The 102,118-nt window shown below is 68.1% G+C and carries 128 protein-coding genes, 4 tRNA genes and 1 pseudogene; 45 read left to right on the forward strand and 88 right to left on the reverse strand.

The window, feature by feature from the left end:
* A partial coding sequence (locus tag ARC20_RS01490; protein WP_057643257.1) for a c-type cytochrome occupies positions 1 to 290 on the forward strand: 290 nt, incomplete at its 5' end.
* A gap of 8 nt (positions 291 to 298) precedes the next feature.
* Complete coding sequence (locus ARC20_RS01495) at positions 299 to 760, forward strand: c-type cytochrome (RefSeq protein ID WP_057643260.1); 462 nt, start codon at positions 299 to 301, stop codon at positions 758 to 760.
* A gap of 63 nt (positions 761 to 823) precedes the next feature.
* Here ARC20_RS01495 and ARC20_RS01500 read toward each other — a convergent pair whose 3' ends face one another.
* Together ARC20_RS01500 and ARC20_RS01505 are read right to left on the reverse strand one after the other, a co-directional pair.
* Entirely contained in the window at positions 824 to 2,641 is a 1,818-nt protein-coding gene (locus ARC20_RS01500; protein ID WP_057643263.1) for a hypothetical protein, read from the reverse strand.
* An 18-nt stretch (positions 2,642 to 2,659) separates the two neighbouring features.
* Positions 2,660 to 3,256, reverse strand: coding sequence for an NfuA family Fe-S biogenesis protein (locus tag ARC20_RS01505; RefSeq protein ID WP_057643266.1), 597 nt, complete (start codon positions 3,254 to 3,256; stop codon positions 2,660 to 2,662).
* Positions 3,257 to 3,343: 87 nt separating this feature from the next.
* On the opposite strand from ARC20_RS01505, the gene ARC20_RS01510 reads away from it, so the two are divergent.
* Both ARC20_RS01510 and ARC20_RS01515 read left to right on the forward strand, forming a co-directional pair.
* On the forward strand, positions 3,344 to 3,694 hold the full coding sequence (locus tag ARC20_RS01510) for a 4a-hydroxytetrahydrobiopterin dehydratase (RefSeq protein WP_057643578.1): 351 nt from the start codon (positions 3,344 to 3,346) through the stop codon (positions 3,692 to 3,694).
* A 2-nt stretch (positions 3,695 to 3,696) separates the two neighbouring features.
* Entirely contained in the window at positions 3,697 to 4,116 is a 420-nt protein-coding gene (locus tag ARC20_RS01515; RefSeq protein ID WP_057643268.1) for an energy transducer TonB, read from the forward strand.
* Between the two features lie 58 nt (positions 4,117 to 4,174).
* Here ARC20_RS01515 and ARC20_RS01520 read toward each other — a convergent pair whose 3' ends face one another.
* Together ARC20_RS01520 and ARC20_RS01525 are read right to left on the reverse strand one after the other, a co-directional pair.
* On the reverse strand, positions 4,175 to 4,789 hold the full coding sequence (locus ARC20_RS01520) for a hypothetical protein (RefSeq protein ID WP_057643272.1): 615 nt from the start codon (positions 4,787 to 4,789) through the stop codon (positions 4,175 to 4,177).
* 138 nt (positions 4,790 to 4,927) lie between these two features.
* The gene (locus tag ARC20_RS01525) at positions 4,928 to 7,030 is read right to left on the reverse strand and encodes a pyrroloquinoline quinone-dependent dehydrogenase (protein WP_081417979.1); all 2,103 of its coding nucleotides are present in this window, start codon (positions 7,028 to 7,030) and stop codon (positions 4,928 to 4,930) included.
* Positions 7,031 to 7,200: 170 nt separating this feature from the next.
* Between ARC20_RS01525 and zupT the strand changes: the two genes are divergently transcribed.
* Positions 7,201 to 8,010 (forward strand): zinc transporter ZupT, encoded by an 810-nt coding sequence (gene zupT / locus ARC20_RS01530; RefSeq protein WP_057643274.1) that lies wholly within the window; start codon positions 7,201 to 7,203, stop codon positions 8,008 to 8,010.
* A gap of 9 nt (positions 8,011 to 8,019) precedes the next feature.
* Here zupT and ARC20_RS01535 read toward each other — a convergent pair whose 3' ends face one another.
* Entirely contained in the window at positions 8,020 to 8,943 is a 924-nt protein-coding gene (locus ARC20_RS01535) for an RluA family pseudouridine synthase (protein WP_057643582.1), read from the reverse strand.
* A 727-nt stretch (positions 8,944 to 9,670) separates the two neighbouring features.
* On the opposite strand from ARC20_RS01535, the gene ARC20_RS01540 reads away from it, so the two are divergent.
* A complete protein-coding gene (locus tag ARC20_RS01540; protein ID WP_081417980.1) occupies positions 9,671 to 12,781 on the forward strand; it encodes an Rne/Rng family ribonuclease in 3,111 nt (1,036 codons plus the stop codon).
* A gap of 97 nt (positions 12,782 to 12,878) precedes the next feature.
* Here ARC20_RS01540 and ARC20_RS01545 read toward each other — a convergent pair whose 3' ends face one another.
* The 3 genes from ARC20_RS01545 to ARC20_RS01555 form a co-directional block, all read right to left on the reverse strand.
* A complete protein-coding gene (locus ARC20_RS01545; protein ID WP_057643282.1) occupies positions 12,879 to 13,526 on the reverse strand; it encodes a response regulator in 648 nt (215 codons plus the stop codon).
* A gap of 223 nt (positions 13,527 to 13,749) precedes the next feature.
* The gene (locus tag ARC20_RS01550) at positions 13,750 to 14,496 is read right to left on the reverse strand and encodes a sulfurtransferase (RefSeq protein ID WP_057643284.1); all 747 of its coding nucleotides are present in this window, start codon (positions 14,494 to 14,496) and stop codon (positions 13,750 to 13,752) included.
* A 36-nt stretch (positions 14,497 to 14,532) separates the two neighbouring features.
* On the reverse strand, positions 14,533 to 14,898 hold the full coding sequence (locus tag ARC20_RS01555; RefSeq protein WP_057643286.1) for a DUF6164 family protein: 366 nt from the start codon (positions 14,896 to 14,898) through the stop codon (positions 14,533 to 14,535).
* 58 nt (positions 14,899 to 14,956) lie between these two features.
* Here ARC20_RS01555 and ARC20_RS18705 point away from each other — a divergent pair, with 58 nt between their 5' ends.
* The gene (locus ARC20_RS18705; RefSeq protein WP_057643289.1) at positions 14,957 to 15,397 is read left to right on the forward strand and encodes an FKBP-type peptidyl-prolyl cis-trans isomerase; all 441 of its coding nucleotides are present in this window, start codon (positions 14,957 to 14,959) and stop codon (positions 15,395 to 15,397) included.
* Complete coding sequence (locus tag ARC20_RS01565; protein WP_057643292.1) at positions 15,394 to 16,623, forward strand: TIGR03862 family flavoprotein; 1,230 nt, start codon at positions 15,394 to 15,396, stop codon at positions 16,621 to 16,623. Before ARC20_RS18705 ends, ARC20_RS01565 begins: the two co-directional genes overlap by 4 nt.
* 12 nt (positions 16,624 to 16,635) lie before the next feature.
* On the opposite strand, the gene ARC20_RS01570 is transcribed toward ARC20_RS01565, so the two are convergent.
* The 3 genes from ARC20_RS01570 to ARC20_RS01580 all read right to left on the reverse strand — a co-directional run bounded on the left by ARC20_RS01570 (position 16,636) and on the right by ARC20_RS01580 (position 20,391).
* Positions 16,636 to 18,258, reverse strand: a complete 1,623-nt coding sequence (locus tag ARC20_RS01570; RefSeq protein ID WP_057643296.1) for an FMN-binding glutamate synthase family protein — start codon at positions 18,256 to 18,258, stop codon at positions 16,636 to 16,638.
* Positions 18,259 to 18,297: 39 nt separating this feature from the next.
* The gene (locus tag ARC20_RS01575; protein WP_057643585.1) at positions 18,298 to 19,590 is read right to left on the reverse strand and encodes a nucleotide sugar dehydrogenase; all 1,293 of its coding nucleotides are present in this window, start codon (positions 19,588 to 19,590) and stop codon (positions 18,298 to 18,300) included.
* A gap of 498 nt (positions 19,591 to 20,088) precedes the next feature.
* Entirely contained in the window at positions 20,089 to 20,391 is a 303-nt protein-coding gene (locus ARC20_RS01580) for a helix-turn-helix domain-containing protein (RefSeq protein WP_057643299.1), read from the reverse strand.
* 174 nt (positions 20,392 to 20,565) lie between these two features.
* Between ARC20_RS01580 and ARC20_RS01585 the strand changes: the two genes are divergently transcribed.
* Positions 20,566 to 20,844, forward strand: coding sequence for a hypothetical protein (locus tag ARC20_RS01585; protein ID WP_057643302.1), 279 nt, complete (start codon positions 20,566 to 20,568; stop codon positions 20,842 to 20,844).
* A 21-nt stretch (positions 20,845 to 20,865) separates the two neighbouring features.
* On the opposite strand, the gene hemN is transcribed toward ARC20_RS01585, so the two are convergent.
* The 11 genes from hemN to ARC20_RS01640 all read right to left on the reverse strand — a co-directional run bounded on the left by hemN (position 20,866) and on the right by ARC20_RS01640 (position 28,082).
* A complete protein-coding gene (gene hemN, locus ARC20_RS01590) occupies positions 20,866 to 22,269 on the reverse strand; it encodes an oxygen-independent coproporphyrinogen III oxidase (protein ID WP_057643588.1) in 1,404 nt (467 codons plus the stop codon).
* 330 nt (positions 22,270 to 22,599) lie between these two features.
* Positions 22,600 to 23,283 carry an HNH endonuclease family protein gene (locus ARC20_RS18120; protein WP_146165801.1) on the reverse strand — a complete coding sequence of 228 codons (684 nt, stop codon included), beginning with the start codon at positions 23,281 to 23,283 and terminating at the stop codon, positions 22,600 to 22,602.
* 8 nt (positions 23,284 to 23,291) lie between these two features.
* A complete protein-coding gene (locus ARC20_RS01600; protein ID WP_057643307.1) occupies positions 23,292 to 23,786 on the reverse strand; it encodes a hypothetical protein in 495 nt (164 codons plus the stop codon).
* Between the two features lie 5 nt (positions 23,787 to 23,791).
* Positions 23,792 to 24,604 (reverse strand): TIGR04255 family protein, encoded by an 813-nt coding sequence (locus tag ARC20_RS17825; protein ID WP_146165802.1) that lies wholly within the window; start codon positions 24,602 to 24,604, stop codon positions 23,792 to 23,794.
* A gap of 331 nt (positions 24,605 to 24,935) precedes the next feature.
* Complete coding sequence (locus ARC20_RS01610) at positions 24,936 to 25,253, reverse strand: hypothetical protein (protein ID WP_057643313.1); 318 nt, start codon at positions 25,251 to 25,253, stop codon at positions 24,936 to 24,938.
* Between the two features lie 470 nt (positions 25,254 to 25,723).
* On the reverse strand, positions 25,724 to 25,930 hold the full coding sequence (locus tag ARC20_RS18710) for a hypothetical protein (protein WP_237642482.1): 207 nt from the start codon (positions 25,928 to 25,930) through the stop codon (positions 25,724 to 25,726).
* Between the two features lie 28 nt (positions 25,931 to 25,958).
* Positions 25,959 to 26,219, reverse strand: a complete 261-nt coding sequence (locus ARC20_RS01620; protein ID WP_057643319.1) for a hypothetical protein — start codon at positions 26,217 to 26,219, stop codon at positions 25,959 to 25,961.
* 36 nt (positions 26,220 to 26,255) lie between these two features.
* Positions 26,256 to 26,513, reverse strand: coding sequence for a hypothetical protein (locus tag ARC20_RS01625; protein WP_057643321.1), 258 nt, complete (start codon positions 26,511 to 26,513; stop codon positions 26,256 to 26,258).
* A gap of 40 nt (positions 26,514 to 26,553) precedes the next feature.
* A complete protein-coding gene (locus ARC20_RS01630; protein ID WP_057643324.1) occupies positions 26,554 to 26,829 on the reverse strand; it encodes a hypothetical protein in 276 nt (91 codons plus the stop codon).
* Between the two features lie 89 nt (positions 26,830 to 26,918).
* Positions 26,919 to 27,851, reverse strand: a complete 933-nt coding sequence (locus ARC20_RS01635) for an SOS response-associated peptidase family protein (protein WP_057643327.1) — start codon at positions 27,849 to 27,851, stop codon at positions 26,919 to 26,921.
* Positions 27,852 to 27,854: 3 nt separating this feature from the next.
* The gene (locus ARC20_RS01640) at positions 27,855 to 28,082 is read right to left on the reverse strand and encodes a hypothetical protein (RefSeq protein WP_057643330.1); all 228 of its coding nucleotides are present in this window, start codon (positions 28,080 to 28,082) and stop codon (positions 27,855 to 27,857) included.
* A 383-nt stretch (positions 28,083 to 28,465) separates the two neighbouring features.
* Between ARC20_RS01640 and ARC20_RS01645 the strand changes: the two genes are divergently transcribed.
* Positions 28,466 to 28,744 (forward strand): hypothetical protein, encoded by a 279-nt coding sequence (locus ARC20_RS01645; protein ID WP_057643333.1) that lies wholly within the window; start codon positions 28,466 to 28,468, stop codon positions 28,742 to 28,744.
* Here ARC20_RS01645 and ARC20_RS01650 read toward each other — a convergent pair.
* The 23 genes from ARC20_RS01650 to ARC20_RS17830 all read right to left on the reverse strand — a co-directional run bounded on the left by ARC20_RS01650 (position 28,741) and on the right by ARC20_RS17830 (position 51,819).
* Positions 28,741 to 29,100 (reverse strand): hypothetical protein, encoded by a 360-nt coding sequence (locus ARC20_RS01650; protein WP_057643335.1) that lies wholly within the window; start codon positions 29,098 to 29,100, stop codon positions 28,741 to 28,743. The two genes, ARC20_RS01645 and ARC20_RS01650, sit on opposite strands and share 4 nt — an antisense overlap.
* A gap of 9 nt (positions 29,101 to 29,109) precedes the next feature.
* Positions 29,110 to 29,736: a hypothetical protein gene (locus tag ARC20_RS01655; RefSeq protein WP_146165803.1), complete on the reverse strand. Its 627-nt coding sequence runs from the start codon at positions 29,734 to 29,736 to the stop codon at positions 29,110 to 29,112.
* Between the two features lie 41 nt (positions 29,737 to 29,777).
* Complete coding sequence (locus ARC20_RS18125; RefSeq protein ID WP_057645974.1) at positions 29,778 to 30,062, reverse strand: hypothetical protein; 285 nt, start codon at positions 30,060 to 30,062, stop codon at positions 29,778 to 29,780.
* The gene (locus ARC20_RS01660) at positions 30,062 to 36,202 is read right to left on the reverse strand and encodes a host specificity factor TipJ family phage tail protein (RefSeq protein WP_161809452.1); all 6,141 of its coding nucleotides are present in this window, start codon (positions 36,200 to 36,202) and stop codon (positions 30,062 to 30,064) included. The genes ARC20_RS18125 and ARC20_RS01660 overlap by 1 nt, the downstream gene beginning before the upstream one ends.
* On the reverse strand, positions 36,202 to 36,597 hold the full coding sequence (locus ARC20_RS01665; protein ID WP_057643343.1) for a C40 family peptidase: 396 nt from the start codon (positions 36,595 to 36,597) through the stop codon (positions 36,202 to 36,204). Before ARC20_RS01665 ends, ARC20_RS01660 begins: the two co-directional genes overlap by 1 nt.
* Before the next feature lie 2 nt (positions 36,598 to 36,599).
* Positions 36,600 to 37,064 carry a DUF1833 family protein gene (locus ARC20_RS01670; protein ID WP_057643346.1) on the reverse strand — a complete coding sequence of 155 codons (465 nt, stop codon included), beginning with the start codon at positions 37,062 to 37,064 and terminating at the stop codon, positions 36,600 to 36,602.
* Entirely contained in the window at positions 37,061 to 37,420 is a 360-nt protein-coding gene (locus ARC20_RS01675; protein ID WP_057643348.1) for a hypothetical protein, read from the reverse strand. Before ARC20_RS01675 ends, ARC20_RS01670 begins: the two co-directional genes overlap by 4 nt.
* Complete coding sequence (locus tag ARC20_RS01680; RefSeq protein WP_057643350.1) at positions 37,420 to 40,746, reverse strand: phage tail tape measure protein; 3,327 nt, start codon at positions 40,744 to 40,746, stop codon at positions 37,420 to 37,422. The genes ARC20_RS01675 and ARC20_RS01680 overlap by 1 nt, the downstream gene beginning before the upstream one ends.
* Positions 40,747 to 41,064: a phage tail assembly chaperone gene (locus ARC20_RS01685; RefSeq protein WP_057643353.1), complete on the reverse strand. Its 318-nt coding sequence runs from the start codon at positions 41,062 to 41,064 to the stop codon at positions 40,747 to 40,749.
* Positions 41,065 to 41,092: 28 nt separating this feature from the next.
* Positions 41,093 to 41,488, reverse strand: a complete 396-nt coding sequence (locus ARC20_RS01690; RefSeq protein ID WP_057643356.1) for a hypothetical protein — start codon at positions 41,486 to 41,488, stop codon at positions 41,093 to 41,095.
* 100 nt (positions 41,489 to 41,588) lie between these two features.
* On the reverse strand, positions 41,589 to 42,056 hold the full coding sequence (locus ARC20_RS01695; RefSeq protein ID WP_057643364.1) for a hypothetical protein: 468 nt from the start codon (positions 42,054 to 42,056) through the stop codon (positions 41,589 to 41,591).
* A 76-nt stretch (positions 42,057 to 42,132) separates the two neighbouring features.
* On the reverse strand, positions 42,133 to 42,534 hold the full coding sequence (locus tag ARC20_RS01700) for a phage tail terminator-like protein (RefSeq protein WP_057643367.1): 402 nt from the start codon (positions 42,532 to 42,534) through the stop codon (positions 42,133 to 42,135).
* Positions 42,531 to 42,956, reverse strand: a complete 426-nt coding sequence (locus ARC20_RS01705; protein ID WP_057643370.1) for a hypothetical protein — start codon at positions 42,954 to 42,956, stop codon at positions 42,531 to 42,533. The genes ARC20_RS01700 and ARC20_RS01705 overlap by 4 nt, the downstream gene beginning before the upstream one ends.
* Positions 42,937 to 44,028: a phage minor head protein gene (locus ARC20_RS01710; RefSeq protein WP_057643372.1), complete on the reverse strand. Its 1,092-nt coding sequence runs from the start codon at positions 44,026 to 44,028 to the stop codon at positions 42,937 to 42,939. The genes ARC20_RS01705 and ARC20_RS01710 overlap by 20 nt, the downstream gene beginning before the upstream one ends.
* Positions 44,028 to 44,384, reverse strand: coding sequence for a hypothetical protein (locus tag ARC20_RS01715; RefSeq protein ID WP_057643376.1), 357 nt, complete (start codon positions 44,382 to 44,384; stop codon positions 44,028 to 44,030). Before ARC20_RS01715 ends, ARC20_RS01710 begins: the two co-directional genes overlap by 1 nt.
* Positions 44,381 to 44,896, reverse strand: a complete 516-nt coding sequence (locus ARC20_RS01720) for a DnaT-like ssDNA-binding protein (RefSeq protein ID WP_057643378.1) — start codon at positions 44,894 to 44,896, stop codon at positions 44,381 to 44,383. The genes ARC20_RS01715 and ARC20_RS01720 overlap by 4 nt, the downstream gene beginning before the upstream one ends.
* A gap of 3 nt (positions 44,897 to 44,899) precedes the next feature.
* The gene (locus ARC20_RS01725) at positions 44,900 to 45,409 is read right to left on the reverse strand and encodes a hypothetical protein (RefSeq protein ID WP_057643381.1); all 510 of its coding nucleotides are present in this window, start codon (positions 45,407 to 45,409) and stop codon (positions 44,900 to 44,902) included.
* 46 nt (positions 45,410 to 45,455) lie between these two features.
* Positions 45,456 to 46,385 (reverse strand): DUF2184 domain-containing protein, encoded by a 930-nt coding sequence (locus tag ARC20_RS01730; RefSeq protein ID WP_057643385.1) that lies wholly within the window; start codon positions 46,383 to 46,385, stop codon positions 45,456 to 45,458.
* A 12-nt stretch (positions 46,386 to 46,397) separates the two neighbouring features.
* A complete protein-coding gene (locus ARC20_RS01735) occupies positions 46,398 to 46,865 on the reverse strand; it encodes a structural cement protein Gp24 (RefSeq protein ID WP_057643388.1) in 468 nt (155 codons plus the stop codon).
* A gap of 3 nt (positions 46,866 to 46,868) precedes the next feature.
* Positions 46,869 to 47,996: a DUF2213 domain-containing protein gene (locus ARC20_RS01740; RefSeq protein WP_057643391.1), complete on the reverse strand. Its 1,128-nt coding sequence runs from the start codon at positions 47,994 to 47,996 to the stop codon at positions 46,869 to 46,871.
* Positions 47,997 to 48,000: 4 nt separating this feature from the next.
* Complete coding sequence (locus ARC20_RS01745) at positions 48,001 to 49,809, reverse strand: anti-CBASS protein Acb1 family protein (protein WP_057643395.1); 1,809 nt, start codon at positions 49,807 to 49,809, stop codon at positions 48,001 to 48,003.
* The gene (gene terL, locus ARC20_RS01750) at positions 49,809 to 51,377 is read right to left on the reverse strand and encodes a phage terminase large subunit (RefSeq protein ID WP_181360124.1); all 1,569 of its coding nucleotides are present in this window, start codon (positions 51,375 to 51,377) and stop codon (positions 49,809 to 49,811) included. Before terL ends, ARC20_RS01745 begins: the two co-directional genes overlap by 1 nt.
* Positions 51,292 to 51,819: a terminase small subunit gene (locus ARC20_RS17830; RefSeq protein ID WP_081417983.1), complete on the reverse strand. Its 528-nt coding sequence runs from the start codon at positions 51,817 to 51,819 to the stop codon at positions 51,292 to 51,294. The genes terL and ARC20_RS17830 overlap by 86 nt, the downstream gene beginning before the upstream one ends.
* Positions 51,820 to 51,910: 91 nt before the next feature.
* On the opposite strand from ARC20_RS17830, the gene ARC20_RS01760 reads away from it, so the two are divergent.
* Entirely contained in the window at positions 51,911 to 52,594 is a 684-nt protein-coding gene (locus tag ARC20_RS01760) for a trypsin-like peptidase domain-containing protein (protein ID WP_057643399.1), read from the forward strand.
* 28 nt (positions 52,595 to 52,622) lie between these two features.
* Here the strand turns inward: ARC20_RS01760 and ARC20_RS01765 are convergent, their stop codons facing one another.
* The 8 genes from ARC20_RS01765 to ARC20_RS01790 form a co-directional block, all read right to left on the reverse strand.
* On the reverse strand, positions 52,623 to 52,814 hold the full coding sequence (locus ARC20_RS01765; protein WP_057643402.1) for a hypothetical protein: 192 nt from the start codon (positions 52,812 to 52,814) through the stop codon (positions 52,623 to 52,625).
* Positions 52,811 to 53,287, reverse strand: coding sequence for a hypothetical protein (locus ARC20_RS01770; RefSeq protein ID WP_057643404.1), 477 nt, complete (start codon positions 53,285 to 53,287; stop codon positions 52,811 to 52,813). Before ARC20_RS01770 ends, ARC20_RS01765 begins: the two co-directional genes overlap by 4 nt.
* 3 nt (positions 53,288 to 53,290) lie before the next feature.
* The gene (locus ARC20_RS01775; protein WP_057643407.1) at positions 53,291 to 53,512 is read right to left on the reverse strand and encodes a hypothetical protein; all 222 of its coding nucleotides are present in this window, start codon (positions 53,510 to 53,512) and stop codon (positions 53,291 to 53,293) included.
* Entirely contained in the window at positions 53,509 to 53,832 is a 324-nt protein-coding gene (locus tag ARC20_RS01780; protein ID WP_057643408.1) for a hypothetical protein, read from the reverse strand. The genes ARC20_RS01775 and ARC20_RS01780 overlap by 4 nt, the downstream gene beginning before the upstream one ends.
* Positions 53,829 to 54,362 (reverse strand): glycoside hydrolase family 19 protein, encoded by a 534-nt coding sequence (locus ARC20_RS01785; RefSeq protein ID WP_202595420.1) that lies wholly within the window; start codon positions 54,360 to 54,362, stop codon positions 53,829 to 53,831. Before ARC20_RS01785 ends, ARC20_RS01780 begins: the two co-directional genes overlap by 4 nt.
* Before the next feature lie 161 nt (positions 54,363 to 54,523).
* Positions 54,524 to 55,132, reverse strand: coding sequence for a hypothetical protein (locus ARC20_RS18715; protein WP_237642483.1), 609 nt, complete (start codon positions 55,130 to 55,132; stop codon positions 54,524 to 54,526).
* Between the two features lie 153 nt (positions 55,133 to 55,285).
* Positions 55,286 to 55,597, reverse strand: a complete 312-nt coding sequence (locus ARC20_RS18130) for a hypothetical protein (RefSeq protein ID WP_146165804.1) — start codon at positions 55,595 to 55,597, stop codon at positions 55,286 to 55,288.
* 347 nt (positions 55,598 to 55,944) lie between these two features.
* The gene (locus ARC20_RS01790; protein ID WP_057643412.1) at positions 55,945 to 56,523 is read right to left on the reverse strand and encodes a hypothetical protein; all 579 of its coding nucleotides are present in this window, start codon (positions 56,521 to 56,523) and stop codon (positions 55,945 to 55,947) included.
* Positions 56,524 to 56,567: 44 nt separating this feature from the next.
* On the opposite strand from ARC20_RS01790, the gene ARC20_RS18135 reads away from it, so the two are divergent.
* Positions 56,568 to 56,762: a hypothetical protein gene (locus ARC20_RS18135; protein ID WP_146165805.1), complete on the forward strand. Its 195-nt coding sequence runs from the start codon at positions 56,568 to 56,570 to the stop codon at positions 56,760 to 56,762.
* Here the strand turns inward: ARC20_RS18135 and ARC20_RS01800 are convergent.
* From ARC20_RS01800 to ARC20_RS01810, 4 genes are read right to left on the reverse strand one after another with little or no spacing between them, the layout of a single operon-like run.
* The gene (locus ARC20_RS01800) at positions 56,735 to 57,256 is read right to left on the reverse strand and encodes a RuvC family protein (RefSeq protein ID WP_057643417.1); all 522 of its coding nucleotides are present in this window, start codon (positions 57,254 to 57,256) and stop codon (positions 56,735 to 56,737) included. The genes ARC20_RS18135 and ARC20_RS01800 overlap by 28 nt on opposite strands.
* Positions 57,253 to 57,474 carry a hypothetical protein gene (locus ARC20_RS01805; RefSeq protein ID WP_057643420.1) on the reverse strand — a complete coding sequence of 74 codons (222 nt, stop codon included), beginning with the start codon at positions 57,472 to 57,474 and terminating at the stop codon, positions 57,253 to 57,255. Before ARC20_RS01805 ends, ARC20_RS01800 begins: the two co-directional genes overlap by 4 nt.
* The gene (locus tag ARC20_RS18460) at positions 57,471 to 57,644 is read right to left on the reverse strand and encodes a hypothetical protein (RefSeq protein ID WP_161809453.1); all 174 of its coding nucleotides are present in this window, start codon (positions 57,642 to 57,644) and stop codon (positions 57,471 to 57,473) included. Before ARC20_RS18460 ends, ARC20_RS01805 begins: the two co-directional genes overlap by 4 nt.
* A complete protein-coding gene (locus tag ARC20_RS01810; RefSeq protein ID WP_057643425.1) occupies positions 57,641 to 58,009 on the reverse strand; it encodes a Ref family recombination enhancement nuclease in 369 nt (122 codons plus the stop codon). The genes ARC20_RS18460 and ARC20_RS01810 overlap by 4 nt, the downstream gene beginning before the upstream one ends.
* Positions 58,010 to 58,038: 29 nt before the next feature.
* Between ARC20_RS01810 and ARC20_RS01815 the strand changes: the two genes are divergently transcribed.
* The gene (locus ARC20_RS01815) at positions 58,039 to 58,599 is read left to right on the forward strand and encodes a hypothetical protein (protein WP_057643428.1); all 561 of its coding nucleotides are present in this window, start codon (positions 58,039 to 58,041) and stop codon (positions 58,597 to 58,599) included.
* Here ARC20_RS01815 and ARC20_RS01820 read toward each other — a convergent pair.
* The 5 genes and pseudogenes from ARC20_RS01820 to ARC20_RS17835 form a co-directional block, all read right to left on the reverse strand.
* Entirely contained in the window at positions 58,596 to 59,237 is a 642-nt protein-coding gene (locus ARC20_RS01820; RefSeq protein ID WP_057643432.1) for a hypothetical protein, read from the reverse strand. The genes ARC20_RS01815 and ARC20_RS01820 overlap by 4 nt on opposite strands.
* Before the next feature lie 119 nt (positions 59,238 to 59,356).
* Positions 59,357 to 60,718: pseudogene (gene dnaB / locus ARC20_RS01825) on the reverse strand (replicative DNA helicase); the annotation flags it as partial.
* Positions 60,715 to 61,719, reverse strand: a complete 1,005-nt coding sequence (locus ARC20_RS18600; RefSeq protein ID WP_057643434.1) for a hypothetical protein — start codon at positions 61,717 to 61,719, stop codon at positions 60,715 to 60,717. The gene ARC20_RS18600 and the pseudogene dnaB, both read right to left, overlap by 4 nt.
* Positions 61,716 to 61,913, reverse strand: coding sequence for a hypothetical protein (locus tag ARC20_RS01835; RefSeq protein WP_057643437.1), 198 nt, complete (start codon positions 61,911 to 61,913; stop codon positions 61,716 to 61,718). The genes ARC20_RS18600 and ARC20_RS01835 overlap by 4 nt, the downstream gene beginning before the upstream one ends.
* Positions 61,910 to 62,359 (reverse strand): phage regulatory CII family protein, encoded by a 450-nt coding sequence (locus tag ARC20_RS17835; RefSeq protein ID WP_081417987.1) that lies wholly within the window; start codon positions 62,357 to 62,359, stop codon positions 61,910 to 61,912. The genes ARC20_RS01835 and ARC20_RS17835 overlap by 4 nt, the downstream gene beginning before the upstream one ends.
* Before the next feature lie 54 nt (positions 62,360 to 62,413).
* On the opposite strand from ARC20_RS17835, the gene ARC20_RS18465 reads away from it, so the two are divergent.
* Together ARC20_RS18465 and ARC20_RS18145 are read left to right on the forward strand one after the other, a co-directional pair.
* Entirely contained in the window at positions 62,414 to 62,554 is a 141-nt protein-coding gene (locus ARC20_RS18465) for a hypothetical protein (RefSeq protein ID WP_161809454.1), read from the forward strand.
* Between the two features lie 77 nt (positions 62,555 to 62,631).
* A complete protein-coding gene (locus ARC20_RS18145; protein WP_146165806.1) occupies positions 62,632 to 63,126 on the forward strand; it encodes a hypothetical protein in 495 nt (164 codons plus the stop codon).
* 4 nt (positions 63,127 to 63,130) lie between these two features.
* On the opposite strand, the gene ARC20_RS01850 is transcribed toward ARC20_RS18145, so the two are convergent.
* On the reverse strand, positions 63,131 to 63,331 hold the full coding sequence (locus ARC20_RS01850) for a helix-turn-helix domain-containing protein (RefSeq protein WP_057643443.1): 201 nt from the start codon (positions 63,329 to 63,331) through the stop codon (positions 63,131 to 63,133).
* A gap of 104 nt (positions 63,332 to 63,435) precedes the next feature.
* Here ARC20_RS01850 and ARC20_RS01855 point away from each other — a divergent pair, with 104 nt between their 5' ends.
* From ARC20_RS01855 to ARC20_RS01920, 15 genes are all read left to right on the forward strand, one after another.
* Positions 63,436 to 63,843: a transcriptional regulator gene (locus ARC20_RS01855; RefSeq protein WP_057643448.1), complete on the forward strand. Its 408-nt coding sequence runs from the start codon at positions 63,436 to 63,438 to the stop codon at positions 63,841 to 63,843.
* The gene (locus tag ARC20_RS01860; RefSeq protein WP_057643451.1) at positions 63,843 to 64,160 is read left to right on the forward strand and encodes a hypothetical protein; all 318 of its coding nucleotides are present in this window, start codon (positions 63,843 to 63,845) and stop codon (positions 64,158 to 64,160) included. Before ARC20_RS01855 ends, ARC20_RS01860 begins: the two co-directional genes overlap by 1 nt.
* A gap of 35 nt (positions 64,161 to 64,195) precedes the next feature.
* Positions 64,196 to 64,630: a zinc-ribbon domain-containing protein gene (locus tag ARC20_RS18925; protein WP_108143344.1), complete on the forward strand. Its 435-nt coding sequence runs from the start codon at positions 64,196 to 64,198 to the stop codon at positions 64,628 to 64,630.
* 172 nt (positions 64,631 to 64,802) lie between these two features.
* Positions 64,803 to 65,135: a hypothetical protein gene (locus tag ARC20_RS01870; RefSeq protein ID WP_057643456.1), complete on the forward strand. Its 333-nt coding sequence runs from the start codon at positions 64,803 to 64,805 to the stop codon at positions 65,133 to 65,135.
* Positions 65,132 to 65,260 carry a hypothetical protein gene (locus ARC20_RS18830; protein WP_272914577.1) on the forward strand — a complete coding sequence of 43 codons (129 nt, stop codon included), beginning with the start codon at positions 65,132 to 65,134 and terminating at the stop codon, positions 65,258 to 65,260. The genes ARC20_RS01870 and ARC20_RS18830 overlap by 4 nt, the downstream gene beginning before the upstream one ends.
* Entirely contained in the window at positions 65,257 to 65,493 is a 237-nt protein-coding gene (locus ARC20_RS01875; protein WP_057643459.1) for a hypothetical protein, read from the forward strand. Before ARC20_RS18830 ends, ARC20_RS01875 begins: the two co-directional genes overlap by 4 nt.
* Positions 65,490 to 65,681 carry a hypothetical protein gene (locus ARC20_RS01880; RefSeq protein WP_057643462.1) on the forward strand — a complete coding sequence of 64 codons (192 nt, stop codon included), beginning with the start codon at positions 65,490 to 65,492 and terminating at the stop codon, positions 65,679 to 65,681. The genes ARC20_RS01875 and ARC20_RS01880 overlap by 4 nt, the downstream gene beginning before the upstream one ends.
* Positions 65,678 to 65,905 carry a hypothetical protein gene (locus tag ARC20_RS01885; protein ID WP_057643465.1) on the forward strand — a complete coding sequence of 76 codons (228 nt, stop codon included), beginning with the start codon at positions 65,678 to 65,680 and terminating at the stop codon, positions 65,903 to 65,905. The genes ARC20_RS01880 and ARC20_RS01885 overlap by 4 nt, the downstream gene beginning before the upstream one ends.
* A gap of 41 nt (positions 65,906 to 65,946) precedes the next feature.
* Entirely contained in the window at positions 65,947 to 66,543 is a 597-nt protein-coding gene (locus tag ARC20_RS01890) for a hypothetical protein (protein WP_057643467.1), read from the forward strand.
* A complete protein-coding gene (locus ARC20_RS01895) occupies positions 66,540 to 66,821 on the forward strand; it encodes a KTSC domain-containing protein (protein ID WP_057643469.1) in 282 nt (93 codons plus the stop codon). Before ARC20_RS01890 ends, ARC20_RS01895 begins: the two co-directional genes overlap by 4 nt.
* Positions 66,822 to 66,977: 156 nt before the next feature.
* The gene (locus tag ARC20_RS01900) at positions 66,978 to 67,997 is read left to right on the forward strand and encodes a hypothetical protein (protein WP_146165808.1); all 1,020 of its coding nucleotides are present in this window, start codon (positions 66,978 to 66,980) and stop codon (positions 67,995 to 67,997) included.
* The gene (locus ARC20_RS01905) at positions 67,994 to 69,718 is read left to right on the forward strand and encodes a YqaJ viral recombinase family protein (RefSeq protein WP_057643472.1); all 1,725 of its coding nucleotides are present in this window, start codon (positions 67,994 to 67,996) and stop codon (positions 69,716 to 69,718) included. The genes ARC20_RS01900 and ARC20_RS01905 overlap by 4 nt, the downstream gene beginning before the upstream one ends.
* Complete coding sequence (locus ARC20_RS01910; protein ID WP_057643475.1) at positions 69,718 to 69,942, forward strand: hypothetical protein; 225 nt, start codon at positions 69,718 to 69,720, stop codon at positions 69,940 to 69,942. Before ARC20_RS01905 ends, ARC20_RS01910 begins: the two co-directional genes overlap by 1 nt.
* Complete coding sequence (locus ARC20_RS01915; protein WP_057643478.1) at positions 69,939 to 70,178, forward strand: hypothetical protein; 240 nt, start codon at positions 69,939 to 69,941, stop codon at positions 70,176 to 70,178. The genes ARC20_RS01910 and ARC20_RS01915 overlap by 4 nt, the downstream gene beginning before the upstream one ends.
* On the forward strand, positions 70,175 to 70,432 hold the full coding sequence (locus ARC20_RS01920) for a hypothetical protein (RefSeq protein WP_057643481.1): 258 nt from the start codon (positions 70,175 to 70,177) through the stop codon (positions 70,430 to 70,432). Before ARC20_RS01915 ends, ARC20_RS01920 begins: the two co-directional genes overlap by 4 nt.
* Positions 70,433 to 70,437: 5 nt before the next feature.
* Here the strand turns inward: ARC20_RS01920 and ARC20_RS18155 are convergent, their stop codons facing one another.
* Positions 70,438 to 71,148, reverse strand: a complete 711-nt coding sequence (locus ARC20_RS18155) for a hypothetical protein (protein ID WP_146165809.1) — start codon at positions 71,146 to 71,148, stop codon at positions 70,438 to 70,440.
* Between the two features lie 32 nt (positions 71,149 to 71,180).
* On the opposite strand from ARC20_RS18155, the gene ARC20_RS18470 reads away from it, so the two are divergent.
* From ARC20_RS18470 to ARC20_RS18475, 3 genes are read left to right on the forward strand one after another with little or no spacing between them, the layout of a single operon-like run.
* Positions 71,181 to 71,336 carry a hypothetical protein gene (locus ARC20_RS18470; RefSeq protein ID WP_161809455.1) on the forward strand — a complete coding sequence of 52 codons (156 nt, stop codon included), beginning with the start codon at positions 71,181 to 71,183 and terminating at the stop codon, positions 71,334 to 71,336.
* Positions 71,336 to 71,527, forward strand: coding sequence for a hypothetical protein (locus tag ARC20_RS01930; RefSeq protein ID WP_057643487.1), 192 nt, complete (start codon positions 71,336 to 71,338; stop codon positions 71,525 to 71,527). Before ARC20_RS18470 ends, ARC20_RS01930 begins: the two co-directional genes overlap by 1 nt.
* The gene (locus ARC20_RS18475) at positions 71,524 to 71,694 is read left to right on the forward strand and encodes a hypothetical protein (protein ID WP_161809456.1); all 171 of its coding nucleotides are present in this window, start codon (positions 71,524 to 71,526) and stop codon (positions 71,692 to 71,694) included. The genes ARC20_RS01930 and ARC20_RS18475 overlap by 4 nt, the downstream gene beginning before the upstream one ends.
* 2 nt (positions 71,695 to 71,696) lie before the next feature.
* Here ARC20_RS18475 and ARC20_RS01935 read toward each other — a convergent pair whose 3' ends face one another.
* Entirely contained in the window at positions 71,697 to 71,954 is a 258-nt protein-coding gene (locus ARC20_RS01935; protein WP_146165810.1) for a hypothetical protein, read from the reverse strand.
* Positions 71,955 to 72,007: 53 nt separating this feature from the next.
* Between ARC20_RS01935 and ARC20_RS01940 the strand changes: the two genes are divergently transcribed.
* Genes ARC20_RS01940 through ARC20_RS01960 form a run of 5 tightly spaced genes read left to right on the forward strand, consistent with a single transcriptional unit; the run spans position 72,008 to position 74,449 of the window.
* The gene (locus tag ARC20_RS01940) at positions 72,008 to 72,637 is read left to right on the forward strand and encodes a hypothetical protein (protein ID WP_057643491.1); all 630 of its coding nucleotides are present in this window, start codon (positions 72,008 to 72,010) and stop codon (positions 72,635 to 72,637) included.
* On the forward strand, positions 72,637 to 72,873 hold the full coding sequence (locus ARC20_RS01945) for a hypothetical protein (RefSeq protein ID WP_057643493.1): 237 nt from the start codon (positions 72,637 to 72,639) through the stop codon (positions 72,871 to 72,873). Before ARC20_RS01940 ends, ARC20_RS01945 begins: the two co-directional genes overlap by 1 nt.
* Positions 72,866 to 73,243, forward strand: coding sequence for a hypothetical protein (locus tag ARC20_RS18720; RefSeq protein WP_237642484.1), 378 nt, complete (start codon positions 72,866 to 72,868; stop codon positions 73,241 to 73,243). The genes ARC20_RS01945 and ARC20_RS18720 overlap by 8 nt, the downstream gene beginning before the upstream one ends.
* Positions 73,215 to 73,424 carry a DUF4224 domain-containing protein gene (locus ARC20_RS01955; RefSeq protein ID WP_057643495.1) on the forward strand — a complete coding sequence of 70 codons (210 nt, stop codon included), beginning with the start codon at positions 73,215 to 73,217 and terminating at the stop codon, positions 73,422 to 73,424. The genes ARC20_RS18720 and ARC20_RS01955 overlap by 29 nt, the downstream gene beginning before the upstream one ends.
* A complete protein-coding gene (locus ARC20_RS01960; protein WP_057643498.1) occupies positions 73,424 to 74,449 on the forward strand; it encodes a site-specific integrase in 1,026 nt (341 codons plus the stop codon). Before ARC20_RS01955 ends, ARC20_RS01960 begins: the two co-directional genes overlap by 1 nt.
* A gap of 71 nt (positions 74,450 to 74,520) precedes the next feature.
* Here the strand turns inward: ARC20_RS01960 and ARC20_RS01965 are convergent.
* The 11 genes from ARC20_RS01965 to msbA form a co-directional block, all read right to left on the reverse strand.
* Positions 74,521 to 74,594, reverse strand: a tRNA-Cys gene (locus ARC20_RS01965).
* Between the two features lie 80 nt (positions 74,595 to 74,674).
* Positions 74,675 to 74,750 (reverse strand) — tRNA-Gly (locus ARC20_RS01970).
* A gap of 93 nt (positions 74,751 to 74,843) precedes the next feature.
* Positions 74,844 to 74,917: transfer RNA gene (locus tag ARC20_RS01975), tRNA-Cys, on the reverse strand.
* Positions 74,918 to 74,992: 75 nt separating this feature from the next.
* Positions 74,993 to 75,068 (reverse strand) — tRNA-Gly (locus tag ARC20_RS01980).
* A 36-nt stretch (positions 75,069 to 75,104) separates the two neighbouring features.
* The gene (pgsA, locus tag ARC20_RS01985; protein WP_057643501.1) at positions 75,105 to 75,740 is read right to left on the reverse strand and encodes a CDP-diacylglycerol--glycerol-3-phosphate 3-phosphatidyltransferase; all 636 of its coding nucleotides are present in this window, start codon (positions 75,738 to 75,740) and stop codon (positions 75,105 to 75,107) included.
* Between the two features lie 9 nt (positions 75,741 to 75,749).
* Entirely contained in the window at positions 75,750 to 77,597 is a 1,848-nt protein-coding gene (gene uvrC, locus ARC20_RS01990; RefSeq protein ID WP_057643504.1) for an excinuclease ABC subunit UvrC, read from the reverse strand.
* A complete protein-coding gene (locus ARC20_RS01995) occupies positions 77,594 to 79,012 on the reverse strand; it encodes a redoxin domain-containing protein (protein WP_057643507.1) in 1,419 nt (472 codons plus the stop codon). The genes uvrC and ARC20_RS01995 overlap by 4 nt, the downstream gene beginning before the upstream one ends.
* On the reverse strand, positions 79,009 to 79,497 hold the full coding sequence (locus ARC20_RS02000) for a low molecular weight protein-tyrosine-phosphatase (RefSeq protein WP_057643510.1): 489 nt from the start codon (positions 79,495 to 79,497) through the stop codon (positions 79,009 to 79,011). Before ARC20_RS02000 ends, ARC20_RS01995 begins: the two co-directional genes overlap by 4 nt.
* Entirely contained in the window at positions 79,494 to 80,255 is a 762-nt protein-coding gene (gene kdsB / locus ARC20_RS02005; protein ID WP_161809458.1) for a 3-deoxy-manno-octulosonate cytidylyltransferase, read from the reverse strand. Before kdsB ends, ARC20_RS02000 begins: the two co-directional genes overlap by 4 nt.
* A 51-nt stretch (positions 80,256 to 80,306) precedes the next feature.
* A complete protein-coding gene (lpxK, locus tag ARC20_RS02010; protein ID WP_057643518.1) occupies positions 80,307 to 81,326 on the reverse strand; it encodes a tetraacyldisaccharide 4'-kinase in 1,020 nt (339 codons plus the stop codon).
* Entirely contained in the window at positions 81,323 to 83,074 is a 1,752-nt protein-coding gene (gene msbA, locus ARC20_RS02015; protein WP_081417988.1) for a lipid A export permease/ATP-binding protein MsbA, read from the reverse strand. Before msbA ends, lpxK begins: the two co-directional genes overlap by 4 nt.
* Before the next feature lie 227 nt (positions 83,075 to 83,301).
* Here msbA and ARC20_RS18480 point away from each other — a divergent pair, with 227 nt between their 5' ends.
* Entirely contained in the window at positions 83,302 to 83,475 is a 174-nt protein-coding gene (locus tag ARC20_RS18480; RefSeq protein ID WP_161809457.1) for a hypothetical protein, read from the forward strand.
* 49 nt (positions 83,476 to 83,524) lie between these two features.
* On the opposite strand, the gene ARC20_RS02020 is transcribed toward ARC20_RS18480, so the two are convergent.
* The 11 genes from ARC20_RS02020 to ARC20_RS17850 all read right to left on the reverse strand — a co-directional run bounded on the left by ARC20_RS02020 (position 83,525) and on the right by ARC20_RS17850 (position 93,735).
* Positions 83,525 to 83,959: an ExbD/TolR family protein gene (locus ARC20_RS02020; RefSeq protein WP_057643524.1), complete on the reverse strand. Its 435-nt coding sequence runs from the start codon at positions 83,957 to 83,959 to the stop codon at positions 83,525 to 83,527.
* A 4-nt stretch (positions 83,960 to 83,963) separates the two neighbouring features.
* On the reverse strand, positions 83,964 to 84,647 hold the full coding sequence (locus ARC20_RS02025; protein ID WP_057643527.1) for a MotA/TolQ/ExbB proton channel family protein: 684 nt from the start codon (positions 84,645 to 84,647) through the stop codon (positions 83,964 to 83,966).
* Positions 84,538 to 87,087 carry a DNA internalization-related competence protein ComEC/Rec2 gene (locus tag ARC20_RS02030; RefSeq protein ID WP_057643530.1) on the reverse strand — a complete coding sequence of 850 codons (2,550 nt, stop codon included), beginning with the start codon at positions 87,085 to 87,087 and terminating at the stop codon, positions 84,538 to 84,540. The genes ARC20_RS02025 and ARC20_RS02030 overlap by 110 nt, the downstream gene beginning before the upstream one ends.
* Positions 87,088 to 87,328: 241 nt before the next feature.
* Positions 87,329 to 88,045, reverse strand: a complete 717-nt coding sequence (gene lolD / locus ARC20_RS02035) for a lipoprotein-releasing ABC transporter ATP-binding protein LolD (RefSeq protein WP_057643533.1) — start codon at positions 88,043 to 88,045, stop codon at positions 87,329 to 87,331.
* Positions 88,038 to 89,279, reverse strand: coding sequence for a lipoprotein-releasing ABC transporter permease subunit (locus ARC20_RS02040; RefSeq protein ID WP_057643535.1), 1,242 nt, complete (start codon positions 89,277 to 89,279; stop codon positions 88,038 to 88,040). The genes lolD and ARC20_RS02040 overlap by 8 nt, the downstream gene beginning before the upstream one ends.
* A gap of 426 nt (positions 89,280 to 89,705) precedes the next feature.
* Positions 89,706 to 89,954 (reverse strand): FAD assembly factor SdhE, encoded by a 249-nt coding sequence (locus tag ARC20_RS02045; RefSeq protein WP_057643539.1) that lies wholly within the window; start codon positions 89,952 to 89,954, stop codon positions 89,706 to 89,708.
* 114 nt (positions 89,955 to 90,068) lie between these two features.
* Complete coding sequence (locus ARC20_RS02050; RefSeq protein WP_057643542.1) at positions 90,069 to 90,851, reverse strand: succinate dehydrogenase iron-sulfur subunit; 783 nt, start codon at positions 90,849 to 90,851, stop codon at positions 90,069 to 90,071.
* Positions 90,852 to 90,940: 89 nt separating this feature from the next.
* Entirely contained in the window at positions 90,941 to 92,731 is a 1,791-nt protein-coding gene (gene sdhA / locus ARC20_RS02055; RefSeq protein WP_057643544.1) for a succinate dehydrogenase flavoprotein subunit, read from the reverse strand.
* A gap of 6 nt (positions 92,732 to 92,737) precedes the next feature.
* Positions 92,738 to 93,121, reverse strand: coding sequence for a succinate dehydrogenase, hydrophobic membrane anchor protein (gene sdhD, locus ARC20_RS02060; protein WP_057643546.1), 384 nt, complete (start codon positions 93,119 to 93,121; stop codon positions 92,738 to 92,740).
* Positions 93,118 to 93,513 carry a succinate dehydrogenase, cytochrome b556 subunit gene (sdhC, locus tag ARC20_RS02065; protein ID WP_057643549.1) on the reverse strand — a complete coding sequence of 132 codons (396 nt, stop codon included), beginning with the start codon at positions 93,511 to 93,513 and terminating at the stop codon, positions 93,118 to 93,120. Before sdhC ends, sdhD begins: the two co-directional genes overlap by 4 nt.
* A gap of 54 nt (positions 93,514 to 93,567) precedes the next feature.
* Positions 93,568 to 93,735 carry a DUF1674 domain-containing protein gene (locus ARC20_RS17850; protein ID WP_081417990.1) on the reverse strand — a complete coding sequence of 56 codons (168 nt, stop codon included), beginning with the start codon at positions 93,733 to 93,735 and terminating at the stop codon, positions 93,568 to 93,570.
* A 39-nt stretch (positions 93,736 to 93,774) separates the two neighbouring features.
* Between ARC20_RS17850 and ygfZ the strand changes: the two genes are divergently transcribed.
* Complete coding sequence (ygfZ, locus tag ARC20_RS02070; RefSeq protein ID WP_057643553.1) at positions 93,775 to 94,629, forward strand: CAF17-like 4Fe-4S cluster assembly/insertion protein YgfZ; 855 nt, start codon at positions 93,775 to 93,777, stop codon at positions 94,627 to 94,629.
* Positions 94,630 to 94,647: 18 nt separating this feature from the next.
* On the opposite strand, the gene ARC20_RS02075 is transcribed toward ygfZ, so the two are convergent.
* The gene (locus ARC20_RS02075; RefSeq protein WP_057643556.1) at positions 94,648 to 95,712 is read right to left on the reverse strand and encodes an ABC transporter ATP-binding protein; all 1,065 of its coding nucleotides are present in this window, start codon (positions 95,710 to 95,712) and stop codon (positions 94,648 to 94,650) included.
* 441 nt (positions 95,713 to 96,153) lie between these two features.
* Here ARC20_RS02075 and zwf point away from each other — a divergent pair, with 441 nt between their 5' ends.
* The 5 genes from zwf (at position 96,154) to eda (ending at position 102,007) form a co-directional block, all read left to right on the forward strand.
* Positions 96,154 to 97,581 carry a glucose-6-phosphate dehydrogenase gene (gene zwf / locus ARC20_RS02080; RefSeq protein WP_057643560.1) on the forward strand — a complete coding sequence of 476 codons (1,428 nt, stop codon included), beginning with the start codon at positions 96,154 to 96,156 and terminating at the stop codon, positions 97,579 to 97,581.
* The gene (gene glk, locus ARC20_RS02085) at positions 97,578 to 98,582 is read left to right on the forward strand and encodes a glucokinase (RefSeq protein ID WP_057643565.1); all 1,005 of its coding nucleotides are present in this window, start codon (positions 97,578 to 97,580) and stop codon (positions 98,580 to 98,582) included. The genes zwf and glk overlap by 4 nt, the downstream gene beginning before the upstream one ends.
* On the forward strand, positions 98,579 to 99,295 hold the full coding sequence (gene pgl / locus ARC20_RS02090) for a 6-phosphogluconolactonase (protein ID WP_057643568.1): 717 nt from the start codon (positions 98,579 to 98,581) through the stop codon (positions 99,293 to 99,295). The genes glk and pgl overlap by 4 nt, the downstream gene beginning before the upstream one ends.
* 99 nt (positions 99,296 to 99,394) lie before the next feature.
* Positions 99,395 to 101,311 carry a phosphogluconate dehydratase gene (edd, locus tag ARC20_RS02095; RefSeq protein ID WP_057643572.1) on the forward strand — a complete coding sequence of 639 codons (1,917 nt, stop codon included), beginning with the start codon at positions 99,395 to 99,397 and terminating at the stop codon, positions 101,309 to 101,311.
* Between the two features lie 36 nt (positions 101,312 to 101,347).
* Entirely contained in the window at positions 101,348 to 102,007 is a 660-nt protein-coding gene (gene eda / locus ARC20_RS02100) for a bifunctional 4-hydroxy-2-oxoglutarate aldolase/2-dehydro-3-deoxy-phosphogluconate aldolase (protein ID WP_057643575.1), read from the forward strand.
* Positions 102,008 to 102,118 lie beyond the last annotated feature (111 nt).

Below are 102,118 nucleotides of genomic sequence, written 5' to 3' on the forward strand. Positions count from 1 at the left end.
CCGCCGCGCCGGCGCCCGCCCCCGGTCCGGACGGCCTTACCGGCCAACCCGACAAGGGCAAGATCCTCACCTACACGTGCCAGGGCTGCCACGGCATCCCCGGTTACAAGAACGCCTACCCGAGCTTCAGGGTGCCGAAGATCGGCGGGCAGTCGTCGAAATACCTGACCCAGGCCCTGGTCGAGTACCGGGAAGGCAAGCGCAAGCATCCGACGATGCAGGCGCAGGCCCAGAGCTTCACGGACCAGGACATCGCCGACATCTCCGCCTTCCTTTCCACCCTCAAGTAGGCGCGCCCATGTCGACAGCCAAGAACGCCCCGCGTTTCGCCATCGTCCTGCTTGCCGCCCTGGCCGCTGCCGCGTGCAGCCAGTCGCAGGTGGAATCCACCGAGAAATCGGCCGGTGATCCCGGCCACGCCAGCGGCGAGCATGGGTCCAGCTCGTCGGCGGGCCTGCCGGCCGGCCGCGTCGAGGCCGGCGACAAGCTCGCCCATGCCAAGGGCAAGGCCACCGGCCAGAGCTGCATCGATTGCCACGGCCCGGACGGCAATACGCCGATCGACGCGACCTACCCGAAGCTGGGCGGCCAGTACGGCGACTACCTCGCCCATGCGCTGCAGGCGTATCGCTCCGGCGACCGCCAGCACCCGCTGATGTCGCCGCAGGCGGCCAACCTCAGCGACCAGGACATCGCCGACCTGGCGGCGTACTTCGGTTCGCGCGCCTCGCAGCTGAAGGACCTCAAGAACGCGCATTGAGTGGGCGCATGAAACGCGGCGCGTGATCCATCGCGCGCCGCGTTTCCCGTTCGCCGCGCGCTTTCAGCGCACGCTGCCGTTGTTTTCCTGCAGTTCCTTCTTGAACGGGATATCCGGCGGCGGTCGCGCCTCGGCCGGCTGGTCCTGCATGTTCGGATTGGTCAAGCCACATCCGCCGCCGAACTGCAGCAGCGACACCACGCACTTGATCTTCGTGTTGGTGCCGGGAATCGGAATCTCGATCTGCTTCACGCCGCTGCGCACCCAATCGGCCAGCAGCGACTGGTTTGGCACCCAGTACTGGTCGAACGAGGTCGGCGTGTAGTCGTACGGCGGGCGCTTGAGCCAGGTGCCGGCATCGGCGAGACGTTCGCGGCTCCAGCCGTCGGTGTCGCTGCCGGGCGCGCCGCGCGGGGTTTCGCCCGCACCCTGGCCTTCGCTTGGTACGCGCAGGCTGCCGTCGCGGTTGTACAGGCCATTGCCCTGCGCGCCGGCCGCATCCTCGCCGGCGCGTTGCTGGTGACCCACGCTCCAGTCGTCGCCGGCGGCCTGGGTATCCCAGCCCCCGCTGCGTTCGGCCGCGCGCGGGCCGCTGCCACCGGTGGCGGCGGGATTGCCGGCGGGACGATCGCTCGCATTGCGGCCGTTGCCGGTACGCGCCTGTGCGTTGCCGTTGCCCTGCGTGGGCGTCGGGGCGGCGGCGTTGCCGTTCGCCGCGTTCGACGGGGAAGCAGTGGTGCTGGAAGACGTGGCATCGCGCCCGTTGTCGGCAGTGGCGGACGAAGGCGCGGGCGCGGCGGCCGGTGTCGGGTTTGGCGCGGCGGGCGCGTCGGCGACGCCGGGCAGTTCGATTTGCCGCACCTGCACGTCCGGCGCGCGCACCTGCGGCACGGGCACGTCGCGCGGCGGCGTCTGCGGCAGCGTGACCTGCGGCGTATCCACCGACACCACCTCGCGCTCGCGCACCTGCGGCGTGGCCGGTCGCACGCTCGGCGCATCCACCTCGCGCACCCGCGGCGCGACCAGCGCCGGGCGGTCGGCCACCACGACCTGGCGCTCGCGCACCCGCACCGGCGGCGGCGTCACTTCGCGCGGCGACGGTATCGACAGTTCCACCGGCTGCGGCGGCGGCAAGGTGAAATCGGTGGTGGTGACCGGGGTTTCGGTGACCTGCAACGGCTGGTCGGCGATGACCGGCTCCGGCAGGCGCGGCGTGGGCAGCGTCATCGGCGGCGCGGTCAGCGGTTCGCTGGCCGGCTCGCTGTCGTTGGCATCGGTGCTGGCCTGTGGCGGCGCAGGCGGCGGCGGCACGGCAGCCGCCGGCGCGGCGCTGGCACGCGCGGCGGCCTGCGCCCGCTGCGCGCGTTGCGCCGCGGTGGCCTGGCGGGCCGGGGCGGGCGAAGCGGCGCCGCCGGCGTCCGGTTCACCCGGGCCGCCGCCGGTTTCGGCCGGCGAACCGCGCCCGATCATCTCCAGCTTGACGCGCCCTTCCTCGCCGCCTTCGTCCGACGGTTGCGCCAGGCGCACCACCGCCACCCAGAGCAGCAGGATGAAGAACGCCAGGTGGATGAGGAAGCTGGCCAGCATCGCGAGCCAGTGGTACGGGCGCTCGTCGCGCGGACGCGGCTCCCAGTGCTGCCACCACAGGCGGCGGAACGCCTGCCACTTCGACAGCGGCGGCAGCACGCCCGAAGAAGCACGCGGCGGCCGCTGCGCCACCAGTTCGGCCACCGCCGCCGACGGATACGCCACCGAGGCGATCACGTCGCGCGTGCGCACCCAATGGCCCCACGCGAACGGCAAACCGGAACGCCGATCCAGCAACGGTCCCACCGGCTGGCGCGCCAGCAGGACGTCGATGAGGTCGGCGGCTTTCGTCACCGGCGCGGCGCGGTCAGGTCAGGCCGCGTCGCGCGGGATGTAGGGCGCATCACCCGTGGCGTGGTCGGTGGCGTCGCGCACCGCGGTCACACCGGGCACGCGGCCCATCAGGGTCTTCTCGATGCCCTGCTTGAGGGTCACGTCGGCCATGCCGCAGCCGTGGCAGCCGCCGCCGAAGCGCAGCAGCACCACGCCATCGCCGGACACTTCCTGCACCGCCACCCGCCCGCCATGCGAGGCGAGCTGCGGGTTGATCTCGTTCTCCACCACCCAGCGCACGCGCTCGACCAGCGAGGCGGCATCGCCCGGGGCCTCGCCCTTGATCTTGGGCGCCTTGATGGTGAGTTGCTGGTTGCCGGTGGCCTGGGTGACGTAGTCGATCTCGGCGCCGTCGAGCCACTGCACGCTGTCGGCGGCGATATAGAGGGTGAAGCCATCGCAGTCCACGGCCCATTCGTCGCCGGCCAGGTCGGCCGGTTCGGCGAACTCCAGGCGCGCGTCGGCACGCGGCGTGCCGGGCTCCATGGCGCTCAGGCGCACGCCCATGCCAGGCACGCCCTCGCGTTCGATCAGGCGGCGGAAGTGGCCCTGCGCTTTATCGGATATCTGGATCATGTGGTTATTCTACCCCTGTAGCGCCAGCGCCTTATGCAATCCCTGCACGCGTCGCCCGGCATCTTCCGTTACCGCGAGGACTTCCCCATGACAGACCTGATTCCCCTCCAGCGGGCCCATTGCCTGCCGCGCAAGGGCACCGAGCACAAGCTGGGCGAAGCGCGGCTGGCGGAACTGCTGCCCCAGGTCCCCGGCTGGGAACTGGCCGAAGGCGGCAGCGCCCTGACCCGTACCTTCCCCTTCGACAACTACTACGAAACCATGGCCTTCGTGAACGCGTTGGCATGGATCGCCCACGGCGAAGACCACCACCCCGATCTCGGCGTGCACTACAACCGCGCCGTGGTCCGTTTTTCCACCCATGATGTCGGCGGCCTGAGCGAGAACGACTTCATCTGCGCGGCCAAGGCCTCCGCCCTCGTCGACCCAGGAGTGTGACGATGCACCAGACCCACCGGTTCGCCTTGCCCGCGCTCGCCGCGCTGGCCCTTGCCGCCTGCGGCAAATCCGAGGCGCCCGCCGCGCCGGCCGTCGCGCCGACCGAGCTGGCCGCCATCGAGACCCCGCCGCCGGCCTACCCGATCGAGCTGGCCTGCGCCGGCGCCGGTGGCCAGACGGTGCTGAAGGTGACCGTCGGCCCCGAAGGCACGCCGACCGAGGTCGCGCTGGTCAAGAGCAGCGGCCAGACCCAGCTGGACCAGTTGGCGCAGGAGAAGGTGCGCGAATGGAAGTTCCGCGCCGCCACGCGCAACGGCCAGCCGGTGGCGCAGACCATCCAGGTGCCGGTGGACTTCAAGCCGCCGGTGCCCAAGCCGGACGAGTGCTTCGCCATCGAGGAGCGCGCCAAGCGCGGCGGTTGAGCCGGTCGTCCGGTCGTTTCGCCCCCCGAAGCCCGGCCACCCTGCCGGGCTTCGTATTTCAGGCCGCGGCCAGGCGCGTGCGCTTCAAGGTTTCGTAGTCGCGATCGACGATCAGCTCGCCGTCTTCCGGCAGATCTCGCATCTCGCGCTTGCCGAACGGCGGGGCGACCAGTTCCGGTTCCAGCACCTGGCCGCGACAGACGATATCCACGACATAACCGGCCTGGCGATGCCGCAGCACCTCGAATTCCCTGCAGGGGAAACTGCGCTGCTGCTCAGGCTCGCCGTCGTCGGCCTCCAGCGGCTCGAAGTCGTACAGATACTGGCCGCCGAGGTACAGCACGCGGCCATCATCCAGCTCAATGAAATAGTGCGACCCCTCGTCTTCAAATTCGGCGACCGCGAAGGCGCGCTTGGCCTGGAAAGCTTCCCGCTGAAGCAGACCTTGTGCATGGAGGTCGGCGATGAACACTGCATGCGACTGCCGGCGCAACTGCGGGCGCAAGCCGCTGCGGTTGAACAGGAACAACGACAACCCGCTGGCGGCCAGCATCGCGAGCGCGGGCACCCCCTTCGCCCACCACGGCCATGGCGAGGCCAGCTGGCTGTCGATCAGTACGGCTGCGGTGCCACCGCAGGCGAACACGAATAACGCCGCCAGCACTACACGCATCGCCTCCTCCTCCTTGAGTCCCTGTGCGCACCGCTGCCGGCGCGGCGTACCTGCGCGCCCGTATCGGCAGGCGTCGCGCGCCGACTCTATAGTGATTCCGGCAACCGTGCCTACGGGAGGAAAGAACGTGCGCTCACCTCAGCGCGCCACCCGCCGGCGTGCGCGCCGGCGCCACAACGCGCGCACGCCCCAGGCGATCAAGCCGAGCACGCTGAGCGCGGCCAGCGCCAGCACGGTCATGCGCACCGCCGTGCCGTGCTGGAAGACGACCTCCTTGCCCTGCCCGTCCAGCGTGTAGGCGATGACGTAATCGCCCATCGGGCCGAGCCCCTCGCGCCCGCCGGCGGCGATCACCACGTACTGGCGGCCGTCCACCGCGTACACCGACGGCGTGGCCTGGCCGCCGGCCGGCAGCTTGGCGTCCCACAGCGTCTTGCCGGTGGCCGTGTCCAGCGCGCGCAGCCGCGCATCGCCCGAGCCGCCGAAGAAGGTGACGCCGCCCGCGGTGGCGGTCGCCCCGCCGAGGACCGGCAGGCCGGCTTCCAGCGGCAGCCACGGCAGGGTTTCTTCCAGCGTGCCGATCGGGCGTTCCCAGGCCACCCGCCGCGTGCGCAGGTCCACGGCGACCATCCGCCCCCATGGCGGCGCGATGCACGGCGTGCCCTTGGCCGACTTCAGCACCCCGCGGCGCATGCCGTACGCAGTGCCGTCCATGCTGTTGAATTCCTGGTCGGGGTACTGGTCGCGGTCGTCCCAGTCGAACTGTTCGCGCGGAATCAGCGCCACCTGCATCGGCAGGTCGCTCACCGGCAGGATCGCCAGCTGGCGCTGCGGGTCGATCGCGATGCCGCCCCAGTTCACGCCGCCCGCCCAGCCCGGCAGCGCGATCGTGCCGCGCACGCTGGGCGGGGTGAAGATTCCTTCCGAACGCAGCCTGGCGATCTGCGCCGCGCAGTCCCGGCGCTCGCCCGGCGTCGGGCCCCACGCCTCGGCCGGCGTCACCGGGGTCATGCGCGACAGGCGCAGCGCGGGTTCGGGCATCGGCTGCGTGGGCGAGGCGTGTTCGCCAGGCACGTCGGAGGCCGGTACCGGTACCTCGCTGATCGGAAACACCGGCGCGCCGGTGCGGCGGTCGAAGGCGAACAGGAAGCCGGTCTTGGTCGCCTGCAGGACGGCCTCGCGCGGGCCCTGCCCGGTCTGCACCGTGGCCAGCGCCGGCTGCGAGGCCAGGTCGTAATCCCACAGGTCGTGGTGCACCAGCTGCTGCGCCCAGACGCGGCGGCCGGTGTGCAGGTCGAGCGCGACCAGCGAGTTGGCATCGCGGTTGTCGCCGAGGCGTTCGCCGCCGAAGTAGTCCGGGCTGGCCGAGCCGGTCGGCACGTAGACCAGGCCCAGTGCCGGATCCACCGACAGCGGCGCCCAGGCATTCGCCGCGCCGACCGTGGCGGCCTGCGCCGGCACCCAGCCCTGCGCGGCGGCCTGCGCCGGGTCACGCGGCACCGGATCCCAGCGCCACAGTTCGCGCCCGTCGCGCACGTCGTAGCCGCGCACCACGCCCTGTTCCAGCGCGCTGGCGCGGTTGTCGCCGATGGAGCTGCCCACCACCAGCACCCCGTCGGCGATCACCGGCGGCGAGGTCACCGCATAGTTCTGCCAGCGCGCATCGGGTTTCGACTGGATGTCGACGCCCTGCCGCAGGTCGACCTGCCCGCCGCCGCCGAACTGCGCGCAGGGCCGGCCATCGGCCGCATCCAGCGCGATGAGCCGGGCATCCAGCGTGCCGTAGAGGATGCGCTCGCGGCAGGACGCCCCCGCCGGCGCCTGTTCGTCGCGCCAGAAACTCACCCCGCGCGAGGCCGGGTCGCTGTAGGCATGGCTGCGCGAGACCTTCGCATCGTGCGACCACAGCTCGCGCCCGCTCGCCGCATCCAGCGCGAAGGCGATCCCAGTGCCGGTGTTGAGGTACATGCGGCCGTCGATGACCAGCGGGTTGGCCTCGAAGCGGCGCCGCTCCGGATCCGGCAGCCCGGCGCCCAGCTCACCGGTGCGGAACGACCAGGCGATGCGCAGGCGGTGGACGTTGTCCGAGGTGATCTGCGCGAGCGGCGAGTACTGGCCGCCGCCAGGCGCGCCGGCGTAGTGCGCCCAGTCGCCGGCCGCGCGGGCGTCCTTCGCGCCGCTGCTGCCGGCGAACGCGCATGCGACGACGGCACCGAGCGCGCCGATCCTGAGCCTGTCCATCCATTCCTCCTTGTCATGCCTGCCGCGCAGTGTGGCCAGGCGCAGGCAGCCTGCGGGCCGCGATGTGACGAAACGCGGGCTGGCAGGGACGAAACGCGGCCGCCCGGGGCCGGCGCACGCGATGCAGTTGGCCTTGCCCTTCCTTCACCCGTGCCGGGCATACTCGCCCCGTGTCGACCCTCTTCCCCGCTTCCGTACTGATCGCCCTGGCGGTCACGCTCGCCGCCGGCCTGGCCACCGGGCTTGGCAGCCTGATGGTGATCTTCTCGCGGCGCCCGGACCCGCGCCTGCTCGCCTTCGGCCTGGCCTTCGCCGGCGGGGCGATGGTCTATGTCTCGCTGACCGAGATCCTCGGCAAATCGGTGGACGCGTTCTCCCAGGCCTACGGCACGCAATGGGGCTTCGCCGCCGGCACCGCCGCCTTCCTCGGCGGCATGCTGCTCATCGTGCTGATCGACCACTTCGTGCCCAACCCGCACGACGGCCTGAGCGTGGACGACCCGGCCTTCCGCGAGCACAACCGCGCCTACATCAAGCGCGTGGGCCTGCTCACCGCCGTGGCGATCACCGCGCACAACTTCCCCGAAGGCCTGGCGACGTTCTTCGCCACGCTGGACAACCCCTCCGTGGGCATGCCGCTGGCGCTGGCCATCGCCATCCACAACATCCCCGAGGGCATCGCCATCGCGGTGCCGGTGTACTTCGCCACGCATCGCAAGGACTACGCCTTCGCCGCCAGCCTGGCCTCGGGCCTGGCCGAGCCGGTCGGCGCGCTGATCGGCTACCTGCTGCTCTCGCGGTTCCTCAGCCCACCGGTGTTCGGGGCGGTGTTCGGAATGATCGCCGGCATCATGGTGTTCCTGGCGCTGGACGAACTGCTGCCGGCGGCCAAGCGCTACGCCAAGGGGCACGAGACCGTGTACGGCCTCGTCGGCGGCATGGCGACGCTGGCCATCAGCCTGGTGCTGTTCAAGTGGTGAGCGCGCCGCTCAGCCGAGGCGTTCGAGCACTTCGGCCAGTTCCGGCGCCAGCGGCGCGTTGAGCACGTAGGGCGTCTGCCCGCCGTCGAGCGCGAATTCCAGCGAGGCCGCGTGCAGGAACAGCCGGCGCAGGCCCACCTGGTCGCGCAGCCGCTTGTTGACCGCTTCCTCGCCGTACTTGTCGTCGCCGGCCACCGGGTGCCCCAGGTGCTGCGCATGCACGCGGATCTGGTGGGTGCGGCCGGTCTCGATGCGCACCTCGCAGTACGAATGCCCGCCGCGCCGTTCCAGCACGCGGAAGTGGCTCAGCGACGGCTTGCCTTCCGGGCGCACCTGCACGTGGCGTTCGCCGCCCTGGCGCAGGCCGACATGCAGCGGGGCGTCCACCGTCATCACGCCATCCGGCAGGCGGCCCACCAGCAAGGTGAGGTAGCGCTTGGCGATGCCGCGGCCCTCCTCGCTGTCGCCTTCGCGCATCAGGGCCTGCAGTTCGGTCAGCGCCGAGCGCTTCTTGGCGATGATCAGCAGGCCGGAGGTATCGCGGTCCAGGCGGTGGACCAGTTCCAGCGTCTGGCCCGGGCGCAGCGCGCGCAGGGTCTCGATGGCACCGAAGCTGATGCCGCTGCCGCCGTGGCTGGCCACCCCGGACGGCTTGTTCAGGGCGAGCAGCCGGGCGTCCTCGAACACGATGGCCGCCTCCAGGCGCGCCATGTAGGCGGCCGGCGGCATCGCCTTCTCGCCCTCCTCGGCCACGCGCAGCGGCGGCACGCGCACTTCGTCGCCCGCCTCCAGCTTGCGCTCGGCCTTGGCGCGGCCGCCGTTCACGCGCACCTGCCCGCTGCGCACCAGCTTGTAGACCAGGCTGCGCGGCGCGCCCTTGAGTTGGCCGAGCAGGAAGTTGTCCAGGCGCTGGCCGGCGCGATCTTCCGACACCGCGAGCGTGCGGGCCTGGGCCCGTTCGGCAGGCGCGGCCGGCGACTCGACCGCGGGGGCCGCCGGCGGGGCGACCTTCGCGGGACGGCGCTCACCGCCCGGCGCGGGACGTGCCATTGCGCCGGGGCGACGGTCTTCGGCCGGGCCGCGCGCCGGCCGCGGGGCGGCCGGCGCCGGGCGCTGGCTACCGCGTGCTTCGCGTTCGGCCACCGGCTTGGCGGCGGCCTTGGCTGCCTGCACCGCGCGCAGGGTGCGCGCCGGCTTCTTCGCGGCAGGACGGGCGGGCTTGCGGCCGGGCCGCGGGGGTTGGGGGTCGGTCATTCCGGCTGTTTATTCTGTTACACTCGGCGGGCGAGATAAGGGTTTGATTTCGTTGGAAGTCGCAGGGCCGAAAGCCCGGCTTCCGACGATTCCGGCACAGTGCGCGGCCACCGCCCCCGGGGCGGCCATGTTAGCGGCTCGCCGGCCTGCCCCGCCATCGCCGGGTACCTGGGTACCCGCGCTGAACATGCCCCGTGCGACGCCCCAGCCTGCTGGACGCGGCCGCCGGTTCCATAGCAACTAGAACGTAAAACACATAGAGAGCGCTCCCGCGGCCTGCCGTGGTGTCGTAGCGCTGGAAAGCCCAGCCATCCCCGCCCGCGCCCGGCGCGAGGGGGCGGCGAACCGATCCAGAGGCGAAACGCCATGGCGTTCCGCGCGGTAGCAGCGCGCGAGGAACGCAACAATGAAGCGAATGCTGATCAACGCCACGCAGGCGGAAGAACTGCGCGTGGCGATCGTGGACGGCCAGACCCTGTACGACATCGACATCGAACAGCCGTCCAAGGAACAGAAGAAGTCCAACATCTACAAGGGCCGCATCACCCGGCTCGAGCCGTCGCTGGAAGCGGCCTTCGTCGACTACGGCGCCGAACGCCATGGCTTCCTGCCGCTGAAGGAAATCTCCCGCGATTACTTCCAGGCCGGCGTGGACCACCACAAGGCCGGCCTGCGCGAACTGCTGCGCGAAGGCCAGGAGATCGTGGTGCAGGTCGACAAGGAAGAGCGTGGCAACAAGGGCGCCGCCCTGACCACGTTCATTTCGCTGGCCGGCCGCTACATGGTGCTGATGCCGAACTCGCCGTCCGCCGGTGGCGTCTCGCGCCGCATCGAGGGCGAGGACCGCGCCGCGCTGAAGGACGCGCTGGACAAGCTCAACATCCCCGACGACATGGGCGTGATCATCCGCACCGCCGGCGTGGGCCGCGACGCGGAAGAGCTGCAGTGGGACCTGGACTACCTGCTGCAGACCTGGAAGGCCATCGCCGAGGCGGCGCTGACCAAGCCGGGCCCGTTCCTGATCTACCAGGAATCGCGGCTGATCATCCGTGCCCTGCGCGACTACCTGCGCGCGGACATCGGCGAGATCCTGGTCGACACCGACGAGCTCTACGCCGACGCGCGCGAGTTCATGCAGCAGGTGATGCCGCAGAGCCTGCGCAAGCTCAAGCACTACAAGGACGACATCCCGCTGTTCAACCGCTTCCAGATCGAATCGCAGATCGAAGGCGCGTATGAGCGCAATGTCCGCCTGCCCTCCGGCGGTTCGATCGTGGTCGACCAGACCGAGGCGCTGACCGCCATCGACGTGAACTCCTCGCGCGCCACCAAGGGCAGCGACATCGAGGAGACCGCGTTCCAGACCAACCTGGAAGCGGCCGAGGAAGTGGCCCGCCAGCTGCGCCTGCGCGACCTGGGCGGCCTGGTGGTGATCGACTTCATCGACATGTCCTCGTCCAAGCACCAGCGCGAGGTCGAGAACCGCCTGCAGAACGCGCTGAAGTACGACCGCGCGCGCGTCCAGCTCGGCCGCATCTCGCGCTTCGGCCTGATGGAAATGAGCCGCCAGCGCCTGCGCCCGAGCCTGGGCGAGTCCAGCCAGATCGTCTGCCCGCGCTGCGATGGCCATGGCCGCATGCGCAGCGTCGAATCGCTGTCGCTGTCGATCATCCGCGTTGCCGAAGAGCACGCGATGAAGGAGAACACCGGGCAGGTGCTGGTGCAGGCCCCGGTGGAGATCGCCAACTTCCTGCTCAACGAGAAGCGCTCGGCGCTGCGTGAGATCGAAACGCGCCATGACGCGCCGATCATCATCGTCGCCGACGAACAGCTGCACACCCCGCACTACGAGGTCACGCGCCTGCGCGAGAACGAGCTGGGCGAGGAAAGCGGCAAGCCGAGCTACCAGCGCGGTACCCCGCGCAAGCTGCCGGTGCACGCGCTGACCAAGGCGCAGCTCAACATCCCGGCGATGCCGGCGGTGACTTCGATCAAGCCGAGCCAGCCGGCGCCGGTACGCGACGAACCCGTCGAGCCGGTCGCGGCCCCCGCTCCGGTGGCGGCCCCCGTGGCCGCGCCGGCAGCCACCGGCGTGGTCGGCTGGCTGAAGCGCATCTTCGGCACCGCCGAAGCCGCGCCGACCGCCGCACCGGCCCAGCGTCCGCGCCAGGGCCAGGGCGGTGACGGCAACCGCAACGGCGGCAACCGCAATGACCGGGGCGACCGCAATGCGCGTCGCGACGGCCGCGGCGGCAACCAGAACCGGGGTGGCGGCAACAAGGACGCGCGTCGCGAGGAGCGCCGCCAGGACGAACGCCGCCAGGGTGGCAACGGCCAGCCGCAGCAACAGCCGCAGCAGGGCCAGGCCAAGCAGCCGCAGCAGCAGCCGCAGGGTGGCCAGCAGAAGCAGAAGCAGCCCAAGCCGCAGAACGCCGGCCAGAACCCGAACGCCCAGCAGCAGCCGCAGCAGCCCAAGCAGGCCGCGCAGCAGCCGCAGCGTGCGCCGGCCCCGCAGCAGGACAAGCCCAAGCCCGCGCCGCGCGCCGAAGAGGCGGTGAACCCCGCCATCGTGCCGGCCGTCGCGGCCGCCGCGAGCGCGGTGACCGTGGCCACGCCGGCCCCGGTGGCCGCCGAGCCGGTTGTCGCGACGCCCAAGCCGTTCGAGGCGGCACCGGTCAACGAGGCGCCGTCCACCGACGTGCCGGTCGAAGCCGGCAGCGACGAGATCGGCGCCGACGCCCCGGCCTCGGGTGAAGAAGGCACCGGCGAAGGCGGCAGCCGTCGTCGTCGTGGCCGTCGCGGTGGTCGTCGTCGTCGTCGCGGCGGTGCCGCCGGTGGCGAGAACGCCGAGGGCATGAATGACGCCGGCGAAGGCGACGAGCACGAGGGCGACAACGAGATCGACGCCGACCTGACCGAAGGCGCCGAGCCGGTGGAAGCCAGCCGCCAGCCGGAGTTCGAGTTCGACGACGAAGTCGCGCCCGCGCCGAAGCCGCGTCCGCAGGCCGATGCCAAGCCGGCGGCGGCTGCCACCGCGGCGGCAGCCGTGGTCGCCGCCCCGACGGTGGTCGATGCGCCGAAGGCCGATGCCGCGCCGGTGGTCATGCCGGTCGAGGCGATCGCCGCCCCGGCCCCGGCGGAAGTGCCGGCCCCGGTGGTCGAGACTCCGGCCGAGCCGAAGCCGTACATGCCGGTGCAGACGACCCTGCTCGACGTGCTGGCGCCGGTCGAAGCCGAGCCCGCCCCGAGCGCGCCGGCTCCGGTGGTGGAAGCGGCTCCGGTCGCTGCCGCGCCCCAGGCCGAGGCCGTCGTCGAAACGGCGCCGGTCGTCGTCGAGCCGACGCCTGCCCCGGTCGCGCCGGTCGAAGGTTCCACCGATGCCGCCGCGCAGGCCGCCACTGCGGAAGCTTCGACGGAAGCCGCCACGCCTGCCGAGCCGGCCGCCCCGGCGTCGGAAGCGGTGGAAGAAGATGTCGAGCAGGCACGCGAGGAAACCCCGCGCCCGCCGGCCGTCTGATTCGGCACCGTGCAGTTGAAAAAGAAAGCGGCCTTCGGGCCGCTTTCTTTTTGGATGAGGTTTGACGGAATGCGCGGCCCGGCCGCGCGCGAAACCTTCAGACCGTGCGCGTGGGATCCAGCAAGCCGTACTGGTTGGCCAGGCGCGCGAGCGCGATGCTGTCCTGGATGCCAATCTTCTCGAACAGCCGCGCCTTGTGCGTGTTGATGGTCTTGGCGCTCAAGCTGAGGCGCTTGGCGATGTCTTCCTGGCGCAGGCCCTGCGTGAGCAGCAGCGCGACTTCCAGTTCGCGCGGCGACAGCAGGTCGAACGGCGAGGCGCCGCCTTCCAGGTTCGACAGCGCCATGTTCTGCGCGATGCTCGTGCCCAGGTAGCGGCGACCCAGCGCCACTTCGCGGATCGCGCGCAGCAGCTCGTGCGCGTCCCCGCCCTTGCCGACGTAACCGGATGCGCCCGCTTCGAGCAGACGCTTGGGCAGCGGCCCGTCTTCCAGCACCGACACGATGATCACCCGCGTGCCGTGGTCGCCCTTGACGATGCGCTCGGTGATCTCCAGCCCACTGACGCCAGGCAGGTGCAGGTCGCACAGCACGATGTCCGGACGCAGCTGGCGGATGAGCGGCAGCGCGGCCTCGCCGCTGTCGGCTTCGCCCACGACCTCGATGTCCACCTCTTTGGACAGGATCATCTTCATGCCGGTTCGCACCAGCGCATGGTCGTCGACCAGAAAAACCTTGATGGTCATCCCTGCGTCATTCCCGCTGTAAGCCAACAATTCAGCGTAGACCCCTCGATGGGGCCTAGCAAGCTGAAACCCAGTGTGGTGCATTGGCGGGCCGTGGGGAAGCCATCCACTGCGGCGGGCCCGTGAACCGGAACGCCCGCCACATCTCCATCATTTCATGCTGTCCGGGCTGGCGCGCTCAGGAATAGCCCGGTAGGGGGATCGGACTAGGCCGCGATCTGGCTCAGGCAGCCGCGTCGTCGTGCAGCGGTTGCAGCTGCGGGTCCAGCGCCACGCGCTCGTCGAAGACGAAGCAGCGGCCGTCGTAGCCCTCGCCGCCCACCGCCTCGAAGTAGCCCAGGATGCCGCCATCGAGCTGCAGCACGTTGTCCATGCCATCCGACTGCATCCACAGCGTGGCCTTCTCGCAGCGGATGCCGCCGGTGCAGAAGCTCACCACGGTGGCGTCGGCGAGCGCGGCGCGATGCGGCGACAGCGCGTCGGGCAATTCGGTGAAGCGGGTGATCGGCAAGGTCAGCGCGCCGGCGAAGGTGCCGTAGGCCACTTCCTGTTCGTTGCGCGTGTCCAGCATCACCACGCGGCGGCCCTGGTCGTCGTGGCCATCGCGCAGCCACTGCCGCAACACGGCCGGGGCCACCGTGGGCGCACGCGGGGCGTCCAGCGGCGAGGCGTCTTCGCGGCGGAAGCTGATGATCTCGGCCTTCTGCTTCACCTTGAGCCGCGCGAACGGCATCGCCTGGCTGTGGCTGTACTTGATGTGCAGCGACTGCAGGCGCGCGTCGGCACGCAGCCAGGCATAGAACGCCTCGATGTCCGCCGCCTGCCCGGCCAGGAACAGGTTGATGCCCTCCCCCGCCACCAGCACGCTGCCCTTCAGGGCCAGCGCCTGCGCGCGCTCGTGCACGGCCTCGGCCAGGGCGGCCGGGTCGGCGATCTCGACGAAGTGGTAGGCGGCGGTGTTGACGATCATCGCGTCATTCTACCCGCTGCCACGGGCCGGCCCGGTTCAGCGCGACAGCAGCAGGAACGGCAACAGCACCAGCGCGGCCACCGCCACCATGCCCAGCAGGGTGACGATCACGAACAGCGGCCGCGTGCGCAGCAGCGAGCCGAAGGTCTCGCCGCTGCCGTCGGCCAGTTCGGCGGCGCGGCGTGCGCGCGCGGTCTCGCCGCGCCGTTGCTGGTAGGCATCCAGCAGCGCCTTCACGCGCGGATGTTCGGCGCCGTCGCGCAGCCAGATGCCACCGGCGGAAATGCCCCACAGGCTCGGACGGGTCTCGTAGTAGTCGACCTTCGCCTCGTCCAGCAGGGCACGCACCTCGTCGGCTTCATCGTCGGGAACGTTGCGCAGGTTGAGCAGCAGCTTGGCCATGCGCGAATGATACCGGGCGGGCGATGCGATAATCGGTGTTTTCCCCCGATACGCCACCATGTCCCTGCCGCGCACCTGCCTGCTGTTCCTGCTCGCCCTGGCCCCGGCCGCCTGCACCCCGCCCGGCCCGCCGCCAGGGGGCACGATTGCCGCGTTCCAGGCGCTGGACACGCAGCCGGGCACCGGCGCGCTTGCGCAGGCGGGCGATCGCGTCAGCGTGCACTACACCGGCTGGCTGTACGACGAGCGCAAGGCGGACAAGCACGGGCCGAAGTTCGACAGCTCGCTGGACCGCGCCGAGCCCTTCACCTTCGCGCTCGGCGCCGGACAGGTCATCCGCGGCTGGGACGAAGGCGTGGCCGGCATGCGCGAAGGCGGCCACCGCACGCTGATGATCCCGCCCGACTACGGCTACGGCGACCGAGGCGCCGGCAGCGTGATCCCGCCGGGCGCCTCGCTGGTGTTCGAGGTCGAACTGCTGAAGGTGCAGCCGAAGTGAGCGCGCCGCGCCTGGCGGTGATCGGCGGCGGACCGGCCGGCCTGATGGCCGCCGAGGTCGCCTGCCGCGCCGGCGTGTCGGTGGACGTGTACGAGGCCAAGGGCTCGGTCGGTCGCAAGTTCCTCATTGCCGGCAAGGGCGGGCTCAACCTCACCCATTCCGATCCGTTCGAGGTCTTCGTCTCGCGCTACCGCGAACGCGCCGACGCCGTCGCCGGCTGGCTGCGCGATTTCGACGCCGACGCCCTGCGCGAGTGGGCACGCGCGCAGGGCGTGGACACCTACGTGGGCACCTCCGGCCGCGTGTTCCCGCTGGACCGCAAGGCCGCGCCGCTGTTGCGCGGCTGGGTGCGCCGGCTGAAGGAAGAAGGCGTGCGCTTCCACGTACAACACCGCTGGCTCGGCTGGGACGGCGATGCACTGCGCTTCGCCACGCCCGACGGCGAGCAGCACGTGCAGGCCGACGCCACCGTGCTGGCGATGGGCGGCGGCAGCTGGCCCGAACTCGGCTCCGACGGTGCGTGGGTCGCGCCGCTGGCCGCGCGCGGCGTGGACGTCGCGCCGCTGCAACCGGCCAACTGCGGTTTCGACGTGGCCTGGACGCCCTACTTCGCCGAACGCCACGCCGGCGCGCCGCTCAAGCCGGTGGTCGCACACTGGACCGACGTGCACGGCCACGCCCACGCGATGCAAGGCGAATGCGTGGCCAGCGCCAACGGCATCGAGGGCAGCCTGGTGTATGCGATGTCGGCCGACCTGCGCGATCAGATCACCCGCGAGGGCGAAGCCACGCTGTACCTGGACCTGGTGCCCGGCCGCGACGAGGACCGCCTGCGCAGTGAGCTGGCGCGCCCGCGCAACGGCCGCAGCCTCAGCGAACACCTGCGCCGCCAGGCCGGCGTGAGTGGCGTCAAGGCCGCGCTGCTGCACGAAGTGCTTGGCAAGACGATCACCGCCGATGCCGCCACGCTGGCCGCCACGCTCAAGCGGCTGCCGCTGAAACTGCTGCGCCCGCGCCCCATCGACGAGGCGATCAGCAGCGCGGGCGGCGTGCGCCTGGAAGCGCTCGACGACCATCTGATGCTGCGCGAACTACCCGGCGTGTTCTGCGCCGGCGAAATGCTCGACTGGGAAGCCCCGACCGGCGGCTACCTGCTCACCGCCTGCTTCGCCAGTGGCCTGCGCGCCGGGCGCGGCGCGGTCGATTGGCTGCGCGCCCGCGCCTGAGCGCGCGGGCTTTCAGCGTGATTTGCTGTCGCGCAGCGCCTTGATGCGCGCCGGCGGCTGGAACGAATCGGCACGCGCGTCGGCCCAGAAATCGTGGAAGACCGCATGGTCGGGCACCTGCCGCAGCAGCTCGCCCGGTTCCAGGTAGCGAAACAGCGAGGCCAGCGAACGGATCTCCACCGCCGACACGCGGCGCAGGATGTGCTCGGGGCCCAGCTGCGAGGGATCATTGAGGCCCGCCGCGGCCAGCAGCTCGCGCAACGCGCGCAGCGTGTTCTCGTGATAGTGGTGCACGCGCGTGGCCTTGTCGGCCAGGTCCAGGTGCTTCCAGCGACGCGGGTCCTGCGTGGCCACGCCGGTGGGGCAGCGGTCGGTGTGGCAGCTCAGCGACTGGATGCAGCCCAGCGCGAACATGTAGCCACGCCCGGCGTTGCACCAGTCCGCGCCCATCGCGATGGTCTTGGCGATCTCGAAGGCGCTGGTGATCTTGCCGGCCGCGCCGAGCTTGATGCGATCGCGCAGGTCCAGGCCCACGAGGGTGTTGTGCACCAGCCGCAGCGCCTCGTGCATCGGCACGCCCACGTGGTCGACGAACTCCGCCGGCGCCGCGCCCGTGCCGCCCTCGGCGCCATCGACGACGATGAAATCCGGCAGCAGCCCGGTTTCCTGCATCGCCTTGGCGATGCCGAACCATTCCCACGGATGGCCCAGCGCCAGCTTGAAGCCGGTCGGCTTGCCGCCGGACAACTCGCGCAGGCGGGCCACGAACTGCAGCAGTTCGATCGGCGTGGAAAACGCCGAATGCGCGGCCGGCGACACGCAGTCGATGCCCATCGGCACGCCGCGCGTGGCGGCGATCTCGGCGCTCACCTTCGCCGCGGGCAGCACGCCGCCGTGGCCAGGCTTGGCACCCTGCGAGAGCTTCACCTCGATCATCTTGACCTGCGGGTCGGCGGCATTGGCGGCGAAACGCTCGGGGTCGAAACGCCCGGCGTCATCGCGGCAACCGAAGTAGCCGGACCCGATCTCCCACACCAGGTCGCCGCCGCGTTCGCGGTGGTAAGGCGAGATCGAGCCCTCGCCGGTGTCGTGGTAGAAGTTGCCGCGCCGCGCGCCTTCGTTGAGCGCGCGGATCGCGTTGGCCGACAACGCGCCGAAGCTCATCGCCGAGATGTTGAACACGCTGGCCGAATACGGCTGGCGGCTCTGCGCGCCGATGAGCACGCGGAAATCGTGCGAATCGATCTTCGCCGGCGCCACCGAGTGGTTGATCCACTCGTAGTCCACGCGGTACGTGCTGTGCAGCGTGCCGAACGGCACCACGTCCATCTGGTTCTTGGCGCGCTGGTACACCAGCGCCCGCTGCTGGCGCGAGAACGGCACCTCGTCCAGGTCGCTCTGCACGAAATACTGGCGAATCTCCGGGCCGATCGATTCCAGCCCGAAACGGAAATGCGCCAGCACCGGGTAATTGCGCCGCAGCGTGCTGCGCGCCTGCAGCATGTCCCACACGCCGATCACGCACAGCACCGCGAAGATCACCACGCCCCAGTCCCAGGCGATCCAGTAGCGCGCCAGCGCCACGGACACGACCAGCATCAACAGGCAGAACGCGAAGGCCAGGTAGCGGTACATCGGTGCCTCTCTCGGGAAAGTGCGGCCGCTGGCCGAAGGCTAGAGCCGGTCGGTGACGGCCTCGCGGGGCCACGCCGACTTGACGTCGTACACCACGGCCTGCGGACGGCCGAGCGCGGCGATGTCGGCGGCACTGTACCCCCGGTACTGCGCATGCGCGACCGCCAGCACCACGGCATCGTACTGGCCTGCCTGCGGCGCATCGCACAGGGTGATGCCGCCGTGTTCGCGCGCTTCGCGCGGGTCGGCCCAAGGGTCGCAGGCATCGACCTGCGCGCCGAGCGCCTGCAGCCCGCGCACCAGTTCCAGTGCGCGGCTGTTGCGCAGGTCCGGGCAGTTTTCCTTGAACGTCACGCCCAGCACCAGCACGCGCGCACCGGCGATGGGCCGGCCCTGCGCACCGAGCAACGCGGCCACGCGCGAGGACACGTGCTGTTCGACGCGGTTGTTCACCTGCCGCGCGGTGTGGATCAAATCCGGGTGGTAGCCCACGCTCTCGGACTTGTGCAGCAGGTAATACGGATCCACGCCGATGCAGTGCCCGCCTACCAGCCCGGGCCGGAACGGCAGGAAATTCCACTTGGTGCCAGCCGCTTCGAGCACGTCCAGCGTGTCGATGCCGAGCCGGTCGAAGATCAATGCCAGTTCGTTGACCAGCGCGATGTTGACGTCGCGCTGGATGTTCTCCACCACCTTGGCCGCCTCGGCCACGCGAATGGACGGCGCGCGCCAGGTGCCGGCGGTGATGATGCCGCGGTACAGCGCATCCACGACCTCGGCGGTTTCCGGGGTGGAGCCGGCGGTGACCTTGCGGATATCCGGCAGGCGGCGCTGGCGGTCGCCCGGGTTGATCCGCTCCGGGCTGTAGCCGCAGTGGAAATCCTGGTTGAAGCGCAGGCCCGAGCCCTGCTCCAGCAACGGCACGCAGACTTCCTCGGTGGTGCCGGGGTAGACGGTGGATTCGTAGATCACCAGGTCGCCGGGCTTGAGCGCGGCGGCGATCAGCGCGGTGGCCGAACGCAGCGGGCCGAGGTCGGGCTGCTCGGCCTCGTCGATGGGCGTGGGCACGGTGACGATGAACACCTGCGCGCTGGCCAGGTCGGCCGGCGCGTCGCTGTAGTGCAGCCGGGTGGCCTGGGCGAGTTCCTCGGCCGGCACTTCCAGCGTGCTGTCCTCGCCCGTCCGCAGCCGCGCGATGCGCTGCGCGTCGATATCGAAGCCGAGCGTGTCGCGGTGGCTGCCGAACGCCACCGCGAGCGGCAGGCCGACGTATCCCAGGCCGATGATGGCGATGCGCGCGGTGGCGGGATCAGGCAGGGCGGCAGCGGGCATGCGGTTCCTTTCGGCGAGCGGGCGCGCCAGGCGCAGGCGGCGCGCGGCCGGCAGCATAACCCAGCGCCCGTGATTCACAAGCTGCGCGCGATCAGGCACGCTATCGTGCCGGTTCGCACCGGCAGGCAACACCACGCCCGAGTGGTGAAACTGGTAGACACAAGGGACTTGGACAATTTGAGCCTTCGGGGGGAAACGCCCGAAGTGGCACCCGTCAAAGTCGGCGAACGCCCTGGACGCCCCGCGTCCGCGCCAACGCCGAGCCAAGCCCGGCCCCTCGCCGGGAAGGTGTAGAGAGCAGACGGCGGGCACCTACGGCCGCAGGGCTACGGTGAAGGCGTGCTCCAGACCACGAACGGCGTGCACGCGCGCCGGCGGCGAAAGCCGAAGTGGCACGAAAATCCCTCGCCGAAAGGCATGCCGGTTCGATCCCGGCCTCGGGCACCAACACACACCGCCACGCCGCCCCGGTCCCCGGGGCGGCGTGGCGTGCTCGCCTTACAGGATGGCCTTCAGGCCCTTGTCGGCAATCACGTTCAGCAGCTTCAGCGCCGGGCCGGCCGGGCGCGTTTCGCCCTGCTCCCACTTGCGCACGGTCGAGGCCGTGGTGTGCAGGTGGTGGGCGAACACCGGCTGGCTGAAACGCAGGCCCTCGCGCAGCCGCTTGATGTCGATGGCGCTGAAATCGCGCACCGGCGGCGGGCAGACGGCTTCGAATTCACGCATGGTGACCTTGTCGATCGCCCCTGCCTCGTACAGCGCCGCGATGTCATGCCGCAGCGATTCGGTCAATTTGCTCACGTTCCACCTCGGTTGGAGAGTTCGGTACTTCTGCCGGTGTTGCCACATTCATCACTCGAATTGCGGTTAGAGTCGGCGCGAGGGATCGACGGCACACGCACAGGGACGGCAGGTTTCGCGCCCCCGCGCCATCGCGCGCGGGATCGCCCGCACCCTTGCTGCACTGGATCGTCCATGGACTCATCGCAACTGGCTTCCCTCGTCGACGCCATGTCCGCGCTCGCCGCCCGCCTGGACGCGGTGACCTGGGTCACCGGCGCCCTGCTTGAAACCCATCCCGACCCGAACGCCGTGCTCGAGGCCTGGCGCCGGCGCATGCCCGATGCGACCGACAGCGGCTTCGAGATCCCGGAGGCCGCCGCGCTGTACCGGGCGAAGTTCCAGCAGGAACTGGCCGAGTGGTCCGAGACCCTGGCTTCGATCGCCCGCGAACACGCCCGCGCGCCGCGCTGAAGCTTCCGGGCGGCCCATCGCTCAGATCGCCCGCGAGAAGCCGCCGGCCGGACGCGGCTGGCGCAGGTAACGGTCGAAGCACATCGCGATCAGGCGCAGCAGCGGGCGGCCCCGTTCGGTGGCGCGCACGTGGCCGGCATCGGCTTCCACCAGGCCGTCGGCGCGCAGCGGGTCCAGCGCTTGCAGCTCCTGGGCGAAATACTGTGCGAAATCGATGCCGTGTCGTTCGCCGATCTGTCGCGTGTCCACTTCGCCCTGGCACATCAGCGACTGGATCAGGTCGCCCCGGATCACGTCGTCGCGCGACATCGCCAGCCCGCGCCAGACCGGCACGCGGCCCTGGTCGATGGACGCTTCCCACGCCGGCAGCTCGCGCGGATTCTGCGCGTAGGTGCCGCCCACCCGGCTGATCGCGCTCACGCCCAGGCCAAGCAGGTCGGTCGCCGCGTGCGTGGTGTAGCCCATGAAGTTGCGGTGCAGGCCGCCCTCGCGTTGCGCGCGCGCGAGCTCGTCGTCGGGCAGCGCGAAGTGGTCCATGCCGATGTATTGGTAGCCGGCGGCGGTCAGCCGCTCCACCGCCAGGCCCAGCAGCGCCAGGCGCATCTCGGCATCGGGCAGGTCTTCGTCGTGGATGCGGCGCTGCGCGCGGAACATCGACGGCAGGTGCGCGTAGCCGTAGATCGCGAAACGGTTCGGCCGCGCTTCCAGCACGCGGTCCAGCGTGTCGCCGAAGCCTGCGAGCGTCTGCTTCGGCAGGCCGTAGACGAGGTCCACGTTGACCGAGCGCATGCCATGCGTACGACAAGCCTCGATCAGCGCCAGCGTCTCGCGCGCGTTCTGCACGCGGTTGATGGCCTTCTGCACGGTGGGATCGAAATCCTGGATGCCGAGGCTGGCGCGGGTGAAGCCGAGCTGCGCCAGATCCCCCAGTTCGGCGGGGGCCAGCGTGCGCGGGTCCAGCTCGATGGAGAAATCGCGCGAGGGTTCGCTGCTGAAATGGAAATGGTGGCGCAGGCCGCGCAGCAGTTCTCCGATGAGATCGGGGCTGAGGAAATTCGGCGTGCCGCCGCCGAAATGCAGCTGCACCACTTCGCGCTTGCCGGCGAGCAGCGGCGCGATGAGGCTGGCCTCGCGCAACACCCGCGCGACATACGCCACGCCGCGGCTGCGGTCGCGGGTGATGACGCGGTTGCAGCCGCAGTAGAAGCACGGGCTGCTGCAGAACGGCACGTGGATATACAGCGACAGCGGACCCGCCGGCGCCTGTTCGATCGCCTCGCGCAGCTGCGGCCAGCCGAAGCCGTCATGGAACTGCGGCGCGGTGGGGTACGAGGTATAGCGAGGGCCCGGACGGTCGTAGCGGCGCAGCAGCTCCGCATCGAAGTGCCAGCGGGGGATGACGTGGGCTTGGGCGGTCGTCTGCATGGCGCGCAGCATCGCCGGGTATACCCGTGCCGTCCTTGATCAGGATCAATGCCCGGCCCGGGCGGATCGCGGACCCCGGAAACGACAAAACCCGCCATGGGCGGGCTTTGTATGGAGGCCTGGGTCGGAATTGAACCGGCGTACGCGGATTTGCAGTCCGGACGGGAATCGAGCTGGGACAAGCCTTTCGGCTGGCAGCTCGTTCCGCAAATGGTCGCGCGACGTGCCTCGAAGAGCCTTGCGGCGCAAGGGGCGCCAGTCGATTGCGGAACGCCTTCGGGAAACGATCCCTAGGCGCGCCGCCCCTCCGGTAGTCCCCGGTCGCCGGGTTCAAGGAGCGAACATCGGGAGCCCGCCCTTTGAGGCAGGGATAGCCTCAAGTGGCTTCGTACCCAACAACTCTTGGAGATAGGATCGATTCGTCTCCTGCTGCGACTCGATGAGCAGCATCACCTTTTCGTAGCGATCGCGATCAATCTCCCCACGCCGCAGCTTCGTCTTTGCCTTTGTTACACGCGACGAAAGCCGGATTTCCTCTTCCGTACACAGCTTGATCGCATGCATGGTGGTTCGGCGAAACTCAACCATGCCCCGATCATTCAAATGCAGATAGTCACGAGTGTATTCGCCCCAAGGAGACATCGCCTTGACTTCGCCAGTAGCCTTGTCGAAGACAATATGCGCTGCCATCTCATGATCGCAGGGGTTTGGAATATACGGCCCAGATTTTTCGTCATCCGGCCAATAGTTCCCCTTCCACGAGTTGCAAGCGGCGCAGCAGTAGAAGAGGTTAAAGTAGTCGTTGGTGAGGGCCGTAAAGCGCGGATTTGCCTTTGGCCGATAGTGATCAACCGCGTAGATGCTGCTCGGCCCACGAGTGTCGGGAAATCTGCAATAGACACAAAGACGGGAAAATTCCGTCTGCAGAAAGCGCTTATAGCTCTGATAGCGCTTAAAGCGCCTCGGGCGCAACTTTCGAGTGAGCTTAGTCTTGGGATAGAGAAAGACGGACACGCGCGCCCTCAGGCATCGAGCAACAAATCAATCTCGGCTAGCACAGCTTTGGAACGCTCAAGCGACCCTATCACTTCCTCCAGACGAGCCACCTGTGAAGGATGGACGCGGGGTGCCAATGACTCCATCCGCCTATTGAGTATTTCTAGACGGGCCAGAGTCTCGACTGAGGAATCGGCTCGCGCCAACTTCATCGTAAGCAAAGCGGCGCGCTGACTGGCAACTACAGAAGTGATTCGTTCTTTCGCCTCAACCTGCCTTTTCACGATCGCGCCCACAGCCTCGATCATTTGGGTCTCAACGCGCTCAACGGCCTCTTTCGCCACCACGTTAGTCCGCGTGCCCGTAGCAGCGTAGCGTGTCACCGTGCTTGGCTCACTACGCTCCTCGGAGATGAATGACGTGAAATGGCGGCGAGGCTCATGCGGAGTGGTCACCGCTGGGGGGAACATTACCGAATGAGGAATACTTGCGTAGTCGACCGCGTGCTGTTGGTAATCCATACCGATCAACCTCCTCGCAGATACGAGCGGGCATCCTCGCCCAGGCTCCAGTCAAAAATGTTAAACGCTAGTTCGTGGAGAGAATCGAGACACTTCAGCGTATCCCCAAGCGCAATGCCCTGGGCGTACGCGTCAATGTCAATTACGTACTCAGGCTTCAATCGATCTTCGACTTGACGAAGCTGCAGCTGGTGCTGGAAGTTGAACCCTCTACCGTCCTCGTTCATCGCAGAAATGCGGCCTCCGAAATCGGTCAAGCCCTGCACGCCCGCGCTATGCAAAGGACCGACGATTGCAGAATTCAGCCACGCCCCATTGATGGGATCTTCTGGATGAGAAATCAAGTTAACAAATCGCAACCCAACACGAGTCCAAGAATCGGCATCAACCATTTCGCTCGCTGCGGCTACGACTTCTTCTACCCGTGCACGAAGATCCGCGTAAGTCGTGTATTTAGTACCTTCAACCTGAAGTGCGTTGGGCCGCAGTGCAATGGCCCAAGCCGTGTTAAGTGATCGAAGCACATGAAAATGTGAAGTACTGCCCTGAACACCAGGAGCGAAGCTTACTTCGTTGCCCAGCTCGAGCGTCGGATAGCTTTTGCGCAGAGCCTTCACGAAAGCGTGAGGAGGCACTCGGTTCCCCAGTTCCAATAACGTGGGAAACCTGAGCTCGCAGACAATCGACTTCAAGAACCCTAGCTTGTAAGCGTCAACGTTCGGCGACTGGTAGCCGAATAGCACGTCTGCCGTGACCTGGGCCATAGGATTGTGTGGGGTGCGGAAACGGCGGCAGTTTGCCAGCTTTCGTTGCAACACGCACGTCTCAGTACCGGGCGAGACTACAACCGAACTGGTCCGCTAGTTCCAGCCCCTTGGCCGTCTGACCTCGTAGATCGCCCCGCGAGTGAAGTACCACTCCTCCGGCGCGCCGCCTGGCAATGCCCCTGGCGGCTCGTGGCGATGTGCGCGGCCTGATAGCCGTTGGGGCCAAGGATACGCAGTGGCCCGACGACGATCTTGCCGGCCACCGCCGGGTTCACCAGCACCACGGTGTCGCCGTTCTGCAGGCGCACCGACTCGTCCGGCACCTGGCCGTTGAGCAGGATCGGGGGGTCTCGTCGTGGTCCGTCATGCCTGCCTCCCCGTCTCAGCGACGCCGCCGGCGCCGATGGGTCGTCTGGACCTCGATGCCCATCCGGCGTTCCTCTGGAAGCGCGTAGCCCAGGCCACGGTACTGCTCCCGGATCCGCTCCTCCCATCGCACGGCCCAGCTCTCCAGGAAGCGGACAGACTCGTCACGGCTCGGCAGGAACTCGAAGCGGAGGTTGGTCGTCCCGTCGTTCCTGGAGACGCGGCAGCCCCGGCCCTCCGGCAGTTCCACGATCAGGCCGATCCCACGGCCGTCGAGATCGAGGTGTAGGTCGGAGCCCCATGGGCGCCATTGGAATCCAACTGGTAGCGACATGCCCCTAACCTACCCTGCCGCGTTTCACAGTCTGCGACTGGCCGGAACCTGAGCGTTGGCCCCTGCCCGTCGATACCATGTGACCTGTGAAGCCCGACGAATCGTCCACGACCTCGCAACGGTCCTTTCACCGCGCCTGATGAGAATCACCCCGACTATTTCTGGAGGCGATATGAGCGGGGCGAACGCTGTTGTAGTGAATGTGGAGTCGGTCATCTCGGCGTGGGGCGCCCGGCATGCGACCAGCCCCTATTCGCACCTGGACTTCCAGCGTGACGTCGTGCCCTCCTTGAAGGCGGCCTGCGACGCATACCTCGCGTGCCATGGGGACCGGGAATGCATGCAGCTGCGCTATGACGCGCGGATGTCAGTGAGCGTTGGCCGACGCGCCTCACCCGAGCAAACTGCTGGAATTGCCGAGGCATGCTGGGCTGAACTGCAACGCGGTCGCTGAGGCCGTCTTTGCCAACTCAGGTCCAATGGAGCGGCGCGATCCCTTCGGGCATCAGGCCCGCTTGGTCCAGGTGCCATAAAGCGTATTGCCAGATGTAGATCCCGTCCGCCGCTCGGCAGTGTTCGGCGACGCTACCAACGCGTTCCCGGAACCACCCGTAGTCGAACTCGTCGGCCTCGGAAGTACCGCCGGCAGGAAGGTCGCGGCACAGCTGATCGATCAAAGCAGTGGCAGTCGCCCGATCCATCGCATCACCCGTGCCTGCCAGCTTCCGCCTCCAAAGTCCCGGCCCATAGCCTTAGCTGCTCATGGAATAGCGCCCGGTACTGCTCGTTGGCAATTTCGAACCCGCTGTCGGCAGCGTCTACGGCCCGCTCGCGCCATGCGGCCAATACCTGATCGGGATGCGGGTGGGAACGCAACAGCGCACCTGAGACCCACGTCAGTGCGTCCACCCGAGCTGCGAGGCCCATCAGCGCTTTCGCATAGGCGTCCGCGTCATGTTCAGCCATGAGATTTCCCTCAGCGGCCAGTTCTGCAGCAGGAGGCTACTCCTGCCCGCGGCGAGTGGCGAGGGTGTCCAAGGTCATCGTCCAAGCGGCCAATTCCTCGAGGTACGCCTGCCGATAGTCAAATCCCTGCCCGACCATGCCCCCGGCGCGTTCAACGGCGCGCCTGGCATGCCAGCTGGCCTTGACCTGACCGAGGCTGGAGTGCGAGTGGATAAGCGTCGTGGCAACCCAGCTCAACGCGTCGCACCGGCCCCGCAGGTGCTCAATGATCTCGGCATCCGTGGGCTCGCGCATAGACTTCTCCGCGCAAAAAGGTATCTCGAAGGATCATGGCTCACGTCTTTGCGGCAGCCTTCTTTGCTGGACTGAAGGTGACGACGAGATCCGAGCGCCATCGAGGGTAGAGCTTGATGGCTTCCTCTAGCAATATGCCTCTCTCAGGCAACCAAACGTCGCCTTCCCACACTATGAAATTCAGCTGATCTACAGCCATGACCCTAAAGAGCGCCATGTCCGATTGATCCCAGTGCTTCCCAGGGTGAACCCTGTTGAACCTTCGGGCAGCTTCGTGCGCACCGAGCGTATCGCTGACATAAAGCACCTCATCCATGGCGCACCCCGTGGGTTAGGTTTCGCCCATAGATCAACCACATCGGCATAAAATTTGCGTGAAGCATTCGCCCGGACCGCTCAGAGCGACTAGGCCGCCAGCCTATGCTCGTAGAAGGGATGCTGCTTATCGTCGAATATCGCGTACAGGGCGGCCAGGTTGTTCGGGTCGGGGTTGAGCCAGGCGTCGACGTGCTCGGGCTTGATGTTGATGATCGTCCGGTCGTGGCCGGCGGCGGCGACCTCGGGCTCGGGCTCGTCGGTGATGGCCGCGAAGCTCAGCAGGTCGGGCTCCACGCCCTTCGGATCCGTCCAGGCTGACCACAGGCAGGCCACCAGCATGGGCTGGCGGTCGCGCGGCGTGAACTGGATGACCTGGTTCTTGCCGTCCGGACCCTCGACGTTCTCGTAGAAGGTGTCCACCACCAAGATGCCGTGCCGCCGGCCGAAGGCCTCGCGCCAGTAGCTCTCCAGGCTGTCCCGCCGGGCGTTGTAGGTCCCAGGGTACTTCGTGTCATAGAAGGCCGGCTTGCCCTCCAGCCGGCACTGGTAGCGCATGGGCTTGATGACTCGCCTTCCGCCCTCCATGACGATCACTGGCGCATAGACGCCGGGGAAGATCCGGCTGTCGCGCGACAGGGGCTCGGTACGTCGCAGGTCGGCCAGCTTCTGCTCGGCTTGTGCGATCTTGTTGCCGGCCACGCGCACGTCATTCTCCGCCTTCTTGGTGACCTTGGTCTGCAGCGCCCGCTCGGCGTTGTTGAGCCGTGTCTTCTGCTCGAACAGCTGCTTCTCCCAGCGGGAAGCCTCGTCCTGGTTCCAATCGCAGATCTCGGCCGCGATCGAGGCGACCTCCGCTTGGTCGGAGAGAAGAAAGCCATCGTCCATCGCCTTCGGGGTCTTCGGCCGAGCCTTACCGGGGTCGTGGAAGTACAGCTTCGCGAAGTCGTCCAACGACATCACGGCGCCGTAGTTGCGCACCAGCTTCCGGTAGTCGGCGATCACCTGGGCGGAGTAGCACATCGGTCAGGCAGCCTCGTCGATCGGCGGGATCAGCCCGTTGCGGGCCAGCATACCCAAGGCCTGATGCTCGACCCAGTCTCGGTCGGCGCCCGGCGCAGCCGCATCGGCGATCGTCTCGACCATGGCCGCGAAGGCTTCGAAGAAGTGGTGCTCCTGGGTGGCGAGCAGCCCGGGCATGCTGCCCCCGAGCTGGTCCAGATGCGCCTGCAGTTGATCTCGGGTCAGAGCCATGGCTCGTCCTCCGGTTGGGACGACAGGCTAGGCCCGGTTCCGTTGAGGCGGCGTAGACGGGCAGCCTCCCGGCGCAGCCGCGCCACGGCATCCGCGTGGCGGCACCAGGCCCGCCAGCCCCGCCCGCGCGGCGGGGGCATGCTCTCGATCTGCCGCTCGATGGCTTCCGCCCGCTGAGCGGCCTCGCGGGCCTTGGTATTGGCTTTGCGCATGGCCGGGAGGATGAATTGAGGCCGTCGCATGTGCTGCGACCTGTCACTTCGAACGTATTTCCGAAGACCCTGCAGCGGGAACCTTCTCCTGCCCGGCTGGCCGACGCAGATTTGCGCGAGGACCGGGATGTCCGGCGGCTACGGTGGCCGCTCACTCTCAGGAGAGAACCCATGCGTTCGTTCGCACTGCTCATAATCGCCGCAGCCCTTGCCGGCTGCTTCACCACCCGCTCGCCCTCCCAGCAGATCCACAGCTACCACAGCGCCCATTCTGCCGATCTGGTCCGGGCCTGCATCGCGGAGCGATTCACGCCGCGCTATTACGGCGGCGTCGAAGTCCAGGGCGGCTGGCCGAAGGCTCCGCTTGGCATACAGATCGACAGCGACGCCGGCGGCTCACGCGTCACGACGCGCGGACCGCTCGACCCGCAGCTGGCCAGCTGCCTTTAATCTTCAGCAACCTGTGGCAGGGCCTCTTCTGTACCGGCCAGCTGCAGCCGGTGGTCGACCACCGCCTTGATCATCGCCATCAGCTTCCAGCCCGGCTCGACAGTCTGCTCGCCTGTCGCCGGGTTGGTGACGGTGTAGTCCCCCGCCAGCAGGTCGGCGATCTGCGCGCTGATCACGCTGACGAAGTCGCGCGAGACCACGAACAGCGGATCGCTGCCATCTCGGGTGACGATCTTCTCGATCGCGAAATCTACGGTGCCCAGCTGCTCCGCGGTGGCTGCTGTCGGGTTCCACTTCACTGCGATGTTCGGGGCGACCAGCTCGGTGGTGGTGCCCAAGCCCTGCATGGTGATCATGGCGCTTCCTCAGTAGTTGGTGACGTCGAGAATGATTCCGGCGACCGGACCGTTGGCCGCCGACACCGCGCCGGCGATGGTCGCGACCTGAAAGGGGGATACTGTGATCGTGCCGCTACTTACGGATGCGCCGAAGCTCTGCACAACCCCCGCACTTGGGCCTGTGGGGATGGCACGGCCGCCGGGATTCATCGCGACCGCATATGTGCGCCCGGCCGGGAGGCTGTAGGTCACACCGCTGATCCCATCGTTCGAAACGATGCCCACGACTCGCATGGCCCTCCAGGTGGAATCGAACACCACCTCCCCGGCCGCGTTCATCACCTGCAGCCCGTACGTGCCGCGCTCGGCCGGCGCCAGCGTGTCGTAGGCATACCAGTCGAAGGTCGCGCCGACGTCCGCCCGAACATAGAAATAGGCCCACCAGGAGCCATCGGGGTTCTGCTGCGGGTTGCCCATCGCTACCAGCGAGCCGGAGCGAACGGCGACCAGCGGCCGGCGATTGAAGCCTCCACCGAACTGCACGGCCACGTAGCTGACATTCGCGCCGGCCAGCGGAAAGTAGATGGTCGTGGTGGTGGCGCTTCCCTTGCTGCGCTGATGCAGGTTCTGGTAGCTGCCGTCGATCTGCAGCATGCTGCTGCCGTCCTGGGCCATTACTTGGAAGCCAACAGGCATCAGCGCACCCCGTAATACAGGTCCGCGTCCGTCTGCAGACCTGGCGAGGTAGTGTTGGGTGCGAAGGAAATGGTGCCGCCGCTGATCGTGATCTTGTGGCAGCAGCCGGTGGGGTAAGACCGGGGAACCGGAATCGCCCACGGCTCCCCAAGCGATGCATCAACAGTTACCGAGCCACTCTCCCCCGCCCCGATATACCGGATACCTACCAGGCGCGACAGGCGCGTGGTCAGATCTACCGTCAGGTTTCCGGCCGCGTCCCAGGCTTGCAATCCGGCAGGCATCAGGCCCAAGTCCCCATGCGCACTCGGAGCGTTCCGGCCGCATCATATACGCGCCAGTTGCCCGAGCTGAACTCGGTTCGAGCACCGCCAGCGGGCGCCACGATGTTGAAGTTGTCCGCGACGATGGTGAAGGTTCCCTTGGTGCCGTTGTTCACCGACTGCACACCCGTGACGTAGCCGTTTGCGTTCAGCGTCACTTGCCACGAAGCGTTGTAGCTGGCGACACCGTTCTCGGCGGTCGTGACGCGAGCGGTAAGCGACTGCGTGGCGCTGGCCTGCGTCTGCAGGGTCTGATCAGCGCTGTAAACGGTGGCGGGCAGCTGGCCCTGCTCCACCTTTACTCGACGCACCCCGATGGCCGTGCAGCCCGTGACGCCCTCCCATACGAAGCGCACGCGTGCCGATGCGCAGTTCGACGGCGGAATGAATTGCTTTGCGTACTGCTGGCGCGTCGCATCACTATCGCTGAAGTTCTTGTTCGGAGAAACGGTGATGGTGGTAACGCTGGTGCCCGTGATCAACGAGCCGTTGCCGTCGTAGAACTGCAGGTCCATTCGAATCGTGCCGGAGCTGGCATACAACAGGCCGTCCCAGGACAACACGTAGTTGGCACCGGCCGACATCGGGAAAGGCGCGCTCGTGAAAGCATGGCCACCGCCGTTGATCGAGCTGGGATTGGTGTGCGTGCAGGTGACACCCCAATATGAGTTCTGCCCAGCCAGCCACCCGGCCGTTTCACCATCGGGCCACATGCCCAGTTCAAAGCTGCCGTTCGGCATCAGGTTCGGTCGCACAGACGAAGCCGTGGCGGCCACGTTGGTGATCGCCGTACCCTGCGAGGTGATGGTGTTGCCCTGTGCCGTCACGGTCGCCTGCAACGCGGTGAGCGCGCTCGCATCGGCCTTGCCTGCCACGCTGGCCTGCAAATTGGTGATCGCCGTGCCCTGCGAGGTAATGGTGTTCTCCGCAGTGGTCACGCGGGTGGTCAACGCAGTGATCGCCGAAGCGTTCGCGATGCCGGCCTGGTTGGCGTTGTAGGCATCGGTCACGTCCTGCATCATCAGGTTGTCGATCAGCACCGAAGCGTCGAGCACGGAGGTGCTCCCCGGCATGTTGAGCCACGGGCGTGCGCGGATGTGGCCCGCCGGGACGGTGACGTAACCCGAAATCTTCGTCCAGGCCGTGAGCGTAGAGACGGTCTTGGTGAGGTCGGCGACGGTGGTCCACGCGTTCGTGTTGGCGCTGTTCTGGCTGTTGACGCCCAGCCGGAACTGCGAAGAGCCCGGCGACGGCTGCGTCACAAGGTCGGCCTTCACCACCGCCTCGAGGTAGTACACGCGGCCGCCGGAGGTGTCGCCGAACTGGCCGTAGTAGGTGTCGAGATTGGTGGAGTTCGGCGCCACCGTGCGACGCAGGCGAGCCGCGCGGCTGCCCGCATACACGTCGGTCGATTCGGCCACGATGGTGCCGACGCTGGCCGTGTAGATCGTCGCTCCGTCCGCGTAGGACTCGAACCCGAAGTCGTTGACCAAGTTGGGGCCACGAGCGTTGAGCTGGCCCACCGTGCTGGTGAGCGTGGTGATGCTGGTCGCCTGCGAGGTGATCGAGTTCTCGGCGTTCGTCACTCGAGTGGTGAGCGCCGTGATGGCCGAGGCGTTAGCAGCATTGGCATTGGAGACTTCGCTGATGCTCGGCTCCCACTGCGTCGCGACTTCGCCCTGCTGGAATTGAGCGTTATCCATTTCCATGTACATCGCCTGGCTCGCAGCGGTGGAGTACATGCGATAGAGCACGCGCGCGGCCACGCTGCCCGTCGGCGCGGCGGCCGGAGACGTGTAGGCATAACGGGTCAGCGTGTCGGTCGGGTTGGTCAGCGGGCCGTTGTCGGTGCGCAGCGTGTTGCCGCTACCGTCCACATACAAAATGATCTGGCGGAATTGCAGCGTGGGCGTGCCGCGCAGGAAGGTGCTGAAGGTGTACTTCTGGCCGGCAACGACCTTGGGCCGATTGGCGACTGCGGGCTCGATGCCCAGGTTCTGACCCGACGCAGTGGAGGTTGCGTCGAGACGCACAACCACGTTGGAACCCGGCAGCGGCGACGCAGGATAGGAGTAGGCCGGCGCAACACCGTTGACAGACCAGTTCGTAGGCACCGCCGTGTCGCTGGTGCGCGCCTCGAACGAGCTGTTCAGGAGCAGGTTGTCTCCGCCGATGTTTCCCATGCTCGACTGCAACGAGGTGATTGCGGTGGCCTGCGAGGACACCGTGTTCTCGACGTTGGTCACGCGCGTGGTGAGTGCGGTGACAGCCGATGCATCCGCCTTGCTTCCGATGTCGCTCTGCAACTGCGTGATCGCCGCGCCCTGCGAAGTGAGCGCGCTGCCCTGCGCAGTGGTGAGCGTCTGCAGGTTGGTGATCGCCGTGCTGTTGGCCGACACGCCGGCCTCAACGTCTCCAACGCGCGAGGTGAGCGACGTGATCGCGTTGCCCTGAGAAGTAATGCTTCCTTCGGCCGTGGCGACGCGCGTGGTCAGCGCGGTGAGCGCCGAACCCTGAGAGGTAATGTTGCCTTCGGCCGTATCCAGTCGCGTGTCGAGCTGCGTGATGGCGTTGGTGTTGGAAGTAATGCCGCCTTCGGCCGTGGTGACCCGCGTGTTGAGGTTGGTGATCGCAGTGGTGTTGCCGCTGATACCTGCCTCGGCGTCCTCGACGCGCGAGTCGAGCGCGGTCAGAGCGTTGCCCTGCGCGGTCACTTCGCCGCCGATGCTGGTCACATCCGTCTGCAGTACGCTGATCGCCACGGAATTGGCGGCGACTTGGTCGGCCAAGCTGGAGTAGTCGCCCAGGTCTTGCCAGTAGGTAGCATTCGGCGGTTCGATGCCGGCCGGTACATCCTGCGTGGCGGAATACAGGCGCCCCTCGTGCTTCACCATGGAGCCGGCGGCATACTCGGCGGTGCTGACCCAATCGGGCGCATCGAGCGCGCTCTGCAGCGCCTGGATCTGCGCGGCCTGTGCGGCGATGTCGCTGCCCTGCTGCGCCAGCGCGTCGGCCTGCTCAGCGAGCTCCTGCGCCTGATCGGCAAGCTCCTGCGCCTGCTGGCTCAACTGCTCGACAAGCCCTTGCTGTTCCTGTGCGACCTGGTTGAAGCCGTTGAGGATGTCCTGCGTGTTCTGGTCGATCTGGCCCTGCTGCTCGGCCTGGATCTCGCCCAGGTTCTTGCCGAGATGCTTCTGAACAACGCGCATACCCGTCGAGAGGCGACCGGAGGTATTGCGCGAGCGACAGGCGATCGTCCAGTCCCCGCTCGCCGGCACCACCGATTCGAAGGCGATGGCGTGATAGCCGTCATTGCCCAACGGCGTCATCTCCTCCCACACCGGATCGGACTGCAGGCCGGGCGCGTAGCGGATCTCGACGCCGGCGAAGTCGGCGGACTGGATGGTGTCGGTGAAGAAGCCCCAGGTGTACCGGCGCACGCCGCCGCTGACCTCCTCGACGTCGAAGATGTCCACCAGCACCGGCGCGGCGTCAGCACCGGCCGTGGTGTATAGCGTGCTGGCGGCGATGCCGGCCATGCCGTCGGGGTTGTACGGCCGCACCACGATTGCGTAGGTGCCCGCGTGCGGGATGCGCCAGCTGGCCGACCGGGTCACGCTGGCGGCCACCTGCTCCAGCTCGGCATCGCCGTTGAGGTCGGAGAGCACCACCGTGTTGCCGACCGGGCCGGTAATGGCCCAGCTGGCCTGCAGCTCGGTGAACACGGTATCGCCCTGCACCACCTGGCGCTCGGTGACCACCAGGTCGCTGGCCACGGGCCGGGTCTGCAGCGCCGACTGGCTCGGCGCCGGGATGTACTCGCCGGTCTTCACGTAGTGCCAGAACTCCGGCCCCTCCGCGACGACGCTGACGGCCGCGCCCTTCAGGTCGCTCTCCGGCTGAATGCCGGTAACGCGCACGCGGTAGCCGGGTGTCTGCTTAAAGTCGTAGATCCAGATGGTGTCCCACGCCGGGTTATCGGACGAGTTGCCCGGCAGCGCGGCGTCGGCGGGCCACGCCTCCACCAGCCTCAGGGTCTTGCTGGTGCCGGCGAAGGACTGAACCTGCATCACGCGGTACATGCGCTCGCCGGGGATGCGCAGGCCGATGAAGGCGCTCCCTGCGGCTGGCGCCGGCACCTCCTCGTCCAGTTCCAGCGTGACCACGCCCTCGGCGATGCTGGCGCCCATGATCCTCCCGCCGTAGCCCCACTGGGTCAGGTCGTGCTGCAGGGCGAGCAGGGAAAGGCGTCGATAGGACAGGTGCTCGATGTCCGTGCTGTAGCTGATGCTCTTGTACTGGTACAGGCTCTGGGCGAGATGCCAGCGCGCCAGCTGCGCGGCATGCGCCTCGCTGGTGACGCCCTCCCCCGACACCTGGGCGGGGTTGAGCATGGTGGTGATGCCCGGCGCCGGCACGCGCAGGGTTTTGGCCTCCCAGGCCTGGCTGTCGAGGTAGCTGTACTCGATGCCGTCGGCCGCGTTGGCCAGCGTGTAGTCGACCTGGAACTGGCCCTTCTTGATGGTGGCCATGTTGACCACGCCGGAAAAGGGCTGCTCGTCCGCCGCCCAGATCACAGAGAGGCGCCCGCTGGCCCAGCTGATCTGACCGAAGCCCGCCAGTGCCACCGCGTTGAGCACGTCATCGTGGCTGCGGACGTCGGTGATCCAGTTGTCGTAGGTGAAGGCGTTCGCGGCGCAGTGCAGCATGAAGCCCTTCAGCGCCTCGATGTCGATCTGTTCGTCGGGCAGACCAATGCCCGCGATCCGGCGTCCGGTCTCGTCCACGATGCCGCGGGCATAGGCGAGGATCTGCGCTCCAGGGTTGGAGGTCTCTTGGGTGACCCAGTCGGTCCCGTTCCACACCGGAACCGGCGCCGAGTGCGCGACGCAACGGATCTCGTCGGGCGCGCCGTTGAGCTGCCCAGTGGCCTTCAGCCGCACGCCGATTCGCGGAATGCCGGCATAGCTCGCCTCGTCCTGCTGAACGCTCGTCAGCGTTGCCCAGGTGAAGTTGGCCTGCGCGCCGCTGCCGTCGGTGTTGAGGCCGGCAGTGCGCACGCGCACGTCGTATTGCCCGGCGGCGACGTCCTTCGTGTAGCTGACGCGGCGCTGCCGCGGCGTGCTGCCGGTGACCGTGTAGTTCCCGAACACCTGCCACTCGGTCGATCCGGTGGGCCGGTACTGCACCTGGATCTGCTCGGTATTGGCCTTGTCGCCGCCCTTGCTGGTGCGGTCGTACAGGGTGAACTCCACGCCCACCACCAGCTTGATGGCATCGGCCGAGCCGGTGCGCTGCACCCACTGGCCCGGCGTGTGCTTCGGATCGGTGCCGGTGTCCAGCAGCGTGCCGCCGTCCACCACGTCGGCATTGCTGTAGAACGGGATGTCCTCGCTCGGCATGCCGGCGAAGCCGTTGTGGTAGACCTGCACCCCTTCGAACGAGGACAGCAGGGCATCGCCGTTGTACAGCTCATCGACGTGGTCGACGTTCACGCCCGGCGCAAGGATGAGCGCCAGATACTGGTCGTCGCCTTCGTACCAGGCGTAGGCGTTGCTGGCGAGGTCCGGCGCGATGCGCAGCGTGCCCAGCAGCAGCCCCAGCGGCTCGTATGGACGCACCTGGTTGCGCGGTGCGCTGAGGGTGTAGACGTTCTGCCCGGTGCTGGCGTTCTTGGCCTTGTCCGCCTTCGGGCCGAGCACCTTGTTGATCAGCAGGCTTCCCACCATGTACACGGCCGCCTGCATGGCGCCCACGGCGAAGGCGCCGTACGTGGCGATCATGGCGGCGGTGCCGATACCCATGGTGAAGACGGTCAGGGCGATCATGGCCACGATGAACAGTGCGGTCTTGGCCACCGCGCCGCGCACTTCGATCACCTGTCCATGCTTGGGGCGCACGTGGTGCCACATGTGCCGGGGTACGGCGCGGCCGCCGATGGCCACGTGCCACTGCTGCCCGTCCAGACCGTCCACATTCCGCTGCAGGAAGGCGTACAGCGACTCGCCCGGGCGCAGGTCCGCCACGATGTTGGTCTGCCCGTCCAGCAGCACCGGATGCGGCGTGAGGATCAGGCGACCCGGATCCGCGTTGTTCTCCATCAGGCCCATTCGTAGTAACCCTCGATCCTCAGACCCATTTCGGGCAGTTCGCGAACGCGGTGGAGCACGCTGCAGCCGTTGCGCTCATTGCCGTGCAAAACCCAGCCCTCGTGGGCCAGGAAGAAGTAGGTGCCGGCGTGGCCCGGCCGCCGCTGGCCGTGGTCGAGCATCAGCACCAGGTCGCCGTCCTGCGGCGCGCCGTCGCGTCGCCGGGCGTAGGCCTTCGACAGCTCGCCCAAGGCGGCCTGCCCCTCGGTACCGTGCGGGCGCGCACCCGGAAGCTCGATCTCGCGGTTGAAGAGCTGCCGCTGCACGTGAACGACGAGGTCGGCGCAGTCGAACGTCGCCTCGTCATAGGGGATCTCGCAGAACCGCTCCACATCCGCCACACGCATGCTCACGTGAAGATGCCCGGCAGCGTGAACGGGTTGGCGCGCAGCTGGACGGCCTGCTGGCGCATCAGGAAGTCGACGCCGCACTGCGCGGTGGCGGTCTGCGCGTTGACCGATACCTGCGTCATCGGCAGGTAGTACTCGGACTCGATGACGCTCGGGTCAGCCCGGTCGGTGATCATCAGCCGCGCAGTGACCAGTTCCCCCGGCTGCAGGCGCTCCAGGTCATCCGTCATGCCCCGACCAACGTTGTCGATCACCAACTGCGCGCGCGGACTCTGCCCGCTGACGTCGTCGGGCAGCTTGAAGCCGAATGGGAAGCCGACGTACTCGATCCCCCGGCTTACCCAGTTCTGGGTGTCGTTGACGATGCGCAGCACGTCCGGCATGGAAGGTGCCGAGATCTCCAGCAGCATCAGCACGCCGGCCGGATCGGTCACGCGCTGGCGGCGTTCGGTGAAGGTGCTCATCCGCGCAAGTACTCCAAGGTCACGTCCCGCTTCGCAAAAAAGAAGCCTGGCGACTGCGACGAGAGCGAACCGATGTCTCCCCCCTCAAAGCGGGCGGTGACCGTGGCGCCCGTCCGCGGGTGCACGACGGTGAACCATCCGATGCGGTCGATCTCGTCGAAGTACCAATCCTCGAAGGCTTCGGCAGCCTCCGGGGTCGCGAATAGCACGGACACGGTGATCTTCTGGAGCACCTGGGAGTTGAGCTTGCGCTCCTTCGGAACACCCCTTTCCATCTCGGTGCGCTCGACCGACGGGTCGAATTTCTCGCCGTACCCGGTGATCATCAGCTTTGCATTGGTTGGCCATTGAGCCATTACACGGTCTCCTTCCAGCCAAAGCGGGACTTGCCGGCCTGCGCGATCTGGCCGCCGCTGGCGATGTCATCCGCCACCGCCCCCTTCACTTGCTGCAGCATTACGTCGATATCGAAGCCGCCGGAATCGTTCTTCTTCGCCGTGGCGGTAGCGCCGTCCGGCGCGCCGTAGACGGTCACGTTGATGGTCGGCTGCATGCCGCCGGGCTGGGAGCCAGTGCCGCTGGCCATCGGGATGACGCGCCCGTCGTTGCCAGGGATGAGATAGCTCTTGCCGCCGGCGCTGAGAAGCTCCGGCTGGTTCTGCTCGCCCACCTCGTAGATCGAGGACTGCGACACCGGGCCGCCGGCCGCGCGGCCACCGCCGAAGCTGTAGCCAGCGCCGCTGTTGAGCCAACCGGTGTTGTTCCCGAAGCTCTGCGCGCTGTATGTGCTCGAGACCCCGCTCATCGCCCCGCCACCGAAGTAGCTGGCGATGCCGCTCACGATCCCGGAGATCGCCTGCTTCGCCGCGATTCGGGCCAGGTCGGCGATGATGGAGTCGGCCAGGCTCTTGAACGAGAGCTTGCCGGTCTTTACGAACTGCACGAACGCGTCTTCGGCCGCGCTCAGCCCGTTCGTGAGCGCGCTCGCCGCCTGGTCGGAGGCATTGGCCGCCGCCGCAGCGTAGTCCTCCCACGCGCGCGTAGCCCCGGTTCGCCAGTCGGAGAGCATGGCCGAGCGGCGCTGCTGATAGTCACGCTCGATCTCGAGCGACCGGTTCAAGCTGTCCTGCAGAAGGGCCTGCTGTTTCTGGTACTCGCTCGCCGTCAGCGCGGTATTGGGGTCTCGCTGCGCCTTGTCGAGCTTTTCCTGCTCGCGAAGGTACTGGCGCTGGATGTCGAGCTGCCGCTGCAGCATCTGGGTGGCATCGGCACCGCGACCGATGCCCATCAGGTCGACGTCGGCCTGCTCTTGGCGCTGCTTCTCCAATTGGGCAAGGCGCTCGGTCAGTGCCGCTTCGGCTGCGAGGTCCTTCTGCGTCTGCTGCGAAAGCTTCGCCTTCTCGGCGCTGGCTTCCAGCAGCGGGAGCGCCGCCTTCAGCGCCTCGCGCTGGCTGCGGGTCATCGTGTTCGTGCTGTCGTCCAGCATCTGCTGCGCCTGGATCACCAGGCGATCGCTGGCCGTGACCTTCTCGCCACTCTCCGCGAGCTGGTTGTTGGCGGTGATCTGGCGCTCGATGCTGGCGAGCAGCGAATCCGAAGCGTTGCCATCGGCATTGGCGCGCGCCCGCGCTTGACCCTTCTGCGAGTCCTTCTGCAACTGCGCCAGCGCGCGATCGAACGTGCCGCCGGACACCGAACCGTCAGCGCCGAAGGTCACGCCCTTCAGGAGGTCAGACCCCGGATTGGCGACCTGAAGCGCCTTGTACTGCTGCACCAGCTTGCGGGTGCTCTCTTCGAGCTTCTCGCTGCTGGTCTTGGCCCGGGTCAGGACACCGTCGATCTGGACATACGCATCCACACCCTGCTTGCGCAGTTCGGTCGCGTAGGCATCGCCCTTGGCGAGATCCTGTTGGTCACTCTTCATCTGCTTGACGAGCTCAATCTGCTGTCGCAGGGAGGCGATGTCCTGATCTCGCTGCCCAGGGATCAGGTAGCGGGGCGCGAAGCTTCCTCCCTCGAGCGCTGCCAGCTTGCTTTGCAGATCCGCAAGCTGCAGGTCCAGCGTCGGATTGACGAGCCCCTTCAGTTCATTCGTGAACTGCGCCCACTGCGCGCGGAGATCGCCGACGTAACCGGTGAGCTCCTGCGTCTGCCGCTTCATCTCCTCCGCGCGCTTCTGGAACTCCTGCTCCGCCGCAGCGGTGGCAGCCGCAACCGCATCGGTCTCCCGCCCCTGTTCCTCCAGTGCCTTGACGTGCTCGTACACGCTGGCGGTGAGAAAGTTGTACTTCTCATCCAGGTCGAGCAGGCCCTTGGCCGGCGCCTTGGCGACCCCCTCCAAGTCCTTCGCTGCGCTCTCGACGCTCTGCCCAGTCAACTGCGCGAGATCCACCGCGGCGGCGGCGGCATTGGCCAGCGCATCGCCCGTGAGCTTGCCGCTGGCAGCCAGTGCCTGAACCGCCTTCTGTGCGTCGCTGTACCGGCCGGTCGCCTTGCCCAGCCCATCGGAAAGGCTTCGCAGCTCTCCAGCGGTCATGCCGACGGCACCGCCCGTCGCGAGCAGCGCCTGGTTGTAGCCGTCCAGCTCCTTCTCGCTCGAGTAGGTGGCGGCGGCGAAGCCGACGACTGCGGCAAGAATGCCGGTGATCGCAATGCCGGTCGCGCTGAACACGGCGCCGAGTGCGCCCGTGCGCGCGGTCAGAGAAGTGATCGAGGACTGCGCGGTTCCCCATTCCCCGGACGCGAGCGATCGCGCGAGCGTGGCGATGGACTGCTGTGCCTCGATCGACTGCAGGTTAAGCCGGCCAAGGCTGCCCGTCGTCGCATCCGATGCCTTGCCCGCATTGAGCGTTGCGGCGCGTGTGGTCTCCAGGCGCTGCTGGTACTGCTGAAAAACCTGCGGATTGATCAGCCCGAGGTCGCGCGCCTTGGACAGGCGGTCTTCCTGGTCGGCCAGGCGATCAAGCGCGGCCACCGTGGGGTTGATCTGCCCCAGCAGCTTCTTGAGGTTCAGCTCCTGCGCCTCGGTGGCCAGCGCGGCGGCGCGGGCGTCGCGCTGAGTGCGCTCCTCGGCGGCTTGCAGCGCCCGTGCCCGCGCGATCATCTGGTCCTGCTCGCTGGCCATGCGCGCCGTGGCGCTGGCCTTGAGGTCGATGCCAGCTGCGGCCAGGCGCTCCGCCTCCGCCAAGGCGCGATCGGAAAGGTTCGCTCCCCGCATGGATTCGGCGTATTCAACCGCACGCTGGGCCACCGACCGGTACCGGGCGTCCTGCTCGGCGAGTTGGCGTTCCATCTGCTGGCTGGCGGTGGTGGCGGCGCTGACGTCGACGCTCGCGCGCTTCGCCGCTTCGCCGACGCCCGAGATCGCGCCAGAAGCGCCGGCCGCTTTCTCCTGAAGCAGGGTCAGCACCGCCAGAATGGATTCCTGCGCACGGTTGAGCGCCTGCAGCTCGCTGACGGCAGCGCCCGTACCGGCGCCGATGCGGTCAAGCGCGCCACCGAGGCGGTCGCCGAGGGCGCCCGAGGAACGCTCGATGGTTCGGGAAAGCGACTGGAAGTCCCTCTCCAGCCGCTCGGCCGCACCGCCCGCGCGCTCGGCCGCCTCCGCATTCTGGTCCAGGGCTTTCGTGCCCTCGACCAGACCGCTGGAGTCCACCTTGTAGCCAAGCTCGGCGATATCCACTCAACCTCTCCCGGTTTCCTGCTGTTCGAGCACGCGCGCCCGTACCGCCGCTTGGTCCTCTCGGACCGCGCGGAGGTAGGCGTCATCCATCGACAGCAGCATTTCGATTTCCACCGGCAGGACATCCTGTCCGGTGAGGCGTTGCCATTCGCCCAGTTCGGCGAACGCGAGAGCTTCGGGCCCAGTGCGGCGCCGATTCGAAAGCTCCGAGAACCACTCCCAGAGGTGCCCACCTTCGTCAGGCACCTCCAGCTCCGGCGTCTCGATGCCGAAGCGGGCGTTGCGCTCGCGGCGCGTGTCGCCCCTCTCGTCCTTCATGTCGTAGCGAACGGTCAGGTAGACCGCGTCACTCAGCCGGGTCTTCAGCGCTGCGAAAAAAGGCCGCCCGATCCCCCAGCGCCTGGTCGACCTGCTCGGCCACCCACGGCAGTTCCTTGAAGACCGCGCGCAGGTTGCCGGCCGTGAACTCGGGCTTCTCGCCGTGGAAGGTCAGTTCGCCCTGCCAGTTCCAGCCACCGATCGAGGCGACCAGCATGTCGATGCGGGCCTGCTCCATCCGCTCGGCGGTGGCTTTGCCGCCGCGGCCGCTCAGGCGTTCGTTCATGGTGCGCCGCTGCGCCGCGCGCACCTGCGGGTGCGAGTCCGGCAGCAGGGTCAAGCACAGGCCCAGCGGCTCTTCGGTGGCGGGATGCTTGATATCGATCGTGCGCTCGGCGGCGACGATATTGCTCAGGTCGGTCATGTCGTGATCCTTTGAAAGCGATCCGGAAGGAAGATCCCAGGGAAGCCGGCCGGATCAGTTCCGGCTTGTCAGGCGGCCGCCCTATCCCCGGGATGTGCGGTTACGGGGTGACGGGCGCGGCGACGATCAGCGGGACCTGATTCAGGGCCAGCGTGAAGGTGTTGAGGATGAAGTCCTCGTTCCGGCCACCGGGCGAGTTCGGGCCGGCGACCAGGCCGCGCAGGTATTCCAGCGTGCCGTTGGGGCGCTCGACCTTGAACGCATAGGCGTCCGGGACGTTCGGCGCACCAGCCGCGCGCATGGCGATCTGGCCCGGGTCCGCCAGGTCCTCGGCGAGCTCGACCTGCGGGTCGCCGGCGTTGGTGATGCCCTTGCCCTTCATCGAGACCTGCGTGTCCCAGGTGTCGTAGCTGACGATGTTGGTATTGATGCCGCGCTCGCCGACGCTGCCGACTTTCTTGACCAGGACATAGGTCAGGGCCTCGAAGCCCGCCTCGTCCAGATCCTCGTTCTTGGGCGTCATGCAGATGTAGAGCTTGGAGCCGCTGTTGGTTTGTGCCTCGGGCATTGCTGTGTCCTCGCGTTGGGCAATAAAAAACCCGCCACGGGGCGGGGTTCTGGTGGTGCGCGCTTTGCTCTGGCGATCAGCCGTCGAAGCCGCGCCAGGGGATGGTCACCGGATGCATGATGCGCTCCGGATCTGGGATGACGGCCGACGTCCAGGGCCTCTGGTAGACCCGCATCCCGGCGAACGTCGTCCCTTTGCCGAAGAAGGCGATGACCTGATCGGTGAGCTGCGTGCCGATGACGATTCCCTGCCCCGGCGGGTAGCACACAGCGAGCTGGGCGAAGCCTTGCAGCAGCGACGGACCTTCGTCGGCCATGCCGTAGTTCTGGGTCTTGTTCGGAAACCACTGCAGCTCAAGCCACGCACCGCTCGCCGGCGGCGCGAACCCGACCCCCGGATACGAGCACGGCAGGGCCTGCGCCGCGGCGAACTGCGTCACGAGCGCCGCGAAGGCGGTATAGATGGCGGTATCCGTCACGGGATCTGCTCCTTCACCTTGAGCGTGGCGCGTTGGACGATGAAGGGCCAGTTCTGCGCCGCCGCGCGCGCGAAGCCCTTGCCGGCCTGCGCGTACTTCCGGCCCAAGCGATCCTCGCCGTAGAAACCGTGTTCGATGCGCATGGCGTAGGCGGCAGTCCAGCCGATCCACACCGACTGGCCGATTTCCAGCCCCAGGAATACGAGCTGGGGAACGGCGCCGCCCGCGCTGGGCACGCCATCGGTCGAGGCCGCGCTCGAGTTGCGCAAGAAGCTGGTGTCGACCGGCATCTTGCCGCCCTGCGCCTCGGGCGTGTTCGCCTCGTCGAGCAGCTCCTGCGCGGACTCGCGGAAGATGGCCTGCTGGCGCAGCTTCGCGCGCTCGGCGAAGGACTTCACCTGGTCACCGAACTTGCTGGCCACGTAGCGCCTCCGCTGCCATGTCGATGCGGTATAGCTTGGTGCATCGGCAGTTGATCGTTTCCTCAGGCGGCGCGCCCAAGCTCGTGTCGCCCGGGAACATCATCTGCGCCCCGTTGGGAGAGACGAAAGGTTCGCCGAAGGCGCGCTTCTGGCCGCTCATCTCCTGGTGCGTGTGCCGCGTGCGCCTGTCGCCCGTAGCCGACCATGTGCCGATGACGTTCTCGGGCGCCAGGCCGCCGGCGGCGATGTGCTGCCGGAAGGATTCTTCCCGGCCGGCGCTCAACGCCGTGATCGATTCGGCCCGGGCGATGGTCTCGCCCCGCAGCGCCAGCAGCCGGTCGGCGTACCTGCCGGCGATCTTGTCGATGTCCGCTGGCGAGACCGGCCGACGGGCCTGCATAGCACGCCGGACAGCGGCGTCGAAGCGCTTGTCGCGCCGCTGGCGATCGAAGTACTGCGCCATGCGTCCCGGATCGCCGCTGGCCAGCTCAGCGCGCATGTTCGCCACGAACTGGGCCTGCTGGGACGTCAGCCCGACCACGCCGCCGGCGCGCTGCCCGGTGGCACCGGCACGCCCGACGAGTTCGAGCGCCGTCTGGCGCGGGTTGCGCCCTGCGGCCAGGCCCTGCTGCAGCACGACACGGATCACCTCGCGTTGGTCGTTGACGATGCCGGTGATCAGCCTTGCCGAGTTCTGCTGCAGCCAGCGCTCGGCGACCGGGTTGCGCAGGTCAAACTGCGTGCGCAGCACGGGAGCGGTGGCCTTTGGCCGGTAGCTGCCCGTGACCACCGGATCCAGCTTGAGCCGGATCGCCGGCATCTCCTTCGTCGCCACCGCGCCGCCGGCCTTGAATGCGCCACGCAGGGCCTCGGCAAGGTCCGCGAAGCGCGGTTCGTCCAGGCCCAGGACCGTGAGCACGTCGTCCACCCGGCCGGCCTGCATCAGGTCGGCGATGACCTGCACCGCGGCCTCGTTCGCCACGCTGCGCACCGCCTTGAGGAAGGCCCGCTGAAACGCCGGCTCCAGCTGCACCGCCAGCTGATCCAGTTGGCGGGCGGTGGCTGCGGCCATTACTTCCTCGCATGGAACTCGTAGAGAAGGACCTGCGCGCCGGGAGAGATAGGCTGCAGGTCAAACAAGTGGTACAGCTGGCCGCCCAGCAGGATCCGGTCATCCTTGGTCGGCGTGATGTCGATGGCGGTGGAGATGAGCCCCAGCTTGTCCCCGCGCAGCACCAGCGTGGCGTCGCGGTTGGTCAGACTGTATTCGGTCTCCACGACCTTGCAGTCGTGCCGCGTCGGCGGCCCCGGCTGCGGGTTGTAGGCCGGCCCGGTGGGCACCCCATCCCGTTCCAGCTGGGAGGCGTAGCCGTAGCGAGCGATCAAGCGCTGGGCGGTTGCCTGCAGGCGATCGTAGAAGGCGCTCATACGACGAGCACCGCGGGCGATGTCAGCCGGGTGAGAAGCAGCGGCGCCAGGATCTCATCGATCACCGGCACGACCGGCCGGTTCGGAGTTGCAGTTCCTTCGCCTTCGGCTGCCGCGTAGGTGACATCGATGGGCCCGACCTTCTCGCGCGTGACCTGCGCGCTGGCCACGAAGTCCGGCGACAGGCTGCCCGGCTCGGTCAGCTCGCGCACGGCCGCCTCGTAGGTTGCCCGTTCGACTTCGTCGGGCACCAGGTCAATCGGGAGCTCATTGCCGTCGTAATCGACGGCGCCGGTGCGGGGCCACTCGTTCGGCTGGCCCCGCCCCTCCGTGCGCACGCCGGGGAACATCGAAGCCCAGCGGCCCGAAGGCAGCAGGTAGCGGTAGCGTCCATCGATGTAATCCGTGGCGCGGACCAGCGCGGCCGTGCGCGCCTCGTTGCTACCCTCACCCCACGCGGTGTTACCGCGCGCAGCGTGGTAGCCGTCCGCACCTTCCAGCGTGCCGTACATGGGTCAGCTCCCGGTGCCGCCGGCGGCGGCCTTCTGTGCCTCGTCCAGCGCGGCGCGCAGCTTCTCCACGCCCCAGCGCTTGTCGAACTTCACCTTCGCAGCTTCGAGCTGGGCGATCAGCTCCGCCTTTTCCTCTTCGGTGCTCGGCGCGGCCGCTTCGGCCTTGAGCTCCGCGAGCTGGCTACCGATGTGCGAATCGCGATCCGCCTGGGTCAGCGAGTTCCAGGCTTCCAGCTCTAGGCCCGACGCTTCGAAGGCCTGGCGCACCAGGTCGTCCAGATCGGTGACCTTGTCTTCGATCAGCGGCACGTCGGCCGGCAGGTTGCGGGTGCCGATGATCGCCGCCTTCGCCGAGTCCTTGCCCTCGATCAGGATGCCGGCGGCGATCCACGCCTGGACCACGGCGTTTTTCTTGAGAGTGGCCCAGTCCGGCACCGGGGCCGGCACTTCCGGTACCAGCACCTGGCCGCTCGGAAGCCCCAGCGGCGTCGCGTGCTTGTTGATGATCTGCATGTGCATGCTCCAGTAGGACCCCGGCGCGGTGCCGGGGTCGTGAGGGTCAGATGCCGTCCAGGTAGACGACGTCCTTCGGCAGGCGCACGTCCAGGCCGCCCAGGCGCATCACGCCGGGGATATCCCAGCGCAGCGGACCCGACTGGTACACCGGCAGGAACCGGTGCGGCATCGGCATGTGCAGCTTCAGCACGTTCGGATCCTTCCGATACGCGATCAGGCGGGCCACGCCACCGGCACCGGCGGTATCCAGGCCGCGCAGTCCGCGCACGGTGAGCTGGCGACCGGTGGCGGCGTTGTACACGTTGTTGGCCAGGAACCACTGCAGGATGGTCGCGTCGCTGTTGTCGCTCATCTTGCGAGTCGCGATGGCCAGGTACTTCGACCACGGCACCAGCAGCGTGTCGGCGATCGAGGTCGTGTTGGTGCCGTTGAACACGTTGAGCAGCGACGCGTTCATGTCCGCGACGATCTGGTCCGGCGTCGCAGTGTTCCAGCTGCCGGTCGGAGCGGCCACGGGCGTGACGTTGGTAGCGTTGAACAGGCCGCTGAAGCCCTTCTGGCTGTCGCCCTGCAGTGCGACGCGGTCCACCAGCTCCTCCGCCGCGCGGCGGGCGGCCATGGCGTCCTCGCTCGGCAGGTTGATGCCCAGCATCTGGGCGCGGCCGATTTCCTCCCAGCCGTAGCCGTAGCCGATGCCCGCGGTGTACACCGGGGTCTCGAACTTCGAACGGGTGGTACCGGCGCGGGGGATGTCGTCCGCGTTGCCGTTGATCCAGTCGGCCTTGCCGTACTGGTCCGACGAGAAGTAGGTCACCGAGGTGGCGAACTCGCTGCCGGAGGTATCGACCGGGATCAGGTCGCGGTACTGCACGTCCGGATAGACCGTGCGGTAGACGCCCGGCTCGATGATCGAGGCCTGGGCGATGACGAAGCCCAAGGCTGCCTGGGCGTCGATGACGGGGATTGCGCTCATGTGGTCGGCTCCTTAACCGAGACGGACGACGGCCAGCTGGCCAGCCGCGGTGGTGCTGGTGTCCCAGCGGGCGCCGGCGATGGCGGTGTTCGACGTGGCCACGTTGGTGAACGTGCCGGTCGGGGTGACGTAGACGGCATCGCCGGCGGCGACCGCGACAGCGGCCACGACCCAGATGTCGCCCTTGGTGCTGACGCGCGCCGACTCGCCGACACCGAAGCTGTCGACCGCGCGTCCGGTCACCTGGCCGCCGGAGACGCTGAGGCCCGAAGCCGAGCGATCCAGCAGGGTGATGCCCACGAACTTGCCAGTGGTGAAGGCCGCGACGCTCTTGTCGGTGGCGCCCTGCTGCACCGGCTTGCCGAAGGCGATCGCCGCGCCCTCGACGGTGCGCGAGATGATGGTGGCCGGCACCATCGTGGCCTGTGCGCCGGCGACGGCGGCCGGCTGGTTGTCCGGGTAGTTGGTCTGCAGTGCCATGGCTTAGGCCTCCTTCTGGCCGGCGGTGCGATAGTCCAGGCCCTGGACCGAGGCGGCGTAGCCGTTGTCTTTGACGGCAACCGGAGTGCGGTTCGCGCTGTCGCCCAGTGCGCGGACCACCGGGTCCTTCTTCGCGTCCTCGACGAGGATGTCGAAGCGCGCCTGGACGTAGTCGTCCGACTTGCCGGCGACCGCGGCGTCGCCGAGCTTTCCGACGACGGCGGTCTTGCGGACTTCGGCGTCGCTCTTGCCGCGGTAGTCCGCGTCGTGGATCGACTTCGCCGCGGCCACCAGGTCACCGCGCTCCTGCACGCGAGCGTCGATGGCCGCGGCATCCAGCACCTTGCCCTTCAGGTCGTCGATGGTGGCGTCGCGCTTGGTGATCTCCGCGTCCTTCGCGGTGATCGCGGCGGTGTGCTCGGCCGCCTGGCGCTGGGTGGCTGCCTGCGAGTCGCTGAGCTGGCGCTGCAGCTTCTCGATGGCCTGGGCGCCGGCGTCAGTGGTTTCGACGGAAAGACCGTCCACCACGACCGTGCGCGTCTTGATGTCGCTCATGGATTTCTCCTGTTTGTGATGGGCGCGCGGATCCAGAGCACCGGGATGGCGCCCATCCCCGATGCGAAGTTGGTCGCCGCCCCGGGCCTTCTTGACCAGGGCGACGTGGTTCATGCGCAGCTGCGTCTGCACTGCGTCGTAGGGCTGGCCTTCCGGCGTGACACCGTCGCGGAACACGATCTCGGCGCTGTAGCCCATCGACAGCTCGCGCTTGCCGGACTCGTAGGCCTTGATCGCCGCGGCATCCATGAGCACCAGCGGCACTCGCACGAACTGGCCGTCGCGCACCACCTCCGCGCCCGTGGCGCCGGCGGAGACCGCCTTCCAGGTGTCGGCGTCCACCATCTGCGCCGGGTGCTCGACCGTGACCGGCCGGTAGGCGTAGCTGTGCATCGCGTCCTGCGCGAAGACCTCCTCCGGCGGGCGGTACACCCGCACGATGGGGATGTCCGGGCGGCCCAGTTCCGAGCCCAGGTATTCCTGGATGCCGGTGCGGGCGACCTTGGCGTCGGCCACGAGGTAGCCGTCCGCGGTGCGGCGTGGCGCCGACACCGAGACTCGATCGGTGAGAAACATGGGTTTACTCCTCGCGGACCTTCGACTTCCGGTCGGTATCCAGGGGTTCGAAGATCTCCGGGCCCAGCACGATGGCGCCGCGGTACGGCTCCACGGCTTCCAGGTCGACCTCCCCGGACGCATAGGTGAACGTGATGTGCGGCTGGTACTCGGGCCAGTCCCACGACGCGCCAGCGCCCTTGATCGCCTCGTGGCGCCAGGACAGCTCCAAGCTGTTGAACAGCAGCACCACCGCGCCCTCGCCGAACTTTTCGATGAGCCGCGCGCCGCCGGGCTTGATGGTCATCCCACCGTTCTCGCCCGAGGCCCAGTCGCTGCCAGCTTTCATCCAGTCCACCGGATCGCGGCTGAAGGCGATCGTGACGTGCAGGTCTTCCGCCGGCAGCGTGGTCTCGAAGCCCTGCTCCTTTGCCCAGGCGATGATGTCGGCCGCGTTGGTCACCTTGCGGTGCACATACAGCGGCCGGGGCATCGCGTCGGTGGTCAGCATGGCGGCGGCGACGTCGTCCGCATCCGGATCCACCTCGCCCTCGTCGGTAGGCACGTAGTCCGCCATCTCCGATTCCAAGCCCGGTGCGACGCCCGCCTCCGTGAGCATGTTGACTGCCACCTTGGACAGCACGTCGTCAGGCAGCAGCCGCGTGTCGGCGATGGTCTTGATCGTGTCGGCCGTGGTCTTGCCGATGTCGGCGCGCTCCTTGTCCGTGCTCTGCCACAGGCTGCGCCAGCTGTAGAACAGCTCAGCCGGCCGCGTGCCCAGCGAAGACCGGATCAGGCACTCGTCCAGCACCGACAGCGCCGGCGTCAGCACCAGCTCCTGGCCGGAGCGGATCCGGTCGTAGTAGTTCCGGATGTCGCCCTCGCCTGTGGAGTTGAGCCCGCTGGGCGACTGGCCCAGCAGACGGGTCACCGGAATGTCGGCCGCGCCGCTGACCAGCTGCATGAAGGACATCATCACGTCGGTCAAGCCGGCGAAGTTCGTCTGCTTGTTGCTGTAGGTCTCCTCGCCGTCCAGCACCAGCATGCCGTTGATGCCCTTGGCCATCGCCGCCAGCTGCAGACGCTTCAGCAGCTCCGCCTCGTAGGCCGGCTCCGAGAGGCTGTTCATCAGGTTGGGGATGTTGATCACATCCACCTTGGCTTCGAACACGAGCGAGGCGATGTTCGCGGCCGTCGAGTCGGCGTTCTTCACTGCATCCATGACAGCCAGCAGCACCGAGTCGCCCCAGCCGTCGCCGACGTCAAGTTCCGGATCCGGCTTCGGCGCGCCGTGGTAGATGACCAGCCGCGACGGGTGGATATTCACCTGGCCACCGGCGGCGGTGCTCAGCGTGTAGACGCTCGGCTTGCCGTAGTTGGGCGACTCCGGATCACGCTCCAGCTCGCCCGCCTTCAGTACGCGGCGCGTCAGCACGTTGAGGTGCCGAATGCCGTCCTTGCCGATACGGGTCGGATCGAGCGGCAGGCTCGGGTTCGCATCGCCGGTGCCGATGTATAGCGCGGCACCGCCGAACAGCCGCGCCTTGAAGCTGGCTTCCAACGACTTGCCCTGCAGGCCGAGGCGCTTCTCCTCTGCCTCGATCGCGCTGATCTCGTCTTGCTCGGCATTCCACGTGCGCCAGTTGCGGTGCGCATCGAGTGCCGGGATATCCACGATCTTTCGCGGCAGCCATGCGCCACGGTAGGCGTTGGCCAGCTGGTGGTCGTCCATCAAGGGCAGCAGGTAGAGGCTGGCAGCGGCCTTGTCCCGCGGCGTGCCCAGGTTCGCGACCAGGTTGACCAGCCCGTCGCGGATTGTGGCGAGCTTCCCCATCAGAGTGCGTTCCCGAGGTTGTAGGTACTGCCGGTGACCAGTTCGGCGAATGCGCCGGAGAGCGCGTCGACCTGGTCGTCATGCTTCGCGTTGGGGAACTCGGCGATCTCATCGAGGAACGCCTGTACCCATGGGCCGTTCACCAGCTTGATGTTCCCGGCCTCGGCCTGTGCCTCGACCGGCGTGGCGCGGACCTCCTTCGAGCCCGACTCCAGCGCTGCCTTGATGTCCCATCCCGCGAGCAGCTTCACCTGGTGCGCGGCGTTGCTCTTGCCGGCGGCGCCCGGGTCCTGCGGGATGCGAACCTTGATCGTCTTCCCGTCCTGCAGCGCCGTGTTCTTGAGCATCCGCTCAACGCCAGCAGGCGACACCTGATCGCGCACCACGTCGAGCACGTAGTACGTGCCGGCGCTCTCTCCCAGCAGCAGACCGACGGTGTAGTCCGGATCGCCGCTGGTGGCCTCCTTCGGATCCGTGGCGGCGAAGTCCCACCGCCGGACCTTCCGGACATTGGAGATGGCCGGCGCCGCTTCCACGACCTCGAACCATTCCCGCTTGAATTTGCCGCCATCGCGCGGCGTCGGCCGCTGCTGGTACTGGCCGGCGTAGGCGTATGAGCCCTTCGCCCGCTTCAGCCTGGCGATTTCCGCCGCCGGGAAGCGCTCCGGGAACAGCAGCTCGCCATCCTCGGTGCGCGGATCTTCGAAGAACAGCTCGCCGTCGATGTAGGTGCGGCACGGCCCGCCGGTCTTCTTCCCGTCCTTGTCGATGCGCTCGGCCTCGAACTCCATGGGGAGGTTGAGGTGCACGAAGCCCAGGTCAAGCTCCAGCGCCACCGCCGCGACGTCCTGCTGGTGCAGGCGCTGCATGATGATCACCATCGCCGACGACGTGATGTCGTTGAGGCGGTCGGTGATGCCCTCGCGGAAGATGCGCACCGTGGTCTTGCGCTCGGCGTCGCTCTCGGCCGTCTCGGTCGAATGCGGGTCATCCACCTTGACCCGGTCGCCGCGGCCGCCCGTCATCGAGCTGAAGGGACGCGCCTCGCTGAAGCCGTTGGCGGTGTTCTCGAACTTGCCCTTCGCGTTCTGGTCGCCGCGCAGCTGCAGGGGCCAGAGCGCCTGGTACTGGTCGCTGTCGATCAAGCGCCGCAGTTTCAGGTTGTCGCGCAGGACGTTGGGCTGGCTGTACGACGTGGCCAGCATCTGCAGGTCGGGCCGACCGGCCGGGCCCCACTCCCACGCGGTCCAGAAGACCATCAGGAGCGACTTCATCATGCCCGGCGGCACGGTCATCAGCAGGAACTGGATGCGGCCCTCGGTGACGGCCTCCAGGTGCCGGCACATGGCCTGCAGCGCCCATCCGAACTTCAGGGGCCGCGTGGGCTCCAGGATCTTCCAATGCTCTCGGATGAACCCCTCGAGCGTCTGGCACCGGGCCCGGATTGCCTCGCCCTGCTCGGCGATGCGCGCACGCTCGGCCTCAGCCTTCCTGCGCGCCCTCTCCGCTCGGATCTCCGCCAGCGTCGGCAAGCGGACCGAGGATCGATTCCAGGCGATCGAGTTCATCTTCGGAAAGCTTGCTCAGGTCGTAGGTGCCCACGGCACCGGAATGCTTATGGCGCTCGACCAGCAGGCCGGCCAGCTTGGCCTTACCCATGGTGGCCGCGACGGCGGCGCTGGGCTGCCGCTCCCGCAGGGCCATGCCGCGCGCCTGCTCCAGTTCCTCGGCCAGGCTCTCCACCGTGATCTCGGCCTTCTTCGCCAGCCGAGCCTGCCCTGCATCCACTGCAGCACGTACCTGAGCATTCCTTAGCAGGCGGCATGCTTGGACCTCTGCAGACCCCGGTGCATAGCCGGCGCGGGTGGCCGCCTGCTTCCCGTTCTGGTCCTTCAGGTACTCGAGCACGAAGCGCTGCTGCTTCGGGGTCAGGCCACCCGACTTGGCAGGCGCAGCCTTGGGTGCCAGCCGGCGCGCTGCCCTCCGGGCTTTCGAATTTGACTTGGGCATGGGTAGACGCCCCCGGGAGGGCTTAAGTGGGTGGGTGCATCGGCATACAATCTCGCCGCGATGGCCTCAGGGCCCTATCCGAGGACGACTCATGATTCCATCGAACGTTTTCACGCGCGTTCTGCAGGTGAAGGTCGGCGATCAAACAGGCACCCTCTTCGTCGGTGACGTTGATGGGCGGGAGTACCTCATCACTGCGAGGCATGTGCTTACCGACTGGGATCCCGAGCGCCCTATAGAACTGTGGCACGAAGGACACTGGAAACCGCTAGGGGTTGTCGTCGTCGGAATGACCGATGAGGCTGAAGATGTGGTCGTTCTCGCAACTAACGTTCGGCTGGCGCCCGGCCTCGACCTTCCGCTCAACGCCAACGACCTGATCTGGGGCCAAGACGTCTACTTCCTCGGCTTTCCACACGGTTGGCGCGCCGAGGCTGCTCCGGAAGTAAATCGAGGCTTCCCACTCCCATTCGTGAAGAAGGCCATTCTCTCCGCCGTTCACCCGCAAGGCGGGGTCGAAACGTACTTCTTAGACGGTCACAACAACCCAGGCTTCTCCGGCGGCCCGCTTGTGTTCAAGCCGCCAGGCACCGATCGCTTCAAGGTTGCTGGCATCGTTACCGCTTTTCGCTACGTAGATGAGCCGATCTACGACGGAGACCAGGAGCTTCCGTTCGTCCTCAGGCAAAACACCGGCATCATGGTCGCGACCGGCGTCTCGTCTGCGCTGCGCCTGATCAACGCTAATCCGATTGGTTTCGCCCTCCCGGCCTGACACGCCCCGATCCGGCGCGCCCTAGCCGTTACGTCTTTCCAGTTGCCTCCTGAAGCGCGGCGACATCCTGCTCGAGCTTCTGCACGGCGCTGCCCGCGAGGGCGTCGATGGCGATGGCGTGGGCCTCGACGGCAGCGACCTTTGCAGTCAGGTGCTTCACTGCTTCGGCGAGATGCCGGCGGCTCGGGCCGGCGAAGGGGTTCCAGCGATCGGTGCTCATGGGGTCACCTCCGTGCGATCAGCGGCGATCACGGCTTGGGCTGCCCGGAGCTGGTCGTCGGCGTCTCGGCCGGCTTGAACAACAGCTCCCGCAACCTCTGCTCGTAGTTGGGCGCCCGCATCACGCTCGACGGCGCCGGCGACGGCTTCGGACAGGCGGGCGGTGTTGCAGGTGGCGAGGTCGTCGCGCAGCTGGAGGTCACCAGCGCGCACAGCAGCCACCACAGCAGCTGGGACAGCTTCGGCCGCCCGGCGGTCTTCTTCATGGTTCGCTCCGATGTCGGCCAGCGTGGCCGCCTGGGTGTGCTCGACGGCGCGGGCCTGGTTGACGGATGCCGTCTGCGCCTGCGCGTTGGTTGCGGTGTGCTTGGCGTCCGCCTTCTCGGCCCGGTCGCCCCGCCAGGCCCAGCCGGCGCCGAAGGCAGCGGCCGACCACACGATGAGGGCGATCACCGCGATCATGGTTCGGTTCATGGCTCAGCTCCCGCCAGCCTGGCGCCGGCTGGTGATGTTGAAGAAGTAGCCGACCACGCCGCCCAGCGCGGTGTTCAGGCCGCCCAGCAGTAGGGAGAAGGCGTCCCGGTTGCTGTCGGGGATCGCCACCGTGATCAGCGCGGCCATGGCCATGCCGTACATGAAGAGGATCAGCACGGCGATGCCGATGCGGCCAGCTCCGGCGTTGCGGGTGGCCCAGCTCATGCCGCACCTGCCAGAGCGTGGATCTCCTCCAGCGCCCAGTGGTAGAGCGGCTGGTCGACCACAGTGACGCGGGTGATGCGCTTGCCGCGCACCTCGCGCACGTTGACCTCCGTGGATTCCTGCACTGCCAGCAGCACGAAGGCGATTCGGCGCTTCAGCGGATCCGGCTCCTGCAGCACGGCCAGCGCGTCGCTGACCATCTCCCGGATTGCCGTCAGCACCTCGGCCGTCGGTAGCTTGGTCTTCCCGTCCAAGACGGTCAGCACGCCCTGCAAATGGTTCACCGCCGACAGCTTCGGCTTGCGCTTGGAGGTCGTCATGGCAGTCCGAAGAGCCTCTTCGCTTGCTGCAGCCGTCGCCGGCGGTCGTCGAGGCCGGTCAGGCCCCCATTGATCTTGCGAGTGACGCCTTCGAGGTCGTCGGCGCGCGCGAGCGCGCGGATGGACGGCCGGTAGATGCACCAGTACCAGGCGGCTGAGTCCACCGCGTCCGGCAGCAGGGTCAGCATCCGAGGGTTGTTCAGCACGCGGTCGTCGCCGTATTTCCAGCGGCTGTAGGCGCGCTGGTTGGTCACGCCTGTGACCTGGATCAGGCCCATGCCCTTGTGCCGCTGGCCGTCACCGTCGGCCTCGGGCGTGTTGCCCAGTGCCTTTGCCTTCGAGCCGGTGTCGTACGCCTTGCCGCTGGCGTATTCCTCAGCGGTGCGGAATCCATCGGACTCGTGCGCGACCTGGGCCAGGAAGTGGGCCTTCTCCAAGGTCGACTCGATGCCGAAGCGGACGCAGGCGTCCTCCAGCGGCTTGGCATAGATGCCCGCCCCCATGGCGGCGGCCACAGTTTCGGTGCTCACTTTGCAACCTCCGAGGTAGAGTCGGCTGTCCGAGCAGCAACCTCCTGCTCGGTTGGACGCATGCGCGCCGCTGGATGGTCAGACGTGCAGCAAGAAACCCGACTTTCACCGGGGCTGTATTGATTCCGGCGCGTCCAATCTCGAGTGGGACGACTGTCCGGCTAGGTACCTAGAGCGCTCTCGAGGACGTCCAGCGCTTTGACGTAGTAGCCTCGCGCCGCTAGCAGCAAGACCAACGGATTGCCAAGGTCGATTGGCTTTCCGAGATGCGATGTGGGCGGATTTCTGGATCCGCCTCGGTTGTGGACTGCGACAAGCTTCAGCGATGGTGCAATCGCAACAAATTGGGCGTTCGTCATCCCGCCTATCCGGACAACACCACCCTGCATGGAGAGGTTCTCGATGCGCGTAGGCTTGCTTCGATCAATGGGATTGATCGCGAATCCGCCGGGCTCTGTCTGCATGACCGGCTCGACTCCGTGCTCAAGAGAGTCTCTGGCCATCTTGACGTACGCCAGAAGCGGATCACTCGCTCGGTGTCTCTGATACGTGCCCGAGAGGCCACCCCATCTGGCGCTGTTGCGATACGCCCCCTCGATTCGGTTCCAAAGCCGCTCGATGATGATTAGGCATTCCTCCCAACATCGCCTCGCTTCATCGAGAGTCTGCGCCGACTGGAACCTATCCAATTGCTTATCTAAGTCTTCGAGGGTTTCTCGCGCACGCGATGTCTTCGACACTGGCTCACCCACTCCGTTGGAATGATCCATCGTAGTGCGTCGGACATGGCCTTTGCCACATCGCATAAGGGCGCCCGCCCCGCGGCCCGGCAGGATCCCGATGGTTGTTCCGGCGAGGGGGCGAGCATAAAAAAAGGGCCCTGCTCAGCAGGGCCCGTTGTATCAGGGGTCTGGCGTAACCGATCAGACGAGCGATGGGACGCATGCCTTGTAGGCGTACATGGTCGCATTGAGGAGCGGCTTCGGATCGCCAGTGCGCTCGACGTAGTCGGCCGCTTCCTGGGTCATCTGATTAACCGTCTCTTCGCCGACGCAGTTGCAGTACTGGTGAATCTTGGCAGGGTGAATGCCCGCATTCGCGGGCTCCGTAAGCTGCCGTTTCAGGCAGGCGTTCGTCGTCGCCGGCGAGAGATCAGCCCTCGTGGCGGGTGAAACAGGCGTAGCCGATGCGATACCAGCAACCACGAAGAACGTCAGTCCAATTGCGATCTTCATAACTTCCCCTGTTTGAGCGGGCCGCAGCCCGGTGCCAGGGAACGGGATGGTCTCACCGCTCCCTCGCCGCGACTTTACTACAGGGATAGGGAGCCGCATCGGTGCGGCCAGCCGGTCCCGTCCGACGGGACGCACTGCGATGCTCCCCAAATGGGACCGACCGCCGTCGCGAATGAAGGGTGCCGGTCATGGCGGCGCCCGTGCGCGATCCCGGCGCGCACACGTTCACTGACGAGGCGGCGGCGGTCGGTTTGCATGCCCCCGAAACGCAAAACGCCCGGCCGAGGCCGAGCGCTTGGGGGACTGATCCGAATTTGCCGGGAATTTACGGCGTCGTGTCCGACACGTCAAGCCCCAAGCCGACAGCGGACCCATCCCCTGCCCTCGGCGACCAACTCGCGGAACTTGCCCCTTCCGATTCCCATCGTCTCCGCCTTCTCCAGCGGATGGCCGAACGTGCAGTAATGCAGCCGCAGGGCCAGGCCGTTCGCCGCGTGGCGCGCCTGCAGGTCCAGCACAGCCCGCTCCACCCTCTCGGCGTCCGTGGGCACGTAAGTGCGCGCGCCGGCCGCGCCGCGAGTTTCCGCACACCGCACCGGATCCACGGCCCAGCTCGGTACAGGGGCCACGTTGCCCTTGCGATCGCTGAGCCCTGCTGCCTGGCCGTGCAGTCGGCGGCGCGGGTCGCCGCCGCGGTCCCTGTTCGCCACCCGCCGGATGATGTTGGCCACCGGGTCGACGTCCTCTGCCACCGCGGTGGCGCTGGCGCCAGGTGACCGGTACAGGCCGGCGCCGCTGGCCTGTTCCTCCTCGAGCATCGCGGCTTCCTCGCTCGCTCGCTGGCCGCGCTCTCCGAACCAGTAGGCCCAGAGCCGCAGGCGGGCCTCGAAGATCTCGTCGGGTTGGAGTTGCAGCGCCGTGCTCATGGGTACCTCTGGAGGGTGGTGTCGTCGAAAGCGAATCGGGGGCTTTGGCCATCGTCAGCGCACATGCCGCGCTGGCGCTCTGGCTGGCCACGGCAGTGCACGGCCTCGGCCGTTGTGACGCGGTGCTGGCAAAGGCAGCAGCTGCCGTGCTGCCGACAGTCCGCCTCCATGTACGCGCGGCGGCGCTTCTCGGCGAGGCGGTCAGCTGGCGTCATGCGGCCATGGCTCCGACCAAGTGACGCTGCTGGTGCCACAGGGCGAGCAGGTAGGCCTCGGCCCGGCCGTGGTCGCGCTTGCGCTTCAGCTGGTCGGCGACGCTCGGGAATCGGGTGATGGCCAGCAAGCGGGATGCGTCCTTGTCCTGACCGATCAGGCCGAAGTGCCGCTTCCAACTGGCCGGCTCGGCGAGGCTGAAGTCGATGCCCATGACCGCGAGCACCGTCTTGGCCGTGGCGTAGCTCTCGCCAAAGTTCATCGACGACTGCGCGCCGGGACGACGACCTTCCTTCGGCGGCATCGCCCGCACCCGCTCCACGCAGCCGCTGAAGGTGGCGCCCGGATGCTCCTGCCGGACCTGCTTCACGAACGCGGCGATGGCGCGCGGGTCGACCTCGGTCTTGGCGCCCACCGTCATGGTCGGCATGTCCAGCACCGGGCCGGCCTGGCCATCTATGACCACGCCCACCGCGCCCGTCAGGCCCGGGTCGATCCCGAAGGTGACGTGCAGGCTCATCGCGCATTCCGGCGCGCACAGCGCGGCTGCGAGCTGTTGCGGGCGATCGCGGCGCGGTTGGCGGCGCGCTGCTTGCCGCGCGCGGCGGCGATGCGGCGCTCCAGCTCCACGATAGTGCTGGCGCCGTCGCGCACCACGCCCACGTACGCGCGGTAGGTCGGATAGGCCGTCTCGAAGTCGACCCGGCGAGGGAACTCGCGGCCTTCGAAGATGATCATGCCGCGGCCCTCCGCTCCCGATCTTCATCGTCCCAGCCCTCGCGCCAGCGCTCCCGCTGCAGCAGGCTGTTGTGGTCCATGCCATAGCGCGGGCTGCTGTCGCGGGACTTGCCGGCCTGGCGCGCGCGGCGGCCGGATTCGTATGCCTGGTCAAACTGCTGCTGGCTCATGCGACTTTCCTCATATGCTGGTCGATCAAGGTGTTCTGGAGGTCCAGCAGGTAGTCGTCGGTGCCGACCTCCTGCCGGAAGCGGCGCGGCTGGCGCGCGTAGGACGGTCCGAATAGGCGTTCGCAGGTTTCCGCCGAAATACCGCCGAAGGGCTCGCCGCGGTGCGACCAGGAGTTCAGGCCAACGGTGAAGTCGTGGCCGCGGCGCGGGGCACCGTGCTTGCCGCCGACGGTCAGGTGGTGGATCTCGCAGGGCACAAAGCCCAGCCCCAGGGATCGGGCGACGATGCAGCCGGCCTCGCGGATGGCATCGAAGCGAGCCCGTTGGGCGCCAGTGGGATTGCCCGTGGATCGGCCGGCCTTCATGCTCTGCTCCCGACAAGCAAGGAGGCACCATGGAGTACTGCTTCTATCTGGACTGGACGGGCTGGAAGCCGGAGGTCTGGGCAGCCTGGACCCAGGCGATCCTCTCCGCAGCTGCGATCTACGCCGCCAGTCGTCTCGCAACGCGACAGGAGCGATTGACCATGCGCCGACGGGCCGACGCATGTGTCGGACTGATCACGCATGCCCAGGATGTTCTTCTGGACGTGGTCGCTCGTCCCACCCTTGGCTCGTCGATTGCGCGAATTGAGTCCCTGTCCCAGCAGCTGAGGGAGGTCCCATTGGAAAGCGTTCCTGACTTCCGCCTCACGATCGCTGTTCGCCAGGCAAGTTCTGCCATGTCCGCCTTGCATGCCGACTTGTCGGCGCGAAAGACCAGCATCAGTTACGGCATTTCGAGAAACGAAATGGCAGCACGGGAAGATGTCAAGAGAGCCGCGACTGAGCTCGACGCAGCCTATGCATTGGCGATTGAAGCTGCAAACGAACTGCAGTCCCCGACCATTCGCCAACGGCTCGCGCACTGGAGGTTCAAGCGCAAGAATGAAAAAGCGCAGGCCGGCACCCATTAGGCGGCCCTCCTTCTCTGTTCCCCGCCGGCACGATCGCCCTGCGCCATGCGCCAGAACTCTGCGCGCACATCATCCAGCAACACGTGGGTGTAGTTGGCTCCGATGTAGGCGTTGATGCCCTCGAACAGCCGGCCGAACTCGTCCTCGTCCATGCTGTCGAAGGCCAGCGATCGCGCGACCGTGACCGGAATGGTCTTGATCTCCGGCAGCACCGCGCGCAGCAGTTTCGCCGCGCCGGCGCCGAAGGTCTGATCCACGGTCGCCAGTACCGCCGAGATCACCGGCGAGGCGTCCATCTCGATCACCTCGCAGCAGACGCCGGCTTCGCGCTGCAGGCGCTTCACCGCCTCGTGGCTGTCGAGGCCTTCCCAGCCCTCGACGTTGTCCACCATCAGCTGGCCGACCGCGTGGGCGAGCCGGTGGAAGGCGCGGTTGCGCGGCGCCTTAACCTCCAAACGCAGTTCCTGGCCGCGCCGGTAGCCACGCTGCTTCATCAGCTCCCGGTCGACGGGGTTCTCTGCCAGCAGCGCCAGCCGCTCCTCGCCGGTGCTGAGCACTGCAACGCGCTCGACCACCGCATATATCGGGCGCGCGGCACGCTTGGCACGGATCTTCTTGGCGGCAGGGGTGAGCGTCATGCGGCCTGCTCCTGTCGCGGCGCGGCGCCGGTGCGCAGCGCGGCGGCCAGTCCCTTGCGGCGCGGCGCCGGCTTGGTGTCCGTCGTGCTCTCGATCGGCGCCGGCTGCCAGTACTCCGGCAGGTCCTGGAACTTGAACCGCTCCGGCATGTAGAGCACGCGGCAGTCGCCCGGCGGCCCGTTGCGCTGGATGGCCACGATCAGTTCCGCAGTGCCGGCGTAGCGGCTGTCGCGGTTATAGACCTCGTCGCGGTAGATGAAGATCACCGCGTCGGCGTCCTGCTCGATCGAGCCAGAATCGCGCAAGTCCGACACGATCGGGCGCTTGTCCGTGCGCTTCTCGAGCTCGCGGTTGAGTTGGCTCAGCAGCAAGACCGGGACGCCCAGTTCGCCAGCCATGAGCTTCAGCGCGCGGGTGATGTCGCCGATGCCCTGCGCGCGGTTGTCGCCCACGACCGTCATCAGCTGCAGGTAATCGATCACCACCAGGCCGAGGGGCTTGCGCGCGTGCTGACGCCGCACCTGCGCGATGACGTGCTCGACCCGCGCATTGCGCGGCCGGCTGACGAAGATCTCGGCGCCACGCAGGCGCTTCATGGCGCTGGTCACCGCCGCCCAGTCGACCTCGTCGAGATCGCCCGATCGAATGCGGCCGCCGTCGATGTTGCCGATGCTGGACAGCATGCGGTCGCCGAGCTCCTCGGGCTGCATTTCGAAGCTGAAGAACGCGACGGCCTTCTTGCTGACCAGCGCGCAATGCTCGGCGATGTTCTGGGCCAGCGTGGTCTTGCCCATCTTCGGGCGCGCGGCCATCACGTACAGACCGCCGGGGCGCAGCCCGCCCAGGATGCGGTCGAGGTCTTCGATGCTGGTGGCCTGGCCGTGCATGACGGTGCCGGCACGCGAGCGCTCCTCCAGCCGCTCGAACACGCGCTGCATCACCGGCGCGACCGGCTCCAGGTCGCACGGCTCATTGTCCAGCAGCCCGCCGATGCGGCTCTGCGCCATGCCGACCAGCTCAATGCTCGAGCGGCCGTCGGGCTGGAAGCCATCGTTGACCATCTCCGTGCCGGCCTCGATCAGGCGGCGCAGGCGCGCCTTGTCGGCCACGATCTCGGCGTAGCCGCGGATGTTCGCCGCCGACGGCGTCGTGCTCGACAGCTCGATGAGGTAGGCGCCGTCGCCGACCTGCTCCAAGAGGCCCCGCGACTGGAACCAATCGCCCAGCGTGACGGTATCGAACTCCCGCTCCATGCCCGCAAGCTCGGAGATAGCGCGCCAGATCAGGCGGTGATCGCGGCGGTAGAAGTCGCCCTCGGCCAGCAGATCCGCCACCTGCCACCACGTCTGGGCGCGGAGCATCAGACCGCCGAGGACTGCTTGCTCAGCATCCACGCTGTGCGGCGGCACGCGCGCGGCGCCGACGTCAGCGCCAGGCCCATACAGCTCGGCCATGCGGTCAATTTCGCCGCGCGCGCTCATGCCGCCGCCTCCGACATCGCACGGTCGAACAGCTTGGCGATCACGGTCTCACGCAGCAGGAATTCGAAATCGGGCTTCCAGTTCTCGTGGCCGGGGCCGCCGGTACGCCGGCCGGAGTGGAACTCGTCCTCCGCCGCGGTTTCGAACAGCGCCTGCCAGAACGCGGCGGTGACCCGCTCGTTGCCGTAGAGCTGCGCGCAGATCGCCCGGCAGGTCGGCAGCGCCTTCTCGACCGCCTTGAGCCGCGGCTTGTTCAGCACCGCGCACGCCGCCAGTTCGCCGTGGGGCTTGGCCAGGATTCGGTTGTAGGCCTCCTGCGCCTGCTCGGCGATCTGCTGGATTCGCTGTGCCTTCCGGGCTTTGAGGTCAGCGGGTGGCGAGGCGTCTCCCGTCAGCGCCAGCTGCGGGGACGAATCCGACCGAAGGGAGGATTGATTCTCCTGCTCCTGTTCCTGTTCCTGCTCCTGTTCCTGTTCCTGTTCCTGTTCCTGATTAGGCATAGCCTTCGTGGAAGGCTTCCCGGAAGGCTTTCCGAAAGCCTCATTGAAAGCCTTCGCGAAACCCTCTCCAAGCCCGCAAACAAAGGCTCTCAGGGCTTCCATCGCCTCCGACTTGAGCGCGCATTCGGGTATCAGATCGAACTCGGCGCCCCAGCTGCGCACGACGTTGGGTGACTCGGGCCGGTTGTGTTGGATGGCCTTCGGGATCCACATGACCCGGGCCTTGAAGTCGGCTTTGACCATGCCTTGCCGGAAGGCTTCCCCGAAGGCTTTGTCGAAGGCTTCCAGATCCCAGTCCAGTTCCTCGGCCATGGCCGCGCGACCGGCACGGAACAGCCCTGGGATAGGCCCGGTGTGCGGGCCCGTGATCAGGTAGAGCCAGAGGCCCTGCCCGCTCGGGGGCATAGGCGACAGCGCGCGGAACTTCTCGTCGCCCCATGTGCGCACTTCGACCTTGCGGTAGCGGCTGCGGGCCGCGCGGGTTTCGGTTTCGCTGCTCACGGTTGCAAGCCCCCCGCCTGCTCCATGCGCTCGACCTGCGCCTGGCTGCGCGCCAGGCTCTTCTCGCGCATCTGCTCCCACAGGCGGCGCCGCTCCGACTCGTTCTCCAGCAGGTGCTCGACCCGCATCTCGTTGGCGATGCGGCGGATCGAGCCTTCGCGGGCGATGTCCGCTGCGGTGAGGTCGGCGGTCATGCAGCCACCCCGTGCACACCGGTGGCCGCGCGCAGGCGCTGCAGCAGGGTCACGACCGTTCCCATCTGGGCGGCACCCGCGGCGTAGATCGAGCGCATCTCGTTCTCGCTGATCAGGCCATCGCTCAGGGCGTCTTGGATCGCCTGGGCGAACGCGCCGTGCGAGGAGACGTGGTCCAGCATCGCGCCCATGACCGTGCTGCTGTTCGACGCGCCCATGGGCTGCAGGGTGTAGCCGTGCTCGGCGGCCAGCGCGTGCAGGATCCGGTCGTCGCTGGTCACCCCCATGATCTCGCTGGCCTCGGCCAAGGTCAGGTGGTGCGTGTCGTTGTTCGGGTTGACCTTGTTCCGCAGCACGGCGGCGGACATGCCAATGCGCGGGGCCAGCGATTCGCTACCGCCGGGGTAGCTCTTCACGGTCTTGTGCGCGGCGTCGAGGATGTTCATGGGCGGGATACCTGAACGTGGTTCGGGATGAAGCGGTCCGGCAGGCTGTGCGCCATGGACGAACTGCAGCGAAGGATCAAAGCGGCAAGGAAGCGAGCCCCGAACGTCGTGACGATCGTGCGGGTCGGCGGGAACGTGTTCGGGTTGCGGTGGGCGGACGGCCAGATGCACGTCCGGCTGCTGCGGAAAGGCTGAGGCGGTGGCCAGGGAAGGCGCCGCCCTCCTTGCGGTAGGCTGGATGTGCCAACAACACAGCCCGCAAGGAGGGCGACATGGACATGACGTCAATCGGCACGGCCTTCACCGCGATCGATCTGATCCGCAAAGGCCTTTCCGCAGCTATCGACGTCCGAGACTTCAACAAGGCGGCTGCGGAGCTTGCGAAGCTCAACGACGCGCTGCTGAGCGCCCAGAGCGCCCTCCTCGCTCAGAACAGCGCTCTTTTCAATCTCCAACGCGAGAAGTTCGAGACCGCAGAGGAACTGCGAAAACTCAAAGAAGCCCTCGCGCAGAAGGATCACTACCCGCTGGTCGACCTCGGAGGCGGCGTCTTTGCATATCGAGTTGATGCCCCCCCACATGAGAGCGGGACCGGCAACCCAAGCGCGACGCAAGTCGCCCACTACCTGTGCCAACCCTGCTGGGATGGAGGTAAGCGTTCCGTCCTGCAGCGCTATGGTCGCGGGGTCAAATGCCCGCTCTGCGACACCTTCTTCAATCCGCAACAAGGGCTCAGCGGTAGCGGTTATTCCCTTGGTGTCATCTGACGGCTCAGGCAGCATCGGCGACCCCCTGCCCTGCGGCGGGCGGACCCTCGAACGCATCCGGCCGCGCCAGGCGCAGGAACTGCAGCCGGGCGTTCGGGATCTCGTTGTTTCGGCGCCACTCGCTGACCGAGGGCGGCTTCACTTTGCAAAGGCGGGCCACCGCGAAGGTTCCCCCGAGAGCGTCGATGATCTGATTGGCGTCCATGGGCCGGCATTGTTAGGCATTCCTACGCTGCTTGCAATAGGCATACCTATGCCAGTCGTGGTTAGGCTTGCCTAATGGAACCTTGGGCCCAACGAATTCACGACTTGCTGATGGGGCTGGACCTCACCCCGGCCGACTTGGCGCGCGCCATAGGGCTACAGCAAGGATCCATCTCTGGCTGGTTCGGCAAAGGCAAGCCCACGAAGATGATCTCGGGCGATAACCTGGTCGCAACGGCGCGCTTTCTGCGAACCTCAGCCGAGTACATCATGACCGGCGACGGCGCGACTGCTATCGCGTCTCAGCCTGTGGGACTCGACCTCGGCAAGCTTTCCACAGTGCTCGCTGTCGTCGAAGGCGCGGTGAAAGACAGTCGTAAGGCGGTTCCCGTCGAGTTCAAGGCTCGGATGATCCAGCGCGTCTACGAAAGCCAGCACGCATTGACCGCCGATTCCGCCAGTGCGGTGCAGGCTGCTCTCGCTGGCCTTCTGGAGACCCTTGGAACTGATTGATGGATGCGATCACCCTACTTCGTGAAGAATTGACCGCCATGCTCGCTGACTCTCCCCTGCCGCCTTCGGCGCCTGGAGAGCTGATGCATCCTCCCGTTGACATGTCACCTGCCGCGAGGAAGATGCGCGCGATAGTCAGAATTGCTGACATGTACGGCTGGCACTCGGCGATTACGCACTTCTTGGATATGAAGGGCACTTCTTACCTGACCGACCTGACGCTGCCGCAGCTCGATGATCTCCTTGGGCGAATGCACGGCTACGTCGATGCCGCAGAGACGGGTTCTAGCTTGCCAGACTGCCTGCCAGCCTGCTGACAGGAACTGCAATTCCAAAGCACGGGGGAATGTTGATGGCATTGATCAGTTGCGCGGAGTGCGGCAGGCAGATCAGCGACAAGGCGGCATCGTGCCCGGGGTGCGGAGCTCCGGTTGTTGTCCCACCGGCGCCACCCCAAGCAGCGCCAAAAGCGGCGCCGGAAAAAGCTGGGGGACATCAAGGCAACAAGACTTGGATTGTGGTCCTCGTGGTTGTGGGCTTAGTTCTCGCGGTGTGGTTGCGAATTGTCACCCTTCCACCATCGGCGCCTAAGTCCCCTGCTGTATTGAAACAGGAGGCTGCCGAAGTTCAGCGACAGCAGGATGCGCGGACCATCGAGTTCTGCGAGGAGCGATACAAGGAGATGAATGCCGATCGGCAGTACACCCCTGACATGCTTCGGTTCCACTCGATGACGTGCCAAAAGATGCGTGAGGACTACCGCGCCAACTGGGGCCGAGACCCCTAGCCGCCCCCACACGTAACAGCCCCGCCAAGCCCCGCCTCAGCGGGGCTTTTTCGTACCTGATCGAGAAAAGTTAGGAATGCCTATTGACAGTGAACGTAGGTATGCCTAACTTACGCTCCGTCGCCACGATGAACCCCGGAATCCCGACCGGGGAGGTGGCGCGGAGATGCCCATGGCGCTTGCCAACCCGCGGTGGATCGACTCGGACGGTGCCGGCCAGCCGGCGCTGAGCGACTACGCCGAAGACCTGCTGACCTTCGCCTACGCCAGCCTGGCGGCCATGCCGAACCTGCTGGCCGAGGTCGAGCTGCCCGAAGAAGACCTGCGCCTCGCCACGCTGGCGCTGTCCGCCTCAGACCTGCTGCCCAGCGGCTGCGCGCGCTTCGCCGAGATCTGGCGCGCGGCCCGCGACGCGAAGATCGCCCGCCTGGTCGAGGAGCTTCGCGACGAGGCTGGCCTGAGCGAGCTGGAGGCCGTGCAGCGGCTGCAGGTGGTGTACGCATGACCCGCTTCGAGGAGCAGCTGCAGAAGCAGCAGCGGCGCGATGTCGCCTTTTACGTCGCCTCGGCCGTGGTCTTCACCTGCGTGGGCGTCGTCATCGGCCTCCTGATTTCGGCGGTGCTCTCGTGAGCGCCGCGGTCATCACCCTGCCCGGCAATGCCCGGGAACTCAACGCCGTGCGCGAGGCGACCTGCGACATGGCGCGGCGGTTCGGCCGCGACGAGCAGGCGCGCCAGCGGGCCTTCTTCCACGCGCTGCAGCTGATGCGTGACGGCGCCAGCAGCGCGTGGGCGATCCGGGCTGCGCGGCAGGATCTGCGCCCGCGCACCTTCAGCGGCTTCGTGCCAGGCGGTGCGGCATGAGCGAATGGCAGCCCATCGAGACCGCGCCGGAAGGCGAATTGGTCGACACGAAAATCGATGATGCCGACGGCGTACGCAATCAGGGCCCGCTCCGTCGCCGCCGCGCTCTGTGGTTCATCACCGACGACTTGGGCGACGACGTCATGTACGTCTACTACCGCCCGACGCACTGGAGGCCGCTGCCGTGAGCCTGCGCCCCCTGCTACGCGCCTTCGTTGGCATCTTCTTTGCCGCGTTCCTAGCTGACCTGCTGCGTCGCTGCTGGATCGTCGAGGCGTGGTCGATCGGTTCCATCGCGCTGCCGCTGTTCCTGCTGGCCGTACGCGCAACGTGGCGCGGTAGCCACGACTTCGTGCGCCAGCGCCGCATTCCTGCCCTGCCCCTCGCGCTGCCGCGCGACGACACGCACTGAGCCCCGCCGGCGCCGCCGGCACAAACCGACGAGGTCTACCCATGTTCCAACTGGAGAAGCACGAGGCGTCCATCGCCAACGTCAACCAGCGCATCCAGCGCCACGGTGACGAGCGCCGGCTGGCCGCCGACGTGAAGTTCACCCTCAGCGCCAGCAACGAAGTGCTGGACGCTTTCGACCCCACGCTGCGCCAGGACCTGTTCCGCAAGCCGGGCTCCGGCGAGCAGCAGGAGCTGCCGACCATCGGCGCCGACCGGCTGACCGAGGTGAAGCACCCGGCGCTGGAGCCCCTGAAGCTCAGCCACGAATTCAAGGGCTATGAGCTGCAGATCGCCGGGCTGCTGGAAGCCGCTGATCCCATCGTGCTGGTGGATGTGTCGCTGAAGCGCTTCGTGCTGGAGCCGAAGGAAGGCGGCAGCGTCGAGCTTACGTTCAACGCCTCCGCCCAGGTGACATCCGAAGACCTGGCTGACCTGTCCGACGCGCTGGTGCGCGAGGACGTGCTGCTGACCCTGATCGCGCCGAAGCGTGGTACGGCGCAGGCGGACCTGACGGACGACGACGACAACGAGGCGGCGGCGGCCGAAGCCAGCCAGCTGGAGGGCGCCGCCGCCGGCGACCTGGAGGACGCGGCATGAGCGCGCGCATCCAGATGCAAGACGTGGAGTCCTCGCAGATCCACTCCATCGGCCACGACCCGGAAACCAACACCCTCGCCGTGCGCTTCTGGCGCGGCTACGGCGAGAACAAGAAGCCGGCGGCGCTGTACGAGTACGACAACTTCACCGCCGACGACTTCGAGCTGTTCAAGAACGCCGAATCGCTGGGCCGGCACTTCAAGGAACACATCCGGCACGACGTGGATAAGTACCCGTACCGGCTGATTGACCTGGCACCGGCCGCGCAGGCGGCGTGATCCCCCCGGTCGGCGCGCCTCCCCACGCGCTGGCCAACCTGCACCGCCCCTGCGGTGCCGCACACGGAGGAGCCGCCACGCGGTGCGCCTCGCCGGAGACGTAACCGGCCATCCATTCCCACCGCGCCGGCGCCGCCGGCTGGAGATTTCGCCCCAATGAACGCCCAAGTCCAGGAAGGCCAGCTTGTCCCAGAGGAAGGCATGGCCGCCATGATCAGCCGCTCGGAGATCGAGCAGCAGATCAGCACCGCCCGTCGCTTCCCGCGCTCGCTGAAGCGCTTCCGTGACGAGGCGTTGCAGATGGTCACGCTCAGCCAGAGCATCGCCGAGCAGTGCGTCTACGCGCTGCCCCGCGATGGCAAGACCATCGAAGGCCCGTCGGCCCGCTTCGCCGAGGTGATCGCCTCAGCCTGGGGCAACAACCGCGCCGGCGCGCGCGTCATCGACGACAAGGGCGAGTTCATCATCGCGCAGGGCGTCTTCCACGACCTCGAGCGCAACGTCGCGATCACCTACGAGGTGCAGCGCCGCATCGTCGACAAGCAAGGCCGCCGCTTCAAGGCCGACATGATCGGCGTGACCGCGAATGCGGCCTGCTCGATCGCGCTGCGCAACGCGGTGCTGAAGGGCGTGCCGAAGGCCTTCTGGGAGGACATGTACGTCGAAGCCCGCAAGGTGATCATGGGTGACGTCAAGACGCTGGCCAACCGCCGCGCCGACGCCCTCGCGGTCTTCCAGCGCTTCGGCGTCTCGGCGGAGCAGGTCTGCGCCAAGCTGGAGGTCGCCGGCGTCGAGGACATCGGCTTGGAGCACCTGGTCCTGCTGCGCGGCATCGTCACCGCCATCAAGGAAGGCGACACCACGCCGGAGGACGCCTTTGCCACGGGCACTGCGGCCGCGCCGAGCGATGCCCGCGGCCAGCGCCAGGCGTACACCGCCCAGGCTTTCGAGGCCGCCCTGCCGAACTGGAAGAAGGCGATCGAGGCCGGCAAGAAATCGCCCGACGACATCATCGGCATGGCCGAGTCGAAGGCCACGCTGAGCGACGAGCAGAAGGCCACCATCCGCGCCCTCGCAGCCCCGGCCGCCGATGCCGGTGCCGCTCCGGCGACTGGCCAGCAAAACCCGGACTTCCCCCTGCCCGATGACGCCAGCGACGCGGAGGGCCAGGCATGAAGATCGTCCAGCTCATGCAGGGCACGCCGGAATGGCATGCCCACCGCGCCCAGCACCTCAATGCCAGCGACGCGCCGGCGATGATGGGTTGCAGCCCCTACAAGAACCGCGCGCAGCTGGTGCGCGAAATGGCCACCGGCGTCGGTGAAGAGGTCGACGCCGAGCGCCAACGCATCTTCGATGCCGGCCACCGCTACGAGGCGCTGGCCCGGCCGCTCGCTGAGCAGATTGTCGGCGAGGACCTGTTCCCGGTCACCGGTACCGAGGGGAAGTACTCGGCCAGCTTCGATGGCCTGACCCTGCTGGAAGACGTGGCGTTCGAGCACAAGTCGCTCAACGACGCCCTGCGCGTGGCGATGGTTGACGGCTGCACGGGTGCCGATCTGCCGCTGGTCTACCGCGTGCAGATGGAGCACCAGGCTCTCGTGTCCGGCGCCGGGCGCGTGCTGTTTATGGCCTCCAAGTGGGCGGCCGACGACACGCTCATCGAGGAGCGTCACTGCTGGTATACGCCCGACGCCGAGCTGCGCGCCCGGCTGATCGCCGGCTGGGAGCAGTTCGAGGCCGACGTCGCCGCCTACGAGCATGTCGAAAAAATCCAACCGGCCCCGGCCGGCCGCGCGCCAGACTCGCTGCCGGCGCTGTCCGTCGTGGCGCGCGGCATGGTGGAGTTCTCCAACCTGGCCGAGTTCCGCGAGAAGGCGCTGGCGGTGATCGCCGCAGTGAAGACCGACCTGCGTACGGACGACGACTTCGCCACCGCCGAGCTAACCGTGAAGGCCTTCAAGGCCGGCGAGGAGAAGCTGGAGGCGACGAAGGACCAGATCCTGGGCCAGATGTCCGACGTGGACGCGGTCATGCGCACGATCGACGAGATCAGCGCCGAGATGAAGCGCGCCCGCCTGCAGCTGGACAAGCTGGTCACCGCCGAAAAGGAGAAGCGCCGCGGCGAGATCGTCGAGGCCGGCAAGCAGGCGGTGATCGGTCACTACCAGCAGATCAACGCCAGCCTGGGCGCGCACGCGCTGCAGGTGCCGCTGCGCGAGATCACCGCCGACCTCGGCACGGCCATCAAGGGCAAGCGCTCGCTGTCCAGCATGCAGGACGCCGTGGACAGCCTGGCAGCCCAGCACAAGGTCGTCGCCAGCCAAGCCGCCGAGCGAGTGCGCGCCTGCGTGCGTGTTCTGGACATGGAGGTCGGCACCTACGGCACCCTGTTCCCGGACGCTGTGCAGCTGTGCGCCCAGAAGCAGCCGGAGGACCTGCGCAACCTGATCACCGCGCGGATCGCTGAGCACCAGCAGCGCGAGCGCGAACGCGAGGAAGCCCAGCGCGAGCGCATCCGGAAGGAGGAAGCCGATCGCCTGGAGCGGGAGCAGCGCCAGCGCGATGAGGAACGCGCAGCGGCCGATGTTCCAGCGAGTTCCACCAGCGTTCCGGCGCCGCCGGCCGCCCCCGCGCAGGCCAGCCCCGAAACTGCAGCTCACGCAGCGCCGGCTGCCGCGGCGCCCGCGCGCCGGGTGAAGCTCGGCGACATCAACGCCGCCATCGCGCCGCTGTCGATCAACGCCGAGGGCCTGGCCCAGCTCGGGTTCCTGCCGGTCGGCAGCGAGCGCTCGGCGAAGCTCTACGACGCCGCCAGCGTGCCCGCCATGTGCCAGGCGATGGAGAAGGTCCTGCGCGCCGTCGCCGCCGGCGACAACTACCCGATGGCCGCGTGATGGAGCACCGCACCTGCTCCAGCTGCTGCCGTCGCCTGCCGGTGGGCCAGTTCCCGCCGGCGGAGCGCCGCCGCTCCACGTGCCGGCTCTGCGAAGCGGATGAGCAGCGCGTGCGCGCGCGCTTGGCGCCGGTGCGCATCGACCCCCAGCAGATCCGCCTCAACAACCACTTCAACCTGTGGTTCGGGCCCGTGTGCCGCGAGCCCCTGAGGAGCGCCGCATGAGCCTTTACGCCGAACTCGACGATGCGATCTTCCAAGCGATCGCGAACCAGAAGGGCTCGTTCACCGAGATCTTTGAGGCCGTGGAAGTTGCGGCGAAGCGAACGGATGCCGCGTCACGCGCCGCCGGTGGCTCCCGCTCGAAGCCGCTGAGCCGATACGTGGACGCCCGACTGCAGGCGCTGCGCAAGGCGGGCCGCGTGCAGTACTCACAGGGCCACTGGCGAGTGCGTCTATGAGCCGCCACGCCACCCGCCGCCGGCCGAAGGAGACGATGGGCTTCGCCTGGGGCCGCTTCCCGACCGAGGACGGCAGCGCCATCACCTGGCGCTTGTACCGCCGCGATCACCGCCGCGCGATGCACATGCGCGTGCTCACGGTATTCGCCTGCGAGGACGTTCGCACCATCGCCCAGCGCCTGCGCCGGGCCTGCCACCAGCTGCGCGACAAGGTCGACGAGATCGACCTGGCCGCGATGGGATTGGCTGCGTGAACTCTTCAGTCGACGTCCACGCCACTCCGCAGATCACGGGCGGATTCGGCGAGTTGCTGCATCCCGACAACGAGGTTCTGTGTTGCCGGCATCAAGTCAGCGGCTCCCTTTCCCGTCGCGAACGGTGCGAGCCGCTCGCGCGCCCTGCGCAGCGATCGGGTCACCGGTTCGAGAACGCGTCCGATACGCGCCGCTTGCACCGTGCCACGGTGGGGCCCGTCGTAAACGCGGAGGAGTGGCGTCGCTGCCTCCATATCAGCAATGGCCGCTGCAACTGCCGAGGCGATCTCGTCAGGCATCGCGTCAAAGTACGGAATCAGCTCATTGGCGCTCGCCGGATCCATCACAAGGTTTTCCCGAACGAGATCGAAAAGAAGATCGTCGACCGGACCCGCCACGCAGAGCAGCCGGGCTGCTTCCAAGTGCATCTCCTGCCTTTCAAACCGACCGTGCACGACCATTCCAACAGCCCTTGCCCGACGTTCGTGATCGCGCCTCGTCGCGTGATGCGGCGCCATGCCGACGTAAATCGCAACGACGACGGCCGCAGTGGTGCCCAGGGCAGAAGCCCAGCCGGCTGCTTCTGCTGTCCAAAGAGCAGGAACGCCAAGAAGGCACACCACAACAGCTGCCCCTATGCCAAGGCACGCAGTCGCGAGTGGGAGCGGCCGGCGCAGCCAGGTGGTCGCAGTGCGGATCCACTTGTTCGATTCCATTTTGCTTTCCCCCGTTCTGCGGAGATTTTGCCATGAGCGACATCCACCTGAACGACCGGCTGGCGGCCCTCGACTGGGCCGTGGCGCGCGCCCGCGAAGCGGCCCAAACCGACGACCTCGTCCGCCTCAACGTGCTGCCGGCCCTGCAGGCCGAGCGCGACAAGGTGCAGAAGGCGGTGCGCGGGTGATGGACGACCGCGAGCTCAAACTGCACGTGGCCCGAGTGATGCTCACCGAGTGCAGCAAGCGCCGGCACAGCGCCGTGAATCGCAACTGGTACTGGCGGATGTTCGCCTATGCCCAGGCCTGCCGGCGCACCGCGTCGGCCATGTGCGCGCAGGCGGCCCAAGCCGATCTGTTCCGAGGGCAACCGGCATGACCGACCAGCTCTTCCCTAAGCCGCCGAAGCGCATGCGGCAGCCGCGCAAGGACACGCTCCGCGAGGAGTTGGCGCGCGCGGCCGACGAGATCGAGCGACTGCGCACCGAGAACGAACAACTGCGCCAGCCTTGGTGGCGGCGCGTCATGCAGTGGAGAGCTGCATGACCTCAAATGCCTCTGAGGTTCCAGTCGTCTCCTTGCCAGGTGACCTCTTCCAACCGTTCCAACCACTTCTCGGCTATTGCCAGCGCCTCTTCCTTGGACTGCTTTTCGATGTCCTGAGCCGTCGCGTACCACACGTGGGGGTGCTCGTACTCCTCTCCAGCTTTGCGGACTCGAAACGCAGGCTCGTAGAACGCTGCTCCGTCTTCTTCCGGCTCGGTGGTTGCCCGAACCACAAAGCCGTCGATCAAACGCTCGCCCATAGCAAACTCCATTCCCGTTGTGCGTCGGGAATTTACCACCGAGGACCAGCCGCATGACGATCCCCGCATTCCCGTTGTCTTGGCCGGTCGGCTGGAAGCGCACACCGACTGCAGCGCGCGACCGGGCCCGCTTCCGCAAGGCCAGCCGCAAGAACTGGGACGGTACTTGGCAGAATCAGCGGGACCTGACCATTGCCGAGGCGGTGGAGCGCGTGCGCGCCGAGCTACAGCGCATGGGCATCCGCGACGACGACCTGGTGATCAGCACCAACCTGGAACTGCGACTGGACGGTCTGCCGCGCTCGAACCAGCGCGAGCCCGCCGACCCGGGCGTCGCCGTCTACTGGGTGGACCGATACACGCGCGGGCAGCCGCCGCGCTGCATGGCCATCGACCGATACGACCGCGTGGCCGACAACCTCGCGGCCGTGGCGGCGACGCTGGAGGCGATGCGCGCTATCGAGCGGCATGGGGGCGCGGCGATCCTGGAGCGCGCCTTCTCCGGTTTCGCGGCTCTGCCGTCGCCGGCGGCGGAGAGCTGGCGCGACGTGCTCGACCCGACCGACCCCGATGGAAGCTACAAGCGCCTGCGCGCCCAGCACCACCCCGACCGCGGCGGCACGCCGGGAGCCTTCCAGCGCGTGCAGCGCGCGTGGGACGATTACTGTCAGGACCGCGGCTGATGGGCTACATCAATCCTCTCCTCCAACTGCCCGCTGGCCGCGCGCTAGCCGCGCTCCCCGCAGAGGACCGAGAGCGTATCGAGGCGGTGATGCGTGAACTTCGGGACCAGGCGAACACCGAGGCCGAGAAGGCTTGGCGGAAGCGCAAGGGTCCCATGGCCGCGTACTGGCGCGCTGTCTCGACCTATGCGCGGCACCTCGCGCACGCGCTCTCCAAGGAGGCTCGCCATGGCTGAAGCTGCCCGCACACTTCCCCGCCAAGCGCCGCACAATGGCATGGCCTGTGCCGGCCGGCCCATCCGCGTCCCGCTCGGCAAGGCCAGCGTGCGGCAAGTGCTGCGCCGCCACCTACGCGAGGACGGCCGCCGCATGCAGGACCTGGCCGCGCCGTGGCAGTGCTCGCGCCAGACCGTCTACGACATGTTCTGCAGCGCGCGCACGTTCTCGCCGCAGCACATCGACGCCGCGATTGCCTGGCTCGGCCTGGACGACTTTGACGCCGCGGAGCTGCGCCTGCTGGGCGCGCGCGAGGCCGGCTGGGCCATCGATACCCGCTATATCCTGGAGGACCTCGCCCATGAGCGACCTGTGCCTATCGCGCGATGAGTTGCGCGACCTGACCGGCACCCCGATCCGCGCCCGGCAGCTGCAGTTCCTGCTGCGGAACGGGATCCGGCACTATATCGACCTGAACGGTCGGCCCGTGGTCATGCGGTCGACAGTTACCGGAACCCCGCAGGCTGATGCCGGCGCGGCGCCGGCGTGGAAGTCCAACAAGGTCGCCTGATGGGACGGAAGCCGACAAAGCCCGGTGCGATTCCCCACCTGCGGGCGCGCGTGCGCCGCGGGAAGACCTGGTACTACTACGACCACGGCGGCACGCCGCGCCGCGAGGAACCGCTGGGCTGCGACTATGGCCTGGCCATCCAGCGCTGGGCAGTGCTCGAGGGCACCGCGAGCGCGCCGGCGGCCGCCCGGGTGATGTTCGATTGGGTCTGCGACCGGTACATGGCCGACGTCGCCAGCCGCAAGGCCTCACGCACTTTCGCCGACAACCAGCGCGAGGTCGCCAAGCTGCGGGAGTTCTTCTGCGACCCGCCGGCACCTCTTGAGGCGATCCAGCCGGTCAGCGTCCGGCAGTACATGACCTGGCGCACCAAGGGTGGCACCGGCCACGTCCGTGCCAACCGTGAGAAAGCGCTGTTGTCGCACATCTGGAACTTCGCGCGCGATCGCGGCTACACCGCGCTGCCAAACCCCTGCGCCGGCATCAAGGGCTTCAAGGAGACCGGCCGCGACGTCTACATCGACGACAGCCAGTACGAGGCTGTCTGGGAGCAGGCTGACATCTGCCTGCGCGATGCGATGGACCTCGCCTACCTCACCGGCCAGCGGCCGGCCGACGTCCTGGGCCTGTCGGAAATGGACGTGCGCGACGGCGCCGTGCATGTCGCCCAAGGGAAGACCGGCAAGCGGCTGCGCGTGGAGGTCGTCGGCGAACTGGCGCAGCTGCTGGAGCGCGTTCGCGCGCGCAAGCGCGGGTACAAGGTGCACAGCACCAGGCTCGTGGTGAACGAAGGCGGCCGCCCGATCGGCGTCAACGCCATGTCGCGCCGATGGGTGAAGGCCTGCGCCGCGGCGAAGGTGGAAGGCATCCAGTTCCGCGACCTGCGCGCGAAGGCCGGTACCGACAAGGCCGACGCGGCCGGCGACATTCGCCAGGCACAGCGGCAGCTGGGGCACGGGTCGGTGGTGATGACGGAGCACTACGTGCGCAATCGGCGCGGCGACAAGGTGACGCCGACGAGGTAATTGCGGAACACCCCTTCGAATTGCGGAACGAAAAAGGCCCGCACGCCGCGGGCCAAGTTCTTGAATCGCAATGGAGGCCTGGGTCGGAATTGAACCGGCGTACGCGGATTTGCAGTCCGCTGCATAACCACTCTGCCACCAGGCCGGTGGGTTGCCAGTCTAGCCGAAAAACCGCGGCGGGTGACTGATAACACAAGGCCCCGCAAGCGGGGCCTTGTCTGAAACTGGAGCGGGAAACGAGACTCGAACTCGCGACCTCAACCTTGGCAAGGTTGCGCTCTACCAACTGAGCTATTCCCGCGTGAGCTGCGCATTGTACAGGGTCTTCACGTGCGTGCCAACCCTTTGTTGCATTCCGCTTTCCAGCGGCAGGGCCGGCGGAAAGCAGTGGACTTGGAGGCCTGGACGGGAGTCGAACCCATCTCTACGGATTTGCAATCCGGTGCATAACCGATCTGCCACCAGGCCCCGCATTCCTTGTTCCCGATGGCATCGCTGCGACCTGGAATGACAAGGCCCCGCGAACGGGGCCTGGTCTGAAACTGGAGCGGGAAACGAGACTCGAACTCGCGACCTCAACCTTGGCAAGGTTGCGCTCTACCAACTGAGCTATTCCCGCTTGGGAGGCGAAATTCTACAGCGAACGCATCATGTGTCAACTGTTGGTTTCGACTTTTTTAGGGTTCTGCCGTAGCGCGGCTTTTTCGTCTTCGCGCAGGCTCGGCCACGCCGCGTGCAGGTACTGCAAACCGGACCACAACGTGAGGATCGCGGCGATCGCCAACGTCCAGTCACCGACGTGGAAAACGAAACTGCCCATCCACATGCCCACGCCCGCGGCCGGCTGGCCCGGCTGCACCGAATACAGCAGGCACAGCAGCGCGACCATCTGCGCGGTGGTCTTGACCTTGCCGATCATCGCCACGCGCACCTTCGCGCGCTGGCCCAGTTCGGCCATCCATTCGCGCAGCGCGGACACCGCGATCTCGCGGCCGACGATCACCGCCGCCCAGAACGCCATCCACGGCGTCGGGTGGCCCTGCACGATCAGGAACAGCGCCACGGCAACCATGAGCTTGTCGGCCACCGGATCGAGAAACGCGCCGAACGCCGAATACTGGTGGTAGCGCCGCGCGACCCAGCCGTCGAGCCAGTCGGTGATCGCGGCGAAGCCGAAGATCGCCGCCGAGGCGAAGTTCGTCCACGAATACGGCAGGTAGAACACCACGACCAGCACCGGGATCATCAGGATCCGCAGCAGCGTCAGCCAGGTGGGGATGGTCAACTTCATCGCGCGTCTCTATTCGCCGTTCGCGTCGGGCAGCGGCAGCCCGTGCAGGTTAGCGTAGATTCGCGCGGCCAGGGCGGCGTTTACGCCCTCCACGCGCGCGATCTCCGCCTCGCCGGCCGCCTTGAGCCCGGCCAGGCCACCGAAATGTTTCAGCAGGTTGGCACGCCGCCGCGGACCGATGCCGGGAATGTCTTCCAGCTTGCTGGTCATGCGCGCCTTCTGCCGCCGGCCGCGGTGGCCGGTGATGGCAAAACGGTGGGCCTCGTCACGCACCTGCTGGATGAACTGCAGCGCCGGCGACGCGGCGCCCGGTCGCAATTCGCGCCCGTCGGGCAGCACCAGGGTCTCGTGGCCGGCGCGGCGTTCCTCGCCCTTGGCCACGCCCACCAGGGCCACGTTGGTGATGCCCAGTTCCGCCATCACCGCCTGTGCCTGCGCGAGCTGGCCGGCGCCGCCATCGATCAGCAGCACCTCGGGCAGCACCCCGCCCTCCTCCACCGCGCGGCGGAAACGCCGCTCCAGCGCCTGGCGCATGGCGGCGTAGTCGTCGCCCGGCGCGATGCCGGAAATGTTGAAGCGCCGGTATTGCCCGCGTACCGGGCCGGCGGCGTCGAATACCACGCACGAGGCCACCGTCGCCTCGCCCAGCGTATGGCTGATGTCGAAGCACTCCACCCGCTTGACCGGCTCGGCCAGGTCCAGCATCTCGCGCAGCGCTTCGCTGCGCGCGTGCTGGGCACTTTGGCTGGTGAGCTCGGAAGCCAGCGTGTTCTGCGCGTTGCGTGCCGCCAGCTCGACATAGCCGGCGCGCTCGCCGCGCACGTTCCACTTCAACGCCACCTTGCGTTCGGCCGAGGCGCTGAGCGCGTGCTCCAGCAGTTCGGCCTCCGGGATTTCGCGATCCAGCACGATCTCGCGCGGCGGCGCGTGCTCGATGTAGTACTGCGAGACGAAGGCGGCGAGGATTTCGTCGGGGCTGTCCTCGCCGTTGGTCTTGGGGAAGAACGCGCGCGTGCCCAGGTTGCGGCCGTCGCGGAACGCCAGCAGCAGCACGCAGGCGTGCGCGCCCTGGGTGGCGCAGGCGAGCACGTCCAGGTCGGCGGCGCGGCCTTCGACGAACTGGCGGTTCTGCAGGCTGCGCAGCGAAGCCAGCAGGTCGCGCAGGCGCGCGGCGCGCTCGAACTGCAGCTGCTCGCTGGCCGCCTGCATTTCACCCATCAGCTCTTCGCCGAGCTGGTCGCTCTTGCCTTCGAGGAACAAGGTGGCGCGGCGCACCGATTCGGCGTAGTCCTCCGGGGGCACGAGCGCCACGCACGGCGCGCTGCAACGGCCGATCTGGTATTGCAGGCAGGGCCGCGAACGGTTGCGGAACACGCTGTCCTCGCAGCTGCGCAGGCGAAACAGCTTGTGCATCAGGTTCAGCGTTTCGCGCACGGCATAGACGCTGGCATACGGCCCGAAGTAGCGACCCGGGATCGCGCGCGGCCCGCGGTGCAGGCCGATGCGCGGCCATTCCTCGCGGGTCAGCAGCACGTAGGGATAGCTTTTGTCGTCGCGCAGCGAGACGTTGTAGCGCGGCGTCAGCGACTTGATCAGCTGGTTTTCCAGCAGCAGTGCTTCGGCCTCGGTGCGGGTGACGGTCACGTCCATGCGCGCCACCTGCGACAGCATCGACATGGTGCGCGCGTTCTTCGGCGAGCCGTTGAAATAGCTGCCCACGCGCTTGCGCAGCGCGCCGGCCTTGCCGACGTACAGCAGCGTGTCGTCGGCGGCATACATGCGGTAGACGCCGGGAGCAGTGCTCAGTTGGGCGGCGAATGCCTTGCCATCGAATCCGGCGGGCGGCCTGGCTTTCATTCCTGGATCGTGAACTCGCTCAATTCGCCGCTGGCGATGTCGTAACGCAGCACGCCATGGGCATCGGTTTCGGCAATCCACACGCTACCGCCCGCCACCGTCAGGCCGGCGGGCCCTTGCAGGCGGCGCGGCAGCTTGACCGTGGCCAGCTCGCCACCGCCCAGGCGCAGGCTGCGCAGGCTGCCGTTGCCGCTGTCGGCGATCCACAGCACCGGCGCGGCGGGATCCATCGCGATGGCCTGCGGGAACTGCAGGCGGGCGAGATGGCGCGGGCCGTCGGCATCGCCGAATTCCCACGGCCCCTGCCCACCGATGAGCGTCTGCACGAGGTCGCCGCGCAGCTGCATCGAACGGATCGCCGAGCCGAGGGCGTCGCACACATACAGCGTCTGCTGCACGGCCACCACGGCGGTGGGCTGCGCGAACGCGGCCAGGTGGCCGCTGCCGTCGCGCTCGTCCAGCGCACCGGCGCCGGCGCGCCAACGCAGTTCGCCGCGGCCGAGGTCGTAACCCCAGATGCGGTTGTCGCCGGCCATGGCCACCAGCAGTTCGTTGCCGGCCACGGTGACGCCCTGCGGGCTGTCGAGCGAGACCTGCGCGGCCTCGCCGACGATGCCTTCCACCGGCTCGCCTGCGCGGCCATTGCCGCACAACGTGTCGACGTGGCCACTGGAGAGGTTCACCCTGCGCAGCGCGTGGTTGCCGGCATCGGCCACGTACAGCGCCTCGCGGGCGACGGCCAGGCCGCGCGGCCGGCGGAACGCCGCCTCGCCGAGGCCGCCGTCGATGAAATCCGCCGTGCCCAGGCCGAACTGGCGCAGCACGCGGCCGTGGTGGTTGCACTCCAAAATGCGGTGGTGGCCACTGTCGGCGATGTACAGGCGATCGGCGGTGGCGGCCAGGCCGGTCGGGAAACGCAGCGCCATCCGCGGCTCGGGGTTGCGTTCCGCCGGCACGCGCAGGTCGTCGTCGCTGGGCATCGGCTGGCCTTCGCACACGGCCTGCAACTCGCGTTCGAGTTCACCGCCCAGGCCAACCACGCGCTGGCGCTCGCGGCCCTGCGCGTCGATCAGCACCACCGTCGGCCACGACGTCACGCCGAAACGGCGCCAGGTTTCCCATTCGCGATCCAGCAGGATCGGCGCCTGCACGCCGTGTTGGCGCAGCAGCTTGAGCGAGCGTTCCGCTTCGCGTTCGCTATCGAAACGCGGCACCTGCACCACGATCAGCTGCAGGCGGCCCGGGTTGCGCGCCTGCCACTGCGACAACTCGGCCAGGCGCTGCACGCACCATTCCGAGCCCGCATTGACGAAGGCCAGCACCAGCGCCCGCCCGCGGTGTTCCTGCAGGGTGGACGGCCGGGCATTGAGCCAGGTGGGGAATTCGGGGAATTCCTGGAGGTTCTGCGCGCTCATCGGTCGATTATGCCCAAAGCGGGCGCGTGCGTAAGGCGCTCGACCGTGGCCAAGGCGGCCCGGTTCACGAGGTCCCAGGCCGCTTCGAATTCGGCCGTGCCGCCGGTGTAGGGGTCCGGCACCTCGCGGGCGTCGTCGATCCCGGCCCAGGGCAGCCACAGCACGACCCGCTCGCGCAGCCCGGCCGGGGCCAGGGTGCGGGCATCGCGCAGGTTGGCCTCGTCGGCGCACAGGATCCAGTCGAAGGCCTGGAAATCGGCCCGGCGCAGCTGGCGCGCGCGCAGGCCGGAGATGTCCACGCCGTGGCCGGCGGCGCAGCGGATCGCGCGGCGGTCCGGTGGCTCGCCGGCATGCCAGCCGCCGGTACCGGCCGAATCGACCTCGACGGCGCCGGCCAGCGGGGAGTCGTCCAGCCGCGCCCGCAACGCCCCCTCGCCCATCGGCGAGCGACAGATGTTGCCCAGGCACAGCACCAGCAACCTCACGCGGCGGCCCAGCGGGCTTCGGCGCGCAGCAGGTCGTCCGGGGTATCGATGCCCGGCGGGAACTGTTCGGGCGTCAGCGCCACGGCGATGCGGTGGCCCGCCTCCAGCACGCGCAGCTGCTCCAGCGATTCGACCTGCTCCAGCCGCCCCGCCGGCATCGCCGCGAACTGCTGCAGGAAGCCGGCGCGATAGCCGTAGATGCCGATGTGCCGCAGCCACTCGCCGGGCGGCAGGGTTTCGCGCGAGGCGGCAAAGGCATCGCGATGCCACGGGATCGGCGCGCGGCTGAAGTACAGCGCGTGGCCGGTGTCGTCGCGCACCAGCTTGACCACGTTGGGGTCGAACAGCTCGTGCGCCTCGGTGATCGGCGCGGCGAGCGTGGACATGCGCGCCTGCCCCGCGGCCAGCAGCCGGGCGACCTCGCGGATGCCCGCCGCCGGGGCGAAGGGTTCGTCGCCCTGCAGGTTCACCACCACGGTGTCGTCCGACCAGCCGGCCTGGCGAGCACATTCGGCCAGGCGGTCGGTGCCGGAGGCGTGGTCCGGCGAGGTCATCGCCACGTGCACGCCGGCCAGCCCGGCGATGGCCTCGGACACGCGCGCGTCATCCGTGGCCACCCACACCTCGCGCGCGCCGGCCTGCAGCGCCCGCTCGGCCACGCGCCGCACCAGCGGCTCGCCGCCCAGCAATCGCAGCGGCTTGCCCGGCAGGCGGGTGGCGGCATAGCGCGCCGGCACCGCGACGACGAAGGAAGGAATCTCGACAGTCATGTCATGCACCGTGGGGACGGCAAGGGGAAAAGGAAAGGCTCAGCCGCGACGCAGCTTGCCGAGGCGGTCCAGCAGCGCGACCCAGAACGCGGCCGGCAGGTCGGCCTGCAGCGGCACGCTGAACATCCAGTCGTCGGCGAAGTCGCGGCACTTCACCGCGTCCTTCTCGGTCATCAGCACCGGCAGCTGGCTGCCGAACTCGAAATCGGCCGCGACGTAGCGATGGTGGTCGGCGAAGGCATGCGGCACCACGCCGATGCCGCGCGTGCGCAGCATGGCAAAGAAGCGTTCCGGATGGGCGATGCCCGCCACGGCATGCACGCGCTGTCCGGCGAAGGCCGCCAGCGGGCGTGCGCGGCCACCGCCCAGCGGATGGGCCTCCTCCAGGCGCAGGCGCATCTGCCACTCGCCGAAACCCGGCGCCATCGCGGCGTCCTCGGCCGGCGTTTCGCCCAGGTTGACGATGCGGAAATCGCACTCGCGTGCACGCTCGGCCGGTTCGCGCAGCGGCCCGGCGGGGATCATCCGGCCGTTGCCATAGCGGCGCTTGCCGTCGACCACTTCGATCTCGACGTCGCGCGCCAGCCGGTAATGCTGCAGTCCGTCGTCGCAGACGACGATGTCGCAGCCGGCCGCCAGCAGCGCGCGCGCGGCGGCGACGCGATCGGCATCCACGCGCACCGGCACGCCGGTCTTCCAGGCGATCAGCACCGGCTCGTCGCCACCCAGCGCGGCGCTCGTGCCCGGTTCGATCCAGCGCGGCGTGCCCGCGTCCTGCCGGCCATAGCCGCGGCTGGCCACGCCGGGCTTCCAGCCGGCCTCGCGCAGCCGCTCCACCAGCGCGATGGTCAGCGGCGTCTTGCCGGTGCCACCGGCGGTGACGTTACCCACCACCACCACCGGCACCGGCACCTGCTGGCGCCGCAGCCACCCGCGCCGGTACAGCGCGCGGCGCAGGCCGACCACCGCGCCGTACAGCGGCGCCAGCAGGCGCGCGCCGAACGGTACCGGCAGGTCTTCGTACCAGTAGGCCGGGGTCTTGCTCAGGGTCTTGCTCATACCTGCCTTTCGCGGAACTGCATGCCGTGCAGGTGGGCGTACAGGCCACCCTGCGCGAGCAGCTGCGCATGGGTGCCCCGTTCGACGATGCGGCCGTGGTCCATCACCAGCACCTGGTCGGCGTGCTCGATGGTGGACAGGCGGTGCGCGATGACCAGCGTGGTGCGGTCGGGCATCAGCCGGTGCAGCGCGTCCTGCACGAGGCGCTCGGATTCGTTGTCGAGCGCGGCGGTGGCCTCGTCGAGGATGAGGATCGGCGCGTCGCGCAGGATCGCCCGGGCGATCGCCAGGCGCTGGCGCTGGCCGCCGGACAGCAGCGAGCCGTTCTCGCCAATCGGCGTCTGCAGCTGCTGCGGCAGGCGTTCGATGAACTCCCACGCGTTGGCGGCCTCGGCCGCGGCGCGGATGCGCTCCTCGCTGGCCTCGGTGCCGTAGGCGATGTTGGCCGCGATGGTGTCGTCGAACAGCATCACCCGCTGGCCCACCAAGGCGATCTGCCGGCGCAGGTCTTCCAGGCGATAGTCGTCCAGCGGCACGCCATCCAGGCGGATGCGCCCGCCGGTGGCTTCATAGAAGCGCGGCACCAGCCGCACCAGGCTGGTCTTGCCGCTGCCGGAACGGCCGACGATGGCGGTCACCGTGCCGGGCTTGGCCTCGAAGGTGATGTCGTCCAGCGCCAGGCCGTCGTCCTGGCGATAGCGCAGCATGACGTGCTCGAAGGAGAGATCGCCGCGCGCGCGGGCGACCTCGCGGGTGCCGGTGTCCTGCTCGGTGGGCAGGTCGAGGATGCCGAACAGGCGCTCGGCGGCCGCGACGCCGCGGGAAATGGCGCTTTGCACGCTGGTGAGGCGGCGCAGGGAGGGGATGATGGCCATCATGGAGCTCATCAGCGCCATGAACTCGCCCGCGTTGAGGCGGCCGGCCAGCGACTCTCGCGTGGCGACGAACACGATTACCGCCAATGCCAGCGCGGCCAGGAACTGCACGGTGGCCGACGCGGTCGCGCGGGTGGTTTCCACCTTCATGTTCAGGCGCAGCATGCGATTGGCCAGCACCTGGTAGCGGCCGATCTCGTGCTGCTGGGTGCCGTGCACCTTCACTTCCTGCTGCGCCGACAACGACTGTTCGGCCGTCTGCGCCATCGCGCCCATGCCGTCCTGGATGCCACGGCTGATGCGCCGGTAGCGCTTGCCCACGTAGGACACGATGACGCCGATCAGTGGCACCACCAGCAGCATGGCGAAGGTGACCTTCAGGCTCATCTGCACCATCACCGCCAGCATGTAGATGATGGTCAGCGTGTCGGCCACGACGGTCTTCAGCGCGTCGGCGCTGGCCTGGGTCACCTGTTCGGTATCGAAGTTGAGCCGGCTGACCATCACCGGGGTGGCTTCATTGTCGAAATAGGTGGACGGCAGGCGCATGTACTTGCCCAGCACCTGCTCGCGCAGGTCGCGCACCACGCTGCGGCCGGTACGCGCCATGCAGTAGTCGCCCACGAACGTGGACAGGCTGCGCATCACGAACAGGCCGAGGATGGCCAGCGGCAGCATCACCGCCGCGCGCGGCTCGGGATTGACGAAGCCCTCGTTGATCAACGGCTTCATCAGCAGCATGAAGAAGTAGCCGGCGGTGCTTTCCACCACCATGCCGACCAGCGCCAAGCCCAGCCAGCTCGAATAAGGCCGCGAATAACCCAGGAGCCGCTTGTAGATCGGCCAGACCGGCGTTGCTTTGGCTGCGCTCACCGCTGTCCTCCTGGCTCGCGACGTTCTACACCGCGCATGGCGCGCGCGCGCGAAGCGGCGCGATTGCGCCTGGCGTGCTGCATGGACGGCCACTCATTCAAGTTCATGCGATTCATCAAACGAATATACGAGTATCTCGGCGGACGATACGTTCATCTGTTGACCCAGCGCCAGCGCTGACCAGACTGGACCTGCCCGAACCTGGGCATTCAAACGGAGTCTTGCAGATGATCAGGGTATTGAGCGCGAAGGAAGTGAACGAAGTCTCGGGCGGCAAGGCAGACTTCTCGAGGGTAACGTCACGCGTGGACAGCACGGCGAGGATCGTCAGCGTGGGCTACAACGACAGATGGCTCAACTCCGCGCGGCGCATCTTCATGTACAACGCCTTGTTCCGCTGACCGCCGCCGTTGCCGCAGGTGCAGCATGCCCGCACGGGCTTGCTGCATCCTACTTCTGCCCCGGCCGCCCCACTTCCGGCGCCGTCGCGATCGCCAGCTTGCGGAAACCCAGCTGGCCCAGCGCGTCCTGCGCGGTCACCACGGCCTGGTACGGCGTGCGGGCGTCGGCACGCAGCAGCACGGTCTGCTCGCGGTCATCACCGGCCACCTCGCCGATCACCTGCTTGAGCGAAGCGATGTCGCTGCGCAGCACCTCGCGGTCGTTGATGAAATAGTGGCCATCGGCATTCACCAGCACGCTCAGCGAACGCGGCGGCGCCGCGCTGTGCTGGTCGCTGGCGGTCGGCAGCTGCAGCTGCAGCGTCGAGCGCGCATCGAAGGTGGTGGTGACCACGAAGAAGATGATCAGCACCAGGATGACGTCGATCAGCGGCACCAGGTCGATGTGCGGCTCGTCCTGCGCGCGGTCGTCGCGGATGCGCACGCGCTCAGCCCTTGGCCGTGGCAGGTGCGCGCGACGGCGACGCCGCCGACTGGCCCGCGGCCGGGCGCGGAGCTGCGGCGGCCGGGCCACGGCCCTCCAGCGCGTCGAGCAGCAGGGTCGCTTCCTGCTCCATCTCGATCACGTAGCCGTTGACGCGGCCCTTGAGGTAGCGGTGGAAGATCAGCGCGGGCACCGCGATGATCATGCCGGTCGCGGTGCACACCAGCGCCTTGCCGATGCCGCCGGCCAGCTGGTTCACGTCGCCGATGCCGTGGTCGAGGATGCCCAGGAACATCTGGATCATGCCGACGACGGTGCCGAGCAGGCCCAGCAGCGGGCCGGCCGAGGCGATGGTGCCAAGCGCGTTGAGGAAGCGCTCCATGCGGTGGACGATATGGCGGCCGGTGTCCTCGATGCGTTCGCGCACCAGCTCGCGCGGACGGCCGCGCATGTCCAGCGCGGCGGCCAGCAGCGCGCCCAGCGGCGAGCTGCGGCGCAGGGATTCGATATGGGAGGGGTCGAGCTTGCCGCGCGCCGCCCAGTTGCGCACTTCCTCGCCGAGGCCCGGCGGCAGCACTTCATTGCGGCGCAGCGTCCACAGGCGTTCGAGCACGATTGCCAGCGCCAGCACCCCCAGCAGCAGCAGGGGCACCATGGGCCAGCCGCCCGCCTTGACCAGTTCCCACACGTTCAGATCCTCCGGCGCGATCGGCCGCCTGTTTGCTGGCCGATAGGATAGCAGCCGCGCGCAGGCGTTCCTCCGCGTCCCACCAGCGGGGTTGCCCGCGACGTTGTTCACGCACGGCCAGCCCGTCCCGGCCCAGCCAGACCCGTACCGCGCCGGCGCGCGCCGTTTCCAGCGTTTCCGCCCCTGCCCGCGCCCAGGCCCGCCGCACGCCGGGGCGCGGATGGCCGAAGCGGTTGTCGTGGCCGGCGGAGAACACCGCCAGGTGGGCATGGGTGGCGGCGATGAAACGCGCACTGGAGGACCCCGCACTGCCGTGATGCGGGACGATCACGACCTCGGCGCGCAGATCCGCCGGGGCCAGCCGCAGCAGCCGCTGCTCGATGACCTTGCCGATATCGCCGGTCAGCAGCGCGGCGCGATGGCCCGCCTCGATGCGCAGCACGCAGCTGGATTCGTTGCCCAGGTAAGGGAAGCCATCGGGCGGATGCAGGAAGCGGAAGGCCACTCCATCCCAGCGCCACTGGTGACCACGACGACACGGCGAAGCCGCTTCGACACCCGGCATTGCGGGCGGCGCGCGCACCTGCGCCACCGGCTTGTCGGCCATCACGGCCGCGACCCCACCGGCATGGTCGCTATCCCCATGGCTCACCACCAGCGCATCGAGCCGCCCGACCCCGAGCGCACGCAACGCCGGCAGCACGACGCGCTCCCCGGCATCGAACCCGTCGTCCACGCGCGGGCCGGCGTCGTACAACAGCGCGTGGTGGCGGGTGCGCACCAGCACCGCGAGCCCCTGCCCCACGTCGAGCACGGCCAGTTCGACCTCGCCTTCCCGCGGCCGCCGCGTATCCGGCCAGGCCAGCGCCAGCCACAGCAGCGTGGCCAGCGCCTTTCCGGGCATGCCACGAGGCAGCAGCCACCACGTCGCGCCCAGCAGCGCCAGCGCCACGGCCCATCGGCCGGCATCCGGCCATCCCGCCTGCGCGTACGGACTGCTGCCTGCCCAGGAGAACAGCCGCCAGCTGGCGGTGAAACAGGTTTCGGCCAGTCGCCACGCCCACGAGCCCGCTCCCGGCCATGCGGCTTCCAGCGCCAGCCCCAGCAAAGCCAGCGGCACGACGACGAGGCTCCACCACGGAATCGCCAGCAGGTTCACCAGCGGCCCCACCCACGATGCCTGCGCGAACCACGCCACCGACACCGGCAACAGGCACAACGTGGCGACCCACTGCGCGCGCAGGAACGTCACCACGACCGGCACGCGCCGCTCGCCGGACGGCATCAGCGCGGACAGGCAGGCCACGCCCCCGAAGCTCAGCCAGAAACCCGGCAGGAGCAAAGAGAGAGGATCGACCAGCAGCACGCCCATCATCGCCAGCCCGAGCGCCCGCAGTGCGGTCACCCGCCTGCGCGCCATCCGGGCCACGCATACCGCGGCGATCATCAGCACGGTGCGCAGCGTGGGCAGCGAGCCGCCCGCCACGGCCGCATAGGCTGCGGCGGCGCACAGCGCGGCGCACCCCATGGCGGGTGTCGCGGGCCAGCGCCGCGCCAAGGCGGGCCACACCCACCATGCGCCGCGAAGCATCCACGCGGCGGCCAGCGCCACGATGCCGACATGGAAGCCGGAGATCGCCACGAGGTGGGTCAGCCCAGTGGCGCGCAGCATCTGCCAGTCGGCCGGTGCAAGGGCGCGCGTATCACCCAGCGCCAGCGCCTGCACGAAGCGTGCGCCCGGCCCCTGCACGGCGGTGGCGATGCGCCGGCTCATGCCATCACGCCAGGCGACCAACCCCCGCGCGTGGCCCAGCCGCATGGCGGCTTCGGGCTGCCGCACATGCCCCATGGCGACGACACCCGACGCGGCGGCATGCCGCTCCACGTCCGTGCCCCCGGGGTTGCGCAGGCCTCGCGGCGCCCGCAGGCGCACCCAAAGGCGCCAATGCTCGCCCGCCTGCAGGGCAATGCGCGGCCCGGGCGCGCGGGCATCGAAATCGTCATACCAGGCCAGCTGCAGCAGCTGCCCGCGCAGCACGGTCGGCGAGCCTGGCGCATCATCCACGCGCAACAGGAAGCGCGTGCGACGTGCATCCATCACCGGCAGCGACACCACCTGGCCTTGCACCTCGACCTCCTGCGCTTCCCGCGCGACCGGCCATTGCGCGCGAAGCACCGACACCGCGTGGCCAGCCGTCCATGCCGCGCCGAAACCACCGAAGGCGAGCACGATCAACGCCACGCGAGCGCCCTGCCGCAGACGCCGCACAAGCGCCGCCGCGAAACAGATCACCGCCACCAGCCCGCACACCACGATGCCAAGCACAGGCCACGGCGTGCCGGACCAAGCCGCCAGGCTCGCCCCCGCCCAAAGCGCGACGATGGCGCCCGAAGGCAACGACACGGCACCGCGGTATCCGCGCCCATCGACGATCGACATCCGCGCCTCCCTGCGCCCCACTCCGAGGTGTGACGGCCGGCGCCACCGGCACCCGGGGGCCGACGGTACTGCGCCTCAGGGGGGCTGCGCGGAACAGGCCCGTCGCCCTCGCCGACGGCACCGGCACGTCACGGGGAACAGGTTAGACAGACGCCCGGATGCCGGGCAGCGGGAAAGCACGCCATCGCGCATAGGCGATGGACGTGCCGGGATTCGGAAATCGGCTTGGCCGGCCGTGGGCTTACGCGGCAGTCGGCGCGGACAGCTGGCGCAGGCGGCCTTCGTGCAGTTCCAGCACGCGGTCGAGCTTGAACGCCAGCCCGCGGTCGTGCGTCACCAGGACCAGGCTGGTGCGGTGCTGGCGGTTGAGGTCGAGCATCAGCTCGAACACCGTCGCCGCGGTGCGGTCGTCGAGGTTGCCGGTCGGTTCGTCGCCCAGCACGCAGGCCGGGCGGTTGACCAGCGCACGCGCCACCGCGGCGCGCTGGCGCTCGCCACCGGACAGTTCTCCCGGCTTGTGCTCCAGGCGATGGCCCAGGCCGACCGCCTCCAGCAGCTGCGAAGCGCGCGCGCGCGCCGGGGCCACGTCCTCGCCGGCCAGCAGCACCGGCATCATCACGTTTTCCAGCGCGGTGAATTCCGGCAGCAGGTGGTGGAACTGGTAGACGAAGCCGAGTGCGCGATTGCGCAGGCGGCCGCGCTCGCCATCGGAGAGTTCGGACATCGACTGCCCGGCCACGTGCACCTCGCCGGCGCTGGGCACGTCCAGGCCGCCGAGCAGGTGCAGCAGCGTGCTCTTGCCGGCGCCGGAAGCGCCGACGATGGCCACCGTCTCGCCCGGGGCGACCGACAGGTCCAGCCCGTCGAACACCGGCGTGCGCATGCGCCCCTCGGCGTAGGTCTTGCCCAGGCCGACGGCACGGATCACGGGGGTGGAGCTCATCGCGGCCTCATTCATAGCGCAGCGCCTCCGCCGGCTGCGTGCGCGCCGCGCGCCAGGCCGGATACAGGGTCGCCAGGAAACTCATCAGCAGGGCGACGACGGTGATCGCCACCACGTCGGGGGTCTGCATGTCGGTGGGCAGGCCGGTGATGTAGTAGACATCCTCCGGGAGCAGCTTGATGTGGAACAGCGTCTCGATCGCGCCGAGGATGCGCTCCAGGTTGAGCGTCAGCGTGATGCCGCCGACCACGCCCAGCACGGTGCCGATGATGCCGATCAACGAACCCTGCACCATGAAGACCTTCATCACCCCGCCCGGGGTCAGGCCCAGCGTGCGCAGGATCGCGATGTCGGCCTGCTTGTCGGTCACCAGCATCACCTGCGAGGAAACCAGGTTGAACGCGCCCATGGCGATGATCAGCGAGAGCAGGATGCCCATCACCGTCTTTTCCATGCGCAGGGAGTGGTAGAGGTTGGCGTTTTCCTGCGTCCAGTCGCTGACGCGGTGGTCGCCGGGGAGTTTCAGCGCCAGGTCGCTGGCCACTTCCCAGGCGCGGTCCATGTCGTAGAGCTTCAGCCGCACGCCGGTGACGCCGTCCATGCGCAGCACGCGCGCCATGTCTTCCATGTTGGCCACGGCCAGGCCGCGGTCGATCTCGTTGTAGCCGGCTTCGAAGATGCCGCTGACGGTGAAGCGCTTGTAGCGCGGCGCCGCGCCGAACGGCGTGGCCTGCGGCTCGGCCAGCATCACCACGACCTTGTCGCCGACGTTCACGCCCAGCCACAACGCCAGTTCCTGCCCGAGCAGGATGTTGTACGAGCCGGGGGTCAGGCTGTCGGTCGAGCCCTGCTTCATCTTCTGCGACAGCACCGAGACCTTGTCTTCCTGCGCCGGCACCACGCCGCGCACGATGGCCGGCTGGTTGCGGGTGCCGGTGATCAACGCCTGGCTTTCGATATAGGGCGCCGCGCCGGCCACGCGCGGATCGGCGCTGGCCACGCGCAGGGCGGTTTCCCAATCGCGCAGCGGCGCGCCGTCGGCGCTGACGGTGGCATGGGCGGCCATCTGCAGCAGGCGGTCGCGGATTTCCTTCTGGAAACCACTCATCACCGCCAGCGTGGTGATCAGCACGGTGACCCCGAGGGCGATGCCCAGGATCGACGCCATCGAGATGAAGGAGATGAAACCGTTGCGGCGCTTGGCACGCAGGTAACGCAGACCGATGGCGACAGGAAGGGGTTTGAACATGCGCTGCGACCGTTCAGGGGAGGCTATGGTGCCATTCCCGGGCGTGAGGACGAAACCACACGGCCGCGAGCGGCCAGTCGCAGTTCACGTCGTTGCGCTGGCGGCAGGGTGTCGGGCCAGAACAGCACGCCTTGGCGGCCACGCGGCCCGCGCCGCCACGACACCCGCACCAGCGGGCCGGTCCATTCGATGCGAAGGTCGGCCACGGGCCGGCCGTCCACGTGGGCCGGCGCCCTGCCCCACGGCAACAGGAAGCGATGCGGGGGCCGCCGCGACATCACGCGCGCCTCGCGCAGCGCGAGCCCGCAGGCTATGGTTCCGATGGCCAGTTGGCCCCACCCCGGCATCGCCGACAGGTACAGGGAAAACCACAGGCACGGCACCAGCCCGGCCAGTGCCCGTCGCGCCCAGCGCGAGGGCCGCCACTCAAGCCTGCAGGGTGCGGATACGCTCGATGAGGGCCGCTTGCGACGCATCCGGGCACACCTCGTAGCCCATGAACCAGCGCCACAACTTATCGTCCTCGCGCTCGAGCAGCAGCCGGAAAACGGCACGCTCGGCTTCCGGCGCCTCGGCCCAGCGGCGGTCGAGGTAGCGGTCGAACAGGCGGTCCAGCTCGCGCATGCCGCGGCGGCAGCGCCAGCGCAGCTTCTTCAGTTCGGTGGCTTCATCCATCACGCAGGGCTTCCTCGCGAGGGCGCGCGGCGCCCGAAACGAACGCGGCACCAGGCCGAAAGGCCGGTGCCGCGCAAGGCCACCGCGAACGGTGGCCGGTCAACCGCCGGGCGCTCAGGCGCGGCGGGCCATCATCAGCTTCTTGATCTCGGCGATCGCCAGCGCGGGGTTCAAACCCTTCGGGCAGGTGCGCGCGCAGTTCATGATGGTGTGGCAGCGGTAGAGCTTGAACGGGTCTTCCAGGTCGTCCAGGCGCGCACCGGTGTCCTCGTCGCGCGAGTCGATGATCCAGCGATAGGCCTGCAGCAGGATCGCCGGGCCCAGGTAACGCTCGCCGTTCCACCAGTAGCTCGGGCAGCTGGTCGAGCAGCAGGCGCACAGGATGCACTCGTACAGGCCGTCGAGCTTCTTGCGGTCTTCCGGCGACTGCAGGCGCTCGCGGTCCGGCGGCGGCGGGGTCTGGGTGCGGATCCACGGCTTGATCGAGGCGTACTGCGCGTAGAAGTGCGTCAGGTCCGGCACCAGGTCCTTGACCACGCTCATGTGCGGCAGCGGGTAGATCGGCACTTCGGCCTTGCCGCACGCGCTGATCGCCTTGGTGCAGGCCAGCGTGTTGGTGCCGTCGATGTTCATCGCGCACGAGCCGCAGATGCCTTCGCGGCACGAACGGCGGAACGTGAGCGTCGGGTCGATCTCGTTCTTGATCTTGATCAGCGCGTCGAGAACCATCGGGCCGCACTTGTCGAGATCGATCTCGTAGGTGTCGGTCCGCGGGTTGGCGCCGTCATCGGGGTTCCAGCGATAGATCTTGAACGTGCGCACATTCTTGGCGCCCGTGGCCGGGAAATGCTTTCCCTTGCCGATCTTGGAATTCTTGGGGAGGGTGAACTCTGCCATGGCTTTGAATCCGGGATAGGGGATTGGGGACCGGGCTCGCGCCGGCCGCCTGTCAGGCGGCGGGCAGCGCGGGCCCCATCCCGGCTAGGTCAGTAGACGCGCGGCTTCGGCGGCACCACGTCCACGTCCTGGGAGAGCGTGTACATGTGCACCGGGCGGAAGTCGAAGCTGCACTTGCCCTTCTCGTCGACCGAGACCAGCGTGTGCTTCTGCCAGTTGACGTCGTCGCGGTCCGGATAGTCCTCGTGCGCGTGGGCGCCGCGGCTTTCCTTGCGCTGTTCGGCCGAGTTGATCGTGGCCACGGCGTTGAGCAGCAGGTTGTACAGCTCGTAGGTCTCGATCAGGTCCGAGTTCCACACCAGCGAGCGGTCCGACACCTTGACGTCCTCGAACATGGCGAAGATCTCGTCCATCTTCCGGCAGCCTTCCTCCAGCGTCTTGCTGGTGCGGAACACCGCAGCGTCGGCCTGCATGGTGCGCTGCATCTTGTCGCGGATCACCGAGGTCGGCGTGGAGCCGTTGGCGTTGCGCAGCTTGTCCAGCAGCGCCAGCGCCTTGTCGCAGGCATCGGCCGGCAGCGGCTTGTGCGGCTGGTTGGTCTTGATCGTCTCGGCGCAGCGGTTGGCCACCGAACGGCCGAACACCACCAGGTCGAGCAGCGAGTTGGAGCCCAGGCGGTTGGCGCCGTGCACCGACACGCAGGCCGCTTCGCCGATGGCGTACAGGCCCGGCACCACTTCGTCCGGGTTGTCGCCAACCTTGCGCACCACTTCGCCGTGGTAGTTGGTCGGGATGCCGCCCATGTTGTAGTGCACCGTCGGGATGACCGGGATCGGCTCCTTGGTCACGTCCACGCCGGCGAAGATGTGGGCGCTCTCGGCGATGCCCGGCAGCTTCTCGTTGATCACTTCCGGGCCCAGGTGGGTCAGGTCGAGCAGGATGTGGTCCTTGTGCTCGCCGACGCCGCGGCCTTCGCGGATCTCGATGGTCATCGAACGGCTGACCACGTCGCGCGAGGCCAGGTCCTTGTAGTGCGGGGCGTAGCGCTCCATGAAGCGCTCGCCGTTGCTGTTGCGCAGGATGCCGCCTTCGCCGCGCACGCCCTCGGTGATCAGGCAGCCCGCGCCGTAGATGCCGGTCGGGTGGAACTGCACGAACTCCATGTCCTGCATCGGCAGGCCGGCGCGCATCACCATGCCGCCGCCGTCACCGGTACAGGTGTGGGCGGAGGTGGCGCTGAAGTACGAACGACCGTAGCCGCCGGTGGCCAGCACCACGCCGTGGGCGCGGAACAGGTGCAGCGAGCCTTCGGCCATGTCCAGGGCGAGCACGCCGCGGCACACGCCCTCTTCGTCGAAGATCAGGTCGAGCGCGAAGTACTCGATCATGAAGCGCGCGTTGTTGGCCAGCGACTGCTGGTACAGCGTGTGCAGCATGGCGTGGCCGGTACGGTCGGCCGCGGCGCAGGTGCGCTGCGCCGGCGGGCCTTCGCCGAACTTGGTGGTCATGCCGCCGAACGGGCGCTGGTAGATCTTGCCTTCCTCGGTACGCGAGAACGGCACGCCGTAGTGTTCCAGCTCGATGATGGCCGGAATTGCCTCGCGGCACATGTATTCGATGGCGTCCTGGTCACCCAGCCAGTCCGACCCCTTGATGGTGTCGTAGAAGTGGTAGCGCCAGTCGTCCTCGCCCATGTTGCCGAGCGCGGCGGAGATGCCGCCCTGCGCGGCGACGGTGTGCGAGCGGGTCGGGAAGACCTTGGTCAGGCAGACGGTCTGCAGGCCCTTCTGGGCCAGGCCGAAGGTCGCGCGCAGGCCGGCGCCACCGGCGCCGACGACGACCATGTCGTACTTGTGTTCGGTGATCTTGTAGGCGGACATCGGTGATCAGTTCCCCAGCGCGATGCGAGCGACCGCGAAAACACTGACGATTGCACCCAGGACGGCGATGAATTTCACCGAGACCTGCAGCGCCAGGGCCAGAAGCGAGTTGTGGATGTAGTCTTCGAGGATGACCTGCAGGCCGATCTGGGCATGCCAGAACATCGCCACCAGGAAGCCGACCAGCAGCACGGCGTTCCAGGGCTTGGCGATCGCCGCGGTGGCCGCCACATAGTCGGCGCCCAGCAGGCTCAGCACGAACAGCACGAACCAGATGCCCAGCGCGACCAGCGCGGTGGCGGTCAGGCGCTGCAGGACGAAATGCTCGGTGCCAGTCTTGGCGGCGCCCAGGCCGCGGACGTTCTTGAGCGGGGTGCGGAAACGGTTCATGCGACACCTCCACAGCACAGCACGTAGGCCCAGATCAGCGCGGTGATCACCAGGCTGCCCACGACCGAGAGCCAGCTGCTGCGCACGAAGGCGGGAATCGAGAAGCCGTGGCCGAAGTCCTGCACGATGTGGCGGATGCCGTTGCACAGGTGGTAGGCGAAGCACCACGACCAGCCGAACAGGAAGAGCTGGCCGTACCAGGCGCCGGCGAGCTGGCGGAAGCAGTTCCAGTGCTGCGGGCCCATCATCAGCGCCAGCAACGCGGCGGCGATGATCAGGGCGCCAAGGGACAGGACGATGCCGGTGGCTCGATGCAGGATCGAGGTGGCCATCTGGATCTGCCACTTGTACACATCCAGGTGCGGTGACAGGGGACGTTCTGGGGTCGCCATTCGCTGACTATTACTCGGCTGGGCGGCACGGCGGCCGCGTTGGCTGCACGCTGCTCAAAAATCGATGCAGCGACCGTTTTTCTCCCAATCGCCATAGCGCACCGGATCCAGTCCGCCGCGCCCACCGATCTCCGCCGGCACGGTTTCCTGCGCAGATGGCTCTGCCGGAAGCGCCGCGTCTTCGGGTTCGGATTCGGGATGGGGGGTTGTTTGGCCTATCATTGTGGGTCTCGCAACGCACAAATTTTATGCCTCGCCCCCGTGCATGACAACCTTCACATTTCGCAAACTGCTTTTGCCGCGCTGCCCGGGCACGCGGTAATCGCGCTGGAAGGCCTTGATTCGGTCGCTTTCGCGCAGGCCCAGTTCGCCAACGACCTGGCCGCCCTGCCCGTCGGACAGTGGCAGTGGAGCGCATGGCTGAGCGCCAAGGGACGGGTCATCGCGATCTTCATGCTGTGCCGCCCGGCCGCCGAAACGCTGTGGCTGGTGCTGGCCGATGGCCGCGCCGACGCACTGGCCACGCAGCTGCAACGCTTTGTTTTCCGTCGCAAGGTCAAGGTCGCCGTGCGTGACGACCTGCATGCCGGCGGCCGCTTCGAAGCCCCGGCACGGGCGCACGGCAACGTGCTCGACATCGACGGCGATGCGAATGACTTCGATCTAGGGACGACAGCGCTGCCACGCACGCTGCGGCTGTCGCCTCATCCTTTCGTCGAAGACGCCGGTTTCCAGGCGCAGTGGCGGCAGGCCGACCTGCGCCTGGGCCTGCCGCGCCTGGATGACAGCGCCGTCGAGCAGTGGACGCCGCAGCAGATCGGCCTGGACCGGCTCGCCGCCTACAGCGTCAAGAAGGGCTGCTACCCCGGCCAGGAAATCGTGGCCCGCACCCATTTCCTCGGCAAGGCCAAGCGCGTGGCGCAGCTGGTCGAAGTGCCCGACGGTACGCAACCGGGCGCGGAGCTGCGCCATGGCGAACAGACCGCCGGCAGCGTGGCCAGCGTCGGCGGCACGCTGGCGCTGGCGGTATTGCCGATCGAAAGCGAAGGGCTGGCCCTGCAACTCGGCGACGTGCCGGTGCAACGCCAGCCCCTGCTGGAAGGCCTGGCCCGCTGAGCGGGCCGGCCTGACGCCTTACAGCCGCAGCTCGGTCTGCGGGTCGAAGAAGTGCAGGTGCGCGCCATGCAGCGCCACCTTCAAACCCTCGCCCACCGGCGGCAGCGCCTGCGGCGGCACGCGCATCACCAGCAACTGCTCGCCCAGGGTGAGGTTGACGAAGATTTCGTTGCCCACCGGCTCAATGCCCTCCACCTTGCCCTCGAAGGCGACCGTATCGCCCGCGGCCGCCGGCTGCAGGTGCTCGGGGCGGATGCCGACCAGCACGTCCCTGCCCTGCAACGCCTGCGGCGCCGAGAGCGGAATCTGCCGGCCGTCGGCCATGCGCAGGCCATCGCCCTGCAGCGTGCCGCGCAGCACGTTCATCGCCGGGCTGCCGAGGAAGCCGGCGACAAACAGGTTCGCCGGGCGTTCGTACAGCGCCATCGGCGTGTCGATCTGCTGGATCACGCCGGCGTTGAGCACCACGATGCGCTGGCCAAGCGTCATCGCCTCGACCTGGTCGTGGGTGACGTACACCATCGTCGTGCCCAGCTTGCGATGCAGCTGCGCGATCTCGGTGCGCACGCTGTGGCGCAGCTTGGCATCGAGGTTGGAGAGCGGCTCATCGAGCAGGAACACGGCCGATTCGCGCACCATCGCCCGGCCCAGCGCCACGCGCTGGCGCTGGCCGCCGGACATCGCCTTGGGCAGCTTGTCGAGCATGTCCGACAACCCGAGCAGCTGCGCGGCGTTGCGCACACGCTCGTCGATCACCGCCTGCGGGTGCCCGCGCAGCTTCAGGCCGAAAGCCAGGTTCTCGCGCACGGTCATGTGCGGATAGAGCGCGTAGCTCTGGAACACCATGGCGATGTCGCGGTCCTTCGGCGCCACGTCGTTGACGACCTTGTCGCCGATGCGCAGCGTGCCGCTGGTGATGTCCTCCAGGCCGGCGATCATGCGCAGCAGGGTCGACTTGCCGCAGCCCGAAGGCCCCACCAGCACCATCAGCTCGCCGTCGGCGACCTCGAACGTGGCGCCCTGCACCGCGACCTGTCCGTTCTCGTACACCTTGCGGACGTTCTCCAACTGCACTTTCGCCATTCGCTAGCCTCTTTGGATATCGTGCGTCACGGCGCGGAGGGCCGCGCCGGCTTCGAATGGTCGCCGATGAAACTGCTCGCAATCGAATGCATTCGTTTTATTCTGACATGTAAGCGTTTTCATCTGGCAACATCGGCAGCGGGAGGAGCAAGACGATGAACCTGGAAAACCGTTCGCTCGCGTATGGAATACGCGGGCCCGGATCAATCGTCATTCTCGCGCCCGCCATCTCGTCGGGGGGCCTGACGGTGCGCCGACATACCTGCAACAATCGGGGACTTTGGTCAGGCAGTGCGTGTCGTAGTGTGAATGCGCACGACAGCGCTGCCAGCCCGGGCTTCGTGGCCGTTCGTCTTCGAGACAAACCACCCGCGGAGCGTCCTTTGAAACCCAGGATCCAAGCCATTGACAACGATGTCAGCAGAAACTGAAACTCGGCCAATGCACAACACTCTTTTCCTGTTCGGCGCGACCGGCGACCTGGCGCAGCGCTATCTCTTCCCCTCGCTGCTGCGACTGTCCATCGACGGCCTGCTGCCGGAGGACTTCAAGGTCCGCGCGCTGGCGCTGTCGCCGCACGACACGGAGAAGTTCCGCGAGATCCTTCGCCCGCGCCTGGAGCAGGCACTGCCGCACGCTGGCGCCGCGGACATCGACAACCTGCTGCAGCGCATCGACTACCGCTCGGTGGACCTGCGCGATGCCGAATCGGTCGCCACTGCCGTGCGTGACCTGGCCGACCGCAAGTGCGTCAGCTACCTGGCCATCCCGCCGGGCCTGTACATCAGCACCTGCCAGGGCCTGGCCCTGGGCGGGGCGCTGGCCGCGCCGAACCGGCTGATGCTGGAGAAGCCGATCGGCCACGATTCGACCAGCGCCGAGGAAATCCTGCGTTCGATCGGCGCGCTGATCGACGAAGACCGCGTGTTCCGCCTGGACCACTACCTGGGCAAGGCCGCGGTGCAGAACCTGATCGCGCTGCGTTTCGGCAACACGCTGCTGGAAGCGGTGTGGAACCGCAACTACATCGAATCGGTGCAGATCCTGGTCGCCGAGAGCGAGGGCGTGGACGGGCGCGATGCCTACTACGCGCGTTCCGGCGCGCTGCGCGACATGGTGCAGAGCCACATCCTGCAGCTGCTGTGCCTGGTGGCGATGGAGCCGCCGGCATCGCTCGAATCCGATCGCATCCGCGACGAGAAGGTCAAGGTGCTGCGCGCGTTGCGCCCGCTCAAGGCCGAACACGCCGCGCGCGACAGCGTGCGTGGCCGCTACACCGCCGGCACGATCAACGGCCACCCCGCGCAGGCCTACCAGCCGCCGGAAGGCAGCGACGTGGAGACCTTCGTCGGCGTCACCGCGCACATCGACAACTGGCGCTGGGAAGGCGTGCCGTTCCACCTGTGCACCGGCAAGCGCATGCCCGAGCGCACCACCCGCGTGGTGGTCACGCTCAAGCCGGTCACCCACTGGCTGTTCGAACGCCCGGACCGCCAGCACGCCACGCCGAACCGCCTCACCTTCCAGTTGCAGCCGCAGGAAAACATCGAGCTGGGCCTGATGAGCTCGCTGGCCGGCCCGGAATGGGGCGCGCTGGAACTGCAGCCGCTGGAGCTGGAACTCTCCGTGCCCACCGGCCTGCACCGCCGCATCGCCTACGAGCGCCTGTTCCTGGATGCGTTCAACGGCAACCACGCGCTGTTCGTGCGTGACGACGAAGTGCGCGCGGCCTGGGCGTGGATCGACAGCGTCAGCGCCGCCTGGAAGGCCGCCGAGCTGCCGCTGCAGCCCTACCCCGCCGGCACCTGGGGCCCGACCTCGGCCACCACGTTCCTGCCGCCGGGCATCGACCAGGAGGCACAGGCATGAGCGCGGCGATGCAGCCGGTGCTGGTCGCCGATATCGGCGGCACCAACGCGCGCTTCGCCCTGGCCGACCTCGAAGCCTCGATGCCGCTGCTGGAAGACAGCGTGCGCGAGTTCGCGGTGGTCGATTTCGCCTCGCTCGGCGAGGCGGCCCAGCATTACCTGGACCAGATCGGCGCGACGGCCCAGCAGGGCGTGTTCGCCGTGGCCGGCCGCGTCGATGGCGATGAAGCGCGCATCACCAACCACCCGTGGGTGATCTCGCGCTCGCGCACCGCCGCAATGCTCGGCTTCAACGAGCTGCACCTGATCAACGATTTCGCCGCCCAGGCAATGGCCATCAGCCTGCTGCGCCCGCAGGACGTGGTGCAGGTGGGCGGCGCCAGCTGGGAGCCGGCCGATATCCGCCAGCCGCGCAACTACGGCGTCATCGGCCCGGGCACCGGCTTGGGCGTGGGCGGCCTGCTCATCCGCGACGGCCGCTGCTATCCGCTGGAAACCGAGGGCGGCCATGTCAGCTTCCCGCCCGGCACGCCGGAGGAAATCCGCATCCTGGAGATCCTCTCCCAGCAGTTCGGCCGCGTCTCCAACGAGCGCCTGATCTGTGGCCCCGGCCTGGTCAACATCCACCGCGCGCTGAGCGAGATCGCCGGCGCCGACCCGGGCCCGCTCAAGCCTTCGGACATCACCGCGCGCGCCGCCTCCGGCGATGCCCGCGCCGCGCGTTCGGTGGACCTGTTCTGCGCCATCTTCGGCGCCATCGCCGGCGACATGGTGCTGATGCAGGGTGCCTGGGACGGCGTGTTCCTCACCGGCGGCCTGGTGCCGCGCATGCTCGATTCGCTGCAGCATTCCGGCTTCCGCCAGCGCTTCGAGAACAAGGGCCGCTTCTCGGCGATCATGTCGCGCGTGCCGTCGCTGGCGGTGATGCATCCGCATGCCGGCCTGCTCGGCTCGGCCGCGTACGCGGTGGATGTCGAACGCAACCGGGGGAACCGCGCATGAGCCCGTCGCGCGACCGCATTTCGCTGATCCGCCACGACGATGCCGACGCCTGGGTGGCGGGCATCGCCGAGGAGATGGCCAGCATCCTCGGCCACGAGATCGGCAAGCGCGGGCACGCCCGCATGCTGCTCTCCGGTGGCACCACGCCGGCGCCGGTGTACGAAGCGCTGGCGCTGCAGGCGCTGGAGTGGGACAAGATCGAGGTCGGCCTGGTCGACGAGCGCTGGCTCTCGCCGCAGGATCCGGACAGCAACGCCTATCTCGTGCGCCACAGCCTGCTCGACCGCGCCGAAGGCGCGCAGTTCGTGCCGCTGGTGCGCCAGGGCAAGTCGCTGACCGACTGCGTGCACGACGCCAACCTGCACGCCACCCACGCCGCGCCGCCGTGCCTGGCGGTGCTGGGCATGGGCGGCGACGGCCACACTGCCTCGCTGTTCCCCGGCTCGATCGACCTGCCCAAGGCGCTGGCCAGCCAGCAGCCCTACGCCGCGCTCGACGCGACCGGCTGCCCGGGCGCCAACACCTGGCCGCTGCGCATCACGCTCACCCCGCTCGGCCTGGAACAGTGCGAAACGCGCCTGCTGCTGCTGCGTGGCAAGCAGAAGCTGGACATGCTCGAAGCCGCCCTGGCCGGCGAAGATCCCACGCAATACCCCATCCGCGTCGCGATCCAGCAGCCTGGCGCGCACCTGCGGGTCCACTGGTGCGCATGACGCGTGCCCCGCGGGCGACGGCCAACTGCCGTCGTCCTTCCCGTCCCGCCGCACGCCCCACCGGCGCCCGCGTGGCCTCCCACTCATAGCCGCCTGCCAATGAGCCTGCATCCGAACATCCAAGCCGTCACCGAACGCATCCGCCTGCGCAGCGCCGCCTCGCGCGCCGCCTATCTCGCCGGCATCGACGCCGCCCTGCGCGACGGCCCGTTCCGCAGCCGCCTGAGCTGCGGCAACCTCGCCCACGGTTTCGCCGCCTGCGGCCCGACCGACAAGGACCGCCTGCGCGGCAGCGTCACGCCGAACCTGGGCATCATCACCGCCTACAACGACATGCTCTCGGCGCACCAGCCGTTCGAGCACTACCCCGAACTGATCCGCGAAACCGCGCGCGCGCTCGGCGCCACCGCGCAGGTCGCCGGCGGCGTGCCGGCGATGTGCGACGGCGTCACCCAGGGCCGCGCCGGCATGGAGCTGTCGCTGTTCTCGCGCGATGTCATCGCGCAGGCCACCGCGATCGGCCTGAGCCATGACATGTTCGACACCACCGTCTACCTCGGCGTGTGCGACAAGATCGTGCCGGGCCTGCTGATCGGCGCGCTGGCGTTCGGCCACCTGCCGGCGGTGTTCCTGCCGGCCGGCCCGATGACGCCGGGCATTCCGAACAAGCAGAAGGCCGAAGTGCGCGAGCGCTACGCCGCCGGCGAGGCGACCCGCGCCGAACTGCTGGAAGCCGAGGCGTCGTCGTACCACGCGCCGGGCACCTGCACGTTCTACGGCACGGCGAACTCCAACCAGGTGCTGCTGGAAGCGATGGGCGTGCAGCTGCCCGGCGCGTCCTTCATCAACCCGGGCACGCCGCTGCGCGATGCGCTCACCCACACCGCGGCCGAGCGCGCACTGGCGATCACCGCGCTGGGCGAGGACTTCCGTCCGTTCGGCCGGCTGATCGACGAGCGCGCCATCGTCAACGCCATCGTGGCGCTGATGGCCACCGGCGGTTCGACCAACCACACCATCCACTGGATCGCGGTGGCGCGCGCGGCCGGCATCGTCCTGACCTGGGACGACATGGACCTGATTTCGCAGACCGTGCCGCTGCTGGCGCGCGTGTATCCGAATGGCGAAGCCGACGTGAACCGCTTCCACGCGGCTGGCGGCACTTCGTTCGTGTTCCGCGAACTGATGGACGCCGGGCTGATGCACGACGACCTGCCGACGATCGTCGAAGGCGGCATGCGCGCGTTCGCGCAGGAGCCGCGCCTGCAGGAGGGCAAGGTGGTGTTCGTGCCGGGCACGACGACCAGCGCCGATACCGAAGTGGCGCGCCCGGTGGCCGATGCATTCGAAAGCCAGGGCGGCCTGCGCCTGCTGCGCGGCAATGTCGGCCGCTCGCTGATCAAGCTGTCGGCGGTGAAGCCGCAGTACCGCCGCATCGAGGCGCCGGCCGTGGTGGTCGATGCGCCGCAGGTGCTCAACAAGCTGCATGCCGCCGGCGCGTTGCCGCAGGATTTCGTGGCGGTGGTGCGTTACCAGGGTCCGCGCGCGAACGGCATGCCGGAGCTGCATTCGCTGGCGCCGCTGCTGGGCCTGCTGCAGAACCAGGGCCGCCGGGTGGCGCTGGTCACCGACGGCCGCCTGTCTGGCGCGTCGGGCAAGATTCCCGCGGCGATCCACGTGACGCCGGAAGCGGCGCGCGGCGGTCCGATCGCACGCATCCGCGAGGGCGACATCATCGTGCTCGACGGCGAGGCCGGGACGCTGGAAGTGAAGGTGTCGGCCACCGAGTGGGCGGCGCGCGAACTGGCGCCGAACACCGCGCCGGCCGGCCATGACATGGGCCGCAACCTGTTCGCGATCAACCGCCAGGTGGTGGGCCCCGCCGACCAGGGCGCGATCTCGATCGGCTGTGGCCCGATGGCGGCCGACGGGACGATCTGGGAGTACGACGCCGAATACGAGCTCGGGGGCGATGCCGCCGCCGCGGCTGCCCCGCACGAAGCCAAGGACGCGTAAGCGCCCTGCCCCACTTAGCAAGGTATCGAGGACACCATGACGATTGCCGATCTCCAGAACCGCGCCGAACTGCTGCTGTTGCAGGCCGGCATCCTCCCGGTCATCACCGTCGACAGCCTGGACCAGGCGCGGGCGGTCACCGACGCGCTGCTGGAAGGCGGCCTGCCGGCGATCGAGCTGACCCTGCGTACGCCGGTGGCGATGGACGCGCTGGCCACGCTCAAGCGCGAGCGCCCCGAGCTGGTGGTGGGTGCGGGCACGGTGTTGACCGAGCAGCAGATGCGGCAGTCGATCGATGCGGGGGCCGATTTCCTGGTGACGCCGGGCACGCCGCCGGCGCTGGCCGACCTGCTGGCCGCCGCGCCGATCCCGGTGGTGCCGGGAGCGGCGACGCCGACGGAGTTCCTGGGTTTGATGGGCCGCGGTTTCCGGGTGTGCAAGCTGTTCCCGGCTTCGGCGGTGGGCGGCCTGCAGATGATCAAGGGGCTGGCCGGTCCGCTGGCGGAGCTGAAGCTGTGCCCGACCGGTGGCATCAGCGAGGAGACGGCGGGCCAGTATCTGTCGCAGCCGAACGTGCTGTGCATCGGCGGTTCGTGGATGGTGCCGAAGGATTGGCTGGCCAAGGGCGAGTGGCACAAGGTGCGCGACAGTGCGGCGGCCGCGGCGAAGATCGTGGCGCAGGCGCGGGGCGCGTAAGTTTTTCCCGCTTTGTTGCTTTGAAGGAATGCCGCGCTTTGCGCGGCATTCTTTTTGGGCGGCATCAGGTGGCTTCTACTTCGCGTTGCAAGCGGCGCTCACAGCACCCGC

The sequence above is a fragment of the Stenotrophomonas panacihumi genome (assembly GCF_001431645.1).
Lineage (GTDB): Bacteria > Pseudomonadota > Gammaproteobacteria > Xanthomonadales > Xanthomonadaceae > Stenotrophomonas_A > Stenotrophomonas_A panacihumi.

Bases quoted from the DNA above. Each gene is read 5' to 3' on its own strand.
- ARC20_RS01995 (WP_057643507.1), bottom strand. From the start codon at position 79,012: ATGAGCGCGCAGAACCTCCAGGAATTCCCCGAATTCCCCACCTGGCTC.
- ARC20_RS01810 (WP_057643425.1), bottom strand. From the start codon at position 58,009: ATGAAGGCCGGCCGATCCACGGGCAATCCCACTGGCGCCCAACGGGCT.
- ARC20_RS01920 (WP_057643481.1), top strand. From the start codon at position 70,175: ATGAGCCGCCACGCCACCCGCCGCCGGCCGAAGGAGACGATGGGCTTC.
- ARC20_RS01870 (WP_057643456.1), top strand. From the start codon at position 64,803: ATGGCGCTTGCCAACCCGCGGTGGATCGACTCGGACGGTGCCGGCCAG.
- ARC20_RS18470 (WP_161809455.1), top strand. From the start codon at position 71,181: ATGAGCGACATCCACCTGAACGACCGGCTGGCGGCCCTCGACTGGGCC.
- ARC20_RS18145 (WP_146165806.1), top strand. From the start codon at position 62,632: ATGGACATGACGTCAATCGGCACGGCCTTCACCGCGATCGATCTGATC.
- ARC20_RS01630 (WP_057643324.1), bottom strand. From the start codon at position 26,829: ATGGATGAGGTGCTTTATGTCAGCGATACGCTCGGTGCGCACGAAGCT.
- ARC20_RS01600 (WP_057643307.1), bottom strand. From the start codon at position 23,786: ATGGATTACCAACAGCACGCGGTCGACTACGCAAGTATTCCTCATTCG.
- ARC20_RS01505 (WP_057643266.1), bottom strand. From the start codon at position 3,256: ATGATCCAGATATCCGATAAAGCGCAGGGCCACTTCCGCCGCCTGATC.
- ARC20_RS18830 (WP_272914577.1), top strand. From the start codon at position 65,132: ATGACCCGCTTCGAGGAGCAGCTGCAGAAGCAGCAGCGGCGCGATGTC.
- eda (WP_057643575.1), top strand. From the start codon at position 101,348: ATGACGATTGCCGATCTCCAGAACCGCGCCGAACTGCTGCTGTTGCAG.
- hemN (WP_057643588.1), bottom strand. From the start codon at position 22,269: ATGCAGACGACCGCCCAAGCCCACGTCATCCCCCGCTGGCACTTCGAT.
- ARC20_RS01540 (WP_081417980.1), top strand. From the start codon at position 9,671: ATGAAGCGAATGCTGATCAACGCCACGCAGGCGGAAGAACTGCGCGTG.
- ARC20_RS01835 (WP_057643437.1), bottom strand. From the start codon at position 61,913: ATGACCGCCGACCTCACCGCAGCGGACATCGCCCGCGAAGGCTCGATC.
- ARC20_RS01940 (WP_057643491.1), top strand. From the start codon at position 72,008: ATGACGATCCCCGCATTCCCGTTGTCTTGGCCGGTCGGCTGGAAGCGC.
- ARC20_RS17830 (WP_081417983.1), bottom strand. From the start codon at position 51,819: ATGCCCAAGTCAAATTCGAAAGCCCGGAGGGCAGCGCGCCGGCTGGCA.
- ARC20_RS02045 (WP_057643539.1), bottom strand. From the start codon at position 89,954: ATGGATGAAGCCACCGAACTGAAGAAGCTGCGCTGGCGCTGCCGCCGC.
- ARC20_RS01495 (WP_057643260.1), top strand. From the start codon at position 299: ATGTCGACAGCCAAGAACGCCCCGCGTTTCGCCATCGTCCTGCTTGCC.
- ARC20_RS01725 (WP_057643381.1), bottom strand. From the start codon at position 45,409: ATGCAGATCATCAACAAGCACGCGACGCCGCTGGGGCTTCCGAGCGGC.
- ARC20_RS18705 (WP_057643289.1), top strand. From the start codon at position 14,957: ATGTCCCTGCCGCGCACCTGCCTGCTGTTCCTGCTCGCCCTGGCCCCG.
- ARC20_RS01575 (WP_057643585.1), bottom strand. From the start codon at position 19,590: ATGCCCGCTGCCGCCCTGCCTGATCCCGCCACCGCGCGCATCGCCATC.
- ARC20_RS01900 (WP_146165808.1), top strand. From the start codon at position 66,978: ATGAACGCCCAAGTCCAGGAAGGCCAGCTTGTCCCAGAGGAAGGCATG.
- ARC20_RS01765 (WP_057643402.1), bottom strand. From the start codon at position 52,814: ATGAGCACCGATCGCTGGAACCCCTTCGCCGGCCCGAGCCGCCGGCAT.
- ARC20_RS01675 (WP_057643348.1), bottom strand. From the start codon at position 37,420: ATGGCTCAATGGCCAACCAATGCAAAGCTGATGATCACCGGGTACGGC.
- ARC20_RS18925 (WP_108143344.1), top strand. From the start codon at position 64,196: ATGGCATTGATCAGTTGCGCGGAGTGCGGCAGGCAGATCAGCGACAAG.
- ARC20_RS01850 (WP_057643443.1), bottom strand. From the start codon at position 63,331: ATGGACGCCAATCAGATCATCGACGCTCTCGGGGGAACCTTCGCGGTG.
- ARC20_RS01695 (WP_057643364.1), bottom strand. From the start codon at position 42,056: ATGCCCGAGGCACAAACCAACAGCGGCTCCAAGCTCTACATCTGCATG.
- pgsA (WP_057643501.1), bottom strand. From the start codon at position 75,740: ATGAAGTTGACCATCCCCACCTGGCTGACGCTGCTGCGGATCCTGATG.
- sdhD (WP_057643546.1), bottom strand. From the start codon at position 93,121: ATGAACCGTTTCCGCACCCCGCTCAAGAACGTCCGCGGCCTGGGCGCC.
- ARC20_RS01905 (WP_057643472.1), top strand. From the start codon at position 67,994: ATGAAGATCGTCCAGCTCATGCAGGGCACGCCGGAATGGCATGCCCAC.
- ARC20_RS01775 (WP_057643407.1), bottom strand. From the start codon at position 53,512: ATGAGCTGGGCCACCCGCAACGCCGGAGCTGGCCGCATCGGCATCGCC.
- sdhA (WP_057643544.1), bottom strand. From the start codon at position 92,731: ATGTCCGCCTACAAGATCACCGAACACAAGTACGACATGGTCGTCGTC.
- ARC20_RS01735 (WP_057643388.1), bottom strand. From the start codon at position 46,865: ATGGCACTGCAGACCAACTACCCGGACAACCAGCCGGCCGCCGTCGCC.
- ARC20_RS01720 (WP_057643378.1), bottom strand. From the start codon at position 44,896: ATGTACGGCACGCTGGAAGGTGCGGACGGCTACCACGCTGCGCGCGGT.
- ARC20_RS18475 (WP_161809456.1), top strand. From the start codon at position 71,524: ATGACCGACCAGCTCTTCCCTAAGCCGCCGAAGCGCATGCGGCAGCCG.
- ARC20_RS01510 (WP_057643578.1), top strand. From the start codon at position 3,344: ATGACAGACCTGATTCCCCTCCAGCGGGCCCATTGCCTGCCGCGCAAG.
- ARC20_RS01585 (WP_057643302.1), top strand. From the start codon at position 20,566: ATGGACTCATCGCAACTGGCTTCCCTCGTCGACGCCATGTCCGCGCTC.
- ARC20_RS18155 (WP_146165809.1), bottom strand. From the start codon at position 71,148: ATGGAATCGAACAAGTGGATCCGCACTGCGACCACCTGGCTGCGCCGG.
- ARC20_RS18480 (WP_161809457.1), top strand. From the start codon at position 83,302: ATGATCAGGGTATTGAGCGCGAAGGAAGTGAACGAAGTCTCGGGCGGC.
- ARC20_RS01515 (WP_057643268.1), top strand. From the start codon at position 3,697: ATGCACCAGACCCACCGGTTCGCCTTGCCCGCGCTCGCCGCGCTGGCC.
- terL (WP_181360124.1), bottom strand. From the start codon at position 51,377: ATGAACTCGATCGCCTGGAATCGATCCTCGGTCCGCTTGCCGACGCTG.
- ARC20_RS18715 (WP_237642483.1), bottom strand. From the start codon at position 55,132: ATGGATCATTCCAACGGAGTGGGTGAGCCAGTGTCGAAGACATCGCGT.
- ARC20_RS01690 (WP_057643356.1), bottom strand. From the start codon at position 41,488: ATGACCGACCTGAGCAATATCGTCGCCGCCGAGCGCACGATCGATATC.
- ARC20_RS01800 (WP_057643417.1), bottom strand. From the start codon at position 57,256: ATGAGCCTGCACGTCACCTTCGGGATCGACCCGGGCCTGACGGGCGCG.
- glk (WP_057643565.1), top strand. From the start codon at position 97,578: ATGAGCGCGGCGATGCAGCCGGTGCTGGTCGCCGATATCGGCGGCACC.
- ARC20_RS18130 (WP_146165804.1), bottom strand. From the start codon at position 55,597: ATGAAGATCGCAATTGGACTGACGTTCTTCGTGGTTGCTGGTATCGCA.
- ARC20_RS01710 (WP_057643372.1), bottom strand. From the start codon at position 44,028: ATGGCCGCAGCCACCGCCCGCCAACTGGATCAGCTGGCGGTGCAGCTG.
- ARC20_RS01930 (WP_057643487.1), top strand. From the start codon at position 71,336: ATGGACGACCGCGAGCTCAAACTGCACGTGGCCCGAGTGATGCTCACC.
- ARC20_RS02075 (WP_057643556.1), bottom strand. From the start codon at position 95,712: ATGGCGAAAGTGCAGTTGGAGAACGTCCGCAAGGTGTACGAGAACGGA.
- ARC20_RS01815 (WP_057643428.1), top strand. From the start codon at position 58,039: ATGGAGTACTGCTTCTATCTGGACTGGACGGGCTGGAAGCCGGAGGTC.
- ARC20_RS02030 (WP_057643530.1), bottom strand. From the start codon at position 87,087: ATGTCGATCGTCGATGGGCGCGGATACCGCGGTGCCGTGTCGTTGCCT.
- ARC20_RS01550 (WP_057643284.1), bottom strand. From the start codon at position 14,496: ATGATCGTCAACACCGCCGCCTACCACTTCGTCGAGATCGCCGACCCG.
- ARC20_RS01685 (WP_057643353.1), bottom strand. From the start codon at position 41,064: ATGAAGGACGAGAGGGGCGACACGCGCCGCGAGCGCAACGCCCGCTTC.
- ARC20_RS01730 (WP_057643385.1), bottom strand. From the start codon at position 46,385: ATGAGCGCAATCCCCGTCATCGACGCCCAGGCAGCCTTGGGCTTCGTC.
- ARC20_RS01805 (WP_057643420.1), bottom strand. From the start codon at position 57,474: ATGATCATCTTCGAAGGCCGCGAGTTCCCTCGCCGGGTCGACTTCGAG.
- ARC20_RS01670 (WP_057643346.1), bottom strand. From the start codon at position 37,064: ATGAGCACCTTCACCGAACGCCGCCAGCGCGTGACCGATCCGGCCGGC.
- ARC20_RS17835 (WP_081417987.1), bottom strand. From the start codon at position 62,359: ATGAACATCCTCGACGCCGCGCACAAGACCGTGAAGAGCTACCCCGGC.
- ARC20_RS01960 (WP_057643498.1), top strand. From the start codon at position 73,424: ATGGGACGGAAGCCGACAAAGCCCGGTGCGATTCCCCACCTGCGGGCG.
- ARC20_RS18465 (WP_161809454.1), top strand. From the start codon at position 62,414: ATGGACGAACTGCAGCGAAGGATCAAAGCGGCAAGGAAGCGAGCCCCG.
- ARC20_RS01880 (WP_057643462.1), top strand. From the start codon at position 65,490: ATGAGCGAATGGCAGCCCATCGAGACCGCGCCGGAAGGCGAATTGGTC.
- ARC20_RS01525 (WP_081417979.1), bottom strand. From the start codon at position 7,030: ATGGACAGGCTCAGGATCGGCGCGCTCGGTGCCGTCGTCGCATGCGCG.
- ARC20_RS01665 (WP_057643343.1), bottom strand. From the start codon at position 36,597: ATGCGTGTGGCGGATGTGGAGCGGTTCTGCGAGATCCCCTATGACGAG.
- ARC20_RS17850 (WP_081417990.1), bottom strand. From the start codon at position 93,735: ATGATAGGCCAAACAACCCCCCATCCCGAATCCGAACCCGAAGACGCG.
- ARC20_RS02040 (WP_057643535.1), bottom strand. From the start codon at position 89,279: ATGTTCAAACCCCTTCCTGTCGCCATCGGTCTGCGTTACCTGCGTGCC.
- edd (WP_057643572.1), top strand. From the start codon at position 99,395: ATGAGCCTGCATCCGAACATCCAAGCCGTCACCGAACGCATCCGCCTG.
- ARC20_RS01745 (WP_057643395.1), bottom strand. From the start codon at position 49,809: ATGGGGAAGCTCGCCACAATCCGCGACGGGCTGGTCAACCTGGTCGCG.
- ARC20_RS18125 (WP_057645974.1), bottom strand. From the start codon at position 30,062: ATGCCTGCCGGATTGCAAGCCTGGGACGCGGCCGGAAACCTGACGGTA.
- ARC20_RS01520 (WP_057643272.1), bottom strand. From the start codon at position 4,789: ATGCGTGTAGTGCTGGCGGCGTTATTCGTGTTCGCCTGCGGTGGCACC.
- ARC20_RS01620 (WP_057643319.1), bottom strand. From the start codon at position 26,219: ATGGCTGAACATGACGCGGACGCCTATGCGAAAGCGCTGATGGGCCTC.
- ARC20_RS01790 (WP_057643412.1), bottom strand. From the start codon at position 56,523: ATGAGCACGGCGCTGCAACTCCAACCCGACGAGATCTTCGAGGCCCGC.
- ARC20_RS01895 (WP_057643469.1), top strand. From the start codon at position 66,540: ATGAGCGCGCGCATCCAGATGCAAGACGTGGAGTCCTCGCAGATCCAC.
- ARC20_RS01660 (WP_161809452.1), bottom strand. From the start codon at position 36,202: ATGGAGAACAACGCGGATCCGGGTCGCCTGATCCTCACGCCGCATCCG.
- ARC20_RS01955 (WP_057643495.1), top strand. From the start codon at position 73,215: ATGAGCGACCTGTGCCTATCGCGCGATGAGTTGCGCGACCTGACCGGC.
- ARC20_RS01760 (WP_057643399.1), top strand. From the start codon at position 51,911: ATGATTCCATCGAACGTTTTCACGCGCGTTCTGCAGGTGAAGGTCGGC.
- ARC20_RS01915 (WP_057643478.1), top strand. From the start codon at position 69,939: ATGAGCCTTTACGCCGAACTCGACGATGCGATCTTCCAAGCGATCGCG.
- ARC20_RS01610 (WP_057643313.1), bottom strand. From the start codon at position 25,253: ATGTCGCTACCAGTTGGATTCCAATGGCGCCCATGGGGCTCCGACCTA.
- ARC20_RS01820 (WP_057643432.1), bottom strand. From the start codon at position 59,237: ATGACGCTCACCCCTGCCGCCAAGAAGATCCGTGCCAAGCGTGCCGCG.
- ARC20_RS01570 (WP_057643296.1), bottom strand. From the start codon at position 18,258: ATGTACCGCTACCTGGCCTTCGCGTTCTGCCTGTTGATGCTGGTCGTG.
- ARC20_RS01635 (WP_057643327.1), bottom strand. From the start codon at position 27,851: ATGTGCTACTCCGCCCAGGTGATCGCCGACTACCGGAAGCTGGTGCGC.
- ARC20_RS01740 (WP_057643391.1), bottom strand. From the start codon at position 47,996: ATGTTTCTCACCGATCGAGTCTCGGTGTCGGCGCCACGCCGCACCGCG.
- ARC20_RS18720 (WP_237642484.1), top strand. From the start codon at position 72,866: ATGGCTGAAGCTGCCCGCACACTTCCCCGCCAAGCGCCGCACAATGGC.
- ARC20_RS01655 (WP_146165803.1), bottom strand. From the start codon at position 29,736: ATGCTGCAGATCGACGGCAGCTACCAGAACCTGCATCAGCGCAGCAAG.
- ARC20_RS01860 (WP_057643451.1), top strand. From the start codon at position 63,843: ATGGATGCGATCACCCTACTTCGTGAAGAATTGACCGCCATGCTCGCT.
- sdhC (WP_057643549.1), bottom strand. From the start codon at position 93,513: ATGGCGACCCCAGAACGTCCCCTGTCACCGCACCTGGATGTGTACAAG.
- ARC20_RS01910 (WP_057643475.1), top strand. From the start codon at position 69,718: ATGGAGCACCGCACCTGCTCCAGCTGCTGCCGTCGCCTGCCGGTGGGC.
- lolD (WP_057643533.1), bottom strand. From the start codon at position 88,045: ATGAATGAGGCCGCGATGAGCTCCACCCCCGTGATCCGTGCCGTCGGC.
- ARC20_RS01645 (WP_057643333.1), top strand. From the start codon at position 28,466: ATGCGTTCGTTCGCACTGCTCATAATCGCCGCAGCCCTTGCCGGCTGC.
- ARC20_RS18460 (WP_161809453.1), bottom strand. From the start codon at position 57,644: ATGAGCCAGCAGCAGTTTGACCAGGCATACGAATCCGGCCGCCGCGCG.
- ARC20_RS01945 (WP_057643493.1), top strand. From the start codon at position 72,637: ATGGGCTACATCAATCCTCTCCTCCAACTGCCCGCTGGCCGCGCGCTA.
- ARC20_RS01545 (WP_057643282.1), bottom strand. From the start codon at position 13,526: ATGACCATCAAGGTTTTTCTGGTCGACGACCATGCGCTGGTGCGAACC.
- uvrC (WP_057643504.1), bottom strand. From the start codon at position 77,597: ATGAAAGCCAGGCCGCCCGCCGGATTCGATGGCAAGGCATTCGCCGCC.
- ARC20_RS02050 (WP_057643542.1), bottom strand. From the start codon at position 90,851: ATGGCAGAGTTCACCCTCCCCAAGAATTCCAAGATCGGCAAGGGAAAG.
- ARC20_RS01770 (WP_057643404.1), bottom strand. From the start codon at position 53,287: ATGAACCGAACCATGATCGCGGTGATCGCCCTCATCGTGTGGTCGGCC.
- ARC20_RS01555 (WP_057643286.1), bottom strand. From the start codon at position 14,898: ATGGCCAAGCTGCTGCTCAACCTGCGCAACGTTCCCGACGATGAAGCC.
- ARC20_RS01625 (WP_057643321.1), bottom strand. From the start codon at position 26,513: ATGCGCGAGCCCACGGATGCCGAGATCATTGAGCACCTGCGGGGCCGG.
- ARC20_RS01890 (WP_057643467.1), top strand. From the start codon at position 65,947: ATGTTCCAACTGGAGAAGCACGAGGCGTCCATCGCCAACGTCAACCAG.
- ARC20_RS01780 (WP_057643408.1), bottom strand. From the start codon at position 53,832: ATGACGACCTCCAAGCGCAAGCCGAAGCTGTCGGCGGTGAACCATTTG.
- ARC20_RS01640 (WP_057643330.1), bottom strand. From the start codon at position 28,082: ATGGCTCTGACCCGAGATCAACTGCAGGCGCATCTGGACCAGCTCGGG.
- ARC20_RS01650 (WP_057643335.1), bottom strand. From the start codon at position 29,100: ATGATCACCATGCAGGGCTTGGGCACCACCACCGAGCTGGTCGCCCCG.
- lpxK (WP_057643518.1), bottom strand. From the start codon at position 81,326: ATGAGCAAGACCCTGAGCAAGACCCCGGCCTACTGGTACGAAGACCTG.
- ARC20_RS01935 (WP_146165810.1), bottom strand. From the start codon at position 71,954: ATGGGCGAGCGTTTGATCGACGGCTTTGTGGTTCGGGCAACCACCGAG.
- zwf (WP_057643560.1), top strand. From the start codon at position 96,154: ATGCACAACACTCTTTTCCTGTTCGGCGCGACCGGCGACCTGGCGCAG.
- ARC20_RS01715 (WP_057643376.1), bottom strand. From the start codon at position 44,384: ATGAGCGCCTTCTACGATCGCCTGCAGGCAACCGCCCAGCGCTTGATC.
- pgl (WP_057643568.1), top strand. From the start codon at position 98,579: ATGAGCCCGTCGCGCGACCGCATTTCGCTGATCCGCCACGACGATGCC.